The 99,490-nt window shown below is 40.5% G+C and carries 80 protein-coding genes and 1 tRNA gene (1 of these 81 running past the window's edge); 56 read left to right on the top strand and 25 right to left on the bottom strand.

Annotation, left to right across the window (positions count from 1 at the left end; genetic code table 11):
- Nucleotides 1–134 precede the first annotated feature (134 nt).
- On the bottom strand, nt 135–881 hold the full coding sequence (locus PSH41_RS04900) for a YciK family oxidoreductase (RefSeq protein ID WP_004587787.1): 747 nt from the start codon (nt 879–881) through the stop codon (nt 135–137).
- 227 nt (nt 882–1,108) lie between these two features.
- Here PSH41_RS04900 and PSH41_RS04895 point away from each other — a divergent pair, with 227 nt between their 5' ends.
- Together PSH41_RS04895 and sohB are read left to right on the top strand one after the other, a co-directional pair.
- A complete protein-coding gene (locus PSH41_RS04895) occupies nt 1,109–3,538 on the top strand; it encodes a VolA/Pla-1 family phospholipase (RefSeq protein WP_054982404.1) in 2,430 nt (809 codons plus the stop codon).
- A gap of 100 nt (nt 3,539–3,638) precedes the next feature.
- Nucleotides 3,639–4,655, top strand: a complete 1,017-nt coding sequence (sohB, locus tag PSH41_RS04890) for a protease SohB (protein WP_029772521.1) — start codon at nt 3,639–3,641, stop codon at nt 4,653–4,655.
- A 62-nt stretch (nt 4,656–4,717) separates the two neighbouring features.
- Here sohB and PSH41_RS04885 read toward each other — a convergent pair whose 3' ends face one another.
- The gene (locus tag PSH41_RS04885; RefSeq protein WP_273588165.1) at nt 4,718–6,049 is read right to left on the bottom strand and encodes a dicarboxylate/amino acid:cation symporter; all 1,332 of its coding nucleotides are present in this window, start codon (nt 6,047–6,049) and stop codon (nt 4,718–4,720) included.
- A 188-nt stretch (nt 6,050–6,237) separates the two neighbouring features.
- On the opposite strand from PSH41_RS04885, the gene PSH41_RS04880 reads away from it, so the two are divergent.
- A complete protein-coding gene (locus PSH41_RS04880; protein ID WP_273588166.1) occupies nt 6,238–9,543 on the top strand; it encodes an Ig-like domain-containing protein in 3,306 nt (1,101 codons plus the stop codon).
- 249 nt (nt 9,544–9,792) lie between these two features.
- Nucleotides 9,793–12,489, top strand: a complete 2,697-nt coding sequence (gene topA / locus PSH41_RS04875) for a type I DNA topoisomerase (protein WP_273588167.1) — start codon at nt 9,793–9,795, stop codon at nt 12,487–12,489.
- Nucleotides 12,490–12,608: 119 nt separating this feature from the next.
- On the opposite strand, the gene PSH41_RS04870 is transcribed toward topA, so the two are convergent.
- The gene (locus tag PSH41_RS04870; RefSeq protein ID WP_004587793.1) at nt 12,609–12,851 is read right to left on the bottom strand and encodes a hypothetical protein; all 243 of its coding nucleotides are present in this window, start codon (nt 12,849–12,851) and stop codon (nt 12,609–12,611) included.
- 235 nt (nt 12,852–13,086) lie between these two features.
- On the opposite strand from PSH41_RS04870, the gene PSH41_RS04865 reads away from it, so the two are divergent.
- On the top strand, nt 13,087–13,638 hold the full coding sequence (locus PSH41_RS04865; protein ID WP_055253277.1) for a TIGR00645 family protein: 552 nt from the start codon (nt 13,087–13,089) through the stop codon (nt 13,636–13,638).
- Nucleotides 13,639–13,764: 126 nt separating this feature from the next.
- Here the strand turns inward: PSH41_RS04865 and PSH41_RS04860 are convergent, their stop codons facing one another.
- Nucleotides 13,765–15,390 (bottom strand): alpha-glucosidase family protein, encoded by a 1,626-nt coding sequence (locus tag PSH41_RS04860; protein ID WP_273588168.1) that lies wholly within the window; start codon nt 15,388–15,390, stop codon nt 13,765–13,767.
- 653 nt (nt 15,391–16,043) lie between these two features.
- On the opposite strand from PSH41_RS04860, the gene PSH41_RS04855 reads away from it, so the two are divergent.
- The 6 genes from PSH41_RS04855 to PSH41_RS04830 all read left to right on the top strand — a co-directional run bounded on the left by PSH41_RS04855 (nt 16,044) and on the right by PSH41_RS04830 (nt 28,170).
- Nucleotides 16,044–18,845, top strand: coding sequence for a TonB-dependent receptor (locus PSH41_RS04855; protein WP_273588169.1), 2,802 nt, complete (start codon nt 16,044–16,046; stop codon nt 18,843–18,845).
- Nucleotides 18,846–18,960: 115 nt separating this feature from the next.
- Entirely contained in the window at nt 18,961–20,454 is a 1,494-nt protein-coding gene (locus PSH41_RS04850) for a tryptophan halogenase family protein (RefSeq protein ID WP_248451496.1), read from the top strand.
- Nucleotides 20,454–22,310: a glycoside hydrolase family 13 protein gene (locus PSH41_RS04845; protein ID WP_273588170.1), complete on the top strand. Its 1,857-nt coding sequence runs from the start codon at nt 20,454–20,456 to the stop codon at nt 22,308–22,310. The genes PSH41_RS04850 and PSH41_RS04845 overlap by 1 nt, the downstream gene beginning before the upstream one ends.
- An 87-nt stretch (nt 22,311–22,397) precedes the next feature.
- Nucleotides 22,398–24,257: an alpha-amylase family glycosyl hydrolase gene (locus PSH41_RS04840; RefSeq protein WP_273588171.1), complete on the top strand. Its 1,860-nt coding sequence runs from the start codon at nt 22,398–22,400 to the stop codon at nt 24,255–24,257.
- Nucleotides 24,250–25,749, top strand: coding sequence for an MFS transporter (locus PSH41_RS04835; protein WP_248461393.1), 1,500 nt, complete (start codon nt 24,250–24,252; stop codon nt 25,747–25,749). Before PSH41_RS04840 ends, PSH41_RS04835 begins: the two co-directional genes overlap by 8 nt.
- Before the next feature lie 9 nt (nt 25,750–25,758).
- The gene (locus tag PSH41_RS04830; protein ID WP_273588172.1) at nt 25,759–28,170 is read left to right on the top strand and encodes a glycoside hydrolase family 15 protein; all 2,412 of its coding nucleotides are present in this window, start codon (nt 25,759–25,761) and stop codon (nt 28,168–28,170) included.
- A gap of 108 nt (nt 28,171–28,278) precedes the next feature.
- Here PSH41_RS04830 and PSH41_RS04825 read toward each other — a convergent pair whose 3' ends face one another.
- Nucleotides 28,279–29,295: a LacI family DNA-binding transcriptional regulator gene (locus PSH41_RS04825; RefSeq protein WP_273588173.1), complete on the bottom strand. Its 1,017-nt coding sequence runs from the start codon at nt 29,293–29,295 to the stop codon at nt 28,279–28,281.
- Nucleotides 29,296–29,574: 279 nt separating this feature from the next.
- On the opposite strand from PSH41_RS04825, the gene glk reads away from it, so the two are divergent.
- The 5 genes from glk (at nt 29,575) to gap (ending at nt 35,461) form a co-directional block, all read left to right on the top strand.
- The gene (glk, locus tag PSH41_RS04820) at nt 29,575–30,567 is read left to right on the top strand and encodes a glucokinase (protein WP_024034046.1); all 993 of its coding nucleotides are present in this window, start codon (nt 29,575–29,577) and stop codon (nt 30,565–30,567) included.
- A gap of 34 nt (nt 30,568–30,601) precedes the next feature.
- Complete coding sequence (locus PSH41_RS04815) at nt 30,602–31,615, top strand: LacI family DNA-binding transcriptional regulator (RefSeq protein ID WP_024034047.1); 1,014 nt, start codon at nt 30,602–30,604, stop codon at nt 31,613–31,615.
- 325 nt (nt 31,616–31,940) lie between these two features.
- The gene (edd, locus tag PSH41_RS04810; RefSeq protein ID WP_029773525.1) at nt 31,941–33,791 is read left to right on the top strand and encodes a phosphogluconate dehydratase; all 1,851 of its coding nucleotides are present in this window, start codon (nt 31,941–31,943) and stop codon (nt 33,789–33,791) included.
- 34 nt (nt 33,792–33,825) lie between these two features.
- Complete coding sequence (gene eda / locus PSH41_RS04805) at nt 33,826–34,446, top strand: bifunctional 4-hydroxy-2-oxoglutarate aldolase/2-dehydro-3-deoxy-phosphogluconate aldolase (protein ID WP_004587806.1); 621 nt, start codon at nt 33,826–33,828, stop codon at nt 34,444–34,446.
- A gap of 10 nt (nt 34,447–34,456) precedes the next feature.
- Nucleotides 34,457–35,461, top strand: a complete 1,005-nt coding sequence (gene gap, locus PSH41_RS04800) for a type I glyceraldehyde-3-phosphate dehydrogenase (RefSeq protein ID WP_029773117.1) — start codon at nt 34,457–34,459, stop codon at nt 35,459–35,461.
- A 69-nt stretch (nt 35,462–35,530) separates the two neighbouring features.
- Here gap and PSH41_RS04795 read toward each other — a convergent pair whose 3' ends face one another.
- From PSH41_RS04795 to PSH41_RS04785, 3 genes are all read right to left on the bottom strand, one after another.
- Nucleotides 35,531–36,826 carry a leucine-rich repeat-containing protein kinase family protein gene (locus PSH41_RS04795; RefSeq protein WP_273588174.1) on the bottom strand — a complete coding sequence of 432 codons (1,296 nt, stop codon included), beginning with the start codon at nt 36,824–36,826 and terminating at the stop codon, nt 35,531–35,533.
- A gap of 73 nt (nt 36,827–36,899) precedes the next feature.
- Nucleotides 36,900–37,613 carry a YebC/PmpR family DNA-binding transcriptional regulator gene (locus tag PSH41_RS04790; protein WP_004587809.1) on the bottom strand — a complete coding sequence of 238 codons (714 nt, stop codon included), beginning with the start codon at nt 37,611–37,613 and terminating at the stop codon, nt 36,900–36,902.
- Between the two features lie 94 nt (nt 37,614–37,707).
- The gene (locus PSH41_RS04785; protein WP_273588175.1) at nt 37,708–39,489 is read right to left on the bottom strand and encodes an ABCB family ABC transporter ATP-binding protein/permease; all 1,782 of its coding nucleotides are present in this window, start codon (nt 39,487–39,489) and stop codon (nt 37,708–37,710) included.
- Nucleotides 39,490–39,587: 98 nt separating this feature from the next.
- Here PSH41_RS04785 and PSH41_RS04780 point away from each other — a divergent pair, with 98 nt between their 5' ends.
- The 7 genes from PSH41_RS04780 (at nt 39,588) to PSH41_RS04755 (ending at nt 45,498) form a co-directional block, all read left to right on the top strand.
- Nucleotides 39,588–40,049: a hypothetical protein gene (locus tag PSH41_RS04780; protein ID WP_273588176.1), complete on the top strand. Its 462-nt coding sequence runs from the start codon at nt 39,588–39,590 to the stop codon at nt 40,047–40,049.
- Between the two features lie 105 nt (nt 40,050–40,154).
- The gene (secD, locus tag PSH41_RS04775) at nt 40,155–41,993 is read left to right on the top strand and encodes a protein translocase subunit SecD (protein ID WP_273588177.1); all 1,839 of its coding nucleotides are present in this window, start codon (nt 40,155–40,157) and stop codon (nt 41,991–41,993) included.
- Nucleotides 41,986–42,918 (top strand): protein translocase subunit SecF, encoded by a 933-nt coding sequence (secF, locus tag PSH41_RS04770; protein ID WP_273588178.1) that lies wholly within the window; start codon nt 41,986–41,988, stop codon nt 42,916–42,918. The genes secD and secF overlap by 8 nt, the downstream gene beginning before the upstream one ends.
- A 118-nt stretch (nt 42,919–43,036) precedes the next feature.
- Nucleotides 43,037–43,513: a GreA/GreB family elongation factor gene (locus tag PSH41_RS04765; protein WP_273588179.1), complete on the top strand. Its 477-nt coding sequence runs from the start codon at nt 43,037–43,039 to the stop codon at nt 43,511–43,513.
- A gap of 245 nt (nt 43,514–43,758) precedes the next feature.
- Nucleotides 43,759–44,628, top strand: a complete 870-nt coding sequence (locus PSH41_RS04760) for a DUF2971 domain-containing protein (protein WP_273588180.1) — start codon at nt 43,759–43,761, stop codon at nt 44,626–44,628.
- 117 nt (nt 44,629–44,745) lie between these two features.
- Nucleotides 44,746–44,952, top strand: a complete 207-nt coding sequence (locus PSH41_RS20115) for a KTSC domain-containing protein (RefSeq protein ID WP_369128000.1) — start codon at nt 44,746–44,748, stop codon at nt 44,950–44,952.
- Nucleotides 44,953–45,054: 102 nt separating this feature from the next.
- Nucleotides 45,055–45,498 (top strand): HEPN domain-containing protein, encoded by a 444-nt coding sequence (locus tag PSH41_RS04755; protein WP_273588181.1) that lies wholly within the window; start codon nt 45,055–45,057, stop codon nt 45,496–45,498.
- A gap of 101 nt (nt 45,499–45,599) precedes the next feature.
- Here PSH41_RS04755 and PSH41_RS04750 read toward each other — a convergent pair whose 3' ends face one another.
- Complete coding sequence (locus tag PSH41_RS04750) at nt 45,600–45,941, bottom strand: zinc ribbon domain-containing protein YjdM (protein WP_248530934.1); 342 nt, start codon at nt 45,939–45,941, stop codon at nt 45,600–45,602.
- Between the two features lie 305 nt (nt 45,942–46,246).
- Here PSH41_RS04750 and PSH41_RS04745 point away from each other — a divergent pair, with 305 nt between their 5' ends.
- Genes PSH41_RS04745 through PSH41_RS04735 form a run of 3 tightly spaced genes read left to right on the top strand, consistent with a single transcriptional unit; the run spans nt 46,247 to nt 49,285 of the window.
- Nucleotides 46,247–47,641, top strand: coding sequence for a RimK family protein (locus tag PSH41_RS04745; protein WP_064385487.1), 1,395 nt, complete (start codon nt 46,247–46,249; stop codon nt 47,639–47,641).
- 4 nt (nt 47,642–47,645) lie between these two features.
- Nucleotides 47,646–48,755 (top strand): GNAT family N-acetyltransferase/peptidase C39 family protein, encoded by a 1,110-nt coding sequence (locus PSH41_RS04740; protein WP_273588182.1) that lies wholly within the window; start codon nt 47,646–47,648, stop codon nt 48,753–48,755.
- Between the two features lie 17 nt (nt 48,756–48,772).
- Nucleotides 48,773–49,285 (top strand): MgtC/SapB family protein, encoded by a 513-nt coding sequence (locus tag PSH41_RS04735; protein WP_055253305.1) that lies wholly within the window; start codon nt 48,773–48,775, stop codon nt 49,283–49,285.
- Nucleotides 49,286–49,329: 44 nt separating this feature from the next.
- On the opposite strand, the gene PSH41_RS04730 is transcribed toward PSH41_RS04735, so the two are convergent.
- A complete protein-coding gene (locus PSH41_RS04730; RefSeq protein WP_273588183.1) occupies nt 49,330–50,556 on the bottom strand; it encodes a sensor domain-containing phosphodiesterase in 1,227 nt (408 codons plus the stop codon).
- A 75-nt stretch (nt 50,557–50,631) separates the two neighbouring features.
- Nucleotides 50,632–51,642 carry a GlxA family transcriptional regulator gene (locus PSH41_RS04725; protein ID WP_054982430.1) on the bottom strand — a complete coding sequence of 337 codons (1,011 nt, stop codon included), beginning with the start codon at nt 51,640–51,642 and terminating at the stop codon, nt 50,632–50,634.
- A 124-nt stretch (nt 51,643–51,766) separates the two neighbouring features.
- Here PSH41_RS04725 and PSH41_RS04720 point away from each other — a divergent pair, with 124 nt between their 5' ends.
- Entirely contained in the window at nt 51,767–53,674 is a 1,908-nt protein-coding gene (locus tag PSH41_RS04720; protein WP_273588184.1) for a beta-ketoacyl synthase, read from the top strand.
- Nucleotides 53,675–54,006: 332 nt separating this feature from the next.
- The gene (locus tag PSH41_RS04715; protein ID WP_064385484.1) at nt 54,007–55,032 is read left to right on the top strand and encodes an energy transducer TonB; all 1,026 of its coding nucleotides are present in this window, start codon (nt 54,007–54,009) and stop codon (nt 55,030–55,032) included.
- Nucleotides 55,033–55,095: 63 nt separating this feature from the next.
- Here PSH41_RS04715 and PSH41_RS04710 read toward each other — a convergent pair whose 3' ends face one another.
- Both PSH41_RS04710 and PSH41_RS04705 read right to left on the bottom strand, forming a co-directional pair.
- The gene (locus tag PSH41_RS04710; RefSeq protein ID WP_273588393.1) at nt 55,096–56,280 is read right to left on the bottom strand and encodes a DUF1624 domain-containing protein; all 1,185 of its coding nucleotides are present in this window, start codon (nt 56,278–56,280) and stop codon (nt 55,096–55,098) included.
- Nucleotides 56,281–56,449: 169 nt separating this feature from the next.
- Nucleotides 56,450–56,866 carry an MgtC/SapB family protein gene (locus tag PSH41_RS04705; protein WP_004587826.1) on the bottom strand — a complete coding sequence of 139 codons (417 nt, stop codon included), beginning with the start codon at nt 56,864–56,866 and terminating at the stop codon, nt 56,450–56,452.
- A gap of 228 nt (nt 56,867–57,094) precedes the next feature.
- On the opposite strand from PSH41_RS04705, the gene PSH41_RS04700 reads away from it, so the two are divergent.
- Nucleotides 57,095–58,588: a BCCT family transporter gene (locus tag PSH41_RS04700; protein WP_273588185.1), complete on the top strand. Its 1,494-nt coding sequence runs from the start codon at nt 57,095–57,097 to the stop codon at nt 58,586–58,588.
- A 158-nt stretch (nt 58,589–58,746) separates the two neighbouring features.
- Nucleotides 58,747–59,121 (top strand): hypothetical protein, encoded by a 375-nt coding sequence (locus PSH41_RS04695; protein WP_273588186.1) that lies wholly within the window; start codon nt 58,747–58,749, stop codon nt 59,119–59,121.
- Here PSH41_RS04695 and fghA read toward each other — a convergent pair.
- Both fghA and PSH41_RS04685 read right to left on the bottom strand, forming a co-directional pair.
- A complete protein-coding gene (gene fghA, locus PSH41_RS04690) occupies nt 59,075–59,917 on the bottom strand; it encodes an S-formylglutathione hydrolase (RefSeq protein ID WP_273588187.1) in 843 nt (280 codons plus the stop codon). The two genes, PSH41_RS04695 and fghA, sit on opposite strands and share 47 nt — an antisense overlap.
- A gap of 68 nt (nt 59,918–59,985) precedes the next feature.
- Nucleotides 59,986–61,107 carry an S-(hydroxymethyl)glutathione dehydrogenase/class III alcohol dehydrogenase gene (locus PSH41_RS04685; protein WP_004587830.1) on the bottom strand — a complete coding sequence of 374 codons (1,122 nt, stop codon included), beginning with the start codon at nt 61,105–61,107 and terminating at the stop codon, nt 59,986–59,988.
- Between the two features lie 131 nt (nt 61,108–61,238).
- Between PSH41_RS04685 and PSH41_RS04680 the strand changes: the two genes are divergently transcribed.
- The 5 genes from PSH41_RS04680 to PSH41_RS04660 all read left to right on the top strand — a co-directional run bounded on the left by PSH41_RS04680 (nt 61,239) and on the right by PSH41_RS04660 (nt 65,954).
- On the top strand, nt 61,239–62,108 hold the full coding sequence (locus PSH41_RS04680; protein WP_171036143.1) for a LysR family transcriptional regulator: 870 nt from the start codon (nt 61,239–61,241) through the stop codon (nt 62,106–62,108).
- Between the two features lie 125 nt (nt 62,109–62,233).
- Nucleotides 62,234–63,451 (top strand): lipoprotein-releasing ABC transporter permease subunit, encoded by a 1,218-nt coding sequence (locus PSH41_RS04675; RefSeq protein WP_273588188.1) that lies wholly within the window; start codon nt 62,234–62,236, stop codon nt 63,449–63,451.
- Nucleotides 63,444–64,142 carry a lipoprotein-releasing ABC transporter ATP-binding protein LolD gene (gene lolD, locus PSH41_RS04670; protein ID WP_096739670.1) on the top strand — a complete coding sequence of 233 codons (699 nt, stop codon included), beginning with the start codon at nt 63,444–63,446 and terminating at the stop codon, nt 64,140–64,142. Before PSH41_RS04675 ends, lolD begins: the two co-directional genes overlap by 8 nt.
- Nucleotides 64,132–65,376 (top strand): lipoprotein-releasing ABC transporter permease subunit, encoded by a 1,245-nt coding sequence (locus PSH41_RS04665; protein ID WP_024034069.1) that lies wholly within the window; start codon nt 64,132–64,134, stop codon nt 65,374–65,376. Before lolD ends, PSH41_RS04665 begins: the two co-directional genes overlap by 11 nt.
- A gap of 113 nt (nt 65,377–65,489) precedes the next feature.
- Entirely contained in the window at nt 65,490–65,954 is a 465-nt protein-coding gene (locus PSH41_RS04660; protein WP_055253445.1) for a DUF1456 family protein, read from the top strand.
- Nucleotides 65,955–66,016: 62 nt separating this feature from the next.
- Here the strand turns inward: PSH41_RS04660 and PSH41_RS04655 are convergent, their stop codons facing one another.
- Nucleotides 66,017–67,750 carry an AMP-binding protein gene (locus PSH41_RS04655; protein ID WP_273588189.1) on the bottom strand — a complete coding sequence of 578 codons (1,734 nt, stop codon included), beginning with the start codon at nt 67,748–67,750 and terminating at the stop codon, nt 66,017–66,019.
- Between the two features lie 305 nt (nt 67,751–68,055).
- On the bottom strand, nt 68,056–68,502 hold the full coding sequence (locus PSH41_RS04650) for a DUF3010 family protein (RefSeq protein ID WP_004587837.1): 447 nt from the start codon (nt 68,500–68,502) through the stop codon (nt 68,056–68,058).
- 383 nt (nt 68,503–68,885) lie between these two features.
- Between PSH41_RS04650 and thrS the strand changes: the two genes are divergently transcribed.
- From thrS to PSH41_RS04600, 10 genes are all read left to right on the top strand, one after another.
- Nucleotides 68,886–70,796: a threonine--tRNA ligase gene (gene thrS / locus PSH41_RS04645; protein WP_004587838.1), complete on the top strand. Its 1,911-nt coding sequence runs from the start codon at nt 68,886–68,888 to the stop codon at nt 70,794–70,796.
- Between the two features lie 59 nt (nt 70,797–70,855).
- Complete coding sequence (gene infC / locus PSH41_RS04640; protein WP_024034072.1) at nt 70,856–71,416, top strand: translation initiation factor IF-3; 561 nt, start codon at nt 70,856–70,858, stop codon at nt 71,414–71,416.
- 211 nt (nt 71,417–71,627) lie between these two features.
- Nucleotides 71,628–71,828, top strand: coding sequence for a 50S ribosomal protein L35 (gene rpmI / locus PSH41_RS04635; RefSeq protein ID WP_004587840.1), 201 nt, complete (start codon nt 71,628–71,630; stop codon nt 71,826–71,828).
- Nucleotides 71,829–71,843: 15 nt separating this feature from the next.
- A complete protein-coding gene (rplT, locus tag PSH41_RS04630) occupies nt 71,844–72,206 on the top strand; it encodes a 50S ribosomal protein L20 (protein WP_004587841.1) in 363 nt (120 codons plus the stop codon).
- A 422-nt stretch (nt 72,207–72,628) separates the two neighbouring features.
- Complete coding sequence (locus tag PSH41_RS04625; RefSeq protein ID WP_273588190.1) at nt 72,629–74,446, top strand: M14 family metallopeptidase; 1,818 nt, start codon at nt 72,629–72,631, stop codon at nt 74,444–74,446.
- Between the two features lies 1 nt (nt 74,447).
- Entirely contained in the window at nt 74,448–75,089 is a 642-nt protein-coding gene (locus PSH41_RS04620; RefSeq protein ID WP_248451456.1) for an MBL fold metallo-hydrolase, read from the top strand.
- 90 nt (nt 75,090–75,179) lie between these two features.
- Entirely contained in the window at nt 75,180–75,638 is a 459-nt protein-coding gene (locus PSH41_RS04615; protein ID WP_002960703.1) for an Lrp/AsnC family transcriptional regulator, read from the top strand.
- 129 nt (nt 75,639–75,767) lie between these two features.
- On the top strand, nt 75,768–77,324 hold the full coding sequence (locus PSH41_RS04610; RefSeq protein WP_248530924.1) for a SulP family inorganic anion transporter: 1,557 nt from the start codon (nt 75,768–75,770) through the stop codon (nt 77,322–77,324).
- Nucleotides 77,325–77,553: 229 nt separating this feature from the next.
- Nucleotides 77,554–78,627, top strand: coding sequence for a sensor histidine kinase (locus PSH41_RS04605; RefSeq protein ID WP_024034075.1), 1,074 nt, complete (start codon nt 77,554–77,556; stop codon nt 78,625–78,627).
- Nucleotides 78,624–79,448: a LytR/AlgR family response regulator transcription factor gene (locus tag PSH41_RS04600; protein WP_024034076.1), complete on the top strand. Its 825-nt coding sequence runs from the start codon at nt 78,624–78,626 to the stop codon at nt 79,446–79,448. Before PSH41_RS04605 ends, PSH41_RS04600 begins: the two co-directional genes overlap by 4 nt.
- A gap of 62 nt (nt 79,449–79,510) precedes the next feature.
- Here PSH41_RS04600 and pyk read toward each other — a convergent pair whose 3' ends face one another.
- Nucleotides 79,511–80,947, bottom strand: coding sequence for a pyruvate kinase (gene pyk, locus PSH41_RS04595; RefSeq protein ID WP_004587847.1), 1,437 nt, complete (start codon nt 80,945–80,947; stop codon nt 79,511–79,513).
- Between the two features lie 384 nt (nt 80,948–81,331).
- On the opposite strand from pyk, the gene gndA reads away from it, so the two are divergent.
- Nucleotides 81,332–82,705, top strand: coding sequence for an NADP-dependent phosphogluconate dehydrogenase (gene gndA, locus PSH41_RS04590; RefSeq protein ID WP_024034078.1), 1,374 nt, complete (start codon nt 81,332–81,334; stop codon nt 82,703–82,705).
- A 66-nt stretch (nt 82,706–82,771) separates the two neighbouring features.
- Here the strand turns inward: gndA and ansA are convergent, their stop codons facing one another.
- Together ansA and sppA are read right to left on the bottom strand one after the other, a co-directional pair.
- Nucleotides 82,772–83,782: an asparaginase gene (gene ansA / locus PSH41_RS04585; RefSeq protein ID WP_024034079.1), complete on the bottom strand. Its 1,011-nt coding sequence runs from the start codon at nt 83,780–83,782 to the stop codon at nt 82,772–82,774.
- A gap of 82 nt (nt 83,783–83,864) precedes the next feature.
- Nucleotides 83,865–85,730 (bottom strand): signal peptide peptidase SppA, encoded by a 1,866-nt coding sequence (gene sppA, locus PSH41_RS04580; RefSeq protein ID WP_273588191.1) that lies wholly within the window; start codon nt 85,728–85,730, stop codon nt 83,865–83,867.
- A 219-nt stretch (nt 85,731–85,949) separates the two neighbouring features.
- On the opposite strand from sppA, the gene PSH41_RS04575 reads away from it, so the two are divergent.
- The 7 genes from PSH41_RS04575 (at nt 85,950) to PSH41_RS04545 (ending at nt 91,408) form a co-directional block, all read left to right on the top strand.
- On the top strand, nt 85,950–87,911 hold the full coding sequence (locus tag PSH41_RS04575; protein ID WP_273588192.1) for an oxidoreductase: 1,962 nt from the start codon (nt 85,950–85,952) through the stop codon (nt 87,909–87,911).
- Nucleotides 87,912–88,001: 90 nt separating this feature from the next.
- A complete protein-coding gene (locus PSH41_RS04570) occupies nt 88,002–88,685 on the top strand; it encodes an HvfX family Cu-binding RiPP maturation protein (RefSeq protein ID WP_054982447.1) in 684 nt (227 codons plus the stop codon).
- A 243-nt stretch (nt 88,686–88,928) separates the two neighbouring features.
- Complete coding sequence (locus PSH41_RS04565; RefSeq protein WP_004587853.1) at nt 88,929–89,477, top strand: NAD(P)H nitroreductase; 549 nt, start codon at nt 88,929–88,931, stop codon at nt 89,475–89,477.
- Nucleotides 89,478–89,681: 204 nt separating this feature from the next.
- A complete protein-coding gene (locus tag PSH41_RS04560; RefSeq protein WP_024034084.1) occupies nt 89,682–90,059 on the top strand; it encodes a hypothetical protein in 378 nt (125 codons plus the stop codon).
- Between the two features lie 128 nt (nt 90,060–90,187).
- Nucleotides 90,188–90,278 (top strand) — tRNA-Ser (locus PSH41_RS04555).
- A gap of 53 nt (nt 90,279–90,331) precedes the next feature.
- Entirely contained in the window at nt 90,332–90,718 is a 387-nt protein-coding gene (locus PSH41_RS04550) for a hypothetical protein (RefSeq protein WP_029772511.1), read from the top strand.
- Nucleotides 90,719–90,787: 69 nt separating this feature from the next.
- Complete coding sequence (locus PSH41_RS04545) at nt 90,788–91,408, top strand: FKBP-type peptidyl-prolyl cis-trans isomerase (RefSeq protein WP_004587856.1); 621 nt, start codon at nt 90,788–90,790, stop codon at nt 91,406–91,408.
- A 267-nt stretch (nt 91,409–91,675) separates the two neighbouring features.
- Here PSH41_RS04545 and PSH41_RS04540 read toward each other — a convergent pair whose 3' ends face one another.
- On the bottom strand, nt 91,676–94,057 hold the full coding sequence (locus PSH41_RS04540; RefSeq protein ID WP_273588193.1) for a TonB-dependent receptor: 2,382 nt from the start codon (nt 94,055–94,057) through the stop codon (nt 91,676–91,678).
- A 124-nt stretch (nt 94,058–94,181) separates the two neighbouring features.
- Complete coding sequence (locus PSH41_RS04535) at nt 94,182–94,571, bottom strand: YkgJ family cysteine cluster protein (RefSeq protein ID WP_248530919.1); 390 nt, start codon at nt 94,569–94,571, stop codon at nt 94,182–94,184.
- 212 nt (nt 94,572–94,783) lie between these two features.
- On the opposite strand from PSH41_RS04535, the gene PSH41_RS04530 reads away from it, so the two are divergent.
- The 3 genes from PSH41_RS04530 to PSH41_RS04520 are packed head-to-tail and all read left to right on the top strand — an operon-like array spanning nt 94,784 to nt 96,356.
- On the top strand, nt 94,784–95,212 hold the full coding sequence (locus PSH41_RS04530; protein ID WP_024034088.1) for a hypothetical protein: 429 nt from the start codon (nt 94,784–94,786) through the stop codon (nt 95,210–95,212).
- A gap of 39 nt (nt 95,213–95,251) precedes the next feature.
- Nucleotides 95,252–95,731, top strand: coding sequence for a hypothetical protein (locus tag PSH41_RS04525; RefSeq protein WP_273588194.1), 480 nt, complete (start codon nt 95,252–95,254; stop codon nt 95,729–95,731).
- A 22-nt stretch (nt 95,732–95,753) separates the two neighbouring features.
- Nucleotides 95,754–96,356 (top strand): DUF1287 domain-containing protein, encoded by a 603-nt coding sequence (locus tag PSH41_RS04520; protein ID WP_273588195.1) that lies wholly within the window; start codon nt 95,754–95,756, stop codon nt 96,354–96,356.
- A gap of 2 nt (nt 96,357–96,358) precedes the next feature.
- Here PSH41_RS04520 and yfaE read toward each other — a convergent pair whose 3' ends face one another.
- The 3 genes from yfaE to nrdA all read right to left on the bottom strand — a co-directional run.
- Nucleotides 96,359–96,631: a class I ribonucleotide reductase maintenance protein YfaE gene (gene yfaE / locus PSH41_RS04515; RefSeq protein ID WP_273588196.1), complete on the bottom strand. Its 273-nt coding sequence runs from the start codon at nt 96,629–96,631 to the stop codon at nt 96,359–96,361.
- A complete protein-coding gene (gene nrdB, locus PSH41_RS04510; protein WP_004587863.1) occupies nt 96,631–97,761 on the bottom strand; it encodes a class Ia ribonucleoside-diphosphate reductase subunit beta in 1,131 nt (376 codons plus the stop codon). The genes yfaE and nrdB overlap by 1 nt, the downstream gene beginning before the upstream one ends.
- A 73-nt stretch (nt 97,762–97,834) precedes the next feature.
- Nucleotides 97,835–99,490, bottom strand: partial view of a class 1a ribonucleoside-diphosphate reductase subunit alpha gene (nrdA, locus tag PSH41_RS04505; RefSeq protein ID WP_024034091.1) — the 3' portion only. It continues 627 nt past the right edge of the window; only the last 1,656 of its 2,283 coding nucleotides appear in the window; its start codon lies off the right edge, out of view — the gene reads right to left on this strand; the stop codon is at nt 97,835–97,837.

The raw sequence follows: 99,490 nt of genomic DNA, 5'->3' as shown, positions 1-99,490 counted from the left end.
ATACAATGAAATGCGACCGCACTTAAGTTTGGATATGAAAACACCAAATCAAGTGCATAAAAAAGACCTGGCGCTTTCGCACCAAGTCTTTCATTAAAACCGTCAACCTATTTCAGGACGGGACAAAATGTAGTTTACTTTTTTTGTTGCGCATCGAGAGATTCACCGTTTACATCGCTCGAGTCATCACTCATTAAATATAAATACGTTGGCATTAAATCTTCTGGGGTAGCAAGCTTATCGCGATCCTCCCCTGGGTAGGCTGATGCGCGCATAGAGGTACGCGTTGCGCCAGGGTTTATACAATTTACACGGATATTGGTTTTACCTACTTCGCAGGCCCATGTTTGCATCATGCCTTCAACTGCAAATTTAGATATTGCATAAGGCCCCCAAAATTCGCGCCCTTTACGGCCAACGCTTGATGAAGTGAAAACAATAGAGGCATTTTCTGATTTACGCAGCACAGGGAATAGCGCTTTGGTGATCATTGCTTGCGCAGTAACATTCACTTTCATGATGTTTTCAAACGTAGAAGAGCAAAAGTGCTCAAGTGGCCCGAGTGAACCTAAAATACCGGCATTATTCAATAAGCCGTCTAATCGGCCAAATTGACTTTCGATTGTGGCTGCTAAATCGCGGTAGTTTTGTTTTGTCGCGCCTTTTAAGTCCATTGGCACAATAGCAGGCTGAGGGTAACCAGCATTGACAATCTCATCGTAAACGCATTCGAGCTTATTTGTTGTTTTACCAAGTAAAATAACTGTCGCGCCATGCTTTGCGTAGGTAATTGCTGCTACGCGGCCAATACCATCGCCGGCACCTGTAATTAAAATTACTTTATTTTGAAGTGCATTTGGAGTTGCTTGATAAGTTTGCATATAAATACCAATTTATAAAATTTTTTTGATTTTAACATAGCAAATCGTCAAGTAATCGAATTTATTGAAAATTTAGGTGGCGGAATTATAAACTTTACGTTAAGTTTAACTGGTCTAATGTCTCATTAATAAACTGATTACATTGTTTTAACTTTACTACACTGATTAAACACACTTACTTTGAACGAACACACTATAAAAATAAAGATATGTGCGGAGCCAACAATATGAAAAAAATGCTACTCTCACTCTCGGTTACAGCTGCGTTAGCAGGTTGTGGCGGCGGAGAAACATTAGAAGATGTTAAAAACGATACTGCAACCATAATACCTAATGCCACGGTGACCTTTGACCCTGCAAATGGGGTTTTATCTGTCCCTAACGATTTATTAATGAGCGGCACTCAAGACGGCACAATTAATATTCCAGGTGAATTAGACGATGATAACGTCTCTGTGCCTCGCACTGCTTATGCAGATCCGCAATTAGCGCTAGGTGCGTTAGATGGCTGGTCATCGCAAGTGCCTTACAAAATTGATTTAACTTTCCCTACAGGCGTATCGCTTGATGAAACCTCTGCAGCGTCGCCTGGTACAGTAAGAATTTTTGAAGTGGTTATGGGCGCAAGCTTAACTGACGCAGAATGTGCTGTTGTTACAGCTGGTTCAGCGTGTAAATTGGTAGGTGAATTAACCTACGGCGTAGACTTCATTTCTCAAGCCTCTGGCGATGCAGTTGCTATTATCCCATTAAAACCTTTCACACCAGGAAGTTCTTACATAAATGTATTAACCACTGGATTAAAAGACTCTCAAGGGCGTTCTATTCAGCCTTCTTCTACTTACGCTTCTGTAAGTGAAGAAGCGCCATTGATTACTGATGCTCAGCTTGGTCTTCAAGCGGCAGTAAATAGCTATGAGAATGTGGTTGTAAGCTCAGGTGATATTACAAAAGATGATATTATATTTTCTGCTGCTATGACCATTCAATCAGCAGGTCCTGTGCTTGGCACAATTAAAAACTTACTGGCAGCTAGCTTACAAAATGATGCTTTGCCAACACCAATGGTAAGTGTACCTGAACAAGCAATGGTAAATGTGCAGCAAGTATTTGCAGCTGCGGGTGTTAGCGTATCGGATGCGTTCTCTGGTGTGCAATATTTAAAAGGTAGCGTTATGTTACCTATGTATTTAGGCACGCCAACAGGCACTGAAATAAGTGATTTAAATGATACTTATTGGCAAGGTATGTGTGACAACGCGGTAGCTGTTTTAGGTTACAAAGCTGCAGCAGGCGAAGCTTTCCCTGCAGAGCCAATTAGCGATAATGATGGGCTTTGTGCTGCGTTAAGTGACGGACAGTTGCGTGATTTAGGTTTAGACACTACGCGCCATTTAACTAAGTATAACTCTATTCCTAAAGTGCAAAGCATGGCGAATGTGCCAGTGCAAATAACCAAACCTATTTTACCGGTTATTAATTTTATTCGTGATTCACAAGGTCTTGATCCAATTGAAATGCCAGAAACTGGCTGGCCAGTTGTTATTATGCAACACGGTATAACAACAGACAAAGAAAGCATGTTGGCATTAACTGCACAACTTTCAATTCAAGGTTTTGCCACAGCGGCGATTGACCATCCTCGCCATGGTGAGCGTGGTGTAGATGTTGATGCTGATGGGACAGATGACTTTAATGCAACGACGGGTTCAGTACTAAGTTACATGAACTTAAACTCATTATTAGTGGCTCGTGATAGCTTGCGTCAATCATCAGCAGATTTATTAGGCTTACGCTTAGGTTTAAACTTTATTAATGATGCGACAATTAACGCACAAGATGTAACCTATGTAGGGCATTCTTTAGGCTCTATTGTTGCACCTGCATTTATAGCTCAGGCTAATACTCCGCTTGCAGATACAGTTGACCCATTATTTAAGGTAAACACGGTAGCACTTGCCAGTGGCGGTGGCGGTATAGCAAGCTTTTTACTTGAATCGGCTGCGTTTGGGCCATTTATTCAAGGTTCTGTATTATCGCAAGCTGGTACAGCAGAATCACAAGAGTTTAACGAGTTTCTACAAGCAGATGCTATTTCAAACTGTGGTACATTATTACCAGATATGGAAGCGTTTTTAACTTGTGGCTATCAGGCGTATGTAACCTCACTTACTACGGCAGGGGAAACTACAAAACTTGCTAACATTCAAGCGGTAATGACCGAGTTTGCTTTTGCAGCGCAAACCGCACTTGATAGCGGAGACCCAACAAATTACGCAGCAGCGGTAAATGCATTAGGTACCCCTGTATACACTAATGTAGTTGTAGGCGATGGCGCAGATAACAAACCAGACCAAGTTATTCCGCCAGCGGCAGCAAATAACCCTATATCGGGCACAATTCCGTTAGCAACATTAATGGGGCTTGAAACAGTAAGCACTTCACAAGCACTAAGTGAAACCCCGGCGAGTTATTTGGTAAAATTTACAAAAGGGCACCATGGCTCAATTTTAACGCCAGCACAAGACGATGCCCAAGCGGCAACTGTTGAGGGCAGTGCAGCAGCAAACGCTGAAATGCAGCTCCAAGTAGCTACTTATTTAGCTGCACGCGGGCGTATGTTATTAGTCAGTAATCCAGAGGTTGTGACTGATTAATCAGCAAAAACCTTATTAACCTTGAAAAGCCACTGTTTAGTGGCTTTTTTTTGTTATAAAGCATGATAAATTAGCTTAAATTTATAAATGGAGAGACCAGTTGGAATTTTTATACGAATACGGTTTGTTTTTTGCTAAAACGGTTACCTTTGTTATTGCTATTGCAATTATTTTAACCCTTATTGTGGGTTCAGCAGTAAAACCTAAAGCTAAAAAAGGAGCCATAGAAATAGACGATTTGTCTGAGCAACTAGATGACTTAAAACACAGTTTTTTAGAAAATACTTTAACTAAAAAAGAGTTAAAGGCGCATCATAAAGCGCAAAAAGTCGAGTCTAAAAAAGCGGCAAATGATGAGCCGAAGCCACGCCTGTATGTTATTGATTTCATAGGTAGTATGGACGCTCATGAAGTTGAAAGCCTACGCGAAGAAGTGACCGCAATTATTGCCATTGCTAATCCTGAGAAAGATAAAGTATTAGTTCGCTTAGAAAGTGGGGGCGGCGTAGTGCATGGCTATGGTTTAGCTGCATCGCAATTACAGCGTTTTAAAACTGCAGGTATTAAGCTTTCGGTTTCTATTGATAAAGTAGCAGCGAGTGGCGGTTATATGATGGCCTGTGTGGCCGATGAAATATTAGCGGCTCCTTTTGCTATAGTTGGCTCTATTGGTGTAATTGCACAAATACCTAACTTTAATAAAATTTTAAAGAAAAACGATGTAGAGTTTGAGCAAATTACAGCAGGCGAATTTAAACGTACGTTAACCTTGTTCGGCGAAAATACAGATAAAGCCCGCGAAAAGTTTCGTGATGAAATAGAGCAAACACATGGTTTGTTTAAAGAGTTTGTAAGCAGCCAGCGGCCAACACTTAATATTGATAATGTAGCAACGGGTGAGCACTGGTTTGCAACACAAGCAATTGAAAAGGGCTTAGTTGATGTAATTAAAACCAGTGATGATGCGTTATTAGAGCAACAAGCTGAGCGTCAAATATACAAAGTAAAATACAAAATTAAGAAAGGATTAAGTGATAAGTTAGCAATTGGGCTAAGTAGCTCTGTAAATAAAGCAGGCGTTAATTTAATGTCGCGTTTTAAAGCAATGAACCCATAAAACGTTATTAAAGGTAATAAAAAACCCTTGCATAGCAAGGGTTTTTTTATGGGCTTAAATAATTACTCAGTTGATTTGTGGTAATCTTCTAAGTCTTTAGCTGCGTTCGGGTCGTTAAATATTGTTTCATCTAATTGACCTTCTGATTTAGCAACCACACAAGTTACCATACAGTCACCCGTTATATTAACGGCTGTACGCGTCATATCGAGTAACCTGTCAACACCAATAATAATTGCAATCCCTTCTACTGGTAAACCTACTTGGTTAAGTACCATTGCAAGCATAATTAAACCCACACCAGGCACACCTGCGGTGCCTACCGAGGCAAGCGTCGCGGTTACAATAACCATTAAGTAATCAGAAATCGTTAAATCAACAGCAAACACTTGTGCAATAAATACTGTTGCCACGCCTTGCATAATAGCTGTGCCATCCATGTTAATGGTAGCGCCTAGCGGAATAGTAAAAGAGGCAACCGAGTTGTTAGCGCCGAGTTTTTTGGTCGCAGTTTCAAGTGTAATAGGCATAGTCGCGCTTGAGCTTGAAGTGCTAAAACCAAATAAACACGCATGTTTCATTTTAGCTAAAAAGGTAAGCGGGTTAAGGCCTGTTAATACTTTTAAAATAATACTGTAATTAATAAACGCGTGAATTAATAACGCCGCCACTACTACAAGGAAGTACTTAGCTAGGCTGAGTATTAATCCCATTTCGATAGTGGTAAAAAGTTTAGCCATTAAAAAGAACACACCGTAAGGTGCAATGTTCATTAGTAGCGTTACTAGTTTTAAAATAACCGTGTTTAAATCTTCAAATACTGCGGCTACACGTTTACCTGCTTTGCCACTTAGCGCCATTGATACACCAAATAAAAGCGCAAACACAATAACTTGCAGCATGTTCCCTTTAGCCATTGCTTCGAATGGGTTAGTAGGGAACATATCGATAATAACTCGCGCTAAGGTAGGGGCTTCTTTAGCATTGAAGCTTGCATCTGATGGCAGTGCAATGCCTTGACCTGGGTTAAATAATAACGCCAGTGAAATAGCTACGGTAATTGCCACGGCAGTTGTAACTAAATATAAGCCAATCGATTTACCACCTAAACGGCCTAATTTTTTAGGATCGCTCAAGCTACACGTACCACATACAAGCGATACAAATACCAGCGGCACAACCAACATTTTTAAGCTGGCAATAAAAATTTGTCCGCCAACATGGAAAAGGCCATCTACAAAAAAAGCTTTAATTGGCAAAGAGAATAACCCAAGAGGAATTAGATAATCGTCTTCACCAGCTAATATAGCCTGAAATAAAAAGCCTACTGCAATACCCAGTGCCATGCCAATCATGATACGGGTAGTTAAACTCATTGAACGTATTTTAGACATATTCCCTAATCTATTTTTTCAAATTTGCCATAGACTACCAGCAAGGAAATATTTACTACAGAAAAAAATAGCCTTTGCGGAATTATTTACATAAAAAAGTGACAAAAAACTGTGATATTAGACTAAGTTATAGGTTAATATTAGGTAAACAACTATTAGTAAATAATAACAACGCTAGGGAGAGGTCCATGCCTTTAACGCGACTACTCAGCATTACACTATTTAGCATTTTGCTTTGCGCTTGTGGTGGTGGTGGAACAATCGAAAAAGACGGCACCATCGGAGATGATGACGATTCTACTACAGAAACATCCACTTACACGGTAACTTTAAAAGGTTACTTACAATCTAGTGACACTGAGTCAAACACGGTCACAGCGGCTGCTCCTTTAGAGCTTAGAGCTACTTTAGAAGATGAAGATGGCGATGCAGTATCAGGTGAGCGTATTACTTTTACCCTTGCTGACTCAATCGGTGAACTAAACCCTACAGCAGGTACAGCGTTAACCCAATCAGATGGTATAGCGATACTGGAACTTACCGCGGGTGAAAATGCAGGAGCTGGTGAAGTAACAGCAACCTATACAGTAGATGGCGAAAGTTACACCGATACGTTTGCATTTGAGTCGGATGGCGCACAATCAACAGATCCACAATTGAGTGTAACGCTTGTTGATTCATCTGGGGCTACGACTCGAAGTGTTGATTATTTAAACCCTGTTACCGCGCAGGTTGAACTATTAATTGATAATGAACCCGCTGCTTACCAATTAATTGAGTTTGTACTTACTGGTTTAGGGAGTATAAATCCTACAAATGGTACAGCTTTAACAAACGAACAAGGCATTGCAACAATTAGCTTGCTTGCAGGGACTGAAGCTGGGGCTGGCTCTATTGTGGCCACCTACACCGATAACGAAAATACTGTTTATAGCTCTGAAGGTTATACATTTACAACTGAAGGGGATGCGCCCATTCAAGGTGAATCATTAGACTTTTCTATCGGTTTAAGTCTTACCTCTTCAACGACGTTATCAGAAATTAGCACAATCAGCGCCGCAGATAGCGCAGTTGTTAAAGCAACTATTCTTGACGGAGATGGCGTTGAAGTTGAAGGGGCAGTTGTAAACTTCTCATCAACTTTAGGTAACTTAATCCCAAGTATTGGTACTGCACTAACGAATGAAAGTGGTGTTGCATCAATTAACTTAACTTCGGGTACTGTAGAAGGTGCAGGCGTTATAACAGCCCAGTACGAAGGTGTTGAGCAAACGCTGGGTTTTTATACAAAAGGTGATGCTGTAAATCCAGACCAAAGTACTGCAGATATTAGTTTTTCAATCCTAGAAAATTGTCCAGCAGACTTTAAGTCTCAAAGAGATGCAAGCCAGTGTGATCTAGTAACTAGTATCTCAGGTGATTCAACAGCGATTCTTTATATCGAAGTGACTAACGAGAATTCGACAACTCCTCTTACGCAAACTCTAGTAACAGCGAGTACTACAATTGGCTCAATTACACCTTCAACTGGCACGGCTATTACCGATGGAAATGGTATCGCACTTTTAGATATAGTTCCTGGTCAAGATGTAGGCGCCGGTGAAATTACTGTGTCAGTGCTCGATAGCGATTTAACTAAGGCATTTCAAATTGCTGCTGTAGATGTTGAAATTGCTATTAGCAGCTCGGTTGCAGACGATGAACTATTAGCTGCAGGTGCAACAGCACTTATCTCAATTGAAATCTCAAAAGACGGTGAGCTATATACCACACCACTTACTGTTGAATTTTCATCTGGTTGTGTTGGCTCTGGCCAAGCACTTATAGACGAAACAGTAACCAGCATTGGCGGCTTTGCACGCTCTACATACCGTCCGCTTACTTGTGTGGGTGGTGACATAATTACGGCTACCGTGATCACCGGTGGCGATACGGTTTCTGCTAGTACCACTATAAATGTATCACCTGCCAATATTGGCTTTTTACAATTTGTAGAAGTGACTGAGCCAGTAATTGCATTAAAAGGTACGGGTGGTGCTGACAGAACTGAAATCTCTGAAGTAACATTTAAACTTGTGGATTCAAATGGCAATGATTTAGCTTCAAGAACGGTTAACTTTGAGCTGTCAACGGCAGTCGGTGGTATAACGTTAGGCACAGCCAGTGCAATTACTAATGCCAGCGGTGAAGTGACTACCTCAGTTCAATCGGGCTCAATTGCTACGCCTGTGCGTGTTATCGCATCTAGCGAAGAAGACGTAGATGGCGATACGGTTATTGTAACCGCCCCTTCAGATATTCTTGTAATTAGTACAGGTATTGCTGATCAAAATAGCTTTTCGCTATCGCGTTCAATATTTAACCCTCATGCGTTAAATGTTGATGGTAATACGGTATCGGTTAATGCTCGCCTAGCTGATCACTTCAACAACCCTGTGCCAGATGGAACAGCTGTTAGCTTTATCACAGAAGGGGGCGTAATAGAGCCAAGTTGTACAACAACCAATGGTACGTGTAGCGTAACGTGGACCAGCAGTAACCCACGCCCGTTTACTGACTCTATGTATGAAAATACCATTACGCAAAAGTGTGATGGTGGCTTACCATGCCCATTAGGAATTTTAAATAATGACTTAACGGTAGATTTACCGCTAGGTGGTCGCGCCACTGTACATGCCTATGCAATTGGTGAAGAAACGTTCTCTGATTTAAATGGCAACGGCTACTTTGACAGTGAAGACTTTTTTGATGATTTATTTGATATTCCAGAAGCCTTTATCGATAACAATGAAGATGGCACCTATGGCGGTAAAGACTGTAATGATGGAACCGACCCCTGTTCACGTGACAACTCAACCGGTGATGAGTTTGAAGAATTTGTCGATTTTGATGGCAATGGTACATGGACCACAGAAAACGGCCTATACAATGGTTTACTGTGTCGTGAAGAAGACGAAGCCGCAGGTATTTGTAGTCGTCAAATGGTTAATGTATTTCAAAACCAAGAAATCGTAATGTCGGGTGATACTGCATTCTTTAGGCTAGTTACATACGCGGATGATTGTTCTGCTATCGCGGGGGCAACCGCTTCAGAGGTACGTGTAAACAGCGACCCTGCAAGTCCACTTGTTCGCCGTGTGCAAAACGATCCCACTAGCGCAATAATGTGTCAGGTTGATGCAATAGATTTAACTCAAACTGCATCAGGCACTGCTAGCCTAGGGCTTACGGTATTTATAGCAGATATATATAACAACCCAATGCCTGCTGAAACAACCATCTCTATTGACACAGACAACGGTATTTTAACAGGTAGTGATAATTACACTTACCCTAATACAACAAGTATTGTGCCTGTTGGTTTATCATTTGGTATTACGCGTGAAGACTTAGATGGAGGAAATGAGCAGTTTAGTGGTATTTTAACCGTTACTGCCGAAGCGCCTTCTGGGTTAGAAAGTACGCTTTCTGTTAGCGTAACCGACGATTTATAATCGGTAGAATGTAAAAAATGCCAACCTTAAGGTTGGCTTTTTTATTTGTGTTCTATATATTCCACAGCAATTATTTTAAAAACACCGGTTTGTATAATTTAACAACAAAAATTGTTTGTTTATTCAGTAAATACTGAAAAGTTTGTATTAAAAGCTTGTAACAATAGGTGTTTGTAGATATACCTATAAATATTCGCGCCGTTTATGTCGGCAAAACACATTTAAATATTTGGTTAGAAATAGGCAACTATGGGCAAATCGCTAGTAATTGTAGAGTCACCTGCTAAGGCTAAAACAATTAATAAATACTTAGGTAAAGACTTCATCGTAAAGTCCAGTATTGGACATGTGCGTGATTTACCTACTTCAGGTTCGAATAAAGCTAAAGTACCGGCGACTAAAACGCCAGCTGAAGTTCGTAAAATGGAGCCTGAAGAAAAGGCAGCGTATAAACAGCAACGAGATTACACTAACTTAGTTGCACGTATGGGTATTGATCCTGAAAAAGGGTGGGAGCCACATTACGAAATTTTGCCAGGTAAAGAGAAAGTAGTTCAAGAGTTAAAAAAGCTGGCCGAAAATGCAGACCAAGTTTATCTCGCAACGGATTTGGATAGAGAAGGGGAAGCAATTGCTTGGCACCTTCAAGAAATTATTGGTGGTGAGCCTGAAAAATATAAACGCGTTGTATTTAACGAAATTACAAAAAATGCGATTCAACAAGCGTTTGAAACACCTGGTGAACTAAATACCGACATGGTATATGCACAACAAACACGCCGCTTCTTAGACCGTGTAGTTGGCTTTATGGTATCGCCATTATTATGGGCTAAAGTAGCGCGCGGGCTTTCTGCTGGGCGTGTGCAATCGGTTGCGGTACGTTTATTAGTAGAGCGCGAACGTGAAATTAAAGCGTTTATTCCAGAAGAGTTTTGGGATATACACGCCGATGTTAAAAATACTGAGTCACAATTACGCTTAGAAGTCACCAAACAAGCTGACAAGCCATTTAAGCCGGTAAATGAGGCTCAGGCTACAGCCGCAGTTAAAAGCCTTGAGACAGCCGAATATAAAGTAATAAGTGTTGAAGAAAAACCAAGCAAAAGCCGCCCAAGTGCGCCTTTTATTACTTCAACCATGCAACAAGCCGCCAGTACACGTTTAGGCTATGGCGTTAAAAAAACAATGATGCTTGCACAGCGCCTCTACGAAGGCGGTTACATTACTTATATGCGTACCGATTCAACTAATCTATCAAAAGATGCAGTTGAAATGTGTCGTGATTATGTAACCCAAGAGTTTGGCGCAAAGTACTTACCTAAAGACCCAATTAGCTACAGCTCTAAAGGCAACGCACAAGAAGCGCACGAAGCGATCCGTCCTTCAAGTGTCACTGTACTTTCTGGACATGTTGAAGGTGTTGATGCCGATGCCAAAAAACTGTACGAATTAATTTGGCGTCAGTTTGTTGCCTGTCAAATGGTGCCTGCAGAGTACGATTTAACAACGCTTACTGTGACCGCTGATGAGTTTCAATTAAAAGCAAAAGGGCGAGTACTTCGCTTTGATGGTTGGACAAAAGTGCAACCTGCGGTACGCAAAAAGAATGAAGAAGATCAATCTCTGCCAGCAGTAAAAGAAGGCGAAGTACTTAGTTTAATTGAACTTGACCCTAAGCAGCACTTTACTAAACCGCCAGCGCGCTTTAGTGAAGCAAGTTTAGTAAAAGAGCTTGAAAAACGTGGTATTGGTCGTCCATCTACGTACGCATCAATTATTTCAACAATTCAAGACCGTGGTTATGTACGGGTAGAAAACCGTCGTTTCTTCGCTGAAAAAATGGGCGAAATTGTTACCGACCGTTTGGTTGAAAACTTCACTGATTTAATGAACTTTGACTTTACAGCAAAAATGGAAGGTCGTTTAGATGATATCGCCGAAGGCGAGCGTGTATGGACCCAAGTGCTTGATAAGTTTTATGCTGATTTTTCTACGCAATTAAACATAGCCAAAGATGAGCCAGAGCAAGGCGGAATGCGCCTTAATCAAATGGTTGAAACTGATATTGACTGCCCTACGTGTGGCAGAAAAATGGGTATTCGCACGGCATCTACAGGGGTGTTTTTAGGGTGTACAGGTTATAACTTACCGCCTAAAGAGCGTTGTACAACCACTATGAACCTAGTATCAGGGGATGAAGCGGTTGCGGCAGATGTTGAAGACATTGAAACTGAAACATTAATGCAAATGAAGCGCTGTCCAATCTGTGAAACGGCTATGGACTCTTACCTAATAGACGAAACCCGTAAATTACATGTTTGTGGTAATAACCCTGCATGTGAAGGGTATATCGTTGAGCAAGGTACCTTTAAAATTAAAGGATACGATGGGCCTATTATCGAATGTGATAAATGTGGCTCAGACATGGAGCTTAAATCGGGCCGTTTTGGTAAGTATTTTGGCTGTAACAACGAAGAGTGTAAAAATACGCGTAAGTTACTTAAAAACGGCGAAGCTGCGCCACCAAAAGAAGATCCTGTGCACATACCTGAACTTGAATGTGAAAAGTCAGAAGCTTATTTTGTTTTACGTGACGGGGCTGCAGGTATTTTCTTGGCGGCTAACACTTTCCCTAAATCACGCGAGACGCGAGCGCCTAAAGTGGCTGAGCTAAAGCGTTTTAGAGAGCGTATTTCACCTAAGTTTTATTACTTAGCTGATGCGCCAGATAAAGATCCTGATGGTAATTTAGCCGTAGTACGTTATAGCCGTAAAAATAAAGCGCAATACGTGATGACTGAAGTTGACGGAAAAGCCACAGGCTGGACTGCTCACTACGAAGCGGGTAAATGGGTAGAAGAAGCGAAGAAAAAAGCAGCGCCTAAAAAGAAAGCGGCTGCAAAAAAATCGCCAGCTAAACCTAAAGCAAAAAAAGAAGCTGAATAAACGTTAAAATTTATTTAGCCTAAGACAAATAAAAACCGGAATACACAGCCTGTGTCATTCCGGTTTTTTTATGATTATATGCGTCGCAATGGCTTTATTAGCCGCATATTTTTTATTGTTTAGATTTGTACAGTAGATACTTTTTTGTAGCCTTCAGACTCTAATTCATCATTAACGCATTGAAGAACATAGCCAAATAGATCGTCGTTACTTACATCATCATCTTTAGCCCAATTTACACACATATCTGTGTATTCTTTAATTGTTTGTGCAGAAGCTACTGGTGCATCGTCTGCGATTGCAACCGTTGCAGATACAGCAAAAAGTGGTGCAACTATTAATGCTAGCAATGCTTTATTCATTTGTTGATTCCTAAATAAATGGTTTAACGATTTAAATACATTTTAAAGCTGTATTTAAATAGTGCCCAATGCAGAACAACTCTGTTGGTGTAGTGATTTTTAATCGAAATTAAAATAAAAGATAACGAAAAATTTTTATCGTCAAGATGAGTAAATTACGCTTAAATAATAATATAAGTAATTGTGTTGTAATAAATTATAAGCTAAGGTCGCTTTTTTATAAAAAGATAAGTTAATGTCAGAACACCAAGCAAAACCAACCAGTACGCCTCGTAAAATACACAAAGTAGAGCAGGGCTTAGAGTCGTTTATATTTAAAGGGCGCTGGTTATTAGCCCCGTTTTTTGTAGGCCTACTATTTGCTGTAATATTGCTATTAATAAAGTTTTTTAAGCAACTTTATTTAATGGGTATTGCCACTTTTAGTGCAACAAACCAAGAGTTATTAGTGGGTATACTTACCCTCGTTGATACCGCTTTACTGGCTGGTTTATTACTTATTATTATTTTTAGTGGTTATGAGAACTTTGTTTCAAAGCTTAATATAGAGGGCCACGAAGATAGGCCGTCATGGATGGGAAAAGTAGGTTTCTCTGGCTTAAAAATGAAGCTTATTAGCGCAATTGTTGCCATATCTGCGGTTGAGCTTTTAAAGGTATTTATTAATTCTAATATTCATTCAAGTGAGGAGCTATTTTGGAAAGTGATTATCCATGTCACCTTTGTAAGCTCTGGCGTGTTATTTGCGCTCACTGATTATTTAAATAGTAAAACACAATCACATTAGAAAGGTTAAGTTAGTGGTTTGGTGGCCTGTATTTCGTCTTAATACCGGCTATAGCAGCCCCACTATTTGAGCGCACAAAAAAGCCCGATAAAATCGGGCTTTTGAGCATAATACGTCAGGGCATTCTTATTTTACAAAAGCAAAGTAACAGCCAAAACCATTCATGTTTAGCTTATTACCATCTAAAGTAGCATTACAATGAGATAGTGAGTCATGCGCCTCAGTCACTGTTTTAGTCAACTCAAAAGTTTGATTGGTATCAGCTAAGTTAAACACACATAACATAGTTTGCTCGTTTAGCGTTCTGTAAAAAGCGAGGATAGGCTCAGCAGTATCAATAAACTTAATATCGCCTGCTAATAACACAGTATGCTGTTTACGCCATGCCATAAACTCACGATAAGCATTAAGTATAGAATTTGTATCTTTATCTTGTACAGACACAGCCTGCTGCGTATGCGCGCTATCAACCGGTAACCAGGGTTTAGCTGCACTAAACCCTGCGTTTTGTGTGTTGTTACCTTCCCATGGCATTGGCGTTCTACAGCCGTCGCGACCTTTAAAGTTTGGCCAAAAGGTAATGCCATATGGGTCTTGTAGGTCTTCAAATGCTACAGAGGCTTCACCTAGCCCCAGCTCTTCACCTTGGTACATACATACGCTACCACGCAAAGAAGCTAATAAAGCAGTAAGCATTTTGCATTGTGCTGGATTTATTTCACCATTTTGGCTCCAGCGGCTCGCAACACGCTCTACATCATGGTTGCTAAACGCCCAGCACGGCCAACCTTCAGTCATGCGTTGCTCAAGAGTCTGTACGGTTTCTCTTATGTATTCACTTGAATAATCATCAGTGAGTAGCTCAAAACTATAGCCCATATGCAGCTTATCACCGCCTTGGGTATATTCTGCCATTGTTGCCAATGAATCTTCCGATGAAATTTCACCAAGTGATACAGTACCCGGGTATTTATTAAGTAGTGCACGTATGTCTTGCATAAACTCAATGTTTTCTGGTTGGGTGTTATTATAATAATGGTACTGAAAAGCATATGGGTTATCTTCACTAAAGCCACGGCCTTGGCGTTTATCTTTAGGCTTTGCAGGATTGTCACGTAATTGTGCATCGTGGTAGCAAAAGTTAATAGCGTCTAATCTAAAACCATCTACACCTTTTTTAAGCCAAAACTCTACATTTTCTAAAACAGCTTTTCTTACATCTGGGTTATGAAAGTTTAAATCAGGCTGTTCGGTTAAAAAGTTATGTAAATAGTATTGACCGCGACGAGGCTCCCATTGCCAAGCACCGCCACCAAAAATAGATAACCAGTTATTAGGCGCTGTGCCATCTTCTTTAGCATCTGCCCATACGTACCAGTCAGCTTTATCATTGTTTTGATTTTCGCGGCTATCTAAAAACCAGTGATGTTGGTCTGATGTATGACTTAACACTTGGTCAATAATAATTTTAATGTCGCGTTTATGTGCTTGATCTATTAACTCATCAAAGTCGTTTAGGTCACCAAATATGGGGTCTATATCGCGATAGTCACTTATGTCGTAGCCAAAATCTTTCATTGGAGATTTGAAAAAAGGAGAAATCCAAATAGCGTCAACGCCTAAGCTTTTAATGTAATCAATGCGATTAATTATCCCTTTAAGATCACCAATACCATCGTTATTGCTGTCTTGAAAGCTTCGCGGGTAAACCTGATAAATAACCGCACCTTTATACCACTGCTGTTGGGCCATGCTTTTCTCCGTCGTTCCACACAGTATTTATATTGTTATTAGTTTGATTGAAACAATCACTAAATTTTCAAAAAGCATACGTGAAGGGTGCTGCTCTGTAAAAAGTCTGCATACGTATGCAGCTAATTTACTTACATAAAAGCGGTTTTAGCTAAGCGGAAAGTTACCCATAAAAACCGCTGCAGCACTTTTACCAATCATGTTTATTTATGTGTAACTAAAATAACTGGCTATTTTGGTGCTTATTTTTAAAGGGCTGCACAGCTTTGGTGATTTCATTCTTTGGTCAGACCAATTTAATCTGATAATCTTTACAAAAGATATGCGTGTAAATTTATAAAAAACCTTTAATTAACGCTATTTACAAACGATGACACAGGGATTTCAGTTAAATAATTGATGTATTTTTATAATGATAATAAATCACTAGGTTGCACCAATATAAAACTATTTAAAACAGTAGGTTAAAGTTTTATTTGTGAACTCATTGTTAACTTTTAGCGTTTTGCATAGTACTGAATACGTATGCATAAAGTTGTTAATAAAATAATTCGAGCGTTAATATTGATGCTGACAACAAAATTAGCTCGCCTGTTTGACTATCACTCAAATAAAGAAGCGAGTATCACAATATGGGTAACGGGAAAAACATCATGTCTATGTTCAAACCAAGTATATTAACGTTGGCAATGGCTACTGCAGGATTAGCAAGCTTTGCCTCTGTAGCAGCGCAAGAAGATACAGTTAAAAATGATGACGTTGAGGTTATCGAAGTAAAAGGCTTTCGTGGCAGTGTTGTTGAATCTATCAACACAAAACGCTTTTCTACACAGGTTGTAGAATCTATCTCTGCAGAAGATATAGGTAAACTACCTGACTCATCAATTGCTGAGTCTATCGCACGCTTACCTGGTTTAACAGCGCAGCGTTTAGATGGTCGCGCAAGCAGAGTATCAATTCGTGGTTTTGGTGAAAACGAAAGTGGTACTACATTTAACGGCCGTGAACAGGTATCTATTGGTGATAACCGCGGCGTAGAGTTTGACCTTTACCCATCAGAAATTATGAGCGGCGTTACGGTATATAAAACACCAAACGCAAGTATCGAAGCAGAAGGTATTGCCGGTGTTATTAACATGCAAACCGTGCGTCCTTTAAGTAAAGGCGAACGTGTATTTCAAGTTAATGGCCAATACGAGCAAACCAGCTTTGATAAACTAAACCCAGACGGTAACGACGATGGTTACCGCGGTACTATTTCATACATCGATCAGTTTGCTGATGACACCATAGGTGTTGCATTTGCCTTAACTTCAATGAGCTCACCAAACCAAGAAAAACGTTGGAACGCTTGGGGCTACCCCGAAAGAGAAGTAGGTGGCCAAACATATTCAATTTTAGGTGGTGCAAAACCATTTGTACGTTCATCGACACTTGAACGTGATTCAGCCATGCTCGTACTAGAAGCTGCACCGACTGACAAACTAAATATGACGTTTGATGCATTATATGTAGATTTTACAGATGAAAAAATCTTACGTGGTATCGAAATTCCATTTGCATGGGGGCAAGGTGCACGGGACGAAGACTCATTCGTAATAGATCAGGAATCTGGTTTTATTACGAGTGCCGTTACCGAAGGTCAACGAGTTGTTGTTCGTAATGACTACGAAGAGCGTGAAGCAGAATTAACCGCGTTTGGCTTTAACACTAAATACGATATTGATGACTCGTGGTCAGTTGAATTTGATGCAAGTTACTCGCATGTAGATCGTAAAGTGTGGAGCCTTGAAAGTTACTCAGGTACAGGGCGCGGTGATTCACGTGGTGTTGCAGATAATTTAGGTTACACCTTTAATGGTAGTAATACAGGTGCTACGTTTACTCATGACTTAGATTATAGTGATTACAGCCTTATTCAATTAGGTGGTCCTTTATCGTGGGGCGCAAGTAAGGCCTTAAATAATCAATATGGTTTAATTGATGCTGATGGAAATGACATTTCCGGTTATAAAGATCAGGCACAGGATGGATTCATAAATGCACCAACGATTGAAGATGAGCTGTCTACGTTAAAGCTAGCTGCATCAAAAGTATTAGAAAACGAATACTTCAGCTCAATTGAGTTTGGTATGTCTTATAAAGAGCGTGAAAAAACAAAAGATTCGCAAGGTTTCTTTATGACGTTATCTGGCTTTTCGCTTGATAATCCTGGCATGCTAGCTGTGCCAGAGCAATATCGCATGGGTAGCGTTGATCTAGGCTTTATTGGCATGGGTGACATGATTGCTTACGATGTTAATGGGTTAGTAAATGACGGTTACTACAGCTTGTTAGATGAAAGCTTAACGAATACGAGCCATTTAACAAAATCGTGGACGGTAAAAGAAGAAATTACCTCAGTATTTGCACAGGCTAATATTAATGCCGAAGTAAGCGGCTTAGCACTTACAGGTAATGTGGGTGTACGTTATGTTCATACCGACCAGTCATCGCAGGGTAATGCATTTAACACTGTTGATGATATTGTGGTGGCATCACCTACCAATATTAGCCACGATTACTCACACGTATTACCAAGCTTAAACTTATCACTTGCGATTGATGAGCAACAAACAGTTCGCTTTGGTGCGGCTAAAACAATCTCTCGTGCACGTTTAGACGAAATGAATGCATCTATTGACGCATCTTACAATACTACACAGGATGAAAATGGTAACTACTGGTCTGTATCCGGTGGTAACCCTAACCTAGAGCCAAAAGAAGCAACTGGTTACGATTTAACGTACGAAAACTACTTTAGTGATGAAGGTTACTTCTCTGCTGCATTTTTCTATAAAGACTTAACGCAGTGGATTTTTGATGGTAAATACGAAATTGATATGTCGGGTGTTGCAGATCCATCAACAGGTGAAATTCCTGCAACATCAGAGGGCACAGGTAGTGGTAAAGTAAATGGCGGCGGCGGTGACCTATACGGTTACGAGCTATCTCTAGCGTTACCATTTAAAATTTTCCACCCGTCACTTGAAGGCTTTGGTTTAATTGCAAGCCATACAGGTATTGAATCAGACATTGAAGATCAAAACGGTAATGAGTACGAGTTACCGGGTCTGTCTGACAAAATTCAGAGCTTAACGGTTTACTACGAAATGAATGGTATTCAACTGCGTACCAGCATGCGTAAGCGTAGTGCCTTTAAAGGTGATGTATACGGTTTAGGTTTTAACACCGAGCAAGTAGATATCCTAGGTGAAACAATTTGGGACATTCAAGCTGGTTATGACTTTTCTGAAGCCGGTATTGAAAGCCTTGAAGGGTTATCAATTCAGTTCCAAGTACAAAACTTAACAGAAGAGCCGTTTACATCGCTTTCTGGTGATAACGCGCTACAAGTTCGCGACTACCAAGATTACGGTCGTACTTACTTGTTAGGCTTTAGCTACAAGCTATAATAAAGATTGTGTGTAGGAGCCCTTGTAATTTGTGTTACAAGGGCTTTTTTATAGCTACTTTATCTAAATTTTATCAAACTTAACAAAGCTTTAAACTGTAAACGTGGACAATAATATGAAACCAATAAAACACGTCGTAATCGCAGGCGGGGGCACGGCAGGGTGGATAACAGCCGCCTTGCTTAATAAAGTGTTAGGTAAAGTAATTAAAATAACCCTTATTGAGTCAAGTACTATTGGCACTATAGGCGTGGGTGAAGCAACAATTCCGCCTATTATTCAACTTAACAATGCACTGGGTATAAACGAGCAAGATTTTATAAACGCTACCAATGCATCTATAAAACTAGGAATTGAATTCGAAAATTGGAAAACCCCCTCTCATAGCTACATGCATGCTTTTGGCTCATTTGGAAAAGACTTCCCCTTTTGCGATTTTTACAATTTTTGGGTAAAAGGACATATTAGCGGTGCAGAAGAAAGCTTATGGGACTTTTCTCTTAACTACCAAGCGGCTAAACAGCATAAATTTGCACCCTTAAATACCCTACCTAATACACAATTGCCTGGCTTGAGTTATGCGTATCACTTTGACGCAACGTTATATGCTGAGTTTTTAAAAAAGCTCGCAACATCACGCGGTGTTGAGCATATTGATGCCAAAATAGAGCAGGTTGAACAATGCCCTCTATCAGGGAATATAAAATCATTAACCCTTGGTAACACACAGCAGATAAACGGCGACCTTTTTATAGACGCTACAGGCCAGCGCGCCTTACTCATAGAGCAAACCCTTAACACCGGCTTTGTCGATTGGTCTCATTATTTACCGTGTGATAGTGCCGTGGCGGTGCAGTCTCAAGGTACGAGCGAGCTAAAACCTTATACGCGTTCAATTGCACACAGCGCAGGCTGGCAGTGGCAAATACCGCTGCAAAGCCGAATAGGTAATGGCTTGGTGTATTGTAGTCGTTATTTATCTGACGATGCGGCAACGCAGTTATTATTAAATAATTTACCCGCTGAGCCAATGACTGAGCCGCGGGTAATTAAATTTAAAACAGGGCGGCGGTTAAAACAATGGCATAAAAATGTGGTATCGGTTGGCCTTGCCAGTGGCTTTTTAGAGCCGCTAGAGTCTACCAGTATTCATTTAATACAAAGTGCCGTAACCCGTTTAATAAAGCTGTTTCCACACAATGGCATAAGCGAAGCTTTAGTTACTGAATTTAATAAGCAAAGCGTGATAGAAATAGAGCACATTCGTGATTTTATAATATTGCATTACACACTAACAGCGCGAGAAGACTCCCCATTCTGGCGACAATGTAAGCAAATGGACATTCCTGACTCATTGGCCCATAAGCTCAAATTATTTAAGCAAACCGGTAAAGTAGTGCGCGAAAACGACGAATTATTTGCCGAAGTTGCCTGGCAACAGGTGTTTATTGGCCAAGGTCTTATCCCCGAAGATTACAACAGCATTGTTGACTCACTCAGTAGTGAACAACTAAACGATTTATTCTCAACACTAAAAACGCTTATTACCTCAACGGTAGATCAATTACCCACTCATAAAGATTTTTTAGCAAAAATTAAAAAGGCCTGATGATGCAACTTTTAAAAAAACTTTTACTTGTAAGTGCCTGTACTTTACCAACCATTAGCTACGCACTTGACGTTGAGCCAGCTAATTGGTGGGTTGGCATGAACAAAAACACGATTACCATCATGGTTCATGAGCAAAACATTGCAAACGAGCAAATTAAATTAGCTAAATACAACGGCGTTAAGTTAAATAAAGTAACCCGTACCGACAATCCAAATTATGTATTTTTAAATATTACCATTACCGACGCCGCTAAAGCCGGAACGCTTGAGTTTAATAGCAGCGAAACGAGCAATAACTTTGAGTTTCCACTTCTTGAGCGAGATAAAAACAGCGCTCAGCGTCAAGGGTTTACATCAGCTGATACGCTTTATTTAATTAACCCAGATCGCTTTGCTAATGGTGATAAACAAAACGATACCGTCCCAAGCATGTTAGAAGCGGCAAACCCGAGTATAAAAGGTGGGCGCCACGGTGGTGATATTCAAGGCGTTATAAACGCGCTTCCCTATTTAAACGACTTAGGGGTAACACAGCTTTGGTTAACCCCTGTGCTTGAAAACAACATGCCTAATTATTCTTATCATGGTTATGCAATTACAGACTTTTATAAGGTTGACCCACGAATGGGCTCAAACCAGTTATACAAAACGTTATCAGTAAAAGCAAAAGAGCAGGGTATAGGGTTGGTAATGGATATGGTCCTTAACCATTTTGGCTCTGAGCATACTTGGGTTAACGATAAGCCAACTAAAGATTGGATTAACTTTAATGGTGAGTTTAATAAAGGCAAAAATGCCACCAGCCATGCGCGCCAAACCATACAAGACCCACACGCCAGTGAATACGACAAGCGCCAGTTTAACGATGGCTGGTTTGTAGAAACCATGCCTGATTTAAATCAGCGCCAACCACTGTTAAGTGAATACTTAATTCAAAATGCGATTTGGTGGATAGAATACGCCGATTTAAGCGGCATACGTGTTGATACCTACTCGTATTCAGATAAAGCATTTTTGAGTGATTGGACAAAAGCCATAATGCAAGAGTACCCAGACTTTAATATTGTTGGAGAAGAGTGGACGTCTAACCCTGCTATTGCCTCTTACTGGCAACGAGGCAAGCATAACCAAGATGGCTATACATCAAGCTTACCAAGCGTGATGGACTTTTCGTTGCAAGAGTCGGCAATTCAAGCGCTAAATGAAGATGAAAGCTGGAACACGGGTTGGGTTAAAGTATATGAATCGTTAGCTAATGATTTTTTATACCCTGATACAAATAACATTATGGTATTTGCCGATAACCACGATATGAGCCGTGTTTACACTGAGCTTGGCCAAGATGTAGCCAAAACAAAAATGGCGATGACCTTGTTTTTAACTACACGTGGCATAGCGCAAATGTATTACGGTACGGAAGTACTATTAGATAACACCCCAAGTAAAGACCATGGTGATATTAGAATCGACTTCCCCGGCGGGTTTGAAGGCCAAACACGTAATGCCTTTACCAAAGAGGGCTTAACAAAACAGCAAAAAGAGATGCATAACACCATCAGTACGCTGCTTAACTTTAGAAAAAACAGCTCAGCATTAGATAAAGGAAAGCTTGTACATTTTACGCCTCAACAAGGGGTTTATAGTTATGCGCGTATTAGCGATGAGCAAACAGTGTTGGTATTTATGAATAAAAACACACAAGCGCTACAAAAAAATATTGAGTATATGCAAGAGGTGATGCCTAACAGCACAACAGCATTTAATTTATTTACTCAAAAAACACAAAAGCTTGGCAAAACCATTGAATTACCAGCGATGAGCGCAACGGTACTCGTTATAAATACGCCACAATAGTGACCTGAATACGTATGCAGCAACTGTATGGTTGCTGCAGTAATCTTTAGTATAAAGTTAATAACAATACTGACAAAAAGACACACAATGAAAAAATCAGTTTATGTACCCGCAGTACTGTGTAGTGCACTTATTGCTACAGGGTGTTCAGAAAATAACAAACCTGAACAACAGCAAGCACCTGCCCACACGCAAAATGAGCTTACCAAGCCGGTTGTATATCAAGTATTTACCCGTTTGTTTGGTAATACCGAAACAGCCAATGTGCCATGGGGCACTAAAGAGCAAAACGGCGTAGGTAAATTTGCCGACTTTAACGATGCAGCCCTCAAAGGTATTAAAGAGCTAGGTACCACGCACGTTTGGTATACCGGTGTGTTACACCACGCGTTAGTGGGCGATTATACCGACTACGGCATTTCACAAGATGACCCCGATGTAGTAAAAGGCCGCGCAGGTTCACCGTACGCAATTAAAGATTACTACGATGTTAACCCCGATTTAGCCGTTAATGTAACAAACCGCATGGGAGAGTTTAGCCAGCTTATTGAACGTACACATAGCCACGGTATGAAAGTCATTATTGATATAGTGCCTAACCATGTTGCCCGTAATTATCAATCACTTGGAAAGCCTAAAGGTGTAGAGGATTTCGGCGCACAAGACGACACCAGTAAAACGTACGATAAAAATAACAACTTTTATTATGTGCCTGGGCAGTCATTTCAAGTGCCTACCTCTACAACTTATACCGTGTTAGGTGGAAAGGCTCACCCACTTGCGGATGGCTTTTTTGATGAAACACCTGCTAAATGGACAGGTAACGGTGCCCGTGCACCAAAACCCGATATTAACGATTGGTACGAAACAGTAAAAGTAAATTATGGCGTAAAGCCTGATGGTAGCTACGATTTTGCTCAGCTGCCAAACGATTACAAAGACAAGGATTACCGTGCTCATTATGCGTTTTGGCAAGATAAAGAGCTACCAGATAGCTGGTACAAATTTAGAGACATTGCGCTTTTTTGGCTAGACAAAGGCGTTGATGGCTTTAGATACGACATGGCCGAAATGGTCCCAGTTGAATTTTGGAGCTTTTTAAATTCGTCAATAAAAATGCAAAAAAGCGATGCGTTTTTATTGGCCGAAGTATATAACCCGTTAATGTACCGCGCGTATATTCAGCAAGGTAAAATGGATTATCTTTACGATAAAGTCGGCTTTTACGATACCTTAAAAGCGATAATGCAACTTAAACAACCTGCCAATAGTATTTTTGATGCGCATCAAAGTGTGCTCGATATAGAGCAACATATGCTGCATTTTTTAGAAAATCACGATGAGCAACGAATCGCAAGCCCAGACTTTGCAGGTAATGCCCAGTGGGGTAAACCTGCATTAGTTGTTTCTAATTTAATTAGCCGCTCGCCAACACTTTTATATTTTGCTCAAGATGTGGGAGAAGATGGCTCTGAAAATGCGGGGTTTGGAGCGCCTACACGTACCAGTATTTTTGACTACATTGGCGTCCCAGCGCACCAAGCATGGATGAATAACGGAAAATTTGATGGCGCTAACTTAACCGCAGAGCAAGTAGCACTTCGTGAATACTACAAAGCGGTTATGTCACTGAATAGTTTACCTGCTGTAGTAGGCGGAGAAATGTCGGCACTTAACCTTGTAGGAAGTGAACGTGTTGTTGGTTTTACCCGCTCTTTAGGCCAGCAAAGTGTATATGTGTTAAGTAACTTTAGCGAGCAGCCACAAACAGTTACGGTTAATTTATCAAAGGCACAATTAGGTGCAGTGAGTGAAAATACGCTATTAAATGATTTACTTGAAAATCACACCACCGAGCTTAAAGCTCACCCGCAAGGCGCTACATTTAACCTCACACTTGATGCATTTAGCAGCGCAGTATTAACAAATAAGGCTAATAATGAATAATCAAAATAATAATACCGATAAGCCAAATTTAAGTTTTTGGCAAATATGGAACATGTGCTTTGGCTTTTTAGGCATACAATTTGGTTTTGCCCTGCAAAACGGCAATGTGAGCCGAATATTTCAAACATTAGGCGCACAAGTTGATGATATTCCCATTTTATGGGTTGCAGCCCCACTTACAGGCTTAATTGTTCAGCCTATTATAGGCTATTGGAGCGATAAAACGTGGGGGCGCTTTGGCCGTCGTCGTCCGTTCTTTTTTATAGGCGCAGTGTTAACAACGCTTTCACTATTTATTATGCCGCATTCACCAACGCTTTGGATTGCCGCGGGTATGTTATGGATCATGGATGCGTCAATCAACGTAACCATGGAACCGTTTAGAGCACTTGTTGGTGATAACTTGCCAGAAAAGCAACGCGCGACAGGCTACGGTTTACAAAGTTTTTTTATTGGTATTGGGGCGGTGTTAGCCTCGGCGCTACCATGGATGATGACCAACTGGTTTGATGTAAGTAATACTGCAGCCCCAGGGCAAATTCCTGAATCTGTTAAATACTCATTTTATTGGGGCGGGGTGGTGTTACTTGTTGCCGTGCTTTGGACCGTGGCACGTACTAAAGAATACAGCCCTGAGCAATTAGCGGCTTTTGAAAAGCAAAGCGCTCAACCTACAACAAGCAAAGTGGTTGATATTAACTTTAATAAAGGTGCCATTATTTTTGTGGTACTGGGTTTAGCAACTCTTGCATTAGTCATGGGCTTATCCCTTGAAAAAGAATTATACCTACTTGCTGGTGGTTTATTAGCCTTTGGTATTGTGCAGTGGATTGCAGCGGCGCTTAAAAGTGCGAATAAAACCCAAGGTGGTTTTTACCAAGTAGTACAAGATGTATTTACTATGCCAGAGGCCATGAAGCAGCTTGCCTGGGTGCAGTTTTTTAGCTGGTTTACTTTATTTGCTATGTGGATTTATACCACCGCTGCAGTAACAAGCTTTCATTATGGTAGTAGCGATGCAACCTCTAAAGCATTTAACGATGGCGCTGACTGGGTGGGTATTTTATTTGCCGCTTACAATGGATTTGCCGCAATTGCCGCTATGTGTATTCCATTTTTAGTTAAAAAATTGGGGTTAAAAGGCGCGCATTGCTTTAATTTATTGCTTGGCGCGTTAGGTCTTGCAAGCTTTATGTTTATTCAAGACCCTAAAATGCTACTTATACCTATGATAGGCGTAGGGTTTGCGTGGGCGTCTATTTTATCACTCCCGTATGCCATGTTAAGTAACGCACTACCGAGTAACAAAATGGGCGTTTATATGGGGATTTTTAACTTTTTTATAGTTATACCTCAGTTACTTGCCGCCAGTGTTTTAGGGCTTATTTTACGCCACGTATTTTCTAATCAGCCTATTTACGCATTATTAATTGGTGCAGCTTCGTTTGTTGTTGCTGCCGTTGCTGTAATGCGCGTTAAAAATTCTCATTAAGGACACACAATGAAAAAATATAACCTTATAACCGCCTCTCTTTTAACGTTAGGTTTAACGGCTTGCGGCGCTCAAAACACAAGCACAACTAACGAAAGTACCACAGCACAAGTTACATCGGCACCTGGTGCCCCAGGCGCAGAGCCGTTTTGGGCTTATGCAGGTAAAACAGGTATTGGTACATCATACGAGCAATACCAAAACGGCCAATACACTGATGCAGCTGCAACGGGGGATGTGTCTAAAGTATGGTTTTCAATTGCTAAAGGGATGATCACCGAAACCATGTTTGGGCTTATTCACCAAGCACAAATAAAAGACATGCAATTTATAGTAACAGGTAAAGATTTCACCGTTAGTGAAGTGGATGATTTAAATGTCACCATTGATTATTTACATAAAGATGCACAAGGTCGCCCGTTATCGCTGGCTTATAAAGTAACAAGCACTGATAAACAAGGCCGCTTTAGCCTAGAAAAACACATATTTACTGACCCAGATGGGCAAACCCTGTTTGTACGCAGCGTATTTAATACTGAGCTTGAAGGGTTAAAAGCGTATGTGTCTGTTAATCCGTACATTAATAATAACGGCTTAGGTGACTTTGCTAAAACGACAGAGCAAGGCCTAGTAGCATGGGAAAACGATAACTATCTATCACTTCAATCAGCATCACCATTTAAAGCAAAAACAGTTGGGTTTACAGGAAAAAGTGACGGCATTAACACCCTTAAAACTACGCAATCTATAAATACCCTATACACAAATACCGGCGAAACTGCTGGTAATGTAAGCATGCTTGCAGAGCTTGGCGAGATAACTGCAAATACCACTTTTGATTTAGCACTGAGCTTTGGTAAAACGCAGCAGCAAAGTATTCAGCAAGGTGAAAAAAGCTTAGCTAAAGGGTACCAAGCGGTGCTCGATCACTACAACGGCAAGGGTGAAGCGCTAGGCTGGGAAGATTACTTACAAAGCCTAAAACCGCTTAATACCATGGTTGAACAAACAGCCGATAACGGTAAGCTTTTATACACCAGCGCCATGGTATTAAAAGCACAAGAAGATAAAACACATGCAGGGGCATTAATTGCTTCTTTATCTAACCCATGGGGCGAAACGGTTTCAGCCAAAGAAGGTTCTACGGGTTATAAAGCGGTATGGGTGCGTGATTTTTATCAAGTAGCCATGGCATTTATGGCGCTTGGCGATACTGCCACAGCAAAAACAGCGTTCGAATACCTTGAAAAAGTGCAAGTAAACAGCAAAACACCAGGTAATAAAGGCGATACCGGCTGGTTTTTACAAAAAACACACGTCGATGGTGAATTAGAATGGGTAGGCGTACAGCTTGATCAAACTGCTATGCCTATCATGCTGGCATGGAAGTTACATAAAGCCAGCGTACTTAGCGATGAAGAGATAAAAAACTGGTACGGAAAAATGTTAAAACCAGCGGCAGATTTTTTAGTCGAGGGGGGACTTGCTAAAATTTTGTGGAACGACACACAAATTACACCTCCGGCAACACAACAAGAGCGCTGGGAAGAGCAAAGCGGTTATTCTCCATCTACAACTGCGGCAATAGTGGCAGGCCTTATTACCGCAAGCGATATCGCAACGCTTAGTGGCGATGATAAAAACGCGCAGCGCTACCTTGCCACGGCTAAAAAATACAGCAGCGATATTGAATCGCAAATGTTTACCACTAAAGGTAATTTAAAAGGCGAAAATAGCGATGGCGAATACTTTATTCGTATAGGCCAAGATACCGATGCAAACTCAAACACTAAAATTAACGCTAATAATGGCCGCGAAGGGTTTAATAAAAAGCAAATTTTAGATGGCGGGTTTTTAGAGCTAGTACGCTATGGCGTACGCGGTGCAAATGATGAAAGCATCGTTAAAACACTACCTGAGTACGATGACGAAACGCTTGAAGATAACCTACAAGTAAAATACAGCTTTAGCTTTGAAGATGGCAGCGGCACTTTTGCAGGCTACCGCCGCTATGGCAATGATGGCTACGGTGAAGATGAAGTTAAAGGCACAAACTATGCTGAGGGTGGCAGTAATACACCAGGCCAACGTGGGCGTGTATGGCCATTTTTCACCGGTGAGCGCGGGCATTACGAAATCGCAGCAGCTAATGCAAACAACGCTCTGGATGATGCTAAACAGGCGCAAATTAAAAACAGCTATGTAAAAGGCTTAGAGCAATTTGCTAATAACGGCCTTATGTTACCAGAGCAAGTATGGGATGGTGTAGGGGTTAACAAAGCAGGTTATGAGCTAGGCGAGGGAACTAATTCAGCAACACCATTGGCATGGACTCATGCTGAGTATATTAAATTAGTCCGTTCACTGAGCGACAAACAAGTTTGGGATCATTATCCCGTTGTTGAGAAAGCTTTAAAATAAGGCTAGTTCAAAATGTAAAATTAAAGCCACGGTTAACAGCCGTGGCTTTTTTGTAACTAAGTGGGGGTTTAATGTTTAATAAGCACAATGGAGTGGAGTGATAAATTCTTAACTAGACCCTCTGGCAATTAATACCGGTGGTAAAAGGGTGCTTTGCACTTCTTCTTCACGTATTAATTTAAGTAAGTTCTCTACTAACATTTGCCCTGCGACGGTGGTGTCTTGCGCTATGGTTGTAAGCGGTGGGTTTATGTAGCTTGCAATGGCTATGTTATCAAAACCGACCACGGCCACTTCGTTAGGAACATTAATATTGGCTTCTTTTAAAGCGCGAATTGCACCAATGGCAATTAAATCACTAGCGGCAAATAAGGCGTTAAATTTTATGTTATTAGCAATAAGTGAGCGCGTAGCATGATAACCAGACTCTTCAGTAGAAATAGCATTGGCCATTTTTCGCTCATTAATGGTTATACCATTAGTAAGTAGCTCATTTTTAAACCCCTGAAAGCGGGCAAAAAATTCTGGGCTGTGATCAGATGCATCACCGATAAACGCGCAATCGGTGCGGCTATGGGCAATTAAATGGCCAGCTGCTAGTTTGCCCCCGCCGTAGTTGTCGCAGCATACAGTAAGATCTGGGCGGTTATCTACTGTGGCGCCCCAGCACACAAACTTAGTGTTTTGGTCAAGCAAGGTTTTAAATTTTGGCTGAAAGTCTATGTAATCACCATAGCCGAGCAAAATAATACCATCGGCTCTGTGGCTGTCTTCGTAGTCGGCTTGCCAATCGGCGCTAGCTGATTGAAACGACACTAATAAGTCGTAACCTTCTTTTGCACACGCACGGGTAATACTGCCCAGCATTGATAAAAAGAATGGATTTATTTGTGATTCATCTGATGTTGGGTCTTCAAACAACAATAGCGCAAGGGTACTACTTTGCTGAGTACGCAAGTTGCTGGCATTTTTATCAACTTTATAGTTAAGTTGTTTTGCTATGTCGTGGACGCGTTTGCGTGTTTCTTCATTAACAAGGGGGCTGTTACGTAAAGCGCGAGATACAGTTGATTGTGAAACCCCTGCATAATGGGCAATGTCAAATGAGGTGGCTTTACCTTTCATTGTTACAACTTAATTAAATGCTAAATAATTGTGTCATTTTCGACTATTAGTGAATTATTTCAAGCTTTTTGCGATTTATTATTGATCTAATCCTGACACCGGTGTCATAATGCCAATGTTTTATCATTTTGTTGTCAAAACGTATTAGCTGCTATTTTATATAGCAGCCTTTTTTACTGTGATAGCTACTTTGAGGTGATAGCTCAAAGTGTATAAATAACAACGCATAGCCGTTGTAAAATAATAAGCATAAGCCGCTTACACAAAAGAGATAATACCATGAGCCAAAATTCTTCTGCCCAGTTTAACCCTATCTTAGTTGCCGATATTGGTGGCACCAATGCGCGCTTTGCATTAATTACCGACTTTAATGAGCAAACTAACCAATTTGTTATTGAGCATATTAACATATTTCCCAGTGCTAATTTTGGCTCTTTAGAAAGCGCACTTGAACAATACCTAACAACGATTCCCCATGTTACGCCAACTCAGGCATGTTTAGCTGTTGCAGGCCCTATAAAAGCAGGCCAAGTGCATTTAACCAATTTGGGTTGGCATTTTAGTGTTAGTGAATTTAAAGCACATTTTAATCTAACACAATTAGAAGTAATTAATGACTTTGCTGCGTTTGCTTATGCAGCGCCTTATTTAGACTCAACGCAAAATATTACTATTAAGCCCGGTCAAGCCGATGCAAATGCAAATATTGGTGTTATGGGACCAGGTACTGGCTTTGGTGCTGCTTGTTTAGTGCGTACAGCGCAGTCAACTGCAGTATTAAGCTCTGAGGGCGGGCATATGTCGCTTGCTCCTGTAAACGAGCTAGACGCTTTATTAATTAACGAGCTTCGAAAAGAGCACCCTCATGTATCTATAGAGACTGTTTTTTCAGGCCCAGGTATTGCCCATTTATACAAAGCAATGGCAGCCGTGAAAGGGGTTACAGCTAAAAATTTAGATGCGGCACAAATTAGTAGCCTTGCAAACAGTGGCGAGTGTGAAGTGTGTGATGCAACGCTTAATCAGTTTTGTGACTGGATAGGCAGTGTGGCAGGCGATTTAGCGGTAGTATACGGCGCATTAGGTGGCCTATTTATAGGCGGCGGTATTTTACCGCGTATGCAAACGCGATTACTTGAAAGCCGTTTTGTAGAGCGTTTTTCGCAAAAAGGTGTTATGTCGCAATATGCAGGGCAAATTCCAGTTACTTTAGTAACACAAGATAACATACCGCTAATTGGGGCGGGTGCGTGTTTATATAACAGCAAGTAAATTTGCTTAATGGTTGTATTTGGATAATGAACAAATGAAAAAAGTAACCATAAATAGCGTAGCAAGCCATGCAGGCGTTTCTAAAAAAACCGTGTCGCGGGTTTTAAATAATGAGCCTAACGTGAGTGCAGCTACGCGCGAAAAAGTACTTAAAGTATTTAAAGAGCTTGATTACACGCCTAACCCAATAGCACGCGGACTTGCGCAAAATCGCAGCTTTATTATTGGCTGCTTATATGACAACCCCAGTAAAAGTTATATAACACGCGTACAAACGGGTGCGCTTGCTGCCTGTAAAGAAAATAACTACAACTTACTAATACACCCGTGCGAATTACGTGGCGATGATTTAATTAACGATATAGAGCAGTTATTACAAACCTCGCGTTTAGACGGCGTAGTACTTACCCCGCCATTTGGTGATTTTGAAAAACTTGCTAATTTTTTAAAAGCTAAAAAAATACCCTACGCACGGGTTGCATCGGCACTGCTAGAAGATGATTCAATTTCAGTGCGCAGTAATGACGAACAGGGCGCTTATGAAATAACCGAGCACTTAATTTCGCTTGGTCATAAGTCGATTGCTTTTATTAAAGGCCACCCTGATCACAGTGCTACGCAACAGCGCTTTAAAGGTTACAGACGAGCGTTGGCAAGCCACGGTATAGAATTTGACGAGCGCTTAGTAGAAGAGGGTAACTTTAGTTATCACTCAGGTGTAGACAGTGCGCGCAGTATTTTAGATTTATCGCCACGTCCTACCGCGGTATTTGCATCAAACGATTACATGGCGGCGGCGGTATTAAAACTTGCCACACAGCGCCAATTACGCGTACCCGATGATATCTCTATTGCAGGGTTTGATAATGCACCAATTGCACGCCATATATGGCCGGGCTTAACGACTATTGCACAACCTGTAGAAGAAATGACTAAACAAGCTGTTACGCAGCTTATATCGCATATTTCGCAGCCACAAGAGCAGCCGTATCAGGTAACGCTAGAATCACGCTTAATTACCCGCGAGTCTACTGCTGCAATAAAATAACCCCCTTTTTTGTTTTTCACAGTAACCCGAATTTGAGTGACGCTTATTCGGGTTTTTTTTGTGCGGATTTTAGCAAATAAACTAAAATTAGCATGGTCATTAATTGGTCACGTTAAAATTTTACACTATTTTTGTTACTCAGGGTTGACACCGGTGTCAATGCTATGCGTTAATACAGTGACACCGGTGTCAGGGTTGTTGTGAGAGGCTCCCTGGTAGCGTACCTTTGAACGGGTAAATCAAAGATGCTCAGTGCAGTTATTTACGTGGAGTCTGTAATTGCTACTGAGCCTTTTTCCTCTAACTAATAGAGATGAGCTAAATTATGTTGCACCCTCGCATTGAAGAAGTCACCCAACGCGTTATTGAACGCAGTAAACAAACCCGTCAAGATTATTTAGATCGTATTTCGCACGCAAAAAAACAAACAAGAGTCCGTGCCGGGCTAGGCTGCGGAAACATCGCTCACGTTATGGCTGCGTGTAGCAGCGACGACAAAGCGCGCTTAAAGGCTGATGAGCAGCCAAATCTTGCTATTATCAACTCATATAACGATATGCTTTCGGCCCATGTGCCATACAAAGATTTCCCAGATTTAATTAAAGACCTTGCTACTAAGTACGACGCCACTGCCCAAGTTGCAGGCGGTGTACCAGCAATGTGTGATGGCGTTACGCAAGGGCGTGACGGCATGGAATTATCGCTTTTTTCTCGCGACGTAATTGCTATGTCTACTGCGGTATCACTATCGCATGACGTATTTGACGGCGTTTTTTGTTTAGGCGTATGTGACAAAATTGTCCCAGGTTTATTAATTGGTGCCTTATCTTTTGGTCACTTACCGGTATTCTTTTTACCTGCTGGGCCAATGCAATCTGGTATTCCTAACAAAGAAAAAGCACGTATTCGCCAAAAATTTGCACAAGGTTTAGTAAGCCGTGAAGACTTACTTGAAGCTGAAAGCGCCTCGTACCACAGCGCAGGTACATGTACGTTTTACGGTACCGCTAACTCAAACCAAATGTTAATGGAAATAATGGGCTTACACCTTCCAGGTAGCTCGTTTATTAACCCTTACACTGAGCTTCGCGATGGTTTAACAGGTAATGCTGTAGAAACCATGCTTAAGCAGCTTACAGATGATAAAGAAAGCCCGTGTTTAGCAGATGTAATCAGCGAAAAAACCATTATTAATGGTTTAGTTGGCTTGCTATCTACAGGTGGCTCAACTAACCACGCTATTCATATTGTTGCTATCGCAAAAGCGGCGGGTATTCAAGTAACGTGGAAAGACATGTCTGATTTATCAGAAGTTGTACCACTACTTACGCGTATTTACCCTAACGGCTCAGCTGATGTAAACCATTTCCAAGCCGCAGGCGGTATGGGTTTCTTAATGCGTGAATTAGCCGGTGCGGGATACTTGCATACTGATGTTAAAACAATGCTTGGTGAAGGCTTAGCGCCTTACATGATGGAGCCGCGTTTAGATAAAGACGACAGCTTAATTATGAGCAACTCAACAGGCCCTTCAAAAGTGAAATGGGTAGATTGCCCAGAAAACTCACTCGATGAAGAAGTACTGCGTCCAATTAGCAATCCATTTAGCAAGCAAGGTGGCCTACAACTACTTACGGGTAACCTAGGTAAAGCAGTCATTAAAGTGTCTGCTGTAGCCACTGAGCACCAAGTAGTAACAGCCCCAGCTAAAGTATTTAGCTCACAAGGCGAACTGCAAGAGGCATACAGCCGTGGCGAGTTAAACCAAGACTTTATTGCCGTGCTTAAAGAGCAAGGCCCTAAAGCGAAAGGTATGCCAGAGCTGCATAAATTAACGCCAGTAATGGCAACACTTCAAGACGAAGGCTTTAAAGTAGCCATTGTGACTGATGGCCGTATGTCGGGCGCATCAGGTAAAGTGCCTGCTGCTATTCACTTAGCGCCAGAAGCTGTTGAAGGTGGCATTATTGCAAAAATTCTTGAGGGCGATTTAGTAACACTGGATGCGCCAAACGGAATATTAAAAGTACATGTTAGCGACGAAGAGCTTGCTAAGCGTGAACTACAACTTAGCCAACCAAGCTTAACCTTTGGTACCGGCCGAGAGTTATTTACTGGATTTAGAAATATTGTAAGCAGCGCCGATTTAGGTGCGAGTGCTTTTGGACTTGAATAATAATTGCCACACACTGGGTAATGAGGAACAAGTAATGAGTATTGAAAAAATCTTAGCGTCGGCACCTGTGGTGCCAGTGGTTGTAATCGAAAAACTAGAAGATGCAGCACCACTCGCTAGAGCGTTATACAACGGTGGCTTAAAAGCCCTTGAAATTACGCTACGCACGCCTGTTGCAGTGGAAGCTGTAAAACTAATGAAAGCAGAAGTTCCAGAAGCTTACGTTGGTACAGGTACAGTGGTTGATAAAGCTAGCTTTGATGCTTCAGTAGAAGCAGGCGCTGATTTTATGGTAAGCCCAGGTGTAAGTGATGAATTATTAGCATTAGCTAAAGATTCAGACATCCCTTTTTTACCGGGTGCAGCAACTGCAAGCGAAGTAATGCAGTTAGCAAGCCATGGCTTTAAGTACTTAAAATTCTTCCCTGCAGAGGCTGCAGGTGGAACGGCAATGCTTAAGTCGATTGGCGGGCCATTGCCGCACATTACTTTTTGCCCAACCGGTGGTATTAGCCTAGCAACAGCCCCTAATTACTTAGCGCTTAATAACGTTATTTGTGTTGGTGGTACGTGGATGCTAGATAAGCAACTAATTGAAAACAAAGACTGGCAAGCCATTGAAGCGCTTGCTCGACAAGCAAGTGAAGTTAAATAGGAGTCTAAAAATGATTAATGTAGCAATTAATGGCTATGGCCGTATCGGTCGCAACGTATTACGTGCACTTTACGAGTCAGCACAAAACAGTGAAATTAAAATTGTAGCAATTAACGATTTAGCACCGGCTAACGTAAATGCGCATTTAACACAATTTGACTCAGTTCACGGTCAATTTTCTCAAAAAGTAACGTTATCAGATAACACTATGCTGATTGGTGATGACGTAATTACTTTGACTCAAGAGCGTGACCCTGCAAACTTACCGTGGAAAGAGTTAAACGTAGATATCGTTTTAGAATGTACTGGTTTTTTCACTAAGCGTGAAGACGCAGCTAAGCACATTACAGCAGGTGCTAAAAAAGTAATTGTGTCTGCTCCTGGTAAAGATTTAGATGCAACGGTAGTACACGGCGTTAACAGCGATGTAATTAACGCTGATAGCAACATTATCTCTAACGCATCATGTACGACTAACTGTTTAGCGCCAATTGCAAAAGCAATTAACGACACAGTAGGTATTGAGCAAGGTAGCATGACTACAATTCATGCTTATACAAACGATCAAAACTTATCTGACGTTTATCACCCAGATCTATACCGTGCACGTAGTGCAACACAGTCTATGATCCCAACTAAAACAGGTGCTGCTGCAGCTGTTGGCTTAGTACTTCCTGAGCTTGCGGGTAAATTAGACGGTATGTCGGTACGTGTACCTACTATCAATGTTTCTCTAGTTGATTTTACGTTTATTACTAAGCGCGAAACAACAGCTGAAGAAATCAACGAAGTAATGAAAGCCGCAGCAACGGGTTCAATGAAAGAAATTTTAGAGTACAACGAGCTTCCGCTTGTCTCTATTGATTTTAATCACAACCCTGCGTCATCAATTTTTGATGCAACGCAAACTAAAGCTGATGGCAAATTAGTTAAAGTAATGGCTTGGTACGACAACGAGTGGGGTTTCTCAAACCGCATGTTAGACCAAGTTAAAGCATTAGGTCAGTACTTATAATTGACCCTGTAAAAGTTTAGCTTTATCCAACCAAGCCTGCATTATGCAGGCTTTTTTATTTTGATTGATTTATACCCGCTCGTTTAATAAAGCGCTTAGCTCTTTAAAACTAGGCCGCGATGCAATATCCGTATTTATAGCACGCGCTGCTATATCGGACATTTTATTAAACAGTTCGCTTTGCTTATCTGCAGTGCTAACAGTGCTTAGCAAGTCCTCAATTAAGCAACCAAAAGCACGTACTTCTACTAACTGTATTTGCTGTTGCTGATATTCGCTAAGCATGGCTAAATTTGTTGCTGCACCAAAATCACCAAATAAAACATCGTATTGCTCGTTGATCATGGTGTTATGGGCGTAAATATCGCCATGACTTACGTTGTTAGCATGTAAGTGGGCAAGGGTGCTTATCATTTGCTGGGCAACTTTATAAATTGCCTCAGGCGAATAGTGACAGTGTGTATTAAAGGTATCGCGCGTACAGGTTTCTAAACTTGGCGGCAAACCTAAATTAGTAAAGCGTGTATCTATTAGCTCCATAACTAAACCAAGCTGTGTGCTTTGCTCTATGTAGCTTAATACGTTAATTAAGTTTTTATGATAGCCTGCTTGTAAACAGCAGTTTACTTCATCAAGTGGGTAGCCATCGCTTGTTATTGCCCCTTTAAATAATTTTACCGCCACATCGTGCTGTGCTGTTTTAGCTAAATGAATAACGCCCGATGCACCTTGGCCAATTACTTTTTTAAGCTCAAAATTTTCAAGTGGCGTGTTTTGTAAACGACTGTTAGTTAAGCACTGAGCTTTATTAAATGCATTACCCGCAAAGGCAAGCCAAGCAAGTTTGGGGAGTTCTAATAGCCAATTATCAAGTTTTGTTAGGTTATTAGCAGAGAGCCTAACTAGCTCTAAATTAGTACAAGAGGCCATACTCGCGGGTAGTTGTTTTAGGTTATTTCCTGCAAGGGCGAGCTTTTTAAGCTGTGTGTAATTACCAAAGTCACTTGGCAATGCGCTTAATTTGTTATCGGTAAGTATTAACCATTCAATATTTTTAGGTAAGCTGTTTAGTGCAAACTCTGTTATTTGATTGCCTTTAAATGCAACCATAATTAAAGCAGGGCACTTAGCGAGTACTTTAGGTATATGTTTAAATTGGTTAAACGATAAGAACACCCGCTTAAGCTTTGTTAAGCATGCAAACTCATCTGGCAGTGTAGTGAGATTATTGTTTGATAAATCGAGTACTTCTAAGGTATCTGTAAGGGTTAAAATTTCTAAAGGAAACTCAGTTAAGCCTTCTACGAGTTGTAAGCGAGTAACACCATTCAACCTACCAGACTTAAGCTCTGCAAGGGTATTCATAAATTTTCACAAGCCTTTTAAAATAAAAAAGCCAACATCGCTGTTGGCTTAAAGTAAATACGTTTAGTAAAGTTTAAAATTGCGCGTTATGGTAAACGTTTTGCACGTCGTCACAATCTTCAAGCATGGCTAAAAAGCGCTCCATTACTTCTACGTCTTCACCTTCAATAGGGGCTTCAACTTGTGGTACAAACGAGATTAAATCTACGTCAAAATCTGTAATACCCATCTCTTCAAGCGCTGTACGGGTGTTGTTGTATTCTGTATGTGGCGCAAAAACCGTCACTTTACCGTTTTCTACTTCTACATCTGTTACATCAACATCGGCCATCATAAGGGCTTCTAGTACAGCTTCATCGTCATCGCCGTCAAAAACAAAAATAGCGAGGTGATCAAATAAATGTGATACCGAATTTTGTGCGCCTATTTTAGCGTTTGCTTTGGTAAAACAAATACGTACATCAGCAAACGTACGTTTGTTGTTGTCGGTTAAACAGTCAACAATAATCATACAGTTACCAGGGCCGTAACCCTCATAACGTGTGGCTGCGTAATCTTCACCGCCACCGCCTTTGGCTTTGTCTATTGCGCGCTCAATAACGTGTGCGGGTACCTGGTCTTTTTTAGCGCGCTCGATTAAACGGCGCAGCGCAAGGTTACCATCTGGATCTACGCCACCATTTTTAGCGCAAATGTATATTTCTTTACCGTACTTAGAATAAACTTTAGTTTTAGCACCCGCAGTTTTAGCCATTGAATCTTTTTTGTTTTGGTAAGCTCTTCCCATCTGCGTTTCGCCTTAATATATGTAAATTATTGAATAAAATTGCAAGGCCGTATTCTAAAGGTAAAGCCGCAGTATCGCCAGTAAATGGCGTTAATTAATCATCTTGCTGTTGTAATTGCCACATTTGAGCGTATTGACCATTTTGTAATAAAAGCGCTGAATGTGTGCCTTGCTCAACCAGTTCGCCCTTTTTAAATACTAATATGTTATCGGCATCAACTATAGTTGATAGCCGGTGTGCAATCACAATACTGGTGTGGTTTTGAGTTACATCGCGCATTGCCTTTAAAATGGCTTGCTCCGCGTGCGAGTCGAGTGCCGAGGTCGCCTCATCAAAAATTAAAATAGGAGATTGCTTTAAAATTGCACGTGCAATGGCAATACGTTGTTTTTCGCCGCCAGATACTTTTAAACCGCGCTCGCCCACTAACGTTTTATCGCCTTGCGCTAAAGTTGAAATAAAGTCCTTTAAATGGGCCATTTCTATTGCTTTATCTATTTCACTATCGCTTGCTGTGGGTCTGCCATAGGCGATGTTTTCGCGTATGCTGGTGTTAAATAGCACTGTGTCTTGTGGCACTATAGCAATGGCTTTACGCAGGCTATCGAGGGTGACGGAGTCTATAGCTTGGTTATCTATGGTTATACTGCCCGCGCTAATATCGTAAAAGCGGTAAAGTAACCGCGCCAAAGAGCTCTTACCTGCACCACTTGCACCTACAACGGCAACCTTACTGCCTGCTTTAACTTTAAAGCTAATATTACTAAGAATAGGGCGGCTGGCATCGTAACTAAAACTGACATTATTAAAGGCTATATTGCCTTTGCTAACACAAAGGTGTTGAGCATGGGGGCGCTGCGTTACCTGTGGTTTTTTATTAAGTAAGCCCAGCATGTTTTCTAAATCGGTTAGGGCGCGCCTTATTTCTCGATAAACAAATCCTAAAAAGTTAAGCGGTAAAAATAATTGGATCATGTAGGCGTTTATCATTACAAGTTCGCCAATTGTTAGAGCGCCCGTTACCACTTCTTTGGCACCTAACCACATTAGCGCTGTAATAGCGCTTGCAATTATCAACGCTTGGCCTGAATTAAGCGCAAGCAATGACATTCTATTTTTTAAACGGGCGGTTTCCCAATTTGCTAAAAAAGAGTCGTATGTTTTAGCTTCAAATTCTTCGTTATTAAAATATTTTACAGTTTCATAGTTAAGCAGGCTGTCTATGGCGCGCGTGTTACTAAGGTTATCGGCGGCGTTTGCCTCGCGTATAAAACGGTTTCGCCACTGCGTTACTGTTACAGTAAAGGTAATATAAATAGCAACCGCTAATAAAGTTATTAACGCAAACCAAATAGAAAATAGCGAGCCAAAAATAATAGCAACGGTCAGTATTTCAAAAAGGGTGGGGACAATATTAAACATTAAAAAACGCATTAAAAAGCTCAGACCACTAGTACCACGCTCTATATCACGGCTTATTCCACCTGTTTGCCTATCGAGATGAAAAGCAAGCTCTAGCGAGTGTAAATGTTTAAATACTTTTAACCCAATATCGCGCATCGCGTGCTCTGTCACACGAGAGAACACCGCATCTCTTACTTCGCCTAAAAACACGCTGGCAAACCTAAGCCCACCATACAAAAGCAATAGTAATGCAGGGATAACTAAAACTGGATTGATTGATTTATCAACCGAGTCGATAATTTCTTTTAATGCCCAAGGCATTAAAAGAGTCGCGCCTTTAGCTCCTATAAGCGCTAAAAGGGCTAAAAGTACGCGCCCTTTAAATTTAGTAATGTATGGCCACAGCGTTTTAATGCTTTGTTTTAAGGTCATTGCATCGGCGCGTTTTATAGTACTGTGTTTAGAGCGCATTACGGATCTCAGTCAAATAAATACTTAATTAATATGCATTGTATTTTAAATACTTGCCCATATATACTACGCGTCCCTTATTTTAGTTTGACGCAACCATGTTTAACGTTCGTGTGTTTATATCTGCTTTTTTACTGTTTTGTGCGCTTTTTAGTGTTCAAAGTAGTGCGCAGTGCGCGACACATAAATTAAACACTGTAACCACCTCATTGAGTGTGTTTGCTGATAGCGTTGAGTTAGCTAAAACGCTGCCTATATCAAAATCGGTAAAGGGAAATGAGCACAAAAAAACTCATCAAACAGGGTTTGACGCTCATCAACCTAGGTTAACGGCTAGTAATTCTTCGTTATTTTTACATGTCGCGCAAAGTGAGCCTGAATACGACGTTGTATTTGAATTTTTTGCACACACCCTTTTTAGAGAAATATACCTAAGCCCCAACGCGTTTATTGGCCAACGGCCATGGTATACACTTGTAACGCATAGCAAAAAGTCGCGACTCAGCGGCTGGAAAGACGCTAATTTGCTCTATACCGCTGCAAGCACCTATCACGCTTAATTTTCTTATTTAATTTTTATTAGGTTTTAACGTTTTACGTTTAGGCCTTGAGATTAATTGTGCTTTTAAAAAGTACGTTACCGGTTCTGGTAATAAGGAAACACCATGTTAAGTGTAAAAAAAGATCACAAGCCGTTTATGGCTAAATTTAAATTAAGCTATATAGCCATGCTTATTGTGCTGGTTTTATTAGCCATTAGCGCATTACCCAACTTATACCCTAATAAATCGTGGTTACATGTAAGCAATGCACCTCATAGCGAAACACAAGCTGTGCCAAGCACTAATGCATTAGTAACTTTTTTAAATAACCAAGGTTTAAAAGTTGAGCAAGGGCTAAATAATCAAACATCTATAAATATTTTGTTAAACGAGCCAACTAAAAGCGCACAAGCGCAAGCGGCTATAAAGGCGCAGTATCCAAACACGCAAGTTAAAATTGTAGAACATGCAACGAGCCCACTTTGGCTGCAAGAGTTTGGTTTATCGCCAATCAAATTGGGACTAGATTTAAACGGCGGTGTGTTATTTGTACTCGACGTAGATTTAGATAAAGCAATTGATGAGCAATTAGTCAGTGCGTATCAACAAGCAAAATCAATTATTATTAAGCAAAAAGCGCACGGCCTTAAAGTGCTGCAAACAGGGCACGGCTTTGAAATAAATGCACACCCAAATGGAGCGAAAAAGCTTACCCCGGTAATCAATGAGCTACAAAGTCGCTTTGCTAATTTAGCAGTTTCAACAACCAGTAATGGTGATATTAAAAATGCAAAATTCACCTATTCAGAGCAAGGGCGAAGCAACTTTGATAAAGAAGTTATGAGCCAAACGCTCACAACGCTTCGCTCACGCATAGAAGAATTAGGCATTACCGAAGCCGTTACTCAGCGCCAAGGTAAAAACCGTATACGCATAGAGCTACCTGGCGTGCAAGACCCCACAGAGGCAAAGCGCATTATAGGCGCAACTGCATCACTTGGGTTTTATCAGTTAAAAGAAATCGGTGGGCAAACATTTGATATGCAATCGGGCGGGACCATCAAACTTGACCCAGTGCCAATTTTTACCGGTGAGCATATTAATAACGCCACCATAGGGCGTGATGACTGGGGTAAACCCCTTGTGCAACTTAGCCTTGATGGGCAAGGCGGCGATGCCATGTCAGCGTTTTCAAAAGCAAATATTGGTAAGCCTATGGCCACGGTTTACTCTGAGTACTCTCAAAACGCTAAAGGTGAAACGGTTAAAAAAAGCGAAGTTATAAATGTAGCGAATATTGCGCAGCATTTAAGTTCACGTTTTAGTATTACTAATATGAAAAGCCAACAAGCAGCGGCCGATTTAGCACTATTATTACGCGCAGGCTCGCTAACTGCACCGGTTACTATTGTGCACGAGCAAACAATTGGCCCAAGCCTAGGTCAAGAAAATATAACTAACGGCTTGGCCGCATTGATGCTGGGCATGGGTATTACACTTGCCTTTATGGCAATGTGGTATCGCCGTTTAGGGCTTATTGCAAACGTAGCGCTGTTATTAAATTTAACGTCGCTTGTGGGGCTAATGTCGTTATTACCAGGGGTTGTGTTAACACTTCCGGGCATTGCCGGGCTGGTACTCACCATTGGTATGGCGGTAGATACCAACGTTATTATATTTGAGCGAATAAAAGAAGAGCGTAGAAAAGGGCGCTCTGCTTATCAAGCTATTCAAGAAGGTTACAAGCAAGCCGCTAACACCATATTTGATGCCAATATAACCACCATGATCACCGCGCTTATATTATATGGAATAGGTTACGGCCCGGTTAAAGGTTTTGCCATAACATTGGCACTTGGCTTAATAACCTCGGTATTTACTGGCGTGTACGTATCAAAAGTACTAAGCCAAACGGTATATTTAAAAATGGCTAAAAAAGCAGGAGTAAATGCACATGCTTAACACTTTTTTAAAGGGCGATGCGGGTACACGTCTGCGTTTTTCGGGCATGCTTTTGAGCGCCATACTAGTACTGCTATCGGTATTTACGCTTAGTCAAAAAGGGCTTAATTTTGGGCTCGACTTTACCGGTGGTTACCTAACAGAATTTACCACCAGCCAAGGTGTTGAGCTAAAACAACTTGAGCAATTTATTACTAAAAATCACAATGGCGAGTTTGAACTAACCGCACAAGGTAATAATCACTTTCAACTACGCGAAGCGCCCAGCGGTTCAACAGCAAATAGTAGTGATTGGCAAAGCGCCATTACACAAAATGCCGATATTAACGCCGAGGTTTTATCATCAGCGTATATTGGCTCGCAAGTGGGTGATGAACTGTTTGAACAAGGTTGTTTAGCGCTATTTTCAGCCATGGTTGCAGTAATGCTTTATTTAGCGGTGCGGTTTGAATGGCGTTTAGCTGCTGGCTCTGTGGTTGCGCTAGTGCATGATTTATTACTGGTACTGGGGCTATTTTCGCTATTAAGTATCGAGTTTAATTTAACCGTACTTGCCAGTTTGCTTGCCATTATAGGTTATTCACTTAACGACTCTATAATAGTAGGCGATAGAGTACGCGAGCTTTTACGTGTTAAATCTAATAATGCGCTTAGCCTCGCAAGTATTATTAACAACGCCATAAAAAGCACCTTAACACGTACGCTTATTACATCGGGCACCACGCTTGCTACAGTTGCAAGTGTTTGGCTTCTCGCGGGCGCGCCATTACAAGGCTTTGCCATCGCGCTATTTACCGGTATTGTAGTAGGTACGTTCTCATCTATTTGTATTGCCGCCACGTTACCCGAGCTATTAGGGTTAAGTGCTGAAAATTACGAAGAAAAACAAGATGCAGAAACGCAAGCGTTGCTCGATATGCCCTAGCAATAAATGCTTTTAAAAATCTGCATTAAAACACAGGCGCTTAAAATAATGGTTTTAAGCGCCTTATAACGGTAAAATTAACCACATAGTTTACAGCATTGGTTTTTAGCGCTCCCTCATGAACAAAGCCCACGTAATTGAACACCTTAAATTTGCACTCGAAGCACAATTAAACAGTGCAAAACAAGCAGCAAAAGCCGCGCACGACGCCGCCACTCACGAAGAAAGCGTTGCAGAAACGCAGTACGATACCCTAGGACTCGAGGCCGCTTATTTAGCACAAGGCCAAGCCGAGCGTGTAAACGATTGCTACAAAAGCATTAAACAATTTGAAGCCATTTTTAAAGAGCCCACTCACAATAAAGTGATTATAAGCTCACTCGTTTGCCTAGAAGATGAAAACGCCCTACAAAAATGGTTTTATTTAGGCCCAGCCGCAGGCGGGTTAACGGTTGAAGTTAAAAGGCTAACTATTCAAGTTGTTACCCCCGAAGCACCACTGGGTAAACAACTTTTAGGCAAACAGCTTGATGATGAAGTAAGCCTAACCATTGCTGGCAAAAACCACGAATACGAGGTAGTAGAAATTTTATAAAACACTAGTTTTATATGTAGGTCGGATAAGCGAAGCGCCATCCGACAAAGGTAATTTTGTTTAATAACACTATTAAAAGTCGTTTTGGTGCAAAACCTCAGAACCAATTCTAATACACAAGCTAATTACCTGTTTACATTAAAGTTATTAAGTGGAATTATTGAGGTAAGTAATATACGCCGTTTTGGGGTGCTATAAATCATTAAAATGGTGTTCAATAAGCGGTTAACTTTACAGGAGGTTCAATGCTGTATCACTACACTAGCCTTGAAGGATTGCTTGGAGTTATTAATAGTAAAAGTATTTGGGCTAGTCACTGTAAGTACTTAAACGACTCATTAGAGTATATACATGCTCTTGAATTTCCGATTAATGTATCAACTAACATTTATATGGAAGATGACTATTTATCTCCATTCGGATTCTCTATTCGTAAAGCCTTAGATGAAATGACACATAATGATGTTTATGTGTCATCTTTTAGTGAAAAGTCTGATTTATTAAGCCAGTGGCGTGGCTATTGCCCACCAGGCCGAGGGGTTTGTATTGGCTTCAAGCGTGACATTTTAGAAGATTTTTGCCGTACCAAGAATCTATATTTAAGTAAGTGTATTTACAGCGAAGAAGAGCAAAAGAAAGAGGTATTACAACTATTAAACCGATGCAAAAATGAATTTCCTATGCCATCGGTCACTCGAAGTGATTATGATAAATTTGAAACTAAATCTAGAGTAAATCATGAGTTGAATTATCATCAGTACGTGACAAAAGGTGAAAGAAAGGTACAAGCAGACTTAGCCTTAAAGAACCTTTGTGATGGGCTTACCAAACTAGCACCTAGATTTAAAAATAATGGATTTCATGAGGAATCTGAGTGGAGAATTATTTCCGAAAATCCAGACGATGGGGTTTTATTTAGGGTAGGCGGGAGCCATCTGATCCCTTACCTAAGTTTACCCATTTTAACATTCTCTAAGGATGCTATTGCAGAGGTGATTATTGGTCCAAATCCAAGCGCACACAGTTGTGTTAGCTCGATTTCGATGCTTCTGGAGTCCAATGGATTTAAGGGGGTGAACATTAAGCATTCAAAAATTCCTTTTAAGAGTTGGTAAAGTTAACCAAGTCGTAAACTCGGACAGATAACCGTTGGCTTTTTGTTCGTGCTTCACTTACTTTAGCCAACTGCAATTTGCCGCTTAAAACGGCGTTAAAAGTCCAAAGGAGTGAACATGATCAATTGGATAAATGTAAGGTCATCAGCCATAAGAAAGATTGGCTATGACGCATCCATAAGTCGAATGTACATCGATTTTGAAGATAGTGATCCGTATTACAATTACTGTCGTGTGCCTGAGCATGTGTTTCAAGAATTCATAAATGCAAATTCAGTAGGCCGTTATTATCATGCTTATATCAAAGACAAATATGATTGCTAGCATAATTCAACTCTTAACAAATCTAAGGCGCAACACCATTTCGTAGCACGACGTGCTAACGAGTGTTTGCTGCTTGAAGCGATAGGCATACATGGAGTCTAGGTGAAATCTATAGAGTGGTTAGAACGTGGGTTAAATCAAAACGACCCTATCGATTGCTTAAGTAATTGCTGGATGGGATTCAATAGCCTTTATAGTAATTCGAGTTCAAAAACAGAAGTTGATTCTATTAAGAGTTTTATTGATACGAATGTAGATCTCAAAGTAGCTCAAGAGTTACTTGACATTCATCAAATAGAAATAACATATTTTATGACTCGCCCTGTAATAGATATGCGGGGTAACGGCAAAAGTAGCCAAACAGACATTGATATTTTTAATTCTACTGATTGCGCTGTCTCTAAATTAAAATCAATTTTAATGGTTATCTATCAAGTTCGATGCAACTTAATGCATGGTCAAAAATCACCATCCAGAGATCGAGATGTCGATTTGTGTAAACACTCATGGCCATTTGTTGCAGAGTTAGTCGATAGGTATTCCTAGCAACACGCCCTGAGGTGGACTGCAGGGGAGGTAATAGCAGTTATGATGATACCTATCTATAAATTAATTGTCGGATGGCATGGCTTCGCCATTTATCCGACCTACGAATTAGCCTTTTTCACAAACTTTGCTGTTACCATCATTTCGCCAATACCATCTACTTTGCAATCTAGCTCGTGATCTTTTTTATCAAGCACACGCCTTACGACTGCTTTTGTGCCAATTTTAATAACTTGTGAGCTGCCTTTAATTTTTAAATCTTTGGCTACGGTTACTTTATCGCCATCACTTAGCATAGTGCCATTGGCATCTTTAACTAAAATTGCGTCTTCATTGTTTGTACTGTTTGGGTTCCATTCGTAGGCGCATTCAGGGCATATAAGCAGTTGCTGGTCTTCGTAAACATATTCAGATTTGCACTGTGGGCAGGCAGGATGTGACATTTATAACGCTCATAAAGTAGTAATTTTGCGTATTTTAATCTGCATTAATAGGAAAATATAGTTAATCAATATTTTTTATCTTCACGCTAAAAATATCTCGTTTGTGTGGTTTTTAAAAAGGGCATATAAAGCAGATGTCGCTTAAGCAATTTAAGCGCTAACACTTACAGTAGGTATTTGTTAAAGCACCCATCGTATTAAGTGATACGCGCAATGCCCACTTAGTACGATGGGTGTTTCTATTTATAGTGCTGAGTATTTTATTAGGCATGCTTTTTATATTTCTGACTTAACTAGGAAAAGTCGTGTTTAAAACCTTAATAGTGGTTGATAACAACGAGCAAACACTTGCTCAATCGTTCGACAATGTGATTTCGTTTAATAGTTACTTACGTGATTACCCAAAACATAATGAACCTAAAACCCGCATTATTAATTTATGCGACTCAAGCCAATACTTGAGTAAGGGTTACTATTGCTCTTTGCTTGCAGAGGCCCGCAAACACCAGGTGTTACCCAGTGTTAAAACAATAAACGCGCTTCGAAGCGGTCAAGCTCCTATGTTAAATATTGGCTCGATTGATGGCGAAATTTACTTTGGTAATGCCTTAAACGAGCTACAAAGCAAAGCGGCTAAATCGGTATTTAAGCAATACCCAGCGCCTATTTTATATGTAGATGAACAAGGCTTGTTACAGCAAGGTTCGCTTAGCACTTTAAACGATGAGCAATACAGCAATTTTGTAGCAAAACTAAATACGTTTACTCAAACCCAATGGCGCATTGGTACTGTGCAGCGCCGTTTTAGATGGGACATGGCAATCCTTGTTGATCATAACGAAAAAGTACCACCGAGCGATAAAGACGCCATAGCCCGCTTTATAAAAGCAGCGGCTAAGCATGGTATTAATGCTCAAGCATTAAGCTTTGAAGAAATAGACAACATTGCCCAGTTTGATGCGTTATTTATTCGCCAAACTACAGCGATTGACCACCCAACGTATCGCCTTGCAAGTAAAGCGCAAAGCCTTGGTTTAGTGGTTATTGACGATGCTGAGTCTATTTTACGTTGTTGTAATAAAGTGTATTTACACGATGCGTTTAATTATCAAAAAGTGCCGAGCTTAAAAACGGTGGTAGTGGCTGATCAATCAGCGCAAACGTTTGAGCAACTAGAAGAGGCGTTTACCTATCCGCTGGTTTTAAAAATGCCTGAAGGGTCGTTCTCAAAAGGGGTGTTTAAAGTTGCAAACCGCAGTGAGCTTGAAGCTAAACTAACCGAGTTGTTTGAATATAGCGCATTGGTACTTGCACAAGAATACATGTACACAGAATACGATTGGCGAGTAGGGGTATTAAATGGCCGCGCTATTTATGCGTGCCGCTACTTAATGGCGCGTAATCATTGGCAAATTTATAATCACGATGCTAAACGGTTTTTCTCTGGTGGCTTTGAAACGCTACCTACCTTTGAGTTACCAAAAGCCGTGTTAGATGCCGCTTTAAAAGCATGTAAAACTGTGGGCAAAGGCTTATATGGCGTAGATGTTAAAGAGCATCAGGGCAAAGCATATGTGCTTGAAGTAAATGACAATCCAAGTATTGATCACAAAGTAGAAGATGGCTATTTAGGCGACGAGCTATACATGATCATTATGGACGAATTTAAACAACGTTTAGAAGCGCGAGGCCGTGGGTAATAACATGCGTAACCTTGTTATTCGACAGGCACTTAGCAGTGATTTAAACGCATTGATTGACGTTGAAAATACTTGCTTTAATAACGATAAATTGAGCCCGCGTAGCTTAAAGCGCTGGTTAAATGCTAAGCACGGTATTTTGCTCGTTGCCGATAATGGCGAGCAAGTATGCGGCTATGGGCTGGTGTGGTGCCATAAAGGCACGCGTTTGGCGCGTTTATATTCGCTTGCTGTAAAACCAATAATGCAAGGTAAAGGCATTGCCAAAATGCTATTAGCTGAGCTTGAGAAACAAACCAGCGAGCGTGGGCGACTTTACTTACGTTTAGAAGTGGCGGTAAATAACGAAAGTGCGATAGGGCTCTACAAAAGCTTGGGTTACAGAGTGTTTGGTCTATATAGTGATTATTATGACGATCATAGTGATGCACTGCGAATGCAAAAAAATATTCGCCAAACGAGTGAGCTAAAAGTAGCGCGGTTAACGCCGTGGTACCAACAAACTACCGAGTTTACCTGTGGGCCTGCGGCGTTATTAATGGCGATGGGGGCACTTAAGCCAACAACTAAGCTAAGCCAAACACATGAGTTGGCACTTTGGCGCGAAGGCACCACCATTTTTATGACATCGGGCCACGGTGGTTGCCATCCATTTGGTTTAGCGCTGGCGGCTAATAAACGCGGCTTTAAAAGCGAGGTAATGGTAAATACCACAGAGCCGTTGTTTTTAGATGGCGTACGTAATGAAAATAAAAAAGTGGTGCTTTCAACAGTACACCAACAATTTGTAGAGGGTATAGCGCAGGCAAATATACCACTTAGCTATAAAGATGTAGAGCTTGAGCATATTGAACAGTGGTTAAGCCAAGGCTTTAGTGTGCTGTTACTAATTAGCACATACCGGTTTGATGGTAAAAAATCACCTCATTGGGTGTGCGTTACCCACCTTGATGAGCACTGCGTGTATGTTCATGACCCGTTTTGCGAACCAGGAAGCGATAAACAACTCGCTATAGATTGCCAGTACGTGCCTATAGCGCGCAGTGATTTTAGTAAAATGTCAGCATTTGGTGGCCAACGGCTAAGAACCGCGGTGGCCATTGCTAATAATTAATAGGTTTTAAGTAAAGAGTGACTTTTTTAGATTTAATTGATGTAGCCCCTTATTCGTGGGCGGCCATTGGTACCGCCGCTTTTTGCGGTGCCATAATTGGCTTAGAACGGCAATTGCGCGGTAAACCTGTGGGTATTCGTACCTCAGCTTTAATAACGCTGGGCACGTATTTGTTTTTATCAACCGCGTTTAACTTACAAGGCGATGTAATTGATCATTCGCGTGTAGTGGGGCAAATAATTACAGGTATTGGCTTTTTAGGTGCAGGTGTCATGCTTGCAAAAGACGGCGCTGTAGTAGGGGTTACCTCAGCTGCAACCATTTGGGTGCTTGCCTCAATTGGCGTAATGATAGCCACCGACAATTTAGGTGCAGCTATTAAACTTTCGGTGCTGGTGGTTGGTATTTTATACGGTGTAGATGTACTGGAGGCAAAATTTAAAAGCTTAAGCAAAGGCGTGCACACTAAAGTAAAAAATTATCAAAAGCGCTACTACCGAAAAGACTTTAACGACACAGAAAGCCACTGATTTAACGCCACTAATTTAGTGGCGTTATTATATGAGTGTATTAGCTAAAGCGTGACTGCTTGGTACTCTATTGCCTCGTTAATAGGCGCAGGGCGACCAATAAAGTAGCCTTGGACGTTATCTACTTTTAGCTGCCTCAATGTGAGAAGCTCTTCTTTATTTTCGATGCCTTCAGCTACAATCGTACAATTAATTGCTTTTGCAAAACCACATAATGCTTTTGCGAGTAAAAACTTTCTTTGGTCATTATTTATATTTTCAGTCAGGCTTATATCAAGTTTTATAATATCGGCTTCTAGCTCCAGTATGTGCTGAAAAGACGAAAACCCAGCACCTACATCGTCAATAGCTAATTTTACGCCTTTATTTCTCAGTGGCTCAAGTGCCGCGCGCATAGCTTGGTAATCTAAAATAGGCGAGTGCTCTGTGACTTCTAATATAATGCGGGTGCAATCAACATTTTGTAATACATTATTAATTGAGCCCGATAATATATGTGCAGGGGATGTATTTATAGTCACGTAGGCATGTGGGGCAAGTTCATCCATACAATGTAGGGTGTTTTGTATAGCAAGAATTTCCAGTGCTTCACCTAGCCCTAAGTTGTCGGCATCTTTAAACCATACATCGGGGGTTTTGTAAGGTTGAGTAAAAAAGCGTGAAAGCGATTCATAACCCGATAGCCGATTCGTCGCTAGGTTAAAAATTGGCTGAAAATAAATAGTGATGGCATTTGTTTTTATAATATTTTCTATGAGTATTTTTGTCTCATTACTTATGGTGTCTGATTGTGATCTTTGTTCAATGAGCTCGGTAGCAAGCTCTGAAATTAGTTTTAAAAAAGCCAGATCTCTATCATTTAAGTTGTCATCAAATGTGGTTTTATAACAGCAAAAGGTACCGTACGTTTTGCCTGATGCTAAAACAATCGGCACACCTATGTAAGCGCCTATATTTAACTTTTTGGTGACCGGCATAGTCTTAGTAATAGGGTGTTTATGTGTGTTAGGAATTATTGGTTCAAGGTCGTTGTCTGAAATTTTTTTACAGTAAGTCTCACAAATAGGATCTGAATTACCTACTGATACGCAGTGGTTATCGGTATGATTATCGACCACCTTAAAAACCCGATCTGTTTGTGTAAATTCTGATATAAACGCCACATCCATTTTAAGATGTTTGCGCACAAGCGAAAGTAACCTTAATAACTTTTCGTCCACTGAGCCATTATTTTGTTGTTCAAAAAGGTGCTGTTTTATTTCATCGCTCATACAATAACCTAGCTAGGATTTTAGCTAATAGTGTAATTTATATAAGGAAAAAAGCCACTTAATTGCAGCTTTGTATTAGCCAAATAGTTTTCTTCGTACTACTTTTCTGTACTCGCTTGGCGTTTGGCTAAGCACTTTTTTAAACACGCGGGTTAAATGTCCTTGGTCGTTATAGCCGACCTCAAGTGCTACTTCTTGAATCGTTAAATTAGATGAAGCTAATAACTCTTTAGCGCCTTCTACCCGTAATTGTTGCCAATACTCTATAGGGCTTTGATTAGTCGCAAGCTTAAAGCGGCGGGTAAATGTACGGTAGCTCAAACTAAATTGGGCGGCTACTTCTTGTAAGTTTAACTCGCTGGCTAAATTAGTTTTAAGCCAAAACTGAATTTGCGCTATGAGTTCATCTGGATGGCGGTCAACTGCGCCTTCAAGGTAGCGCTGATCTTCGTATGGTTTACGTACTTCGTGCGAAAAGTTACGCTCTACATGTTGCGCAGCGGCTTTGCCATAGTATTGGCTAATAATATGAACGATCACATCGGCAAGGGCATTTAAACTTGCCACCGTATACATTCGCTCAGACTGGGTGATAAAAAAGTCGGGCTTTAAGCGCACTAATGGGTAGTCGTGGCTAAATTGTTTGGCGTAATGCCAATGGGTTGTTGCAGGGTGCCCATCAAGTAAGCCTGCCTCTGCAACTAAGCAATTACCCGTGCCTACACCAATTATATGACTGCCGGTTTCAAAGCTTTCTTGTAGCCATTCCACCACTTCTTTATTAGTACGTACTACAGGGCGAGGGTTTCGCCAAATGCCGGGTACAATAATTAAGTCGTTGTAGGGCGCGTTGTGTGTGGTGCAGTCGGGGACTATGGCAAGCCCAGTACGGTTTTGTATTGGCTCATTATTTTTAGCAATTAAATTTATACTAAGCGGTCTAAAATCCGTGTGGCTTAAATGGCCTTTTGCATAAGCCTCACCCGCTCTTAGCATTTCAATAGGCAGTGTTAAACTGGTAATAAGTAAATGTGGGTACACCGCTATGGCAATATTTAACGCTGGATTTACTGATTTTTTATGCATGTGAATGCTCCGACCAGTACTTTTTGGCCTTTAATGCTGAATATTTGGCTATTAAAGCACAAAGCGCTGTGGTTAATCCAATTAAACTGTTTGCTTCTCCTATAACACGTTTTAAAGGTTAATTATGACAGCATTACCCGTAATAGTAGGCATGGGTGGTATAAACGCCGCGGGCCGTACTTCTTTTCATCAAGGTTACCGCCGTATCGTGTTAGACGCATTAAACGCACAAGCTCGTAGTGAAACATTTTTAGGCCTCGCCACATTAATGAACTTAGTACGCGTTGTTGATGGTCAATTACAAGACACAAACGGTAATAATGTTGAGCAAAGCGACATAGAAGCACGCTTTGGTGAGCAAATTATTGCTGGCACACTTATTCGTAAAATTGAAAAAGAGCACTTTGATGCAGATGCCACGCCTTGGCAGCAAAAGATGACGTTAAAGTCCTCTGATGAAAACGCAATTGTGTTTGAAACGCGCGCACGCGATTTACCAACCCCAGTGCCTGCCAGTTGGAAAGTACAAGAGCTTGAAGGCAAAAAAGTAAAAGTGACTATAGCGGCAGAGCTAGATGTAAAATTAGATTCTACCCGTGATAACCCAATTAAATCGGCAGGTCAGTTTCCTACCGGGTTTGATCCATCAATAATGTATAACAGCCGTTACCAGCCACGTGGTTTGCAAGCCACTATATTTGCAGCAAACGATGCTATTAAGTCAACTGGTCTTGATTGGCAACGCATAATGAATAGCGTAGAGCCAGATAAAATTGGTACTTATTCAGCCTCGGTTATTGGCCAAATGGACGACAAAGGATTAGGCGGTTTAGTTAAAGCACGCCAGCAGGGCGATCGTGTTAGTACAAAGCAATTAGCACTTGGCTTAAACACGATGTCGACTGATTTTATAAACGCCTACGTTACAGGTAATGTAGGTACTACGTTTTCTACCTCGGGTGCATGTGCCACATTTTTATATAACTTACGCGCTGCAGTAAACGATATTCAAGCAGGGCGCACACGTGTTGCGGTGGTAGCAAGTGTTGAATGCGCTATTACTCCCGAAGTAGTAGAAGGCTTTGGTAATATGAGCGCCCTTGCCAATGTTGAAGGTCTGCGCCGTTTAGATAATTTAAGCAGTGAACAAGAGCCAAATTACCGTAAAAGTAGCCGCCCATTTGGCGAAAACTGTGGTTTTACATTAGGTGAAGGCGCACAAGTCACTATTTTAATGGATGATGCATTAGCACTTGAACTAGGTGCAGACATTATGGGTTCAGTACCGGATGTATTTGTAAATGCCGATGGCATTAAAAAATCGATCACTTCACCGGGACCGGGTAATTACATTACCATGGCTAAATCTGCGGCATTGGCAACAAGCTTATTAGGTAAAGACGCACTACAAAAACGCAGCTTTATTTTAGCGCATGGTTCTAGCACGCCGCAAAATAGAGTAACAGAGTCACTTATTTACCATAAAGTGGCACAAACGTTTGCCATTGATAGCTGGAAAGTGACGGCGCCAAAAGCTTATGTAGGGCATACAATTGCCCCCGCCAGTGGCGATCAGCTCGCTATTGCGCTGGGTGTATTTAGCCATAATATTATGCCGGGTATTACTACCATAGATAAAGTTGCCGACGATGTTTATGCAGATCACTTAGATATACGTAACAGTCATTACGACTGTGGCGACATGGACATAGCCTTTATAAACTCAAAAGGTTTTGGCGGTAATAACGCCACAGCGACTGTACTAAGCGCTAAAGTAACACTACAAATGCTTGCTAAGCGCCATGGCGAAAAAGCGATGAGTGATTACGCTGATAAAAACACATCCGTTGTTGCTGCGCAAAATACCTATAAAGCGCAAGCTGACCTTGGAAAGTACGAATTAGTATATCGTTTTGGTGATGGCGCGATTGACGATAACGACATTGTAATTGGCGAAGACGGAATAGAGCTTCCTGGTTTTGATAAAGCAATTTCGTTTAATACAACCAACTCCTATCAAGATATGTTTTAAGCACACATACTTGAATCCAAAGGCGCTGTTTAAGGCGCCTTTTTTTATACCTATGTTTTTTATAAAAGCCATGATAATACCAATCCGTAATACTCAATCATTTTGCGCGGCTAAACATGTCGCTATAAGCGTTAAAACTCTCAATTAGATTAATTAAATAGCCAACTTTTTTCCTAGCTACAAACACGTTTTTCCAGCCTCATAATAGCTCACTTAATGAAGCGGATTGGTATAAAGTTGATTAAAAAATGACGTGTTTTTTATGGATTAACTTGCATTTATGGAGTACCTTTGTTTTTATAATAGAAACATAATCTAGGATGGATATATCGATGAAAAAACTTTTACTAGCACTTTCTCTCGCTTCAACCTTTACTCACTTATCAGTATCAGCAGATGATTTTGTAGCTGCTGAAATTATTAATAAAAATTACGACCAGCTTACTAATACCTCGCCGCGTGCATCGAGGTTAGAAGGGATTAATTTAAGTAGCTACGTGGTTGATGAAAACGGCCAGGTGAGTGATATCGAAATTGTGGCTTCGCTTGGTCAAAAAAAATATCAACGAGAAGTTCTCGATTATGTTTCTAAGCTTAATTATAAAAGTGCACAGATAAATGGCAGTGCCGTGCCTACGGCGAAAACTATTACGGTAAGCTCGCAAAATGTACATGCTAGTTTTTCTAACGATCAGGCATCCCCGGCGTTTTTTGACGATTATGAGAAAGCCAGCCAGCTTATTGATGATAAAAAGTACGATGAAGCTAAAACGTATATTACTGAGCTTGAAAACGAACACACTAAAAACACAGTCGAAATAGTTTTACTGGCTTGGCTTAAAAGCCAACATAGCTACTTTGTGCAAGATTGGAAAAGCTTTGATAAGTCTATTTATGAAGCCTTTTTGTTTAGAGATAACTTACCGGATCAAATAAAAAAACGCGTTATTAAAAATGCCTTACAATGGTTTATTTCAAAACAAGACTACGTACGTGCTTACGATGCAATTGATGCATTAGGCGATATTGAATCAATAACGTTTAGCGAGGAAAATAGAGCGCAATTACTTGCACAAGTGAATGACATTTATAAAAATTCTGGCGCTATAAATCAGCAAATAACGCTTGAGTCTGAAAAAGCGGTTTTACCTTTACTTTCTAAAGGTACGGTTGAACTTAGTGCGAGTAAACCGTTATCTAAAGTACAACTTCGCTGTGAAAACAAAGTCGTTGATTATAATACCAACGAGATTGATAAAATATTAATTTCAAAAAATGATATTCGTTGTGGGCTATTAATTAAAAGTGCACAGGCGCAAACGGTTACTTTAAAACAAACTGGTGAAAGCTTTTTATAAAAAGTATTATTATTGGTAATAAACACTTAAATAAAAACCCCACATTATTATGTGGGGTTTTTGTTATATATATTTAGCAATTAGGGTGTGCTTATTATTGCGCTTCCAGCCTAAATAGCGTTTTGCAAGTAAAGTGGTTAAGCCTATAACCACAGCTATAAATAACAAAGTTGCGCCATAACTCATACCGTAACCCGGTGGAAGGCCTACTAATGTGTCGCCGTAAGTCATATCGCTAAAACTAAGCCCTAAAACAGGGATAAGCAACCAAGCGACAGCGTGCAATAAATACAAATGTGCAAGGTATGAGAACATACTGGTTTTACCAAGCACTTGTAAAAAGTTGCGAGAAAAGTCGGCTTTAACATGGCTTAAAAGTTTAAGCGCAATTAGACCAAGGCCTACGGTTAGCAACATAAATTGTAATGACAGTGGGTATTTAGTCGGGTTTAAAAACGACATAACAGTATTAATAGTATTGGTATGAATAGTAAATACTGAAGTGTCGCCGTATAAATTAAAACCGCGCAGCACAGTGTATAAAGCAAGGCAGCTTGCACCTAATATAGCTGCATAATTCATCACCTGAGCTTTGTACTGGTGTTTTTTATAATATACCCCCGCGCAGTAGGCTAAAGCCACTAAACCTACAATGGGCGCGACTGGATAAGTTGTTCTCATTTTTATGCCCAAAGGTAATTCCAGTACATTTTTTTGATGTGCAATAGACCAAAGTGTATGTGTAAACGTATTTGGCTCAAAGCTTACGCCATCAAATAGGTTATGGCCAAACACCAACAATAAAGCACTTATTAGTACGCCGTAAATGCCTAATAAACGTAATAAGCCTAATATGACAAATCCCCAGCCTATCGCCCAAATGACCTGTGCGTATAACATTGGAAAAGCGGGGTTAAAGCTCCATGACCAGGAAACAATGGTAAATTCAAAAATGATTAGCACCAACCCACGGACAATTAAATTGTAAGAAAATACCTTAGTTGAAGCGTATTTATGCTCGGTAACAGCTGCTGAAAGGCCTGCTAAAAAAACAAATAAAGGGGCACAAAAGTGCGAAATAAAGCGGGTGAAAAAAGTAACAGGGCTGGTACCCGGAACCGTCATAGGATCGGTTACTGAGTAATTAAGACAATAATACATACCATGGTCAATCACCATAAATATAATGATAATGCCACGCAATAAATCAATATGATGCAACCGAGGGGCTGTAGAGTGAGACGACATCATTAAGCTCAAATACGTTGTATAAATTTGGCGATATTATATGTTATATAGTATCGTCATGCGAGCTTGAGCGCTTTTAAGCGCCTTGATTTATTACATTAATTTAGGTTGCAGTAGTTACTCACAATTTATCTTCTTTTTAGTAATTACATAATGGTACACCTTAGCATTACTTAAACTTTTTAATGTACCTCAGTGTTATAAAATTAATGATAGCTAATAAAATAGCAATTTCGTAACGGCTGTAGGCAACCGCTATACCAATTAAACCCATATTCCATATGCTTGCTGCTGTTGCGGTACCCGATGTAGATTTATTATTTTTTAAAATTGCACCACCGCCAATAAAGCCTATGCCGGTAATAATCCCTTGTAGCATTTTAGATTGCGCTTCTGCACCTTCTAGCACTGACATAGCAATTACCGCATAGCCACATGAGGCAACTGCCACAAGCGGAAAAGTCCTTAACCCTGCACCATGGTGGCTTCGCTCCCTGTCGTAAGCCATAGGCAGGGCGAGTATGTAGGCAATGCCAAGGTGTACTAAATTATCGATGATTTCGTTCCACTGTAAATCAATTTCCATAATGGTCTCTATTGGTTAAAGGTGTAAACTAATAGCAACCTATAGGCCAGCTTATTTTATTATATAAATTCAATGTGTTAAATCTAAATGTGAGATGCATTCATTAATTAATTGGTAACATTTACATAGTTAATTTACGCTTTTACAGATAAACGCTGCCTATTCGTTTAATTAATTACCCAAAGTGCGTATTATTTTATTATTAAACATAAATAAACAGTATTTCACTTGCCTTTACATACAACCAAGCTTGAAAAAACAGCGTTATTACTTTGCCTTACTCTTTGTGCTATTGCATTTTTGGCGCCTCAATTACTCACCAATCATTTGCAACCGCTTATAAATAACGCTTTAAGTTTTTTAGGGGCGCCGTTTTTTTTATTAGTAAATTTTTTATTACTTGCAGTTATCGTTATTGCCATAAGCCCGCTTGGTAGGCGAAAAGTAGGCGGTGACAATGCCCATATTGAATTTGGCTTATTTGGTTGGCTTTCTATGCTTTTTGCCGCAGGGATGGGGTCGGGTTTAATTTTTTGGGGAGTTGCAGAGCCTGCGTTGAATGTAGTCAACTCTCCTTTAAAACATACACTTTACCCTGACAAAGTAAGTAGTGCTTTAGCGCTGACGTTGGTTAACTGGGGGGCGCATGCGTGGGCTCTTTATGCAGTATTTGGGCTTGTGTTAGGTGGCTTAACAAAAAACAGTCATTGCAGTGGTGATATTAGCGCACCGGTAATCAGTGCATTAAAAGGCGCAATAAATATAAAATACCAAAACAGGCTTACCTTTATTGTTAAATTAGTGGCCGTGTTCGCCATTTTTTTTGGTGTGGTTGGGACAATTGCAAACTCTACGTTATTGCTACGCAAGGGAATTGAAATAAACCTAGGGATAGAGTCCGCGCTTGTATCTGGTTTTATCATAATCAGCTTAATTGTATTGCTGTATACAATATCGGCTAAGCTTGGGCTTAAAAAAGGTATTCAAACGCTGAGTAAGTTTAATGTTTGGTTAGCTTTTTTACTTTTATTGTGGCTGCTTTTGTTAATGCCCATACAGCCTATAATGGCTATTGCCATTGAGGGCACAAGGGATTACCTACGGCTTATTTTTACAGGGGCATGGCAATTACAAAGCCAACTTAATAACCCCGAGTGGGCAAATGGCTGGACCTACAATTATTATTTTTGGTGGTTAGCGTGGGGACCTTTTGTTGGCGTGTTTTTAGCTAAAATTAGCCAAGGCCGGCCAGTGTGGCAATATATATTGGGCGTAGTTTTGCTACCTACGCTTGTGACTATTGTGTGGTTTAGTGTGTTTTCGGGCTCAGCTATCGCATGGGATAAAACCTACCATGCCGGTATTTTAGATGCCATTAAAGCCGACTATACTCAAGGGCTATTTATATTTTTTCAGCAGTTAGGCTGGCAAGGCGCCGTACTTATTTGGTCAAGCTTGTTACTGTTACTTATTTTTGTGGTTACCTCAGCCGATTCGGCCATATTAGTAATACGTGATCTAACAAATAGCAAAAAGGCAAAAGCATGGAGTATTTATGGTTGGTCACTCGCGCTTGGGCTTTGTGCCTTTATATTACTGGTACAAAATAATGAGCCACTAAACAGAACCATTGCTATTATTGGCGCTTTACCGTTTTTAGTTATTTTTATTTTGCAGCTGGTGGGCTTTATAAAAGAGTGTATAAGTGAATTTAAGTATTAGGGCTTAAACCTATTTTATTAATAAAATGATGATGCACTGTATTAAATTGTACGCTTAGGCCGTTCAAAATTAAGTATATAGAACAGGTATACATATTTTTACAATACTATTTTTAAAGATGTTTATAATTTAGGTAATGTTTTTGATCAGGATGAGTCATGAGAGCGCTAACTTTATGTTTATGTGTTATTTACCTAAGTGGCTGCACAGTCGCTGGTGTTATAATTGATGGGCAGGCACAGTCAAATGCACGCGCCAATAAATATAGTAATAGCCCAGCTCGCTCTGAGCCTTATAAAAATCCACTCGAACCTCTACCGAAAGACAAAAACGGGTTTAGTTTTACCGATATAGGGTTAAAAATAGATTCATTGCTGATCAATTTAGTAAAAGGTGAGGGCAATACGGTACAAGTGTGTAGGCAAGTGAGTAAAGTATTGAAAGAGTGTGTAGAAGTAGATAAATCTGATCTACACACTAATGAGATTACGCAGTTAAAAACTGACTATGAAATGATAAGTGTTGATCAATAAAGCTGCTTATAAAAAAGTAACTATGATCATAACCAGCTTGCATTTCAATGCTAAGCGGATAGCCTTTATTTTTAGCAACAGCCGCTAAATTTTGTGGCTTAAGTTGCTCCTCTAAAAACCCATCGGCTTCGCCCTGCGTAACAAGCATAGGGAGAAAATCAGCCTGCTGCGCTTTTTTAATCAATTCGCACGAATCGTATTGAGCCCAGAGCTCTTTGTCAGTGCCTAAGTAACCCGTAAATGCTTTCACGCCCCATGGGCAGTCAATTGGGTTAACAATAGGGCTAAAGGCCGAAGCGCTAACAAACGCTTTAGGGTTTTTAAGTGCCATCATTAAAGCGCCGTGCCCGCCCATAGAGTGACCGCTAATTGCTTTAGTACTGGTTACTGGGAAGTGTTGCTCAATAAGCATAGGTAGTTCATCAACTACATAGTCATACATATTAAAATGTGTATTGAACGGTGCTTGTGTTGCGTTTACGTAAAAGCCTGCGCCTTGGCCAAAGTCGTAGTTATCGTCATCAGGGACATTATCACCACGTGGGCTTGTATCAGGCGCTACAATTGCAATACCCAGCTCAGCCGCTTTTTTAAATGCGCCGGCTTTTTGCATAAAGTTTTCGTCTGTACAGGTTAAACCCGATAGCCAATAAAGCACTGGCACTTTATTTGTTTCGCTTGCGCCAGGGGGTAAAAATACCGCAAAACGCATTGTGCAATGGGTACTTGTTGCAGTGTGGGTGTACTGTTTGTGCCATCCACCTGCTACTTTTGTACTTGAGATATTTTCTAACATAAAAATCCTTAAAAGCCGCAAACAATTAAGTATTACGGCTTTTTAATACATAGGTTATCAATAGCGTATTAGTAGTGAATTACTGTACGAATACTTTTACCTTCGTGCATTAAATCAAACGCATCGTTAATTTCTTCAAGGCTCATGGTATGCGTAATAAAGTCGTTAAGGGCAAATTCGCCAGCCATGTAACGCTCAACTATTTCAGGTAATTGTGAACGGCCTTTAACGCCACCAAATGCGCTACCACGCCATACACGCCCTGTTACTAGTTGGAATGGACGGGTTGAAATTTCTTGGCCAGCACCGGCTACACCAATAATTACCGACTCACCCCAACCTTTATGACAACACTCAAGTGCTGAGCGCATTACATCAACGTTACCAATACACTCAAACGAGTAATCAACACCGCCATCGGTCATATCAACAATCACTTCTTGGATAGGCTTGTCGAAGTCTTTAGGGTTTACTAAATCTGTTGCGCCAAGTTTTGTTGCAAGGTCAAATTTGCTGGTATTAATATCAACACCAATAATGCGACCCGCGCCTGCCATTTTTGCACCAATAATAGCCGATAAACCAATGCCACCTAAGCCAAAAATAGCCACGGTATCGCCAGGTTTTACGTTTGCAGTGTTTGTTACCGCGCCCATACCTGTGGTTACGCCACAGCCTAATAAACAAATTTCTTCAAGCGATGCTTCTTTGTTTACTTTTGCGAGTGAAATTTCTGGAAGTACTGTGTACTCAGAAAAAGTAGACGTACCCATGTAGTGATAAATTGGTTGGCCGTCTTTAAAAAAGCGTGTAGTGCCATCTGGCATTAGGCCTTTACCTTGTGTTTCGCGCACTGCTGAACACAGGTTAGTTTTGCCTGAAGTACACATTTTACATACGCCACATTCAGCGGTGTAAAGTGGAATAACGTGATCGCCTACTTCAACACTGGTTACGCCTTCGCCCACTGCATACACAACGCCTGCACCTTCGTGGCCTAAAATTGCTGGGAAAATACCTTCAGGATCTTCACCTGATAAAGTAAATGCATCAGTGTGACAAACACCAGTAGCGGTAATTTTTACCATTACTTCGCCTTTTTTAGGCATCATCACATCAACTTCTTCAACGCTTAACGGTTGGTTTGGACCCCACGCAATAGCTGCTTTTGATTTTATAAATTCAGACATGTGTTTATCCTTTGTAGTGGTTTTAAATAACAATTGTAGACCCAATTTGTTTGGGTGATGGCTCTATTGTATTTGTTTCTCAAATAATGATAATCTCTGATTTATTAAAACACTTTTACAGTATGGTAATAATGGCGCGTTGGGATGGCATAGACGAATTTATAGCAGTGGGTGAAGAGGGTAGTTTTACAGCAGCGGCTAATGTACTGGGGTTGTCGGTTGCCCATATAAGTCGCCATGTAACGGCGCTGGAGCAGCGTTTAAATACCCAGTTACTCACCCGTACCACCCGCAAAGTGGTATTAACCAAAGAAGGTGAAGCCTTTTTACATCAAACTAAGCAATTACAACATGCTATGGACGATGCCACGCAAAGTTTAGCAACGCAGCAAACAACGCCTAAAGGTAAAATTAAATTAACAGCACCAGTTATGTATGGTGAAACTTTTATTATGCCCATTGTGCACAATTTTATGCACGCTCATCCTGAGGTCGAAGTTATTGCTACGCTTTCTAACGAGCAAGAAAATTTACTCGAAGGCGGGTTTGATTTAGCCATTCGGTTAGGGCATTTAAAAGATTCAAGCCACAGAGCACGGCGTTTAAGTGCTAGGCGCTTTATAATGTGTGCCTCCCCAGATTATTTATCCCGAGTAGGTGAGCCTCATACCCTAGGCGAGCTAAACCAACATCAATGTTTAATTGGTAACAGCAGTTACTGGCGAGTAAACGAAAACGGCCGCGATAAACACATTAAAATTGCAGGACGCTTGCGCTGTAATAGTGGCTGGGCATTAGTTGATGGTGCAAAAAAAGGCTTAGGAATAGTGCAGCTGCCAAATTATTACATTGAAAATGAGCTACGAACGGGCGAGCTTGTGCCAGTATTAACTTCTTATCAGCCAGCTCAAGAAGGCGTGTGGGGAATTTACCCACCGCGCCAGTATGTTGCCACTAACGTAAGAGTATTACTTGATTATTTAGTGGCTGGGCTTGAATAAAGCGCGCTTAAAATATAGCCAAGTATAAGATTTATAAATTATTTCTTACATTTATGGTCATATTCAATTCATCTTAGTTCGTGCTACTATAGCCGCACACTTTTAGCATAAATGTTTTAAATAATATGTTTCAACCGGTTAGCTTATTTATAGGGCTCAGATATAGCCGCTCCTCCAAAGGAAATGCGTTTATATCGTTTATCTCGTTTTTTTCTATTGCCGGAATAGCCATAGGGCTAATGGCCTTGTTCACTGTAAGCAGTGTAATGAATGGCTTTGAAAACAGTTTAAAAACAAATATGTTAGGGCTCATTCCTCACGTAGAAGTACAAGCCAATAAACACACCAGCGAACAAATGACAGTGTTAAAAGCCGATTTAGAGCGCTCAGATTATGTAGATCACGTAAGCCTTTACCGCCACGGCGAAGCCATCTTGCAAACCAATAAAGATTTACACGGCGTATTACTGCAAGGCTTGTATGGCAATAACGGATCGCTATATAAAATTACCGATAAAGTTGTGCAGGGCAATTGGCAAAACGTTTTAAATAATAGCTACAACATAGCTATTAGCCGTTATTTAAGCCGTAAGCTTGGTGTAGGTATGGGAGAGAAGCTGCGCGTAATTATGCCTAATGCCTCAACTTACACGCCGCTTGGGCGCGTACCTAGTCAGCGTTTATTTAAAATAGCCGCAATATACGAAACCGGCTCAGAGATAGATATGAGCCTTGCATTTACCAGCGGCGCATCTTTACAGCGGGTATTAAAGCTTAGCAAAAATACCGCGCCTAACTTAAGTGTGTCGTTACATGAACCTTTTGAATTAGCGCAATTTACAACGGACAGCCAGCGCATTTTACGCGATTACCAAGTAAGTGACTGGCGCAGTAGCCAAGGTACTTTATTTGCCGCGGTTGCCATGGAAAAACGTATTATGTCTATGCTGTTAGGGCTGATTGTATTAGTGGCTGTATTTAATATTGTTTCGGCACTGACTATGATGGTGAGTGAAAAGCAAGGCGAAGTAGCGATATTACAAACCTTAGGTTTAACGCCTTCACAAGTACAAAAAGTGTTTATGGTGCAAGGCTTGTATAACGGGGTGATTGGCACCGCGATAGGGGCACTTTTAGGTGTATTGTTTAGCTTATATATTAATGAACTACTCGCTGCTGTAGGGCTAAACCTACTAGCAGGTGTAGAGCTTCCGGTAAAATTTGATGTGTTAAGCCTCGTTATTATTGCGCTTAGCAGTATTGCAATGAGCTTTTTAGCCACTTTATATCCTGCGCGCAAAGCCGCAAAAGTAAAACCAGCAGAGGTATTGCGTTATGAATGATTTAGTTATTAGCTGTCAAAACTTAAGTAAAGTTTATCAAGATGGCCAAAACCAAGTAGAAGTATTAAAAGGGGTGGACTTATCTCTTAACCAAGGGGATATGCTGGCTATAGTAGGCAGCTCAGGGTCAGGAAAAAGTACCTTATTGCATATTTTAGGAACCCTTGATACGGCTACATCGGGTAGCGCTAAAATAAAAAATCAAGACGTTGCTAAATTATCGCGAACAGAGCAAGCGGCGTTTAGAAATAAAAACTTGGGCTTTATTTATCAGTTTCACCATTTATTAATGGAATTTAGTGCGGTTGAAAACGTGGCTATGCCGCTGCTAATTAAAGGGCTCAACGCAAAAGAGGCAAAAGAGCAAGCCTTGCAAATGCTAGATAAAGTAGGCCTAGCGCATCGCAGTGAGCATAAACCTTCGGCACTGTCTGGGGGAGAGCGCCAGCGTGTTGCTATTGCTCGTGCTTTAGTGACTAAACCCGTATTAGTGTTAGCCGACGAACCTACCGGTAACCTTGATAAGCAAAACGCGATTAAAATTTACGATTTAATAAATGAGCTAAATAAAAGCCTAAATACAAGTTTTGTTGTGGTTACTCACGACTTAGAGCTTGCAGACAAACTAGGCAAAATTGCGTATTTAGATGATGGGAAACTTGCCATTAAAGAGTCGCACCATGTTGCTTAGTTTATTTTTAAGTGAACGCTTTAGAGCGTATTCTGGCCATAAAGACGAAAAAAACGCATTTGTAAGCTTTATTGCCAAAGCCTCTACCGTTGGTATTTTATTAGGGGTGGCGGTGTTAATTGTTGCGCTTTCGGTTATTAATGGCTTTGAGCAGCAATTAGTGCATCGTTTATTAAGTGTGGTACCGCAAGTTGAATACGTAGCGCCTAGCCGACCGATTGCTGATTGGCCTAACAAAGTAGAAAAACTTAAAGCAGAGCCTCATGTTACAGGTGCTGCGCCATTTATAGCAGTAAATGGTATGGCGCAATTTAAAAGCCAGCTTAAAGCGGTAGAAATACGCGGCGTTGAACCTAGCTATGAAGGGAATGTATCGGCCATAAATCAATTTACCAAAGGCACACTGGTTAGTCAGCTGCGCACGGATGACGTTATTTTAGGCAAGCAAATTGTAAAGCAATTAGGCGCTAATATAGGCGATAACATTACTTTACTCATTCCTAAAATTAGCGAGCAAGGTAAGTCTCTATTAGCCCCTAAACGCGTAACGTTAACACTTGCGGGCATTATAGAAATGGGTGGGCCAATTGACAGTAGCGCTGCATTTATTCACTTAAATAAAGCACAGTCAGTTTTAGGTTACGACGCCAGCCAAGTGACAGGTCTACGATTGAGCGTAGATGATGTGTTTGCTGCGCATCAAATTGCACTGCGAGTAGGGCAAACTATTAGTGATTATGTGTATGTCTCTAGCTGGTTTAGAACGCAAGGTAGCCTGTATCAAGATATTCAAATGGTACGCACAATTGTGTACATTGTGGTGTTTTTAATTATAGCGGTAGCTAGTTTTAACATTGTATCGTCGCTTGTAATGGAAGTGCGCGAAAAACAAGGCAACATAGCTATTCTAAAAACTATGGGTGCTAAAGACAGTACCATTTTAGCTACCTTTGTCATGCAAGGTTTAACGCAAGCCTTTGTTGGCGTGTTACTTGGTACACTAGTTGGGGTTATATTAGCGCTTAACATTAGTGAGCTGTTTACATGGGTTAGCCAGTTATTTGCAGCTAATCCGCTTGAAGGTGTTTATTTTATTGAGTTTTTACCCAGTAAATTAGTACTCAGTGATATTGGAATAACAGTTATTGTTACCTTTGTTTTAGCTGTACTTGCTACTATTTACCCAGCGTGGCAAGCAACTCGAGTCGACCCTGCCAAGGTACTGGGTAATTAACAACTCTTTATAGTGTAAATATCAATAGGGCAGCGTGCCTTAAGCTGCTAAACTGCGCGCTCATTTAACGTGGGCGCTCTAATTTAGCCTCGCTCTCTACTCAGGAAATTACTTTGACAAATAACGATATTTTACGCCGTGTTCGCTATACCTTTAATTTAACCGATACTGCCATGGTCGGTATTTTTGCCGCCGCAGAGGCTACAGTTACCACTGAGCAAGTCGTTGCATGGTTAACAAAAGAGGGTGAGCAAGGGTTTGTTAAAATGTCAGACACTGAGTTTGCTACGTTTTTAAATGGCTTTATTAATACTAAGCGTGGCAAGCGCGAAGGCCCACAGCCTGTGCCAGAGGCTAAGTTAAATAATAATATTATTTTTATGAAGCTACGTATTGCTTTAAACATGAAAGCAGAAGATGTAATAGCAACACTTGCAAAAGTTGACTTTGAATTAAGTAAACATGAGCTCAGTGCGTTTTCTCGCAAAGTAGAAAATAAACATTATCGTGTGTGTAACGATCAGGTTTTGCGTTTGTTTTTAACAGGTGTTCAGCAGCAGTATCGCCCTGCAGAGTAGATAAATTATTCAACGCTAAAAGCTCAGCAATTGCTGAGCTTTTTTGTAGTTAATGGTTGCGGTTAAGAAAAGGCCTTATCAGTAAGTGATTGCTGCATTTGCTCTCGCATTTTAAACTTTTGCAGTTTGCCTGTTACTGTCATTGGGTAACTCTCTACAAAGCGAATATAACGGGGCATTTTAAAATAGGCGAGTTTGTCTTTTAAAAATGCACGTATTGCTTGCTCATCAAGTACTGCATCTTCTTTTGGCTGGATCCACGCACACACTTCTTCGCCGTACTTCTCATCACTAATACCAAATATAGCGGCATCTTGAATACCTGGGTAAGTGTAAAGAACCTCTTCAATTTCGCGTGGGTAAATGTTTTCGCCACCTCGAATGATCATGTCTTTAATGCGGCCAACAATACTCACAAACCCTTCGCTGTCCATTACCCCTAAATCACCAGAGTGTAACCAGCCTTCGTCATCTATAGTGGCTTTTGTTTTTTCTTCGTCATTCCAATAGCAGCGCATTATACCGGCGCCCTTACTACATACCTCACCAGGTACACCTATTTTTTGAATGTTACCCAGTTCGTCAATAATTTTAACTTCAGTGTGAGCAAGGGCTCGGCCAACGGTTGTTACTTGGCGCTCTATTGATGAGTCGGTTTCGGTTATATTGTTGATTGGGCTGCACTCAGTTTGCCCATACGCAATTAATACTTGATGCATGTTCATTTGTGTTTGGACTTTACGCATGACTTGCTCAGGGCACGTTGAGCCCGCCATTACACCAGTGCGTAAAGTGCTGAGGTTATAATTGGTAAAATTAGGCAGCTCTAGTTGGCTAATAAACATAGTCGGCACACCATGCAGCGCGGTACAGCCCTCTTGCTGCACAACATCAAGTGTGGTTTTTGCATCAAACGCATCGCTTGGGTATATAGCTGCGGCGCCTTTACTTACACATAACAGGCTGCCAAGCACCATCGCAAAACAATGATACAGAGGCACAGGTATGCACAGCTTATCTTGCGCTGTAAAATGCATAGCCTCTGCAACAAATAGCGCATTATTTAGTATGTTTTTATGGGTGAGTGTAGCGCCTTTAGGGTTGCCCGTGGTGCCAGAGGTAAACTGTATATTTATGTCTTGATCCGCGTTTAAATTTGCTGCAATCGCATTTAATTCAAGCTTGTGGGCTGGGGTAGCAAAATTCATCACATCAGCAAACGTAAACATACCAGGGCTTTTTTCATTGCCAATGCGTATTACATTTTTAAGGCTAGGTAGGGCATGTGCATTTAGCTCACCGGGTTCACATTGGGTAAGTTCAGGCGCTAAGCTGTTAAGCATGTCTATATAATTGCTGCCTTTAAAATGTGACGCGGTAATTAATGTGCTGCATTCTACCGAGTTCAAAGCATAGGCTAACTCGTTTGGTCTGTAGGCAGGGTTAATGCACACCATAATGGCACCTATTTTGGCGCTCGCAAATTGGGTTAAACACCACTCAATGTTATTAGGTGACCATATTCCTACTCTATCTCCTGGTTTAACGCCGATTGCTAGTAGCCCCATAGCGAGTTGATTAACTTCATTTTGAAATGCTTTATACGTTAAGCGTACATTTTGATGGCTAACAACGACAGCGAGCGAATCAGGGTGTTTGTCGACAATAAAGTCAAAGTACTCGCCAATCGTTTTTTCAGTTAGCGGCGTGCTTTGCGCACCTTTAAAATAGCTTTTTGTGAGCGGTAATGTGTTTATTTGTTCTACTTCTTTTACCGAGCGCGATGGTGTGTGCATATGCTTCTCCGTATTAATGTGTGTCAGTTACTTATATCAATCCGTGCTGATAAGACAGTTTTCATTTGCTTAGCCACGAATAGCTGTGTAGCTAAATAAAAAATAGTTAAGCGAATTGATATAGGCCGTAGTTAAAATAAACACAAATTGTCGACAAAGAAAGGGTGGTTAGACTAATGTACTAAGCATAAAGAAAAGTTAAATGAAACGTTTTACAGAGGGGCAATAAAAACTAACTTTTATAAAGGCATAAAAAAACGCCACTAAATGGCGTTTTTTATAGTTTATTTTAATCGCTGTGTGACTTATAGCTCGTCACTGCGGTAGGTTTTTTTCATAATGTATACATAGGCATTAACAAAAGCGTTTTCTTGGTACTTTTTAAGGCCTGTATCTTCAAAAGCAATAGGTATAGGGTTGCGTTTAAGCTGCTCTTTAATTTCGGTCGTTGAGAACACGCGAACGTCTAACTCTTCAATTAATTGAATCGCTGTTTCCATTTTAAAGCCCTTTGCACTGCCTGCAAATTTACCTTTAGGTTGGCGCTCACGAATGGCAACAGAATCAATTTGGTAATCTTGCATTAGTTTTGCAAAATCAAATTGAAATTTACGCATTATTTCAGTGTCGTTACCGTTACCTAAGGTAAAGCGTGTTTGGCGCACATCACGAATATCAAATACGTCGTTATCTTTACTTAAAATACAAAGTAGTACATCACTACCGGTAATTTCTACACCACATGTTCTCATTGCTGTTCTCTAATATAACTTAATTGCTTGGTATTATACCCAACATCTAATAAATTGCGAGAGCAAGGCGGTGTAGGTGCATTTTAATAATCAGTAAACTCAAGTTGTCACATGCTTAATTTAAATTAGCGAGCGAAAAACAAAAAAATGACAATTTTAAGTAAAATTTCAAGTAATGAGCGCGCTTTAAACTTGTAATTGATACTCTATCACGCGACAATATCTTTTTTGTAGTTGAGCAGACTCAGCATCTACATTAGTCATTTATGGCGAAAAATAGTCAATGCTTATTCGTAAAAGCGTTGTCGAGTCATTCTCATTTAATTTATTTAAAAATACACGTGATACATTGTAGGTGTCACCACTGTATGTAAGGATTTATAATGCCAGTTATTACTCTTCCTGACGGCAGTCAGCGTAGTTTTGAAAACCCTGTAAGTACTCTTGATGTAGCTAACGACATTGGTCCTGGTCTTGCTAAAGCAACCATTGCTGGTCGCGTTAATGGCGAGCGTGTTGATGCGTGCGATATGATCAACGAAGATTCGCGTCTTGAGATCATCACCGCAAAAGATGACGACGGCCTAGAGATTATTCGCCACTCGTGTGCTCACTTAATCGGTCACGCAGTTAAGCAGCTTTTCCCAGACGCTAAAATGGCTATTGGTCCAACTATTGATAACGGTTTTTACTACGATATTGATATGGAACACTCTTTGTCTCAAGAAGACTTAGACGCCATTGAAAAGCGTATGTTGCAACTTGCAAAAACAAACTACGACGTAGTGAAAAAAAATGTAAGCTGGCAAGAAGCACGCGATACGTTTGAAGCGCGTGGCGAAACATACAAAATGGAAATTTTGGACGAAAACATCGCAAAAGATGATCGCCCAGGACTATACCACCACGAAGAATACGTAGACATGTGTCGTGGTCCGCACGTACCAAACATGAAATTCTGCCAAAACTTCAAAATAATGAAAGTAGCTGGTGCTTACTGGCGTGGCGACTCTGAAAACAAAATGCTACAGCGTATTTACGGCACAGCGTGGGGCGATAAAAAGCAACTTAAAGCGTACCTTAAACGCTTAGAAGAGGCTGAAAAACGCGATCACCGTCGTATTGGTAAAGCGCTTGATTTATGGCACTGGCAAGAAGAAGCGCCAGGCATGGTATTTTGGCACAACGATGGTTGGAGCATTTACCGCGAGCTTGAAGAATTTGTTCGTGAAAAACTGCGTGAGTACAGCTACGAAGAAGTTAAAGGTCCAATGATGATGGACCGCTCTTTGTGGGAAAAATCAGGTCACTGGGAAAAATACTCAGACGCCATGTTTACCACAGAGTCTGAAAAACGCGAATACGCTATAAAACCAATGAACTGCCCAGGTCACGTGCAAATTTTTAACCAAGGTTTAAAATCGTACCGTGATTTACCACTGCGTATGGCTGAGTTTGGTTGTTGTCACCGTAACGAACCATCAGGCGCTTTACACGGCTTAATGCGTGTACGTGGCTTTACACAAGATGATGCTCACGTGTTCTGTACAGAAGAGCAAGTAATGGACGAAGTTTCAGCGTGTATTAAGATGGTTTATGATACATATGAGACATTCGGTTTTGACAAAATTGTAGTTAAGCTTTCTACGCGTCCTGAAAAACGCATCGGCGATGATGAAATTTGGGACAAAGCAGAGGTTGCATTAGCCGATGCACTTAAAGCAAACGACATTGAATTTGATTACCTACCAGGTGAAGGTGCCTTTTACGGACCTAAAATTGAATTTACTTTGTACGATTGTTTAGACAGAGCGTGGCAATGTGGTACAGTGCAACTCGACTTTGCATTACCGGGTCGTTTAGGCGCTACTTATGTAGCAGAAAATAACGAACGACGCACTCCAGTTATGATACACCGTGCTATTTTAGGCTCAATTGAGCGCTTTATCGGTATTTTAACTGAAGAATACGCTGGTTTATTCCCAACGTGGCTTGCTCCAAAGCAAGTGGTAATTATGAACATTACCGATAAACAAGCAGATTACGTGCACGAAATTGTACAAAAATTAAATAAACTTGGAATTAGAGCCGCTGCTGACTTGAGAAATGAGAAGATTGGCTTTAAAATCCGAGAACATACACTTAAGCGTATTCCTTACTTACTCGTTGTTGGCGATAAAGAAGTTGAACAACAGGAAGTAGCAGTACGTACCCGCACAGGTGAAGACCTAGGCAAATTTAATGTTGATGATTTTGTAGCTAAAATTAGCGAAGAAATTAAAAATCGACAGTAAAAATCGAGCGTGTAGGGCAATCACAAACAGCCAACTACACGCTTATATTATTGATATTCTTGGAGGAACGTACCATTAGAGGCGGCAAGAAAGGGCAACAAACAGCTCAAAAAAATCGTATTAACGAAGAAATTACAGCTCAAGAAGTTCGTTTAATCGACATCGAAGGCGAACAAGCTGGAATTCAGTCATTAAAAGACGCACAAGCTATGGCTGATGCAGCGGGTGTTGATCTTGTAGAGATTAGCCCAAACGCTGAGCCGCCTGTTTGTAAGGTTATGGACTACGGTAAGTTCATCTTTGAAAAAAGCAAAGAACTAAAAGAGCAGAAGAAGAAGCAAAAGCAAATCCAGATTAAAGAAATCAAATTCCGTCCTGGCACGGATGAAGGTGACTATCAGGTTAAGCTGCGCAACTTACGTAAGTTCTTAGAAGCTGGCGATAAAGCTAAGATTACTATCCGCTTCCGTGGCCGCGAAATGGCTCACCAAGAAATTGGTATCGAATTATTAAACCGTGTTAAGGCTGATTTAGAAGAACTTGCAGTAGTTGAGTCTTTCCCAAATCGTGTTGAAGGCCGCCAAATGGTTATGATGATGGCGCCTGTTGCTAAAAAATAATTTTTAAGCGATAATACGCACCGAATTTAGCTCAGGTACCCAAGTGATATGCAAATATTCACCTGTGCTAACCGGTTTTAAAGTAAAATTGCGGCATTTTTGCTGGGTTTTCACCGGAATATGGCAGTAAGTTAGGCCTAAAAGTGGAGCTATAGAAATATATCTCACGCCTGCTTACTAATTTTTAAGCAATACATTTGGAGTTATTGCAATGGCTTATAAGCTAAAAAGTCACAGAGGCGCTGCTAAGCGTTTCAAGAAAACTGCTTCTGGCGGTTTCAAGCGTAAACAAGCGCATCTTCGTCACATTCTGACTAAGAAAACTTCTAAGCGTAAGTTACACCTACGTCCTAAGATGATGGTTCATAAAAATGACCATGGTCTAGTTTCACGTATGTTACCATTCGCTTAATAGGGGTTTTTAGAAATGGCAAGAGTTAAACGCGGCGTTGTCGCACGTGCACGTCACAAAAAAGTTTTAAAGCAAGCTAAAGGTTACTACGGAGCACGTTCACGTGTTTACCGCGTAGCTTTCCAGGCAGTTACTAAAGCGGGTCAATACGCTTACCGTGACCGTCGTGCGAAGAAACGTACTTTCCGTCAATTATGGATTGCACGTATCAATGCAGCTTCACGTCAAAATGGTCTGTCTTACAGCCGTTTTATCAATGGTCTTAAAAAGACTTCTGTAGAAATCGATCGTAAGATCCTTGCAGATATCGCTGTTTACGACCAAGTTGCATTTGCAGCGCTTGTTGAAAAAGCAAAAGAAGGCCTAGCGGCAGCTTAAGCTTTTTTAAATAAGTAATAAAGAGGAGCCCTAGGCTCCTTTTTTTGTGCCTGTAATTTAAGACTCGCTTAATAATATACCCCCGCAATAATACTTTATTATTTTGATGGCTAAATGTGTCGTTATCTGCGTTAAAAAACTCTCATTAAGAACTACTAAATAGCGAAGTTTTCCCTAGCTATTAACACGTTTATCCATTCTCAAAATAGATCACTTAATTAAGCGGATTGGTATAAACAACGAATTGCTTGCTAAGCTATTGACACTTTTCCCCAGCCTTAAAATTAACTACTTTAATAATCACTTTATTGAGTCCATGGGTATAAACGGGCTTTCTTTTTTGTTGAATCACCGCACTTTTATAATATCGCTATGTTTACTTGGTATAATTTATTTTATTAAAGCGTTTGTTAGAGAAAACTATGTTTGCAAGCCTGTTATTTCTATCTGCAATTGTGGCAGATAACAGTCATTTACCGCCACTTATTCCTTGGCAAGGTGATAGCGTTTCGTTATTACAACAGCAAGGCCCGTTAACCACTGATTTTGAGTTATCACAGGGCAAAGCCTCGCCAAACTATGCCGATACTATGGCGTTTGTAGATAGGCTTGTAGCGGCAAATCCCACGCAGTTTCAGTCTCAAATAATAGGCTACAGTAATAGTAATCGCGCTATTAAAATGTTGGTTGCCAGTGAGCAAGGTTTTTTTGAAGCTGGGCAAATGGCCAACAGCACTAAGCCAACCGTTTTTATCCAAGCCGGTATTCATGCAGGTGAGATAGATGGTAAAGACGCCATGTTTATGTTGCTGCGCGATATTGCGACAGGTAAGCGCCGGGATATTTTAAAAAAGGTAAACATACTTTTTATTCCTATTTTAAACGTAGATGGGCATGAACGCAGCAGCGCATTTAATCGCATAAATCAGCGCGGCCCTGAAAAAATGGGCTTTAGAACCAATGCAAATAATCTAAACCTTAATCGCGATTTCACTAAGTTAGATACACCAGAGGTGAGAAGTGTTTTAAAGGTTATTAACGATTACAACCCAAACTTATACATTGATGTGCATGTTACCGATGGCGCCGATTATCAGTACGATGTGACCTATGGTTATAACCCTGTATTTGCAAGCGAATCGCCTGCTATATCTGATGCATTAGATCAGTATATAAAGCCGGTTATTGACGAAACATTACAAAAGCAAGGGCATATACCTGGGCCATTGGTATTTGTTATGGATAAACGCGACTTTAAAAAAGGCCTTGCAGGTTGGGTGGCTACACCGCGTTTTTCAAACGGGTGGGGCGATTTAAAATCATTACCAACAATTTTAGTCGAAAACCATTCTTTAAAACCTTATCAACAACGCGTATTAGGCACCTATGTATTTTTAGATGGGGCAATAAACGCGCTTTCTCAGTACAGTCATGAGCTTTCGAACGCCGTTAAAAAAGAGCAAGAATTTGTACCTGAGAAACTAATTGTTAAACGAGGTTATGCTAAACAAGCAGACACGATTAGTGAGTTTAAAGGGGTAGAATACACATCAAGTGTAAGTGCGCTTTCGGGGCAAACTGAGGTTAAATATTTAGGTAAAGCCTATACCTACACTGACTTACCGATTTATTGGCAAAAAGAGGTTGAACGAGTTGTTGATGTGCCTGAAGCGTTTTTTGTTCCGCCTGTATATAGCGATATAATAGAAAAGCTTAAGTTACATGGGGTGTCAGTAAACAAACTTAAAGGCGCGAATACGCAACCTTTAAAGCTTGCCAAAGTACTTGATTACTCGTTCGATAAAGCCCCATTTGAAGGGCGCTTTAGAGTCTCTGCAAGTTTTGATTATGTACCAGCAATAAATGTTGATTTAGACGGATGGTATCAAGTAAATACGCAGCAAAAAGCAGGGGAGTTAGCGGTTCATTTATTACACCCAGAGGCTCCTGATTCATTTTTTGCGTGGGGTGAGTTTAATACAATTTTTCAACGAACAGAGTACATGGAAAACTACACGTTAATCCCTTACGCAAGGAAAATGCTTAAAGACAACCCAAAACTTGCTCTCGAGTTTGATAAAAAACTTCAAGATAAAGCATTTGCGCAAGATGCCAATGCACGTTTGCACTGGTTATATTCACACACGCCATTTTATGACGAAGCGTATTTGAAATACCCAATTTTAATGTCGTATGAGCAAGTAGCCGTTATTCCCGATCAAAAAGATAAAGAAATTTAATATGCACGTTATTACGATACCCGTGACTGCTTTTTCTCAAAATTGCAGAATTATTAGCTGTACAGAAACAAAGCAAGCTGTGGTGATAGACCCAGGTGGTGATACACAAAAAATTATAGCCACGCTTAGTGAGCACAAATTAGTACTGAGCGCTATTTGGCTTACACACGGGCATTTAGACCACGTAGGTGCGGCCGATGAATTACGCTCCCACTACAATGTGCAAGTTATTGGCCCGCAAAAAGATGAGTCATTTTGGTTTGATAACCTGCCTATGCAAGCACAAATGTTTGGTTTTTCAGCTATTGATGCTTTTTACCCTGACATTTGGCTTAATCATAATGATGTATTAACGCTTGGTAAACTTAGCTTTAGTGTTAAGCATTGCCCTGGGCACACACCTGGTCATATTGTGTTTTATGAGCCTAATCAGCAATGCGTTATTGTTGGTGATGTTATTTTTAAAGGTGCTGTAGGGCGTACAGATTTCCCTAAAGGCAATACTGAGCAGCTCATTGAGTCTATTAAAAGCCATATTTTAACACTTGATGACAACACGCGTATTTTAGCTGGCCATGGTGAAGATACCACTGTAGGCCACGAAAAACGCACTAATCCATTTGTAAGTGGCCAATTTGGTTAATTAAAATCCATGAAAATGCAAAATTATTGCAGACGGAATTTTAAATTGGCTGTATAATTTAACCAGTTTATTAGATAAATAAGAAATAAAATGTCTCTAAATCACGTAGATCGCCAAATTTTGGCACTTTTACAACAGGACGCAAGTCTTTCAACTGCTGAAATTGCAGACAAAGTAGGCTTATCTCAATCACCTTGTTGGCGACGCATTGCAAAGCTTGAACAAGATGGCTATATCAAAAGTAAAGTTGCGCTTTTAGATGAGAAAAAGCTTGGTTTTGACATGCTTGTATACGCACATGTGCGCTTATCAAATCATGGCAAGAAAAACTTAGCTGAATTTGAAAAGCTAATTATGAGCTATGACGAAGTGACAGAATGTTACACAATGGCCGGCACCATGGACTTTATGCTGCGTATAATCTCACAAGGTATAGAAGGCTATGAGCACTTTGTACGTGACAATTTACTCAGCTTAGAATACGTTCAAGAGGTACACTCTAACGTAACCATGACATGTGTAAAACGCAGTACATCTCTTCCTCTATAAAATAAACGACACAAAGTTAAGCTATACTAAGAAAGCTAATAACGGTGTGTGGAAATTGTTAAATGAGCGCTAATTTGGTAACATTTAGCGCTTTTTCGATCCTAACCTAATAACCCCCTGAGGAACTCAATGTTTAACTTACTCAGCAAAGCGCCTAGCTCTGCTAAAAACGATATTTTATCTGGCTTAACTGTAGCACTTGCTTTAGTTCCAGAAGCTGTTGCGTTTGCTTTTGTAGCAAATGTCGAACCTTTAGTTGGTCTCTACGCCGCGTTTATCGTTGGTTTAATTACGGCTATTTTTGGTGGCCGCCCTGGTATGATTTCGGGCGCAACCGGTGCATTAGCTGTTGTAATGGTAAGTTTGGTACTTGATCATGGTGTTGAGTATTTATTTGCCACGGTGTTGCTGATGGGGATACTGCAAATACTCGCGGGTATATTTAAGCTCGGTAAGTTTATTCGCATGGTCCCCCATCCTGTTATGCTCGGCTTTGTTAATGGATTAGCGATAGTAATATTTTTAGCGCAACTAGGGCAGTTTAAAGTGCCAGATGGCGCAGGTGGCCAGCAATGGATGACGGGTAACCCGCTTTACATCATGTTAGGTTTAGTTGCATTAACCATGGCTATCATTCACTTTTTACCTAAGCTCACCACTGCAGTGCCTTCTTCTTTAGTGGCTATTGTAACGGTAACCGCGTTAGTAATAGGCCTTGATTTAGACTCGCGCACTGTACTTGATTTCCTAAAAGGGATGACAGGTAATGAAGCGGCTACCATTGCTGGCGGCTTTCCTGAATTTCACATCCCTATGGTTCCATTTACCCTGGAAACTTTTTATATAATTTTTCCGTATGCATTAATTTTAGCGGCTATTGGTTTAATTGAGTCGTTATTAACGCTTAGCTTGATTGATGAAATTACAGAAACCCGTGGTCACTCAAATAAAGAGTGTATTGGCCAAGGTGCTGCTAATGTAACCTGTGGCTTTTTTGGCGCAATGGGTGGCTGTGCCATGATTGGGCAATCAATGATCAACATTAATTCGGGCGGGCGCTCGCGCTTGTCGGGTATAAGTGCTGCACTAATGCTGCTTGCATTTATTATATTTGCTTCAAGTTTAATTGAAATGATCCCACTGGCTGCGCTTGTAGGTGTTATGTTTATGGTTGTACTTGGTACGTTTGAATGGGCAAGCTTTAAAATGATGAAGCGCGTACCACTGTCTGATGCCTTTGTAATTGTATTGGTATCTGGCGTAACCGTAGTAACCGATTTAGCGATTGCTGTGTGTGTTGGTGTTATTGTTTCTGCCTTGGTATTTGCTTGGAATCATGCAAAACATATCTACACAACTAATTACATTGATGAGCAAGGTGCTAAAGTTTACGAGCTTCACGGTCCGCTATTTTTTGGCTCAGTTAAAAACTTTTCTGAGTTATTCGATGTTAAAAACGACCCTAAAGATGTAATTATTGAATTTGAACACAGCCGTGTTGCGGATCACAGTGCCATAGAAGCCATCGACAGCTTAGCTGATAAGTACACTAAAGCAGGTAAACAGCTTCACTTACGTCATTTAAGTAAAGACTGTAAGCAGCTGTTACACAAAGCGCGTGACTTAGTTGAGGTAAACGTAATTGAAGACCCAACTTATAAAGTGGCTTCAGATAAACTTGCCTAGTTTATAAGGTGGCTTTGCCCATACGAGCTGATTGAATCGGCATTTTAAAAGCGAAAGGTTAAAGCCTTTCGCTTTTTTATTGGCTTAACTTTGCGGTAAGGCTCTTAAAAATTAAGACAGTTGGTACTGCTAACACTTTGTAATAATCGATATAATAACAAAACCAGTGGTTAAATTAGCTAACGTAATTTTAACTTATTGGCTAACTTATACGGAGTTGTATTTTATTTTGAATTGGCAATCTTTAGTTGATAACAGGCAACGCTTTTTTTGGCTATTGCAAATTGCAGGCTGGATTGGTTATGCGCTTGTAAATTATATCGGCTCTAAAGTATTTGAAATGCGTGATATTTACGTGTTCGTTATATTATTAAATGCCTATGCGGGCTGTTTAATGACAGTCCCACTTCGTTATATTTACAGAAAAACCTGGAATGCTTCGCCGTGGATATTAATGGTGGTTGTATTTGGTGCCTCGTACATTACAGGTACGTTGTGGGCAATTGTACAAAAATTTAATTTATGGGAAATATACCGCCATGGTTATCGTCCAGAAGATTGGTTTTACTATTTACAGCATGGCTTAGACTCTGTTTACATAATTTTATGTTGGAGTGGCTTATACTTTGGCATAAAGTATTATCAGCTATTACAAAGTGAGCGACAAAAAGCGCTTAAAGCAACTACAATGGCCCATGAAGCGCAATTAAAAATGCTCAGATATCAACTTAACCCGCATTTTTTATTTAATACGCTCAATGCTATTTCTACATTAGTTTTGGTAAAAGAAAACAAAGATGCTAACTTAATGGTGGCAAGGTTAAGCGACTTTTTGCGTTATACACTAAATACCGATCCCATTAAAAAAGTGCCTTTAGAGCAAGAGCTACACGCATTAATGCTGTATTTAGAAATAGAGCGGGTTAGATTTGATGAGCGCTTAAAAGTAAATGTAGATGTAAGCGAGCAAGCAAAAGAGGCACTTGTGCCAAGCTTAATTTTGCAACCGATAATTGAAAACGCAATTAAATACGCCATTGCGCATATGTCACAAGGCGGTGTGATAGACATAAAAGCACAGGTTTTTGCCAACGAGCTACTACTTGAAGTAGGTGATAATGGCCCCGGTACCGAACTAATAGACGGACAACTTGTAAATGCACAAGGGGTAGGGGTGGCAAATACCAAAGACAGATTAAAAACGCTCTATGAAAATAATTATTCGTTTGTATTATCACATAATACGCCAAGTGGATTGAAAGTTAATCTGCGAGTACCGTTTGAGAAGGCTGTGAAGAAATGACTAAAATTAAAACCATCATTGTTGATGATGAACCATTAGCAAGAAAGGGCTTAGCAGTAAGACTTGAAGAATATACTGATATAGAAGTAATTAAACTGTGTAGTTCAGGCTCTGATGCAATAGAAGCATGTAAAGAGCACCCAATAGACTTAGTTTTTTTAGATATACAAATGCCAGGAATGAATGGCTTTGAAGTTGCCCGTGCCTTAAGCGAAAGCACTAAAGCGTTACCCGCGATTGTGTTTGTTACTGCATTTGATCAATTTGCAGTAAAGGCATTTGAAATACATGCTTTGGATTACATTTTAAAACCCGTTGACGATAACAGACTAAAACAGGCGGTAGAAAAAGTGCATAGTTACTTAAAAACACAGCAAGACAACGCCCATAAGAAAAAACTAGCGAGTTTTGTTGCCGGTATTACAGGTAATAACTGTGAAGAAATACTTAAAAAATTAGCCACAGGCGATACCCTAACCGACAAACGTTACCCAGAATCACTGGCGGTAAAAGAGCAGGGTGAAATTATTCGTGTCCCGGTTGCGACAATTCAGTGGGTTGATGCCGCCGGCGATTATATGTGTTTACATTGCCAAGATGGGCAAACACATATTTTGCGCAAAACAATGAAAGAGCTTGAGCAAGAGCTCGACCCTCATTTGTTTGTGCGCGTTCACCGCAGTGCAATTGTAAATACAAAACAAATAAGCAAGCTGGTTACACAAGTAAGCGGTGAGTATTTATTAGTGCTTGAAAACGGACAAGAGCTTAAAGTAAGCCGAAGCTACCGCGATAAAGTAAAAGCAGCGCTAGCCAGCTAGTTTGATATTTTACAGGCATAAAAAATGCGAGCTTAGCTCGCATTTTTTATATAAGGCAGAAATTACGCTACAGTTACAATTTTCATTGTGTTCGTTGCGCCCACAGTTTCCATAGAGTCACCGTGAGTAATAATTACTGTATCGCCAGAGTGTAATGAACCTTGTGCTACAAGGGTATCAAGTGCGGCTTTAACCATTCCGTCTTTTTCAGTTTTTGTAGAATCAAAAAACACAGGGTAAACACCACGATAAAGCGCTGTTTGGCCTAGCGTGCTTGCATGGCGTGAAAGCGAGTAAATAGGTAAACCAGAGCTGATACGCGACATAAGTTTAGCGGTACTACCTGACTCAGTTAAGGTAACAATGGCTTTAACCGAATCTAAGTGATTAGCAGCGTACATAGCTGAAAGCGCGATAGATTCTGCATTGTTAGAAAAACGGCTGTCTAAACGGTGCTTAGATACATGGGTTTCTTTTTGCGATTCTGCACCTAAACAAACACGTGCCATTGTAGCGACCGTTTCTTCAGGGTAATCACCGGCAGCGGTTTCTGCTGAAAGCATAACTGCATCAGTACCATCAAGTACTGCATTTGCCACATCCATAACTTCTGCGCGTGTTGGCATTGGGTTATCGATCATCGATTCCATCATTTGTGTTGCAGTTACAACAGTACGGTTTAATGAACGAGCGCGACGAATAATGAGTTTTTGTTTACCCATTAGTGCAGCATCACCAATTTCAACACCTAAATCGCCACGAGCAACCATTACAGCGTCTGATGCTAAAACAATGTCATCTACGGCTTCTTGTGTTTCTACTGCTTCTGCACGTTCAATTTTTGCAAGTAGTTGTGCTTTAGAACCTGCAGCTTCTGCTAAAGAGCGTACATAACGCATATCATCGCCACTGCGTGGGAACGATACTGCAATGTAATCAACATCTATTTCAGCGGCAGTGATTAAATCTTCTTTGTCTTTTTCTGTAAACGCAGGGGCTGTTAAACCACCGCCTAAACGGTTAATGCCTTTATTATTTGATAATACACCACCTACCGTAACCGAGCAGTGCACTAAGTGACCTTCTACTTGCTCAACGGTTAGTTGAATAAGGCCATCGTTTAATAGTAATAAATCGCCAGGGCTTACATCTTGTGGTAATTCTTTGTAATCAATACCTACCGCGTTTACGTCGCCTTCACCTTTTTCCATTTTTGCATCTAGGGTGAATTTAGCGCCTACTTCAAGGTTTACTTTACCTTCTTTAAACGTTGAAACACGAATTTTAGGACCTTGAAGGTCTGCAAGGATAGCAACATGTTTACCTAATTTTGTGGCTATCTCGCGTACAGCTTGTGCACGGTCTTTATGATCTTGTGCAACACCATGTGAGAAGTTTAAACGTACTACATTAGCGCCAGCGCGAATAATTTTTTCTAGATTGTTATCTCGATCTGTTGCAGGCCCAAGTGTAGCGACTATTTTTGTGCGTCTTAGCATCAAATTCTCCTGTGTGCTTAGATGTGTAAGCAGGTTGACGGTTATTTTGTGACTTCAAAATACTTATAACTTATGTATAAACATTTTTAGTTATAGGCAAACTAGTTAGTATTGCCACTATTTTATACAAAACGAATATGTCATCATTATGACACCGGTGTCAAAATCCGTCAATGATCTTAAATTCAAAATACGCAGAGTATTTGTAACCGCACAGCCCTTATATTTGATACAATTGCAGTGCTTTTTAATAGCGTAATAAAAAAGCATGCTGTATTAGCTCAACGTTCGCATTTTATGACGGTATGAGTATAATGCACGCGGTATTATTTAATGAATTACTTAGTTTACTAACCAAATAGTTGTTACCGAGGAGGACACTAAATGCAAGTTGCATTAGTCGGGTTAGGCGTTATGGGCAAAAATATTGCCTTAAACATGATTGAAAAAGGCATAACGTTAGTCGCATATGATAAAAATCCACATGCGGGTGAAGAGTTATTAAGTTGTGCTAAATCGCAAGGCATGGCCGATAGACTTCATATTGTTTCTGATTTAGGAGACATGGTAAGGCGTTTAGAAGCACCTCGCTCTATTTTATTATTAGTGCCTGCAGGCGAACTGGTTGATGCTGTGTGTAATGAGCTTGTTGAAGCTGGCGTACAGTGTAACGATATGATTGTAGATTGTGGTAACAGTAACTACAAAGACGGTATTAATCGTAAACTTAAGTATCAAAACAAATTTGAATTTGCCACCATGGGTATTTCTGGCGGTGCCGAAGGCGCTCGTCATGGTCCTGCAATGATGGCAAGTGGCTCAGAAGGCGGTTGGGAGCGAATCGAACCGTGGTTTGAAAAAGTAGCCGCTAGCTACAATGGCGAGTCGTGTTTTGCACGCGTTGGTCAATCGGCCAGTGGCCATTTTGTAAAAATGGTTCACAACGGCATTGAATACGCAATTATGCAGCTTATTGCTGAAGTGTATCAACTACTTCGTATTGGTACAGGTCGTTCACCAAAAGAAGTGGCTGAAATTTTTGATGACTGGTCTACCGGTCACTTAAATAGCTACTTACTTGCTATTTCTAGCCATATTTTATCTCTTGAAAACACCAAGCAAGAGCCGCTAGTTGATTTAATTGATAATAAAGTAGGCGCAAAAGGCACAGGCCTGTGGACTGCGCAAAATGCACTTGAGCTAGGTATTGCTGTTCCTTCACTGGTTGCCGCGGTGCAAGCTCGCCACTTAACCAATGTATGTGACACCACCGCAGCACAAGAAATGACATATGCTGCTAAAGCTACAAACAAGGTTGATATTGACCTTGAAGAGCTAAAAGATGCCTTTACATTGGCAAGTTTATTAGCGTATCGCCAAGGTTTAGCGTTAATTAAAGGGGCATCTCGTACCCATCAGTGGAAAGTAGACTTGTCTAAAACGCTGCAAACATGGCGTGCGGGTTGTATTATTCGTGCTGACTACCTAGATAGCGTAGCGCAAGGCGTAGAATACATTGATACGCTTGAAAATGAATCTAATGCGCTTCGCAAAGTAACTGGGCAAGCTGTAATGACTGGCTTAGCGTTCCCTGTACTTGCATCAACACAAACGTATTTAGCCACATTAACCACACCAAGTAATGGGCATTTAGTACAAGCTCAGCGTGATTACTTTGGTGAGCATGGTATTAAAACTCACTCAGGTGAAGTGTGCCACTTAACTGATTTAGTGGGTATAGACGCGAAAGTAAGATAATTAACGCGTTTATAAATTAATAAAGGCACGCTATTTAGCGTGCCTTTTGCGTTTTGGTCACTAAAATTAGCGGCTTAATTCACCGCGTAAATTGTCTTGCATTAAATGGCGAATCGTTTCAATTTCTAGGTTTTGGCTAAACAAATAATGCAGCTTTGTTAAACACGCCTCTAGTGTCATATCGTAGCCACTTATTACACCAATATTTAATAACGCGTTACCCGTAGCGTAACCACCCATATTTACATGGCCTTTTAAACACTGTGTTAAATTAACAATAACCATGCCGCGTTTACTTGCCTCACTTAGCACGTCTAAAAAGTCAGGGTCTTGTGGGGCATTACCTACGCCAAAGCTAAGCAATACCAGTGCTTTTATATTGTCATTCACCAAACTTTTAACCACGTCTTTACTAATGCCTGGGTATAAATAAAGTACACCAATTGGTTGAGGTGTAATGGTGGTTACCTGTAGTTCGTTTTCTACATAAGGGCTTAGCTGACCTTTAATTAGCTGAATATTAATACCAGATAATGCTAAAGGCTCTAGGTTAGGAGATGCAAAGGCATTAAAACCATCGGCATGTGCTTTCGTGGCTCGATTACCTCTAAATAATTGGTTATTAAAAAATAAGCTCACTTCAGCAATAGGGTAATTAGCCGCTAAAAACATGGCGTTTAATAAGTTAACTTGGCCGTCAGAGCGTAATTGCGATAAAGGAATTTGTGAGCCAGTAACAATAACGGGTTTAGTTAAGTTTTCGAACATGAACGACAGGGCAGAGGCTGTGTAAGCCATTGTATCGGTGCCATGAAGTACCACAAAACCATCGTAATCGTGGTATTTGCTTTTAATGTCATCAGCTATTAGTTGCCAATGCGCTGGCGACATATCTGATGAATCGATTAAAGGGCAGTACTCGTGAATATCAAAAAGGGGCATTTCTTCACGGTTAAATTCTGCGTTATTGACCACTGTTTCTGTTAAAAAACCTTCAGCCGGAATGTAGCCACGGCTCGATTTTTTCATACCTATGGTACCGCCAGTGTATGCGATATAAATGCGTTTACGTTTCATAAAAAAAGCCCAGTAAAAAAACTGGGCTTAGTATAACGTTAAGTTGTTTTAAATACAGCTGCTTGAGTAAATACGTGCACTTTTATTGTGCAACGCTACACTCTAAACAACGTGCGTATACACCCTGCGGATCGTTATAATCTTTCAGATCAGCTACTTCACTACTAAGGCGCTTTATCACCGTATTAATATTAGCTTGAGTTGCTAAAACAGAGGCTGTATTTGTATTTAAGCCAAGCATAGATTTAACGGATGCACTGCCAAAAATATCTTGCAGCATTTTTTCTTGTGGGCTTAGGTCTTGCTTAATTGTTTTCACTTCGTAGTGATTAAGTTTTGCAAGCGCCGCTGCGGCATCAATCGCATCTTGTTTATCACCAAGCTTATCAACTAGGCCAAGCTCTTGTGCTTGTGAAGCAATCCACACACGGCCTTGTGCAATTTTATCAACTTGCTCTGGTGTCATATTGCGCGCATCAGCAACCACATCTATAAAGCGGCTATAAGCTTCTTCAACACTCATTTGAATAATTTGCGCCATTTTTTCATTAAGCGGGCGAGTAATAGAAAATCCAGCCATTTCTGACGTTGCAACACCATCTGAGTACACACCAATTTCAGATAAAGTATCTTCAAAAGTCATAAATGTACCAAACACACCAATAGAGCCGGTGATAGTACTTGGTGCTGCCCAAATTTCGTTAGCTGCTGAGGCAATCCAATAACCGCCAGATGCGGCAACTGAGCTCATTGATGCGATTACAGGTTTGCCTGCGGCTTTAAGTGCTAATACTTCAGCGCGAATAACCTCAGAGGCAAACATGCTGCCGCCACCTGAATCAATACGTAAAACAACCGCTTTTACTTTATCATCAAGGCGTGCTTTGCGAAGTAATGCTGCGGTAGAATCGCCGCCAATTTCACCTGCTTTGCGCTCACCATCAACAATCGTACCTTTAGCAACAACTACAGCAACTTTTTCTGTAATTGGGTTATCAAATTCGATAGGGGGCTTAACTAAGCTTAAGTATTCACGAAAAGACACTTGCTTAAATGTTTTACCGTCTTCTTGTGCGCCAACTAAATCAATGAGTTGTTGGCGAATTTGCTGAGTTGTTTTAAGCGAGTCGACCCATTGATGGTCTAGTGCATATTTACCTGCATCGCCATTTGCCGCCTTCATTTTAGCAAGGTAAACATCCATGGTTTCGTCAAAGTTAGATTCATCAAAAGGGCGAACCGCAGCAACATCTTGCTTATATTCGCTCCATAATGCACCAAGCCAAACGCGGTTTGCTTCTTTAGCAGCATCAGACATATCGTTACGAATAAACGGCTCTACCGCCGACTTAAACGTACCGACACGGAAAATATGCTGCGTTACTTTAAGTTTTTCTAGTGCTTCTTTAAAGTAAAGTGGATACATTCCATAGCCTTCAATGGCTACCGAACCATAAGGATGCATTGCAATTTCATCGGCATGCGATGCAATATAATATTGCGATTGAGTGTAATAGTAGCCCGATGCAATCACTTTTTTACCCGCTTGCTTAAAGGCATCTAACGATTTAGTAATACGCTTTAATTTATTTAGGTGGGCTTTCGGCATTTCTTGCAAATCTAGTAAGATAACGCTGATGCGCTCGTCATTAGTGGCTTCATCAATCACTTTGACTACATCATCAAGTAAAATTTCACTAGGTGCTTCTGAATTAGACGTAGCATCGTTAATGGCTGCTTCGACAGGGTCTATATATGTTTTTTCTTCCACAATAGGCCCATTAAGATTAAGCCTAAGTACAGAGCCATCTTCTATTATTATTGTATCGTCATCGCTTGATAGCGACATAAAAAATACAACAACCAGTAATAAAAACAAAATGTTGAGTATTAAACGACGAGAAAAGTTTATTCCAGCCCAAATACCTCTAAATACCTTTGCTATCAAAATAGCTCCTTAATTTGGTACAGCTAATACATTAGTTCCATCTTAGCCTAGAATAAAAATAATTTTAACTGCTAAATCGTAACGAAGTGTTTATGAGGTTACATAAATATACGTTTTTAATAGTATTTTTAATTAAATGCAGGCACATATTGCTTATTACTTGCCATTAAAGCAGAATTAGCTAATGTATACAGGTTAGACCAGTTAACGGGGCACAGGATGTTAGAACAACAATTACAATTAAAACACACACAATTACGAAACCGCTTGGTAATGGGCTCAATGCATACAGGCCTTGAAGAGGGCTGGCACAACCGCAAAAGGTTAAGCGCTTTTTACGAGGCGCGTGCTAAAGGCGGCACGGCCATGATCATTACCGGGGGCTACAGCCCTAACTTGCGCGGTAAATTAACGCCTATTTCTTCATCATTTAACAGCTATTATGATGTATTTAAACACCGTGCATACACAGGCGCCGTTCATAAACATGGCGGAAAAATATGTTTGCAGCTTTTACATGCTGGTCGATACGCTTATCATCCGTTTAACCAAGCCCCGAGCGCTATTCAAGCGCCTATAAATCCATACAAACCTAAACAAATGTCGCTAGGCTCGATTAAAAAAACCATTAAAGACTTTGCGCACTCTGCCTATATGGCAGAAAAAGCAGGTTACGATGGTGTTGAAGTAATGGGCTCTGAAGGTTACTTAATTAATGAATTTATGGCGCCACACACCAATAAGCGCGATGACGAATTTGGTGGTAGCCTAGAAAATAGAATGCGATTAGCGCTTGAAATAGTTAAAGCCGTTAGGGCTAAAGTATCTGATACGTTTTTAATTATTTTTAGATTATCTGTTATGGACCTAATCCCGAATGGCTCAACCCCTGATGAAGTCACTATTCAGGCAAAAGCACTTGAGCAGGCCGGTGTTGATATTTTTAATACTGGCATTGGGTGGCATGAAGCACGCGTGCCAACAATCGCCAGTATGGTGCCTCCTGGAGCATTTAAAGAAGCTTCAAAACGATTAAAGTCAGTGGTGAATGTACCTGTTATAGCTGTAAACCGTATTAATACGCCGGATATAGCCAACCAAATCCTTAATGATAATGAAGCCGATTTAATTTCAATGGCGCGCCCTTTATTGGCCGATCCGGAGTTTTTTAACAAATATCAAAATCAGCAAACTAAACAAATAAATATTTGTATTGGCTGTAACCAAGGCTGTTTAGACCACGTTTTTAAAAATAAACGTGCAACTTGTTTAGTTAATCCACAAGCCGCCTTTGAACTTGATTACCCGTTAGATAAAGCTTCTAAAGCTAAAAATGTATTAGTTGTTGGAGCGGGCCCTGCTGGGCTTTCGGCAAGTTGTTATTTGGCTGAAAAAGGGCACACAGTAACGCTTATCGATCAAAAAACACAAATGGGTGGCCAATTTAATCTAGCCATGCAAATTCCAGGTAAAGAAGACTTTAATCATACGCTTAGCTATTTTACTAATGAACTTGAAAGGCTCAACGTAAATGTAGAACTTGGTAAAGCCTACGATGATGCAATGTTACAAAAATACGATGACATCGTATTTGCCACAGGTGTACGCCCGCGTGAAGCTGCAATTGAATGCGCAGACTCTAAGCGTGTATTTGCTTATGATGAAGTTATACGCGGTGAGGTCGAACTGGGCAAATCAATAGCCATTTTAGGTGCCGGCGGTATTGGCTTTGATATGGTTGCTTTTTTAAGTGAGCATAAATCGCAATCTATTCCTGAGTTTAAAAAGCAGTGGGGTATTGAGTGCGAGGCAGAGCCGCACAAAGATGAGCGACAATTATACATGCTAAAACGCAGTGCAGGGCGCTTTGGTAGCGGGCTTGGAAAAACCACAGGCTGGATACATCGTCAAGTTGCTAAGCAACATGGTGTTAAACAAATTGCTGATTGCCAGTACCACAGTTTTGATAAAAACGGCCTCACAGTTACTGTTGCTGGAGAAAAACAAGTACTGCCGGTTGATACGGTTATTGCGTGTATAGGGCAGGTTTCTAATAATGAAGTGCTTGAGCAACACCGTGACAATGCAAAGGTACATGTTATTGGTGGCGCTAAATTAGCAGCAGCAATTGATGCAAAGCGTGCAATTTTTGAAGCGCTTCAAGTGGCCAGAGCCATTTAACAGTGTTAATAAAATGAAATAATTTACAGTACCCTCAGGTCTTGTGTGTATAGAGTTCATAACTTAATACACTGACAAAGCAGGCCACACATGAGTAAATTATTTCGTTTGTATAATAAAATCATGGGTAATCTATCGTATGCCGACGGATTACCTGCGTTACTTTTTCGCTTAATTTTAGCCCCCGTAATGATTATTGCGGGCTTTAATAAATTAGCCCTTAGTGGAGAAACCGACGGCTTTTTTAGCTATTTTCTTGCTGATGCAAGCGTTGTGCAATGGTTTGGCAATAGTGAATGGGGTTTAGGCTTACCATTTCCAGACTTACTTGCCTTTTTAGCAGGCTGGAGTGAATTTTTAGGCGGGTGGTTTTTACTCTTTGGGCTATTTACCCGCTTAGTAAGCATTCCGCTGATGTTTACAATGGTTGTGGCAGCAACAACTGTGCATTGGCATAATGGTTGGTTTGCTATAGCGCCATCAAACCCTACAACCAGTTCAGCTCAAGTACTTGATTGGTTATCAATTCCAGGGGCTAAAGAAAGCCTTGAAAACTCACTAGAAGTACAAGAACGTATAGGTAAAATTAGGGGCATAGTTGAAGAGCACGGATTTACTGATTACTTATATGAAAAAGGTAAACCTTCCATAATAAATAACGGTATTGAATTTTCTGCTATCTATTTTGCCATGTTACTTAGCTTGTTTTTTGTAGGTGGCGGTCGCTATGTTAGTGTTGATTATTGGCTCAGGCGTGCAGTAGTAAAAGAGTAGCAAACAAATTGGTTTAAAAAGGGCGTATAAATATTTTTTATACGCCCTTTTTGTTTGTAACGTGTGTTAAACGCATAGCGCCTCTATCGGATTTATACAGTGGTATATGAATATTGTTTACGCAGTAATGGCGCTTTTATACGAGAGAAGTAAGTAGGGTTTTAATAAAATTGATAATTAAGCAGAGTTTATTTTTTAAAGGCATAAATGGTACTCTAACGTTTTGAATTATGAGAGTACGCTATGGATGCTATTGAGCTTTTACTAACCCGCCAATCTGACGCTAAATTAACCGCCCCAGGGCCAAATTCAGAGCAGCTCGATATTATAAAGCAAGCCGCGTTACGGGTGCCTGATCACGGGTGCATTGCGCCTTGGCAGTTTATTGTCGTTCAAGGTGATGCCCGCCATAAATTAGGTGAGATATACCATCAAAGCGCCGTTGCTGAGCAGCAAGAAGAAAAAGTGATTAAACGCGCAAAAGAGCTTGTGCTGCGCGCACCGATGATCATTATTGCTATTGCTAAATATCAAGCCCATCCAAAAGTGCCGCGTATTGAGCAAGTACAAAGCGCCGGTTGCAGTGTACTTGCCATGCAACAAGCCGCATTTGCACAAGGTTTAGGTGGTGTATGGCGTACAGGGTATTTTGCACAAAGCACAGCGGTCAAAAATGCCCTTAATTTAGACGAACAAGATGAAATTGTTGGGTATTTATATTTAGGCACCCCAGAGATTGAGTGCAAAAAGGCAGCTAAGCATAAACCGGATGATTACTTCACTTATTTATAATAAATAATGAACTATTGCAGTTCTGCGCAGTCATATAGCATTAAGGTTGCTGCTGTTAGGCTCGTCCTTTTTTGATTTAGCTGTGAGAAGCGCACGGAAGCAATATAGGTTAACTTTTTCTTCTTCAGTTTGTTTTTTAATCGGTTGTTTTTTGTTAAAGTATGGAAAGTCTTAATAAAAATAACGATAAAGAAGACGAAAACGATGGGAAATTTATTTTTACAAGAAAAAGAGAATTGGCTGGCATGGTCAATTTGGGGAATAGTGGGTGCTTTTATTACACTTTATGTGGCAATGAGCACGAATACTGCACATTTTATAGCTGGCTCTGCTATGGGAATGCTTGTTTTATTAACCTGGTGGATGCAGCAGTCTAAAAGGTTTGATTTTGGTCGGGCCTTTAAAATTTGTTTTTATGTGTTATTGCTTAGTGTATTACCTGCATTTTTATTTGTGGTAGTACCAAGTGATGATTTAAACCGTTTTGATTTAATATTTCAAAGCGTTACATTTTTAGCACTTAGTTTATTACTGTGCTTAATTTGTTCGTGGATTGCACGTAGGCCAAAGCAATATTATTAATAGGGCAATGAGCAATGTAGGTTTTTAGCTATTTGTGGTGGTTTTTTGAACCAAATGCTGTTTTTAGCTAATTATTTACATTTAGGTCTTTACAAGTTGCTCAATACCCCCTATTATTCGCGCCGTACGGAGAGATGGCAGAGTGGTCGAATGCACCGGTCTTGAAAACCGGCATAGGTTTGTAGCCTATCTAGGGTTCAAATCCCTATCTCTCCACCATTATTTAAAAAAACCGCCTTATGGGCGGTTTTTTGCTTTGTGGAGTTTAATAAATGTCAAAAGAAGCAAACCTTACAACATCGCAACGCTTAGTAAAGCATGTACTACTGTGGATTGTATTTGGCTACTGCTATCAAAGCGCGATTAATTTATTAATAAAAATGGCAGCAGATGCACAACCAGACGCAACGCTTATCACCGCCTTTGTGTATGGTATTGGCTTTAACGTATTAACTGCGCATCTTATTACTAAATACGATACGCATTGGCCTGTCATTGGCGCTGCTTTTATTGCTTTAGTTGGTTTAGTATTAGTGCCATTGGTGCTGTTTGGCAGTGGCGGTTTACTAGCGTGGCCATTGCTTGTTGGATTTTTATTCAGTTTACCCCTTTGTAGTTACATAGTTGGCAAAATTAAGGTAAAACACAGTAAAAACTAGCCCCAAACCGGTTTTATTTTATGTTAGCATGTACGCGTCTTTTAACTAACAAAACGTGAAAAACACATTATGTCAGATAATTTTACTACAGATGCTGAAAAAGCAAGTTACGGTATTGGCTTACAAATGGGTGAGCAACTTAAGTCTAACCCTTTTGAAGGCTTAAACCTAAATTCAGTATTTGAAGGCATGAAAGATGCGTACGCTGGTAGCGCTTTTCAAGTTGAGATCCCTGAGATCCAAGCTGCATTTGAAAAAATTAACGAAGAGATCCAAGCGCGTCGTGAAGAAGAAGCAAAAGTACTTTCTGCTGAAGGTATTGCATTCTTAGAAGAAAACGCTAAGCGTCCTGAAATCACTGTTACCGAGTCTGGTTTACAATACGAAGTACTAGCAACAGGCGAAGGCGAAAAGCCAACTGCTGAGTCTACAGTACGTGTTGATTACCACGGTACATTAATTAACGGTACAGTATTTGATAGCTCTTACGAGCGCGGTCAACCAGCTGAATTCCCAGTAGGTGGCGTGATCAAAGGCTGGACTGAAGCTTTACAAATGATGCCAGTTGGCACTAAATGGCGTATTTACGTTCCTCATGAGCTTGCTTATGGTGAACGTGGCGCAGGTGCTGCAATTGCACCTTTCTCAACGCTTGTATTTGACGTTGAGCTACACGAAATCCTTTCTTAATTTAGGTTATTAAGTCAGTATTTAAAAAGCCGTGGTCTTGACCGCGGCTTTTTTGTGTCTTGTGGTTTTATACCAAGCTTTAAAAACGTTAATAATTTAGGCCAATCCGCTTAATTAAGTGAGTTATTTTGGGAAAGATAAACTTGCTACCTGCGCTACAAACGCTATTACAACAAATAAATAACCTAGTTAATTAAATGAGTAGGCATAAAAAAACCGCATATAAAATGCGGCTTTAAAAGTAACTAAATAAATGCCAAAGCGTTATTAAAAATAACCTCTAATACCAAAGCGGAAGTTTCTACCTGGTAGTGGGGCTTTATCTTTTATAAACGAGCTGTGAACAAAGCCAAGTTCGTCTGTAATGTTATCAACATTTAAGTATAACTGCGTATCTATAGCGCCTAAACTTAACTGATAATTAGCTTGAGCATCAACAATTGTGTAGCCATCGGTTTTAGTTTCATAGGCGCTAATATTATCTTGCTCAAAGTAGTGCGTACCTGTGAGCGTTAGTTGTAAATCGCCTACATTGTATTGTAATTCAGATCCTAATTTATTTGCTGGTATGCGCGGCAAGTTACCTTCGTCGTCTTTTAGCTTAGCGCGTGTTGAATCACCAAATACTTTAACCATGGCATTAGGGTCAATTTGATAGTGTACATCAAATTCTACACCATAGAGTTCAGCATCTTTGCTGGCAAACTGATATACGGCAACTGCATCATCGTGAGCGCCAATTGCAGACTCTAAACCATCTTCTTCGTCGTAAACTAATCCAGTATTTTGTTGATAATAAAAGTTTTTAATATCGTTATAGAAAAAGTTAACTGTGTAACCAAAGTCACCGCTAAAACGTCTAAAGCTAAAATCTAAATTGGTCGATTTTTCTTGTTTAATGTCTTCTGGCTCAAAGTGAACCTCGTTATCTTCAATATGATAGCCAAGGCCTAGCTCGTAAGTACCTGTAGCAATGTGTAATCCGTTTGATAAAAGCTCAGCAGAAAGGGGCGCACGCTCAGAGTGAGATAAGCTAAGTGCTACGCTTTGCCCTGGTGTGTATTGCCAAATAGCACCGGCAGAGGCGCTTACATTAGTAAAGCTTTCGCTGTATGCAATGCTTTCTTCTTCGCCTTCGTCATGATCTTCTTCTTCATCGTGATCATGTGCGTGCTCGCTGTCGGTAATTGTGCTTGTTATTTCGTAATCTTCAATACGCGCACCAAGCTCGAGTGTAACATCACCAAATTCACGTTCTTCAAGTAGGTATAACGCATGTGTAGTGGTTACACTTGCAGGAGTAAATGCTTCTTCGCCAATTGCGTCGTAGTCCGATTCGCTATAATGATAGCCCATCATACCGTGCCACTGCGCTAACTTGTGCTCTACATTTAAGCGTGCTTCGGTTGTTTCGTTTTTAAAGGTGGTGCCAATTTCACCGTCTTCAATTTCACTGTGTTTGTAATCAGTGTAGCCAACACGAAGGTTAATATTTTCAATCCAGTTGTTATCGAGCGCATAGCTTATAAGACCTTGCCAACGATCTTGCTCTAGATGTGCATAAACAGACTCTTCTTCCTCTTCATCTGCGTGCTCATCGTGTTCTTCTTCGGTTTCACCTTCATGGTCATGGTCATGATGCTCATGCCCAGGAATACCGTAATCGGTTTCAATGCTACCGTAAGAAAAGCCAACCGTTAAATGATCGCCCACATAACTCGTACCCACATTAAATGTGTCGCTATCAATAAAAGTGTTTTCTACAGAGTTATGGGTTTCTACATCACCATCTTCATCTGTAATGTTAAATGTCGGCGTTTCATAGTCATCGCCGCTGCGTTTAGTCCCATCAAAATGAAAGTTAAATCCGTCATTTCCTGTTTCTAGTTTTGCAGCCACGGTATTTGAGTTAGAAACCGTGTCATGGCTGTATTCAGCAGCACCGGTTAAATCATCTAAATTGCTCGTTGGAATACGGTTATCAACCACATTTACCACACCACCTATTGCGCCTGAGCCATAAAGTAGGGTGCTTGGTCCGCGCAATACTTCAATTTGTTCCGCTGCTAAGCTGTCGCTTGAGGTTGCATGGTCAGGACCAATGCGCGATGCATCGCTGGCATCTAAACCGTTTTGGGTAATTTTAACGCGAGGGCCATCTAAACCACGGATAATAGGGCTTGATGACACTGGACCAAAATAACTGGCATTAACACCTGGTAAGCCCTTTAGTGTTTCGCCAAGGGTCGCTTTTGATTTGTTTTTAAGCTCATCACCTGATAAAACGCTCACCGGCGAAATCATTTCTAAGCTATTTTTATGCAGTGCAGAGGCATATACAACAACGGTTTCTACCGAGGTAGGGGTAAGCGACACCGTTACATTGCTTGAGTTTTCATTTACCGCAATACGCGAGTCTATAAAGTTGTCTTTACTTACATGCAATTGACTTTGAGAGTCTACATCAATAGAAAATTCGCCCTGTGTGTTGGTTTTTACACCTTGGTCTTTACCATGTACGTGTACAGCTGCGTTTTCAATAGGTTGGTTTTTATCGTCTGTTATTTTACCGGTAACGGTAGCAGCAAGTGCTGAATGAGAACATAAAACAGAAAAAACTGCAGAGGAAATTAATGTTAACTTTGTCATTATCTTAAAGGTTCGCGGTTACTATGTTGTGATATAATATAACACTGCGTTTTTGACTTATCAACAATGTTATACTATAGCTTAATGTTTTTCGATGAATAAACACGCAAATAAGATAAGCTGTTTAAGAGCGGCTATCAAGCATAATTATATTAAGCTTATGTTGTGCTCTAGTTTGGTTTTTTACATCGATAGGTTCTATCATTTCGCATTCATCACGTATCATTTCTGACACTAGGCTTGGATAATGGCGGCAATCTTCTGGCCTATCTAGGTAAATGCTACAGGTATACATTGTTTTATGAGAGGGCTCTTTTTTGGGCGCTATTTCTAAAAAGGGGCAAGTGGAGAGTCGCATTTGCGTTTTTGGATCAAACCAAATTTCATCATCTTTAACATATTGATAAATCTCTGGGTTAAACAGTGCCCACATTTCAATTTCTTGTAAGGTTGCACTTAAATCGCCCCCACCATATTTAATACAGCATTTACCGCATTGGTTGCACTCTTTCATTTTTAGCCAGTATATTAGGTGTCCATTAGTTTCTCAGTGTATCACTGTAACTAACGTGGATTACTTTTTTATATATAATTTTAAAACCACACTTTTAATTCCAACCCGCTATCTATTAATAATGTATTATTACACCTAAATAATTAGCCGTTCTAATAAGATTAGGGCGCCTCTAAATAGTTAGTTTAGTGACCAGTTAAGGATAGTTCCTGATGATGAACACCAAAGTATATAAAGCAGTACATGATTTAGCAGAGCAACTGATGGAAGCTGCAAATAGAAACGACCGTAAAAGATTTGAATTATTATTTTCTAGGCTCAAAGCTATTTGTGAAGAAAACGAGAATACTTCAAAAGATCACCCTGTACAGTGGGAAACCTTAGCTGACTTTACCGAAGAACTTGAAGAGGCAATTACCACATATGAAAAAGCGCTACAGAAGTCGGTTGCAATCAATAATAAAGATCATATGTCGTCGGTTGCTTATTCAATGGCCACTCTACAAATAGAGCTTGGACAAAAAAATGAAGCGATTAAAAGCCTAAAAAATGCCAAGGTAAGCGCTAATAAAATTGAAGATAAAGCGCTTAAAGCTGAAATTCATGATTTACTTGAGTCACTGACTGAAGAAGAAGGTTAATTAGGCCTAGTTAGTCGCGATTTTAATGAGGTTTGGAATATGGATATATTAACCGCAATCGAGCAATGGATTGATGAGGTAAATCATAAATATAAATACAAACGGGTGTGCTGTAATCAATTTGCAGCACAGTTTGCAGGTTTTTACCCAACTGAATTTTTGGAAAATGCCTTTTATGTTGTAATCGATGAAATACCCAAGCCCGATTTTGCTGCTTTACGTGCCATGGGGCTGGGTGATTTTATTGATATGAAAGTAAGTGGTATAACTTATAAAAATACTTACTACTTGTTGCCGACAAGTGTTGATAACTTGCGCGTACATTTTCATGAATTAGTGCATGTATTGCAGTGGCAAAATCTTGGTGCTTTAGCATTTATATCGCGCTATATGAATGAAGTTAAGCACTTTGGTTATCACAATGCACCGCTTGAAATTATGGCTTATTCGCTCGATACTCACTTTATAAATTCAGGCGAGGAAATAAATGTGCCTGAGTATGTACTGGATGCATTATAAATTTTTTTACAAGGAACAGAATATGGCTAATGTATGGTTATATTTTAGTGTATTAGCGCCTTTTAGTGCGTTAGCAAATTCATTTGAAGAAGACATAACTGCTGCATTAATACAGCGAACAACACACCAAGTTACGTATGATGGGAGTTATCGTTCAATAAGTTACCCAGGTGGTGACGTGCCAAGTAATATTGGGGTGTGTACCGATGTGATTATTCGTGCTTATCGCCAGTTAGGTATAGATTTACAACAGTTAGTACACGAAGACATGCGTGACAATTTTACTCTATACCCCTCAAAGCGTATATGGGGGCTGACCAAACCCGATAAAAATATAGACCACCGCAGAGTGCCTAACTTACAAACCTACTTTAAAAGACAGGGTCGTGCGTTAGTGTCATCTGATAGCCCTGAAGAATATAAAACAGGTGATATAGTGACTTGGATGTTACCGGGTAACCTGCCACATATAGGTATGGTAGTTAATGAGCGTTCAGTACAAACTGGCAATCCATTAATTGTACATAACATTGGCCGCGGGGCAGAAAAAACCGATATGCTTTTTGATTATAAAATCACAGGGCACTACCGGTTTGAACCACAGCAGTTGAATAAAACGCAGTAAATTTATTTTAAATTAATACTTATATTACCGTTTGGCTTACAGCAGCACAGCAGTATTTCCCCATCGCGTACAAACGCTAAAGGCTCTTCGTTATAGTGCACTTGGCCTGAGACTAACGTGGCTCTGCACGCGCCACAATAACCTTCGCGGCATTGATACGCTACGTCTATTTTTTGGTTTTCTAAGCAATGTAAAACAGAAGGGCAGCCAGTGCTAAATTCTATACACTGGCTGTTATCTGCAAGCGTTATACTTGCAGTGGGTTTGTCACTCATTATAAATCAAAGTCACCAAATTCTGAGGCATCTACTTGTGAGTCAATTTGACCTACAAGGTATGAGCTAATTTCAGCTTCTTGCGGTGCAACTTGCACGTTGTCAGACACAAGCCATGAGTTGATCCATGGAATTGGGTTACTGTTGTTTTCAAACTGCGCAGGCAGGCCAATGGCGGTCATACGTGCGTTGGTGATGTACTCAACATACTGACATAAAATGTGTTTGTTTAAACCAATCATAGAGCCATCTTTGAATAAGTACTCTGCCCATTCTTTTTCCTGCTCTGCGGCTTCAACAAACATTTTAATGGCTTCTTCACGGCACTGCGCGGCAACAATCGCCATTTCAGGGTCGTCTTTACCATCTTGCATAATGTTTAAAATATGCTGCGTACCCGACAGGTGAAGCGCTTCATCACGTGCGATTAGCTTGATGATTTTAGCGTTACCTTCCATTAATTCACGCTCAGCAAAGGCAAACGAACACGCAAAGCTGACATAAAAACGAATGGCTTCAAGAATATTTACCGACATCATGGCAAGGTAAAGTTTCTTTTTAAGATCAAATAAGCTAATCACAACGGTTTGACCGTTAATTTCGTGCTTGCCTTCGCCATAGAGGTTATAAAGCGACACGCCATTGATTAAATCATCGTAGTAGGTGGTTACCGCATCAGCACGTTCGCTAATTTTTTCGTTACTTACTATGTCGTCAAAAATAAGTTCTGGTGACTGTGTAACGTTACGAATAATGTGGGTGTAAGAGCGACTGTGAATAGTTTCACTAAATGCCCACGTTTCTATCCATGTTTCTAGCTCAGGAATAGACACAATAGGGAGTAGGGCAACGTTTGGCGAGCGGCCTTGTACACTATCAAGCAGCGTTTGATATTTTAAGTTACTTAAAAATATGTGCTTTTCGTGCTCTGGTAATGCTTGAAAGTCTAAACGGTCTTTACTTACGTCTACTTCTTCTGGACGCCAAAAAAACGAAAGTTGCTTTTCAATCAATTTTTCAAAAATAGGGTATTTTTGTTGATCGTAACGCGAAACGTTAACGGTTTGGCCAAAAAACATTGGCTCTTGCATTTGATCATTATGGTTACGACTAAAAGTAGTATAAGACATGTCTATCACTCAAAAAACTATCACTAAAACTATCAGGACAAAGCGGGCAAAGAGCCCGCTTTAAGTTTAACTATTAAATTTTACACGCGCCGCCTGCACAATCATCATCTTCCACTTCTGGAGTGTCGTCTTGTGCATCTGATGCGCCATCGCGGGTGTTATGGTAGTAAAGTGTTTTAACACCAAGCTTGTATGCACCTAGTAAGTCTTTTAATAAGACTTTCATAGGTACTTTACCGCCTTCGTATTTGTTTGGATCATAATTAGTATTGGCCGAAATAGTTTGGTCAATAAACTTTTGCATTATGCCCACTAACTGTAAGTAACCATCGTTTGATGGAATATCCCACAGTAGCTCGTAGTTATCTTTTAAGCGTTCGTACTCAGGAACTACTTGTTTTAAAATACCGTCTTTACTTGCTTTAACGCTAATGTGACCACGTGGTGGCTCAATACCGTTAGTTGCGTTAGAGATTTGCGACGATGTTTCTGAAGGCATTAATGCGCTAAGTGTTGAGTTACGCATGCCGTGCTCTTTAATGCTGGCACGTAACGAATCCCAATCTAAGTGCAGTGGCTCATCACAAATTTTATCTAAGTCACGTTTGTACGTATCAGTTGGCATAATACCTTGAGAGTACGTTGTTTCGTTAAACTTAGGACACGCGCCACGCTCTTTAGCCAGCTCGTTTGATGCCTTCATTAGGTAGTATTGAATTGCTTCAAACGTTTTGTGAGTCAGTGCATTAGCACTGCCATCTGAGTAACGCTTACCATTTTTAGCAAGGTAGTAAGCGTAGTTAATTACGCCTATTCCTAACGTACGACGGCCCATAGTGGCATTACGTGCAGCCGGTACTGGGTAGTCTTGGAAATCAAGTAGGTTATCAAGTGCACGTACTGCAAGCTCAGCAAGCTCTTCAAGTTCATCAAGTGACTCAATAGCGCCTAGGTTAAATGCAGATAGCGTACAAAGTGCAATTTCGCCTTCTTCATCGTTTACGTTATTTAACGGCTTAGTTGGCAATGCGATTTCTAAACATAAGTTAGATTGGCGAATTGGCGCCACTTTAGAAATAAACGGGCTGTGCGTATTACAGTGATCCACGTTTTGTAAATAAATACGACCTGTGCTGGCACGCTCTTGTGCGAACATTGAGAAAAGCTCAATCGCTTTAATGCGCTTTTTACGAATAGACTCGTCTTGCTCGTATTTTACGTATAACGCGTCAAACTCGTCTTGGTCTTCAAAGAATGCATCGTAAAGGCCAGGCACATCTGATGGGCTAAATAACGTAATGTAGTCGTCTTTAATTAAACGAGAATACATTAGTTTATTAAACTGTACGCCGTAATCTAAATGACGAACACGGTTATCATCAACACCACGGTTATTTTTAAGTACTAGTAGGTTTTCTACTTCTAAATGCCAAAGCGGGTAGAATAACGTTGCAGCGCCGCCACGTACGCCACCTTGCGAGCAGCTTTTAACCGCTGTTTGAAAGTGCTTATAAAAAGGAATACAACCTGTGTGGTACGCCTCGCCATTACGGATATGGCTACCTAATGCACGAATACGACCGGCGTTAATACCAATACCTGCACGTTGTGAAACGTACTTAACAATGGCAGATGATGTGGCGTTAATTGAATCAAGGCTGTCGCCACATTCAATAAGTACACACGAGCTAAACTGACGCGTAGGGGTACGCACACCCGACATAATTGG

This window comes from Pseudoalteromonas sp. CST2 (assembly GCF_028599385.1).
Classification (GTDB): Bacteria; Pseudomonadota; Gammaproteobacteria; order Enterobacterales; family Alteromonadaceae; genus Pseudoalteromonas; species Pseudoalteromonas atlantica.
Note: the sequence above shows the minus strand (reverse complement) of the source record. Positions and strands in the feature narration are given on the sequence as shown.

Bases quoted from the DNA above. Each gene is read 5' to 3' on its own strand.
- PSH41_RS04900 (WP_004587787.1), bottom strand. From the start codon at position 881: ATGCAAACTTATCAAGCAACTCCAAATGCACTTCAAAATAAAGTAATT.
- PSH41_RS04895 (WP_054982404.1), top strand. From the start codon at position 1,109: ATGAAAAAAATGCTACTCTCACTCTCGGTTACAGCTGCGTTAGCAGGT.
- PSH41_RS04885 (WP_273588165.1), bottom strand. From the start codon at position 6,049: ATGTCTAAAATACGTTCAATGAGTTTAACTACCCGTATCATGATTGGC.
- PSH41_RS04880 (WP_273588166.1), top strand. From the start codon at position 6,238: ATGCCTTTAACGCGACTACTCAGCATTACACTATTTAGCATTTTGCTT.
- topA (WP_273588167.1), top strand. From the start codon at position 9,793: ATGGGCAAATCGCTAGTAATTGTAGAGTCACCTGCTAAGGCTAAAACA.
- PSH41_RS04870 (WP_004587793.1), bottom strand. From the start codon at position 12,851: ATGAATAAAGCATTGCTAGCATTAATAGTTGCACCACTTTTTGCTGTA.
- PSH41_RS04865 (WP_055253277.1), top strand. From the start codon at position 13,087: ATGTCAGAACACCAAGCAAAACCAACCAGTACGCCTCGTAAAATACAC.
- PSH41_RS04860 (WP_273588168.1), bottom strand. From the start codon at position 15,390: ATGGCCCAACAGCAGTGGTATAAAGGTGCGGTTATTTATCAGGTTTAC.
- PSH41_RS04855 (WP_273588169.1), top strand. From the start codon at position 16,044: ATGTCTATGTTCAAACCAAGTATATTAACGTTGGCAATGGCTACTGCA.
- PSH41_RS04850 (WP_248451496.1), top strand. From the start codon at position 18,961: ATGAAACCAATAAAACACGTCGTAATCGCAGGCGGGGGCACGGCAGGG.
- PSH41_RS04845 (WP_273588170.1), top strand. From the start codon at position 20,454: ATGATGCAACTTTTAAAAAAACTTTTACTTGTAAGTGCCTGTACTTTA.
- PSH41_RS04840 (WP_273588171.1), top strand. From the start codon at position 22,398: ATGAAAAAATCAGTTTATGTACCCGCAGTACTGTGTAGTGCACTTATT.
- PSH41_RS04835 (WP_248461393.1), top strand. From the start codon at position 24,250: ATGAATAATCAAAATAATAATACCGATAAGCCAAATTTAAGTTTTTGG.
- PSH41_RS04830 (WP_273588172.1), top strand. From the start codon at position 25,759: ATGAAAAAATATAACCTTATAACCGCCTCTCTTTTAACGTTAGGTTTA.
- PSH41_RS04825 (WP_273588173.1), bottom strand. From the start codon at position 29,295: ATGAAAGGTAAAGCCACCTCATTTGACATTGCCCATTATGCAGGGGTT.
- glk (WP_024034046.1), top strand. From the start codon at position 29,575: ATGAGCCAAAATTCTTCTGCCCAGTTTAACCCTATCTTAGTTGCCGAT.
- PSH41_RS04815 (WP_024034047.1), top strand. From the start codon at position 30,602: ATGAAAAAAGTAACCATAAATAGCGTAGCAAGCCATGCAGGCGTTTCT.
- edd (WP_029773525.1), top strand. From the start codon at position 31,941: ATGTTGCACCCTCGCATTGAAGAAGTCACCCAACGCGTTATTGAACGC.
- eda (WP_004587806.1), top strand. From the start codon at position 33,826: ATGAGTATTGAAAAAATCTTAGCGTCGGCACCTGTGGTGCCAGTGGTT.
- gap (WP_029773117.1), top strand. From the start codon at position 34,457: ATGATTAATGTAGCAATTAATGGCTATGGCCGTATCGGTCGCAACGTA.
- PSH41_RS04795 (WP_273588174.1), bottom strand. From the start codon at position 36,826: ATGAATACCCTTGCAGAGCTTAAGTCTGGTAGGTTGAATGGTGTTACT.
- PSH41_RS04790 (WP_004587809.1), bottom strand. From the start codon at position 37,613: ATGGGAAGAGCTTACCAAAACAAAAAAGATTCAATGGCTAAAACTGCG.
- PSH41_RS04785 (WP_273588175.1), bottom strand. From the start codon at position 39,489: ATGCGCTCTAAACACAGTACTATAAAACGCGCCGATGCAATGACCTTA.
- PSH41_RS04780 (WP_273588176.1), top strand. From the start codon at position 39,588: ATGTTTAACGTTCGTGTGTTTATATCTGCTTTTTTACTGTTTTGTGCG.
- secD (WP_273588177.1), top strand. From the start codon at position 40,155: ATGTTAAGTGTAAAAAAAGATCACAAGCCGTTTATGGCTAAATTTAAA.
- secF (WP_273588178.1), top strand. From the start codon at position 41,986: ATGCTTAACACTTTTTTAAAGGGCGATGCGGGTACACGTCTGCGTTTT.
- PSH41_RS04765 (WP_273588179.1), top strand. From the start codon at position 43,037: ATGAACAAAGCCCACGTAATTGAACACCTTAAATTTGCACTCGAAGCA.
- PSH41_RS04760 (WP_273588180.1), top strand. From the start codon at position 43,759: ATGCTGTATCACTACACTAGCCTTGAAGGATTGCTTGGAGTTATTAAT.
- PSH41_RS20115 (WP_369128000.1), top strand. From the start codon at position 44,746: ATGATCAATTGGATAAATGTAAGGTCATCAGCCATAAGAAAGATTGGC.
- PSH41_RS04750 (WP_248530934.1), bottom strand. From the start codon at position 45,941: ATGTCACATCCTGCCTGCCCACAGTGCAAATCTGAATATGTTTACGAA.
- PSH41_RS04740 (WP_273588182.1), top strand. From the start codon at position 47,646: ATGCGTAACCTTGTTATTCGACAGGCACTTAGCAGTGATTTAAACGCA.
- PSH41_RS04730 (WP_273588183.1), bottom strand. From the start codon at position 50,556: ATGAGCGATGAAATAAAACAGCACCTTTTTGAACAACAAAATAATGGC.
- PSH41_RS04725 (WP_054982430.1), bottom strand. From the start codon at position 51,642: ATGCATAAAAAATCAGTAAATCCAGCGTTAAATATTGCCATAGCGGTG.
- PSH41_RS04720 (WP_273588184.1), top strand. From the start codon at position 51,767: ATGACAGCATTACCCGTAATAGTAGGCATGGGTGGTATAAACGCCGCG.
- PSH41_RS04715 (WP_064385484.1), top strand. From the start codon at position 54,007: ATGAAAAAACTTTTACTAGCACTTTCTCTCGCTTCAACCTTTACTCAC.
- PSH41_RS04710 (WP_273588393.1), bottom strand. From the start codon at position 56,280: ATGTCGTCTCACTCTACAGCCCCTCGGTTGCATCATATTGATTTATTG.
- PSH41_RS04705 (WP_004587826.1), bottom strand. From the start codon at position 56,866: ATGGAAATTGATTTACAGTGGAACGAAATCATCGATAATTTAGTACAC.
- PSH41_RS04695 (WP_273588186.1), top strand. From the start codon at position 58,747: ATGAGAGCGCTAACTTTATGTTTATGTGTTATTTACCTAAGTGGCTGC.
- fghA (WP_273588187.1), bottom strand. From the start codon at position 59,917: ATGTTAGAAAATATCTCAAGTACAAAAGTAGCAGGTGGATGGCACAAA.
- PSH41_RS04685 (WP_004587830.1), bottom strand. From the start codon at position 61,107: ATGTCTGAATTTATAAAATCAAAAGCAGCTATTGCGTGGGGTCCAAAC.
- PSH41_RS04680 (WP_171036143.1), top strand. From the start codon at position 61,239: ATGGCGCGTTGGGATGGCATAGACGAATTTATAGCAGTGGGTGAAGAG.
- PSH41_RS04675 (WP_273588188.1), top strand. From the start codon at position 62,234: ATGTTTCAACCGGTTAGCTTATTTATAGGGCTCAGATATAGCCGCTCC.
- lolD (WP_096739670.1), top strand. From the start codon at position 63,444: ATGAATGATTTAGTTATTAGCTGTCAAAACTTAAGTAAAGTTTATCAA.
- PSH41_RS04665 (WP_024034069.1), top strand. From the start codon at position 64,132: ATGTTGCTTAGTTTATTTTTAAGTGAACGCTTTAGAGCGTATTCTGGC.
- PSH41_RS04655 (WP_273588189.1), bottom strand. From the start codon at position 67,750: ATGCACACACCATCGCGCTCGGTAAAAGAAGTAGAACAAATAAACACA.
- PSH41_RS04650 (WP_004587837.1), bottom strand. From the start codon at position 68,502: ATGAGAACATGTGGTGTAGAAATTACCGGTAGTGATGTACTACTTTGT.
- thrS (WP_004587838.1), top strand. From the start codon at position 68,886: ATGCCAGTTATTACTCTTCCTGACGGCAGTCAGCGTAGTTTTGAAAAC.
- rpmI (WP_004587840.1), top strand. From the start codon at position 71,628: ATGGCTTATAAGCTAAAAAGTCACAGAGGCGCTGCTAAGCGTTTCAAG.
- rplT (WP_004587841.1), top strand. From the start codon at position 71,844: ATGGCAAGAGTTAAACGCGGCGTTGTCGCACGTGCACGTCACAAAAAA.
- PSH41_RS04625 (WP_273588190.1), top strand. From the start codon at position 72,629: ATGTTTGCAAGCCTGTTATTTCTATCTGCAATTGTGGCAGATAACAGT.
- PSH41_RS04620 (WP_248451456.1), top strand. From the start codon at position 74,448: ATGCACGTTATTACGATACCCGTGACTGCTTTTTCTCAAAATTGCAGA.
- PSH41_RS04615 (WP_002960703.1), top strand. From the start codon at position 75,180: ATGTCTCTAAATCACGTAGATCGCCAAATTTTGGCACTTTTACAACAG.
- PSH41_RS04610 (WP_248530924.1), top strand. From the start codon at position 75,768: ATGTTTAACTTACTCAGCAAAGCGCCTAGCTCTGCTAAAAACGATATT.
- PSH41_RS04600 (WP_024034076.1), top strand. From the start codon at position 78,624: ATGACTAAAATTAAAACCATCATTGTTGATGATGAACCATTAGCAAGA.
- pyk (WP_004587847.1), bottom strand. From the start codon at position 80,947: ATGCTAAGACGCACAAAAATAGTCGCTACACTTGGGCCTGCAACAGAT.
- gndA (WP_024034078.1), top strand. From the start codon at position 81,332: ATGCAAGTTGCATTAGTCGGGTTAGGCGTTATGGGCAAAAATATTGCC.
- ansA (WP_024034079.1), bottom strand. From the start codon at position 83,782: ATGAAACGTAAACGCATTTATATCGCATACACTGGCGGTACCATAGGT.
- PSH41_RS04575 (WP_273588192.1), top strand. From the start codon at position 85,950: ATGTTAGAACAACAATTACAATTAAAACACACACAATTACGAAACCGC.
- PSH41_RS04570 (WP_054982447.1), top strand. From the start codon at position 88,002: ATGAGTAAATTATTTCGTTTGTATAATAAAATCATGGGTAATCTATCG.
- PSH41_RS04565 (WP_004587853.1), top strand. From the start codon at position 88,929: ATGGATGCTATTGAGCTTTTACTAACCCGCCAATCTGACGCTAAATTA.
- PSH41_RS04560 (WP_024034084.1), top strand. From the start codon at position 89,682: ATGGGAAATTTATTTTTACAAGAAAAAGAGAATTGGCTGGCATGGTCA.
- PSH41_RS04550 (WP_029772511.1), top strand. From the start codon at position 90,332: ATGTCAAAAGAAGCAAACCTTACAACATCGCAACGCTTAGTAAAGCAT.
- PSH41_RS04545 (WP_004587856.1), top strand. From the start codon at position 90,788: ATGTCAGATAATTTTACTACAGATGCTGAAAAAGCAAGTTACGGTATT.
- PSH41_RS04540 (WP_273588193.1), bottom strand. From the start codon at position 94,057: ATGACAAAGTTAACATTAATTTCCTCTGCAGTTTTTTCTGTTTTATGT.
- PSH41_RS04535 (WP_248530919.1), bottom strand. From the start codon at position 94,571: ATGAAAGAGTGCAACCAATGCGGTAAATGCTGTATTAAATATGGTGGG.
- PSH41_RS04530 (WP_024034088.1), top strand. From the start codon at position 94,784: ATGATGAACACCAAAGTATATAAAGCAGTACATGATTTAGCAGAGCAA.
- PSH41_RS04525 (WP_273588194.1), top strand. From the start codon at position 95,252: ATGGATATATTAACCGCAATCGAGCAATGGATTGATGAGGTAAATCAT.
- PSH41_RS04520 (WP_273588195.1), top strand. From the start codon at position 95,754: ATGGCTAATGTATGGTTATATTTTAGTGTATTAGCGCCTTTTAGTGCG.
- yfaE (WP_273588196.1), bottom strand. From the start codon at position 96,631: ATGAGTGACAAACCCACTGCAAGTATAACGCTTGCAGATAACAGCCAG.
- nrdB (WP_004587863.1), bottom strand. From the start codon at position 97,761: ATGTCTTATACTACTTTTAGTCGTAACCATAATGATCAAATGCAAGAG.